81 protein-coding genes, 1 tRNA gene and 1 pseudogene (1 of these 83 running past the window's edge) are annotated in these 115,343 nt (G+C 56.9%); 52 read left to right on the top strand and 31 right to left on the bottom strand.

Annotation, left to right across the window (positions count from 1 at the left end; all coding sequences use genetic code 11):
- Positions 1-363 precede the first annotated feature (363 nt).
- Together HS103_19095 and HS103_19100 are read left to right on the top strand one after the other, a co-directional pair.
- Positions 364-1,143 carry a M50 family metallopeptidase gene (locus HS103_19095; GenBank protein ID MBE7514900.1) on the top strand — a complete coding sequence of 260 codons (780 nt, stop codon included), beginning with the start codon at positions 364-366 and terminating at the stop codon, positions 1,141-1,143.
- A gap of 104 nt (positions 1,144-1,247) precedes the next feature.
- Entirely contained in the window at positions 1,248-3,230 is a 1,983-nt protein-coding gene (locus tag HS103_19100) for a response regulator (GenBank protein ID MBE7514901.1), read from the top strand.
- A gap of 37 nt (positions 3,231-3,267) precedes the next feature.
- On the opposite strand, the gene HS103_19105 is transcribed toward HS103_19100, so the two are convergent.
- Complete coding sequence (locus HS103_19105) at positions 3,268-3,624, bottom strand: nitroreductase family deazaflavin-dependent oxidoreductase (GenBank protein MBE7514902.1); 357 nt, start codon at positions 3,622-3,624, stop codon at positions 3,268-3,270.
- Between the two features lie 202 nt (positions 3,625-3,826).
- Positions 3,827-4,780, bottom strand: a complete 954-nt coding sequence (locus HS103_19110; protein ID MBE7514903.1) for a J domain-containing protein — start codon at positions 4,778-4,780, stop codon at positions 3,827-3,829.
- Positions 4,781-4,957: 177 nt separating this feature from the next.
- Between HS103_19110 and HS103_19115 the strand changes: the two genes are divergently transcribed.
- Genes HS103_19115 through HS103_19130 form a run of 4 tightly spaced genes read left to right on the top strand, consistent with a single transcriptional unit; the run spans position 4,958 to position 9,737 of the window.
- Complete coding sequence (locus HS103_19115) at positions 4,958-6,226, top strand: MFS transporter (GenBank protein MBE7514904.1); 1,269 nt, start codon at positions 4,958-4,960, stop codon at positions 6,224-6,226.
- Positions 6,227-6,283: 57 nt separating this feature from the next.
- Positions 6,284-7,228, top strand: coding sequence for an ATP-binding cassette domain-containing protein (locus HS103_19120; GenBank protein ID MBE7514905.1), 945 nt, complete (start codon positions 6,284-6,286; stop codon positions 7,226-7,228).
- Positions 7,225-8,487, top strand: coding sequence for an ABC transporter permease (locus HS103_19125; GenBank protein MBE7514906.1), 1,263 nt, complete (start codon positions 7,225-7,227; stop codon positions 8,485-8,487). Before HS103_19120 ends, HS103_19125 begins: the two co-directional genes overlap by 4 nt.
- Positions 8,484-9,737 (top strand): ABC transporter permease, encoded by a 1,254-nt coding sequence (locus tag HS103_19130; protein MBE7514907.1) that lies wholly within the window; start codon positions 8,484-8,486, stop codon positions 9,735-9,737. The genes HS103_19125 and HS103_19130 overlap by 4 nt, the downstream gene beginning before the upstream one ends.
- Positions 9,738-9,764: 27 nt before the next feature.
- Here HS103_19130 and HS103_19135 read toward each other — a convergent pair whose 3' ends face one another.
- Positions 9,765-10,133: a hypothetical protein gene (locus HS103_19135; GenBank protein ID MBE7514908.1), complete on the bottom strand. Its 369-nt coding sequence runs from the start codon at positions 10,131-10,133 to the stop codon at positions 9,765-9,767.
- 4 nt (positions 10,134-10,137) lie between these two features.
- Between HS103_19135 and HS103_19140 the strand changes: the two genes are divergently transcribed.
- From HS103_19140 to HS103_19185, 10 genes and pseudogenes are all read left to right on the top strand, one after another.
- A complete protein-coding gene (locus HS103_19140) occupies positions 10,138-11,442 on the top strand; it encodes a hypothetical protein (protein MBE7514909.1) in 1,305 nt (434 codons plus the stop codon).
- Positions 11,443-11,824: 382 nt separating this feature from the next.
- Positions 11,825-11,911: pseudogene (locus HS103_19145) on the top strand (peptidoglycan-binding protein).
- Positions 11,912-12,054: 143 nt separating this feature from the next.
- Positions 12,055-13,905 carry a M23 family metallopeptidase gene (locus HS103_19150; GenBank protein MBE7514910.1) on the top strand — a complete coding sequence of 617 codons (1,851 nt, stop codon included), beginning with the start codon at positions 12,055-12,057 and terminating at the stop codon, positions 13,903-13,905.
- Between the two features lie 14 nt (positions 13,906-13,919).
- A complete protein-coding gene (locus HS103_19155; protein MBE7514911.1) occupies positions 13,920-15,143 on the top strand; it encodes a PD40 domain-containing protein in 1,224 nt (407 codons plus the stop codon).
- 27 nt (positions 15,144-15,170) lie between these two features.
- Positions 15,171-16,631 carry a hypothetical protein gene (locus tag HS103_19160; GenBank protein MBE7514912.1) on the top strand — a complete coding sequence of 487 codons (1,461 nt, stop codon included), beginning with the start codon at positions 15,171-15,173 and terminating at the stop codon, positions 16,629-16,631.
- Between the two features lie 24 nt (positions 16,632-16,655).
- A complete protein-coding gene (locus HS103_19165) occupies positions 16,656-17,201 on the top strand; it encodes a hypothetical protein (protein MBE7514913.1) in 546 nt (181 codons plus the stop codon).
- 99 nt (positions 17,202-17,300) lie between these two features.
- A complete protein-coding gene (locus tag HS103_19170) occupies positions 17,301-21,320 on the top strand; it encodes a PD40 domain-containing protein (GenBank protein ID MBE7514914.1) in 4,020 nt (1,339 codons plus the stop codon).
- Between the two features lie 13 nt (positions 21,321-21,333).
- Positions 21,334-22,395 (top strand): hypothetical protein, encoded by a 1,062-nt coding sequence (locus HS103_19175; GenBank protein MBE7514915.1) that lies wholly within the window; start codon positions 21,334-21,336, stop codon positions 22,393-22,395.
- Positions 22,396-22,494: 99 nt separating this feature from the next.
- The gene (locus HS103_19180; GenBank protein ID MBE7514916.1) at positions 22,495-22,902 is read left to right on the top strand and encodes a hypothetical protein; all 408 of its coding nucleotides are present in this window, start codon (positions 22,495-22,497) and stop codon (positions 22,900-22,902) included.
- Positions 22,883-23,053: a hypothetical protein gene (locus HS103_19185; protein MBE7514917.1), complete on the top strand. Its 171-nt coding sequence runs from the start codon at positions 22,883-22,885 to the stop codon at positions 23,051-23,053. Before HS103_19180 ends, HS103_19185 begins: the two co-directional genes overlap by 20 nt.
- Before the next feature lie 714 nt (positions 23,054-23,767).
- On the opposite strand, the gene HS103_19190 is transcribed toward HS103_19185, so the two are convergent.
- Positions 23,768-24,085: a hypothetical protein gene (locus tag HS103_19190; protein MBE7514918.1), complete on the bottom strand. Its 318-nt coding sequence runs from the start codon at positions 24,083-24,085 to the stop codon at positions 23,768-23,770.
- A 58-nt stretch (positions 24,086-24,143) separates the two neighbouring features.
- Here HS103_19190 and HS103_19195 point away from each other — a divergent pair, with 58 nt between their 5' ends.
- From HS103_19195 to HS103_19210, 4 genes are all read left to right on the top strand, one after another.
- Positions 24,144-26,342, top strand: coding sequence for an NYN domain-containing protein (locus HS103_19195; protein ID MBE7514919.1), 2,199 nt, complete (start codon positions 24,144-24,146; stop codon positions 26,340-26,342).
- A gap of 32 nt (positions 26,343-26,374) precedes the next feature.
- Positions 26,375-27,106: an acylneuraminate cytidylyltransferase family protein gene (locus HS103_19200; GenBank protein MBE7514920.1), complete on the top strand. Its 732-nt coding sequence runs from the start codon at positions 26,375-26,377 to the stop codon at positions 27,104-27,106.
- Between the two features lie 4 nt (positions 27,107-27,110).
- Positions 27,111-28,985 carry an asparagine synthase (glutamine-hydrolyzing) gene (gene asnB / locus HS103_19205; GenBank protein MBE7514921.1) on the top strand — a complete coding sequence of 625 codons (1,875 nt, stop codon included), beginning with the start codon at positions 27,111-27,113 and terminating at the stop codon, positions 28,983-28,985.
- 118 nt (positions 28,986-29,103) lie between these two features.
- Positions 29,104-30,192, top strand: a complete 1,089-nt coding sequence (locus HS103_19210) for a hypothetical protein (GenBank protein MBE7514922.1) — start codon at positions 29,104-29,106, stop codon at positions 30,190-30,192.
- 130 nt (positions 30,193-30,322) lie between these two features.
- On the opposite strand, the gene HS103_19215 is transcribed toward HS103_19210, so the two are convergent.
- The gene (locus tag HS103_19215; protein MBE7514923.1) at positions 30,323-31,687 is read right to left on the bottom strand and encodes a hypothetical protein; all 1,365 of its coding nucleotides are present in this window, start codon (positions 31,685-31,687) and stop codon (positions 30,323-30,325) included.
- 198 nt (positions 31,688-31,885) lie between these two features.
- Here HS103_19215 and HS103_19220 point away from each other — a divergent pair, with 198 nt between their 5' ends.
- The gene (locus tag HS103_19220; protein ID MBE7514924.1) at positions 31,886-33,205 is read left to right on the top strand and encodes an FAD-binding oxidoreductase; all 1,320 of its coding nucleotides are present in this window, start codon (positions 31,886-31,888) and stop codon (positions 33,203-33,205) included.
- Between the two features lie 113 nt (positions 33,206-33,318).
- On the opposite strand, the gene HS103_19225 is transcribed toward HS103_19220, so the two are convergent.
- From HS103_19225 to priA, 3 genes are all read right to left on the bottom strand, one after another.
- Positions 33,319-33,945 (bottom strand): hypothetical protein, encoded by a 627-nt coding sequence (locus HS103_19225; protein MBE7514925.1) that lies wholly within the window; start codon positions 33,943-33,945, stop codon positions 33,319-33,321.
- A gap of 218 nt (positions 33,946-34,163) precedes the next feature.
- A complete protein-coding gene (locus HS103_19230) occupies positions 34,164-35,123 on the bottom strand; it encodes a calcium/sodium antiporter (GenBank protein MBE7514926.1) in 960 nt (319 codons plus the stop codon).
- 423 nt (positions 35,124-35,546) lie between these two features.
- A complete protein-coding gene (gene priA / locus HS103_19235) occupies positions 35,547-37,982 on the bottom strand; it encodes a primosomal protein N' (protein MBE7514927.1) in 2,436 nt (811 codons plus the stop codon).
- 132 nt (positions 37,983-38,114) lie between these two features.
- On the opposite strand from priA, the gene HS103_19240 reads away from it, so the two are divergent.
- From HS103_19240 to HS103_19255, 4 genes are all read left to right on the top strand, one after another.
- Entirely contained in the window at positions 38,115-38,375 is a 261-nt protein-coding gene (locus tag HS103_19240) for a hypothetical protein (protein ID MBE7514928.1), read from the top strand.
- A gap of 50 nt (positions 38,376-38,425) precedes the next feature.
- The gene (gene trxB, locus HS103_19245; protein MBE7514929.1) at positions 38,426-39,358 is read left to right on the top strand and encodes a thioredoxin-disulfide reductase; all 933 of its coding nucleotides are present in this window, start codon (positions 38,426-38,428) and stop codon (positions 39,356-39,358) included.
- Between the two features lie 304 nt (positions 39,359-39,662).
- The gene (locus HS103_19250; protein ID MBE7514930.1) at positions 39,663-40,265 is read left to right on the top strand and encodes a hypothetical protein; all 603 of its coding nucleotides are present in this window, start codon (positions 39,663-39,665) and stop codon (positions 40,263-40,265) included.
- A gap of 112 nt (positions 40,266-40,377) precedes the next feature.
- Complete coding sequence (locus HS103_19255; protein MBE7514931.1) at positions 40,378-40,941, top strand: pyridoxamine 5'-phosphate oxidase family protein; 564 nt, start codon at positions 40,378-40,380, stop codon at positions 40,939-40,941.
- 149 nt (positions 40,942-41,090) lie between these two features.
- Here HS103_19255 and HS103_19260 read toward each other — a convergent pair whose 3' ends face one another.
- Positions 41,091-41,267, bottom strand: coding sequence for a hypothetical protein (locus HS103_19260; GenBank protein MBE7514932.1), 177 nt, complete (start codon positions 41,265-41,267; stop codon positions 41,091-41,093).
- Positions 41,268-41,670: 403 nt separating this feature from the next.
- On the opposite strand from HS103_19260, the gene rplU reads away from it, so the two are divergent.
- The 4 genes from rplU (at position 41,671) to HS103_19280 (ending at position 43,618) form a co-directional block, all read left to right on the top strand.
- A complete protein-coding gene (rplU, locus tag HS103_19265; protein ID MBE7514933.1) occupies positions 41,671-41,988 on the top strand; it encodes a 50S ribosomal protein L21 in 318 nt (105 codons plus the stop codon).
- Between the two features lie 47 nt (positions 41,989-42,035).
- The gene (gene rpmA, locus HS103_19270) at positions 42,036-42,317 is read left to right on the top strand and encodes a 50S ribosomal protein L27 (GenBank protein MBE7514934.1); all 282 of its coding nucleotides are present in this window, start codon (positions 42,036-42,038) and stop codon (positions 42,315-42,317) included.
- Between the two features lie 124 nt (positions 42,318-42,441).
- Complete coding sequence (rpmE, locus tag HS103_19275; GenBank protein ID MBE7514935.1) at positions 42,442-42,900, top strand: 50S ribosomal protein L31; 459 nt, start codon at positions 42,442-42,444, stop codon at positions 42,898-42,900.
- Positions 42,901-43,027: 127 nt separating this feature from the next.
- Complete coding sequence (locus HS103_19280; protein MBE7514936.1) at positions 43,028-43,618, top strand: thymidine kinase; 591 nt, start codon at positions 43,028-43,030, stop codon at positions 43,616-43,618.
- Positions 43,619-43,642: 24 nt separating this feature from the next.
- Here the strand turns inward: HS103_19280 and tilS are convergent, their stop codons facing one another.
- Positions 43,643-45,136, bottom strand: coding sequence for a tRNA lysidine(34) synthetase TilS (gene tilS, locus HS103_19285; GenBank protein ID MBE7514937.1), 1,494 nt, complete (start codon positions 45,134-45,136; stop codon positions 43,643-43,645).
- A gap of 281 nt (positions 45,137-45,417) precedes the next feature.
- Positions 45,418-47,397, bottom strand: a complete 1,980-nt coding sequence (locus tag HS103_19290; GenBank protein ID MBE7514938.1) for an alpha/beta fold hydrolase — start codon at positions 47,395-47,397, stop codon at positions 45,418-45,420.
- Positions 47,398-47,571: 174 nt separating this feature from the next.
- On the opposite strand from HS103_19290, the gene HS103_19295 reads away from it, so the two are divergent.
- The 8 genes from HS103_19295 (at position 47,572) to HS103_19330 (ending at position 58,255) form a co-directional block, all read left to right on the top strand.
- On the top strand, positions 47,572-48,984 hold the full coding sequence (locus tag HS103_19295) for an iron-sulfur cluster-binding protein (GenBank protein MBE7514939.1): 1,413 nt from the start codon (positions 47,572-47,574) through the stop codon (positions 48,982-48,984).
- A gap of 3 nt (positions 48,985-48,987) precedes the next feature.
- A complete protein-coding gene (locus HS103_19300; protein ID MBE7514940.1) occupies positions 48,988-49,653 on the top strand; it encodes an LUD domain-containing protein in 666 nt (221 codons plus the stop codon).
- A 211-nt stretch (positions 49,654-49,864) separates the two neighbouring features.
- Entirely contained in the window at positions 49,865-50,329 is a 465-nt protein-coding gene (locus HS103_19305; GenBank protein MBE7514941.1) for a hypothetical protein, read from the top strand.
- 3 nt (positions 50,330-50,332) lie between these two features.
- Positions 50,333-51,460: a hypothetical protein gene (locus tag HS103_19310; protein ID MBE7514942.1), complete on the top strand. Its 1,128-nt coding sequence runs from the start codon at positions 50,333-50,335 to the stop codon at positions 51,458-51,460.
- A 26-nt stretch (positions 51,461-51,486) separates the two neighbouring features.
- Positions 51,487-54,519, top strand: coding sequence for a transglycosylase domain-containing protein (locus HS103_19315; GenBank protein ID MBE7514943.1), 3,033 nt, complete (start codon positions 51,487-51,489; stop codon positions 54,517-54,519).
- 81 nt (positions 54,520-54,600) lie between these two features.
- The gene (locus HS103_19320; protein MBE7514944.1) at positions 54,601-56,112 is read left to right on the top strand and encodes a hypothetical protein; all 1,512 of its coding nucleotides are present in this window, start codon (positions 54,601-54,603) and stop codon (positions 56,110-56,112) included.
- Positions 56,109-57,452, top strand: a complete 1,344-nt coding sequence (locus tag HS103_19325) for a hypothetical protein (GenBank protein ID MBE7514945.1) — start codon at positions 56,109-56,111, stop codon at positions 57,450-57,452. The genes HS103_19320 and HS103_19325 overlap by 4 nt, the downstream gene beginning before the upstream one ends.
- A complete protein-coding gene (locus HS103_19330) occupies positions 57,449-58,255 on the top strand; it encodes a hypothetical protein (protein ID MBE7514946.1) in 807 nt (268 codons plus the stop codon). The genes HS103_19325 and HS103_19330 overlap by 4 nt, the downstream gene beginning before the upstream one ends.
- Positions 58,256-58,260: 5 nt before the next feature.
- Here the strand turns inward: HS103_19330 and HS103_19335 are convergent, their stop codons facing one another.
- Positions 58,261-58,998, bottom strand: coding sequence for a ubiquinone/menaquinone biosynthesis methyltransferase (locus HS103_19335; GenBank protein MBE7514947.1), 738 nt, complete (start codon positions 58,996-58,998; stop codon positions 58,261-58,263).
- Between the two features lie 108 nt (positions 58,999-59,106).
- Here HS103_19335 and HS103_19340 point away from each other — a divergent pair, with 108 nt between their 5' ends.
- Positions 59,107-61,131 (top strand): substrate-binding domain-containing protein, encoded by a 2,025-nt coding sequence (locus HS103_19340; GenBank protein ID MBE7514948.1) that lies wholly within the window; start codon positions 59,107-59,109, stop codon positions 61,129-61,131.
- A gap of 58 nt (positions 61,132-61,189) precedes the next feature.
- Here the strand turns inward: HS103_19340 and HS103_19345 are convergent, their stop codons facing one another.
- Entirely contained in the window at positions 61,190-61,663 is a 474-nt protein-coding gene (locus HS103_19345) for a TipAS antibiotic-recognition domain-containing protein (protein ID MBE7514949.1), read from the bottom strand.
- Positions 61,664-61,830: 167 nt separating this feature from the next.
- On the opposite strand from HS103_19345, the gene HS103_19350 reads away from it, so the two are divergent.
- The 6 genes from HS103_19350 to HS103_19375 all read left to right on the top strand — a co-directional run bounded on the left by HS103_19350 (position 61,831) and on the right by HS103_19375 (position 69,079).
- On the top strand, positions 61,831-63,009 hold the full coding sequence (locus HS103_19350; protein MBE7514950.1) for a glycosyltransferase family 4 protein: 1,179 nt from the start codon (positions 61,831-61,833) through the stop codon (positions 63,007-63,009).
- Positions 62,994-64,070 (top strand): glycosyltransferase family 4 protein, encoded by a 1,077-nt coding sequence (locus HS103_19355; protein MBE7514951.1) that lies wholly within the window; start codon positions 62,994-62,996, stop codon positions 64,068-64,070. The genes HS103_19350 and HS103_19355 overlap by 16 nt, the downstream gene beginning before the upstream one ends.
- Positions 64,067-65,248: a glycosyltransferase family 4 protein gene (locus tag HS103_19360; GenBank protein ID MBE7514952.1), complete on the top strand. Its 1,182-nt coding sequence runs from the start codon at positions 64,067-64,069 to the stop codon at positions 65,246-65,248. The genes HS103_19355 and HS103_19360 overlap by 4 nt, the downstream gene beginning before the upstream one ends.
- Positions 65,249-65,362: 114 nt before the next feature.
- Positions 65,363-67,549: a glycosyltransferase family 39 protein gene (locus HS103_19365; GenBank protein ID MBE7514953.1), complete on the top strand. Its 2,187-nt coding sequence runs from the start codon at positions 65,363-65,365 to the stop codon at positions 67,547-67,549.
- Between the two features lie 61 nt (positions 67,550-67,610).
- A complete protein-coding gene (locus HS103_19370) occupies positions 67,611-68,255 on the top strand; it encodes a DNA-3-methyladenine glycosylase (GenBank protein MBE7514954.1) in 645 nt (214 codons plus the stop codon).
- Positions 68,252-69,079 (top strand): enoyl-ACP reductase, encoded by an 828-nt coding sequence (locus tag HS103_19375; GenBank protein MBE7514955.1) that lies wholly within the window; start codon positions 68,252-68,254, stop codon positions 69,077-69,079. Before HS103_19370 ends, HS103_19375 begins: the two co-directional genes overlap by 4 nt.
- A 36-nt stretch (positions 69,080-69,115) precedes the next feature.
- On the opposite strand, the gene HS103_19380 is transcribed toward HS103_19375, so the two are convergent.
- The 4 genes from HS103_19380 to HS103_19395 all read right to left on the bottom strand — a co-directional run bounded on the left by HS103_19380 (position 69,116) and on the right by HS103_19395 (position 74,911).
- The gene (locus HS103_19380; GenBank protein MBE7514956.1) at positions 69,116-69,610 is read right to left on the bottom strand and encodes a hypothetical protein; all 495 of its coding nucleotides are present in this window, start codon (positions 69,608-69,610) and stop codon (positions 69,116-69,118) included.
- Positions 69,611-70,049: 439 nt separating this feature from the next.
- Positions 70,050-72,341: a DUF2142 domain-containing protein gene (locus tag HS103_19385; GenBank protein ID MBE7514957.1), complete on the bottom strand. Its 2,292-nt coding sequence runs from the start codon at positions 72,339-72,341 to the stop codon at positions 70,050-70,052.
- Positions 72,342-72,349: 8 nt separating this feature from the next.
- Positions 72,350-73,909 (bottom strand): carbohydrate kinase, encoded by a 1,560-nt coding sequence (locus tag HS103_19390; GenBank protein MBE7514958.1) that lies wholly within the window; start codon positions 73,907-73,909, stop codon positions 72,350-72,352.
- Between the two features lie 132 nt (positions 73,910-74,041).
- Entirely contained in the window at positions 74,042-74,911 is an 870-nt protein-coding gene (locus tag HS103_19395; GenBank protein ID MBE7514959.1) for a GNAT family N-acetyltransferase, read from the bottom strand.
- Positions 74,912-74,967: 56 nt separating this feature from the next.
- On the opposite strand from HS103_19395, the gene HS103_19400 reads away from it, so the two are divergent.
- Complete coding sequence (locus HS103_19400; GenBank protein ID MBE7514960.1) at positions 74,968-76,209, top strand: exonuclease SbcCD subunit D; 1,242 nt, start codon at positions 74,968-74,970, stop codon at positions 76,207-76,209.
- A gap of 10 nt (positions 76,210-76,219) precedes the next feature.
- Here HS103_19400 and HS103_19405 read toward each other — a convergent pair whose 3' ends face one another.
- The 3 genes from HS103_19405 to hemW form a co-directional block, all read right to left on the bottom strand.
- The gene (locus HS103_19405) at positions 76,220-77,752 is read right to left on the bottom strand and encodes a hypothetical protein (GenBank protein MBE7514961.1); all 1,533 of its coding nucleotides are present in this window, start codon (positions 77,750-77,752) and stop codon (positions 76,220-76,222) included.
- Between the two features lie 32 nt (positions 77,753-77,784).
- Complete coding sequence (locus tag HS103_19410) at positions 77,785-79,254, bottom strand: HAMP domain-containing protein (protein ID MBE7514962.1); 1,470 nt, start codon at positions 79,252-79,254, stop codon at positions 77,785-77,787.
- 90 nt (positions 79,255-79,344) lie between these two features.
- Entirely contained in the window at positions 79,345-80,505 is a 1,161-nt protein-coding gene (hemW, locus tag HS103_19415; GenBank protein MBE7514963.1) for a radical SAM family heme chaperone HemW, read from the bottom strand.
- 144 nt (positions 80,506-80,649) lie between these two features.
- On the opposite strand from hemW, the gene HS103_19420 reads away from it, so the two are divergent.
- Positions 80,650-84,579: a TIR domain-containing protein gene (locus tag HS103_19420; GenBank protein ID MBE7514964.1), complete on the top strand. Its 3,930-nt coding sequence runs from the start codon at positions 80,650-80,652 to the stop codon at positions 84,577-84,579.
- A 163-nt stretch (positions 84,580-84,742) separates the two neighbouring features.
- Positions 84,743-85,702: a CHAT domain-containing protein gene (locus HS103_19425; GenBank protein ID MBE7514965.1), complete on the top strand. Its 960-nt coding sequence runs from the start codon at positions 84,743-84,745 to the stop codon at positions 85,700-85,702.
- A 10-nt stretch (positions 85,703-85,712) separates the two neighbouring features.
- On the opposite strand, the gene HS103_19430 is transcribed toward HS103_19425, so the two are convergent.
- The 3 genes from HS103_19430 to HS103_19440 form a co-directional block, all read right to left on the bottom strand.
- A complete protein-coding gene (locus HS103_19430; GenBank protein ID MBE7514966.1) occupies positions 85,713-86,816 on the bottom strand; it encodes a polyprenyl synthetase family protein in 1,104 nt (367 codons plus the stop codon).
- 58 nt (positions 86,817-86,874) lie between these two features.
- Positions 86,875-88,047, bottom strand: a complete 1,173-nt coding sequence (locus HS103_19435) for an esterase-like activity of phytase family protein (GenBank protein MBE7514967.1) — start codon at positions 88,045-88,047, stop codon at positions 86,875-86,877.
- Positions 88,048-88,202: 155 nt separating this feature from the next.
- Positions 88,203-88,274, bottom strand: a tRNA-Gly gene (locus tag HS103_19440).
- A gap of 165 nt (positions 88,275-88,439) precedes the next feature.
- Between HS103_19440 and HS103_19445 the strand changes: the two genes are divergently transcribed.
- The 5 genes from HS103_19445 to HS103_19465 all read left to right on the top strand — a co-directional run bounded on the left by HS103_19445 (position 88,440) and on the right by HS103_19465 (position 97,405).
- The gene (locus tag HS103_19445) at positions 88,440-90,281 is read left to right on the top strand and encodes an ABC transporter ATP-binding protein (GenBank protein MBE7514968.1); all 1,842 of its coding nucleotides are present in this window, start codon (positions 88,440-88,442) and stop codon (positions 90,279-90,281) included.
- Between the two features lie 819 nt (positions 90,282-91,100).
- The gene (locus tag HS103_19450; protein ID MBE7514969.1) at positions 91,101-92,210 is read left to right on the top strand and encodes an ABC transporter ATP-binding protein; all 1,110 of its coding nucleotides are present in this window, start codon (positions 91,101-91,103) and stop codon (positions 92,208-92,210) included.
- 258 nt (positions 92,211-92,468) lie between these two features.
- Positions 92,469-93,392 carry an SDR family NAD(P)-dependent oxidoreductase gene (locus HS103_19455; GenBank protein MBE7514970.1) on the top strand — a complete coding sequence of 308 codons (924 nt, stop codon included), beginning with the start codon at positions 92,469-92,471 and terminating at the stop codon, positions 93,390-93,392.
- Between the two features lie 325 nt (positions 93,393-93,717).
- Positions 93,718-94,038: a hypothetical protein gene (locus HS103_19460; protein ID MBE7514971.1), complete on the top strand. Its 321-nt coding sequence runs from the start codon at positions 93,718-93,720 to the stop codon at positions 94,036-94,038.
- Between the two features lie 451 nt (positions 94,039-94,489).
- Positions 94,490-97,405, top strand: coding sequence for an insulinase family protein (locus tag HS103_19465; protein MBE7514972.1), 2,916 nt, complete (start codon positions 94,490-94,492; stop codon positions 97,403-97,405).
- A gap of 79 nt (positions 97,406-97,484) precedes the next feature.
- Here the strand turns inward: HS103_19465 and HS103_19470 are convergent, their stop codons facing one another.
- The 8 genes from HS103_19470 to HS103_19505 all read right to left on the bottom strand — a co-directional run.
- On the bottom strand, positions 97,485-98,249 hold the full coding sequence (locus tag HS103_19470; GenBank protein ID MBE7514973.1) for a hypothetical protein: 765 nt from the start codon (positions 98,247-98,249) through the stop codon (positions 97,485-97,487).
- Complete coding sequence (gene polX, locus HS103_19475; protein MBE7514974.1) at positions 98,246-99,967, bottom strand: DNA polymerase/3'-5' exonuclease PolX; 1,722 nt, start codon at positions 99,965-99,967, stop codon at positions 98,246-98,248. Before polX ends, HS103_19470 begins: the two co-directional genes overlap by 4 nt.
- A 30-nt stretch (positions 99,968-99,997) precedes the next feature.
- A complete protein-coding gene (locus HS103_19480) occupies positions 99,998-107,662 on the bottom strand; it encodes a hypothetical protein (GenBank protein MBE7514975.1) in 7,665 nt (2,554 codons plus the stop codon).
- A gap of 182 nt (positions 107,663-107,844) precedes the next feature.
- Complete coding sequence (locus tag HS103_19485; protein ID MBE7514976.1) at positions 107,845-108,483, bottom strand: response regulator transcription factor; 639 nt, start codon at positions 108,481-108,483, stop codon at positions 107,845-107,847.
- Between the two features lie 228 nt (positions 108,484-108,711).
- Positions 108,712-110,214: a stage II sporulation protein M gene (locus HS103_19490; GenBank protein MBE7514977.1), complete on the bottom strand. Its 1,503-nt coding sequence runs from the start codon at positions 110,212-110,214 to the stop codon at positions 108,712-108,714.
- Between the two features lie 2 nt (positions 110,215-110,216).
- Positions 110,217-111,158 carry an ABC transporter ATP-binding protein gene (locus HS103_19495; GenBank protein ID MBE7514978.1) on the bottom strand — a complete coding sequence of 314 codons (942 nt, stop codon included), beginning with the start codon at positions 111,156-111,158 and terminating at the stop codon, positions 110,217-110,219.
- 327 nt (positions 111,159-111,485) lie between these two features.
- Positions 111,486-113,753, bottom strand: coding sequence for a YfhO family protein (locus HS103_19500; GenBank protein MBE7514979.1), 2,268 nt, complete (start codon positions 113,751-113,753; stop codon positions 111,486-111,488).
- Between the two features lie 171 nt (positions 113,754-113,924).
- Positions 113,925-115,343 carry the 3' portion of a copper resistance protein CopC gene (locus HS103_19505; protein ID MBE7514980.1) on the bottom strand. The gene runs 438 nt beyond the window's last position, so only the last 1,419 of its 1,857 coding nucleotides appear in the window; its start codon lies beyond the right edge, outside the window; it ends in the stop codon at positions 113,925-113,927.

Here is a 115,343-nt window from a genome sequence, read left to right on the forward strand (position 1 = left end):
CTAGGGGGTGAGGGTCTGTGCCTAAGGTGAGTTATTAATAAGATGTTGCGTGCCATTGTTCTCATCCCTCTCATCCTGCCCCTTTGCAACCACAGGGTAAACGAAACCACGTGCGTAAGTCTTATTTAGAACTTACGCAGTTGAACGTGTTTCCCCCGTATTCATCGAAAGGGGATGTTTGAGGACGAAGCCCACTCAAACAATGGATTCCCCCTTCTCCCAGTGGGAGAGCAGGTACATACCGAAGGCGGGTCGCAGGGGGATGAGGGCAACTGCGCAACGTCTATTATTGTACTCGACTGGTCGGAAAGACCAGAATAGATCGCACCGCCTTGCTATACACTTACCAGATAGGGGATCACCATGACCACTGAACGAGATCGCTATGCCGAACGGATGATGAATCCACCAGCCCCACTGGATCGGAAACGTGTCCTCACCATCGCCTTTATCGCCTTTGTCGTCGTCTTTTTTCTGTGGCAGACGCGAAGTATTATCCTCTACCCGTTTTACCTGCTTGTCACCTACGTTCACGAGATGGGGCATGGCTTGGCGGCAGTTTTTACGGGGGGGCGCTTCGTCAGTTTTCATGTCTACCCCAATGGGGCGGGGGTTGCTTATACGGACGGCGGCAACCAACACCTGATCTTGGTGGCGGGGTATGTGGGAACGGCGCTTTTTGGGGCGATGCTGCTCTACCTCGCCAACCGTGTCCGACGTGTGACGTTGGTGTCCTATGGAATGGCGGCTTTTTTCATCCTCTCTGCGCTCTTTTTTGGCGGTTCGGGCGGCTGGAATATGATCACCGCAATCACCGCCTTTTTTGCCATTATGATCGGTGTGACGGCAGGGGTAGGGTTCATTGCCCTTGCCCGCTATGGCAACCGCACGGCGAATGTCTTGATTTTGAACACCTTCGCCTTCATCATCGGCTTTAATGTCATCAATGACTTCCTCTACCTGTTTAACAACCAAACCATTGGGATTGACGATATTCCGAATGATGCCGCAGCCATGGCAAAACTGACCAGTACTCCTACGGCGTCGTGGATCATTCTTTGGCTGATGATCTCTATTTTGATGATGGGCATCGCCGCGATTTACGCTTTTGTAGACCAAAAACAGGCGAGAGTAACTGGTTGAGGGGATTTCTCATGGCGTCTTTGTCCTGAGGACAAACCATTTTCCAACCCACTGCCGATCATTTTCGCGCTACAATGCAAGGTAGCAAGGTATGAGCGCGTGCGATGACCGTCAAAATTCTGATTGTAGACCCCGATATTTCCTTCAGCGTGCCGATCAAGCGGGCGCTAGAGCAGCGCGGTGATTATCGCGTTCATACCTTTGCCAGTGGGCAGCCCGCACTGGAAATGCTTCAACGCGATGCCCACGATGTGGTGATCCTTGACGCGGATATTGCCGACATTGCCCTTCCCGCCCTGATCCATGCCATGCGGCGCGTCCAACCCTGGCTGTATGTCATGATCAGCACGACGCCAGATCGAGATAAGCCCGCCGTCCGTCCCCTCAATGTGCAAGGGATGATTGCTAAGCCCTACCTTGCCCGCAATCTGATTCATGCCCTAAGTGCGGCGGTGCGCTGGATCGAAGTGCGCCGCACGGCGACGGGCGGACGCGGGGCAGCCGAGCAACCCCCTAGCGAGCCGCTTCGCACGCTTGCTACCCTAACTATTCCCGACGCGCCGCCCTCTCTAGAGGATACGCCGAATCTAGGGAGGAAGCTAACTAGTGGGGCAATCAGCGAGCCGCCCATTCCCGACGACGCCACTGCCCGCGATGTGTTCCGGCGCACCAGCAAGCCGCTGCCTCCCGAACCGCCCCTTCCCGAAGAGGCGACAACGCCCACCGTGAACGTGGCGGGTCGCACCAGTGATTCCGCCCCGCCCCCACCAGACAGCCTCCCTGAAATGCCGCCGGAGGAAGCCCAAACGCTGGTGGAGGCGTCCCTTGCAGCGCTGGCATTAGAGATCACCGATGACGCCACAATCCCGTTGGAACGTCTGCCAGAGGCATTCGAGAGCAGTTCGGAACACCTTCCGCCGGATGCCCGTCCCACCTTCAACCCCCTAGCGCTTTGGCAGCACGCCGATGATTTGAATGAGCCAACCCTTGTGGAGGCGCCGCCAACCCTCCCCGCATCCCTTCAGGGTGAGCCTTCCGACGTGCTTGAAGATGACATGGCGCGAACCTTCCGCACCCTGATTGGGGAGGAGACTTCCCCCCTACAACCCGTGAGCGATGCCCTGCCCCCAGAGGCTGACATAGCTCATCCGCCGCCACCCCCGGCTGATGCGGCAGACGCGCCTGAACCGGTCACTATGTTGGCACGGATGGCGCTTTACCTCACACAGATCACCACCGGCTCAGCAGCGCGGGCAGCGCTCTTAATTCAGGATGGCAGCCTGATTGCCCAATCGGGCGGGATTTCGGAACGGGACATACGCGGCTGTGTGGCGGATGTTGCAAAGGCGTGGTCAAAAGGGGCGGCGGGACCATCCCCTGAATCAACTCCGGCAAAACTGAGTTATGTGGAACTGCCAAGCGGTAGCGATTACCTGATGTATTCGGTGCAGACGGTGGAAGGGATGATCCTTGTCATGCTGTTCCCCGGTGATGTGCCGTTGGGAACGATCCGCAAACAGGCAAGTTCCCTGCGCGGGGCGTTGATCAGCGTCCCTGATAGCGCCGAGGCAGTCGAATCTGAGGCAGTCACTGCTGACTCTGAGGCGGCGACGACACTTCCCTCCCGCCCCACAGATATGATTCCGCCCGAAGGGCTGCGCGAGGCGCTGACCATTGCCTCCCCTCTCGCCAGCACGCCGGAGTCGCCCGCTCTCGCTGCGCCGTCCAGCCCAGAACGCCCCACTGTCCCTTACGCCGCGTTCACCTTTGTTTGGCTCCCACGCAGCGGCACGCTGAGCGATTATCAGGTGGCAATGCTCCCTACCTGGTTAGAACGGGCGGCGCTGCCGAGGTTTTGGGATATTGAGAGTGTGCAAGGGCAGCCAACGCACGCGGTGATCCACCTGCGCTTGCCGGAAGGGACATCGCCCTACGAGGCGCGAACGACCCTTCAGCAAGAAACCGCGCTGAGCGCCGGAGCTGATGATTTTTGGGCAGAGGTCTATTATCTTGTGACGGGGGGGCGGGAGGTGACCCCCCAAGAGGTGGCAAATTTATTGGAATTCCACCGCGAGGCGGCGGGGTAACTGTGTTTTAGGGGATTCCGAACCACCTTCTGATCCCTCATACCCCCTCATGGGGGATAAGCTCCACCGTGAGTCCGCTACCCCAACCGTATTTGGCATCCATAAGCGCGGCTATGGCGGAGATCAACGCCGGATCGTCTTCCGGGGGGAGGATGCGCCCCCCCGCCCGTGTAGGGGGACGATGGGCGGCGTTATCTTCCCGCGTGCCGATGCTGAAGGTGACCAGTGGGTTTGCCATAATATTGCGCACCCAATGCGCTTTATCGCCCGACTCGGCAACCATGTAATAACACCCCTCATGTTCGACAAACCAAATTTCGATCTGGCGCGGTTCGCCAGAGGTGCGCCCTGTCGTTGTTAGGTAGAGAAAAACAGAATTAGCATCGCTTGTCATGGATCAGCCCTCATCCTATCCGTTTGCCAAACTGTGGCGTATTTAGGGTGTGTTGAATCTGTAATCAGAAAATGCGCCCATGCCCCATGCCGTGAGTCCCGTGCTAAAGCACGAGGCTGAAAGCAGGGGAAGAGAAATCCATACCCTACCGTAGGGACTCCCTCTAGGGCGTCCGCTTTACCCTGTGTGGTTGACCATTCGGTCACAGTTTGCGCACGATGGTCACTTCGCAAGGGGGGAGCGTTTCCCCGCCCTCTAGGGTGACCGTCAAACGTAAGAGATAGCGCCCTTCAAACAAATTGCTGATCGTTGCTCCCTTTGCCAAAACGCCCTCTGTAATGGGCTTGCGGATGGGCGTTTGCAGCACCCACCGCGGACGTGTGATGGAGGCACTATCAAGGTATTCCACCTCGAGAAGATAGCTAAAAAAGTTCTCTGGATCGGCGCTCCCTCGAATATCAAAAGCGTCAAAATTGAGCGCTGCCCCTTCAACAGGGAAAGTGATTGTTGCGTGAGGGTTGGTACACGTTGGTTTGGGGGCGTTCGCTTCTACGGTTGCCACGCGATAGACAAAGGCGGCGGTAATGATGGCGGGCGGAACATTGGTGGGGGAGGATGTGGGGATGCGGGCTTGCGCCTCTTGAATACGGGTTATCCCCACAAGCCCAATAAACACAAAATTGACGATCAACACAAGGGCAAGAAGATAGACCACATAGCGGTATGGACTGGTCATGATGTTACGGAATGCCGTCCGGTAGACCGCCCCCGTACTGGTTGTGGTGCGGTTATGCTGACGCCACGATTCAAAAGCAGCCTCGGCGTCAAAGGTGGGGGGTGGGGTTTCGCCGCCCGTTGGGGCATGAGAGCGTGTCCAATAATCATCGCCCTGATAAGGTTCGTTGGGATACACCCGCCGCCGCTGACGGTCATAGGCGGCACGTTGGAGCGGATCGGTCAGGACATCATAGGCGTCATTCAGAAGGCGGAACTGCTCAGTTGCCCACACTTCCCGTCCTGGGTTTAGGTCGGGGTGGACGGCTTTTGCCTGCTGCCGATAGGCGCGATGGATCATCTCAATGGGCGCATCGGTGGGGATATTCAGCCGAGCGTAGAAATCGTTATAGAGGTCGTAGCGTATGATTTTCCGTGCCATAGGGGAGAGTCTGACACAGATTATCCCAAGAGGCAATTAAAAAGGAGCGCAAACAGTCCTCATAACAGGCGTATTCTCCCCTACAAGGAGGGGTGTTGTTGGAGAAAATCCGGCGGGAATAGGGTTGTACGATAAAATCCCCTTATTCCAGTATTGGCTATCCCATCAAGGCGCACCATGAACCTTCAACCACGCACGTCTTCTCGTCTCTGGATACGTCTGCTCTTTCTTGCTCTCGGTTACATTGCTTTCATCTTGCTTGGCTCGCCAGAGGGCTTGCGCGGTGTGGCATGGACGCCCATTCAAGCAGAGTTCAAAGTAACCCCCGACTTTTTGGGGGTTTTGCTGTTTCCGCCAACGGTTGGGTACTTGCTCTCCAGTTTTTTCAGCGGGCGGGTGACTGGGCTGTTGGGGACGGGGCGGGCGTTGGCATGTGCCGCCGCGCTGATGGGCATGGGGCTGGTTGGCTACGGCGTAGCCCCAACATGGCTTGCTATCGTCAGCATCGGCTTTGCCATCGGGTTTGGGGGGGGGATCATCGATGCCGGACTGAACACCTTTCTTGCCGCCCACTATCACCCTAGCCTGCTCTATTTGCTCCATGCCTTTTTTGGCGTGGGGACGACGCTCAGCCCGCTGTTCATCACCGATATTCTACGGCGGGGGGAATCCTGGCGGCTGGCGTATCAACTTGTCGGTGGGGCAGCATTTGTGCTGGCGGTTATTTTTCTGCTCACCAGCCCCTTGTGGAATCGCTTTGAGCGACAACCAGCAAAAACGAAGGCGGATGCTTCTGCCGTCCCCGTCGCACGTACCGCGCTTTTCGCAACGCTCCGCCTCCCCATGACGTGGTTGGGGATCGTCCTTTTTTTCATCTATGCCGGTGTGGAAGGGACGGTGGGGGCATGGGCATTTTCGGTGTTTACCGCACAAGGGGTGAGTGAGGTGAACGCTGGCGCTTGGCTAAGTACCTATTGGGGGACGTTCACACTGGGGCGCGTTTTGTCCATTGGGGTGGCGCAGGTTCTCTCTACCACAACACTTTTGCGCGGGGCGATGATCAGCGTCATTGGCGGGGCGCTGCTGTTTGTGTGGAGTCCTTCGCCAGAGGTGGGCTTGGCGGGCGTCGTCCTCATTGGGTTGTTCACCGCCCCCGTCTTTCCGGCACTCATCGCCAACACTGGAGATCGCGTGGGGAACAGCCATGCTCCTAACGCGATTGGTTTTCAGGTGGCAGCAGCGGGCTTAGGGTTGGCAGTTATGCCCGGCTTGGCGGGCTGGCTGGCAGTCAACACGCCGGGAAAGTTCACCTCAATTTCCCTCTCCGTATTGGTTGTTGCTCTCTTGATTTATGCCCTTTACGAATGGACACTCCTTTTGGCGCGGCGAAAAGGAAACGCAGGGGAAGGCGTTGAGGATGCAACCTCAACCAGCCGGAGTACGTAGATGAGACAGGGAACAAGAAGCAGCTCAGATAAACAATTACAGGGAGGAATGCGCAGCATGAGCGCAGAAAACGCGATTGATGTGCGGGGCGTCACGAAACGCTATGGGACGTTCACCGCTGTGGATGGCATTAGCTTTGAAGTGCGGCGGGGCGAGATTTTCTCCATGTTGGGTCCGAACGGGGCGGGGAAAACAACAACACTGCGCATGATGTTAGATATCATCAAACCCGACAGCGGGACGATTGCCCTTTTGGGGTCGCCCTTTCATGAATCGATGAAGGCGCGGATAGGGTATCTTCCCGAAGAACGCGGGCTATACAAAAATGTGCGCGTCCTTGAACTGCTTGGCTACCTTGGATCGTTGAAAGGGATGAAACCCGCCGAGGCGATCCGCAAGGCAGATAAGCTGCTCGATGAGGTGGGTTTGGGGGAGAACAAAAAAAGCAAGATCAGCGAGCTAAGCCGGGGGATGTCCCAAAAGGTGCAGTTCATTGCCACCATCCTCCACGACCCTGACCTGTTGATCATTGACGAACCGTTTTCCGGTTTAGACCCAGTGAACACGGATATGGTCAAGGGGATGATCTACCGGATGCGCGATGAAGGGCGCACCGTGATCATGAGCATCCACGAAATGCATCAAGTGGAGGAAATGGCAGACCGCTTGATCATGATCAACAAAGGGAAGCGCGTTCTCTATGGGAGCGTTGACGAGGTGCGCGGGCAGTACGCCGAAAACGCGGTGATCATCTCTGGAAAAGGCGATTGGGGAGCGATCCCAGGCGTGGTCAGCATCCATTCCAATGATGGCGGGCGGGCGGTGACGCTCAAACTGGATGCCGGAGTCACCCCCGATCAGGTCATGCGTTATGTTGCCGACCAGCCCAATTATTCGGTTACGAGCTTTGCCCGTGCCGTCCCACGCCTAAATGATATTTTCATCCGTGTGGCGGGGGGTGTTCCGGCGACGAACGGCGCAGTGCGGGGGGCGGTGCAATGAATCTGATCAAACTCATCCGCATCGCCCGCCGCGAATATCTCACCAATTTTCGGCGGCGGTCATTTCTCTTTACGATGTTTGGCTTGCCGATCTTCCTCGTCGCTATTTTTCTGATCATCGGGGTGGTGACTACCAGCGCGATTGATAGCATTGACGGGTTTAAACGGATTGGCGTTGTTGACCAAGCCGGCGTATTCCCCGGAAGGGAAATCCCCGCCCCCTTTGCGCTCTACGAATCCCTTTCGGCAGCCGACGCCGCCCAAAAAAGCGGGGAAGCAGACGCCTATTACGTGATTCCGGCGGATTACCTGAAAACGGGCATGGTTGAAGCCTATTACAGCCAAGCGAAGGCGCTCAACGATGGGGCGCGGGATGCCCTTTTCAAAGCGATCAAGGGCGCACTTGCCACCCGTTTTAACAATCCCGACATTGCCGCCCGTCTGGAAAATCCCGTCGAAAACCTGACCTATTTCCGGCGGGGGGTGAACGATGCCGTCCCCGAAGCGGCGCTGACGGCGATCTTCCTTGTGCCGTCTATCGTTGGGACGCTCATTTTCATGCTGACGATGACCAGTTCACAGTTCCTCATGTCGGGGTTGGTGGAAGAAAAAGAAAACCGCATGATGGAAGTGTTCATGACCAGCGCCCGCCCCATCGAGATGATGAGCGGCAAGCTGCTAGGGATGGGCTTGTTGGGGCTGACTCAGCTTGGTGTGTGGGGACTTTTCGGGCTGGCATACTTGCTCGTGAGCGGTCAGCTTGGGGATATTGGGAAAATTCTCGCTGCACTGCAACTGACCCCGATCTTCATTTTCGTCACCTTGATCATGACGCTCTTGGGGTATCTGTTCTACGGCTCAATCTTGGCGGGGATTGGGGCAACCGTCAACGCCGAAAAAGAAGCGCAGCAGTATGCCACCCTGATCGTCCTCGGTGGGGTTGCACCGTTGGCGCTGGTGATCGTCTTTCTGCTTGACCCCAACGGCGGGGCGGCGCAACTGATGAGCGTGATCCCCCTAACCGCGCCCATTGCCCTGATCATTCGGCTTTCCTTGGCAACTGTCCCCACCGCTCACATCCTCTTCAGCATGGGGGTGATGGTTGTCTCGGTGATCGTTGCTATCTATTTTTCGGCGCGGGTGTTCCGCATGGGGATGTTGAATTACGGCAAGGGCGGCGTTTTTCGTATCCTGCGGCAGGCGGTCTTTGGTGCTCGCACGCCGCGTCTGGTGGAAACCCCTTCGGAGGTGCGTTCATGACGGGCAAATGGTTCGCTGTGTTCCGCTACGAATTTTTGCGGACGTTCAAACGGCGTAGTTTTCAGTTCCTTGCCTTCGCTGTTCCGCTGCTGCTGATCGTAGGATTCTTCACTATCCGAGGGATTCAAGAAGCACGGGCGGCACGGGGAGAAGATGCCCCTAGCGCCCCCGCGGAGGACAGTCCCCTTCAGCGGGCGTTCCTCCCCCTTGGTTTGGTCGATCTCGCCCATTTGCTCGGCGGGAAAACACCCGCTGGCATGATCGCTTATCCCTCGGAGGAAATAGCCACCAGCGCCTTAGAACAGGGAACGATCAGCGGCTATTACGTGATCCACGCCGACTACCTGAAAACAGGGCAGCTTGACCTGTTTTTCGACCAATTCAACCTGAATACCCTGAGTGCAACGGGACTGCGGACAGCGTTAGCAGAGGCGCTGGTGGCAAAGACGGGACAGAATGTTGATCCGCAGGTGATCACCCGCTTGGGGGAGCGCCGTCCCGCCGTTACCAATAACATCCTCCGCGATTCGGGGGACACCCAAAATCAACATGAAGGTGCGGCGCTGATCCTCGTCTATGTCTTTGTCTTGTTCCTCATGTTCAGCACCTTTGGGACAAGCGCCTACTTGATGCAGAGCGTCGTTGAGGAAAAAGAAAACCGCATGGTGGAAATATTGCTTTCCTCGCTGCGCCCGCGTGAGCTTTTGGCGGGGAAGTTCATCGCGCTCAGCCTGTTGGGGCTAGTTCAGACCGTCGCTTGGGGCGCAGCCATCCTGATCATCCTCACCCAATTGGGGACGGTCATCCCCGGTGTGACGATTACGATCTCCACCAACCAGTTAATCGTCCTCGGCATCTTCTTCATCCTCGGCTACCTGCTTTTTTCCTCTGCCTATGCCGCAGTGGGGGCGCTGGTGACGAACATGCGGGAGGGTCCGCAGCTTGCCGTCGTGGTGACGCTGCCAGCCAGTTTCCCCTTGTACTTCATTCCCATTTTTGTCGCTGCGCCGGGGGGGCCGCTCGCCATTGGCTTAAGCCTCTTTCCGCTGACCGCGCCGGTGACGATGGTTGCCCGCGCCGCGTTGGGGGAAGTGCCAACCGAACAAGTCATCGTCAGCGCTGTGATCCTCACGCTGACAGTGGCGGGCTTTGTCCTCTTGGCGGCACGGTTGTTCCGCGTGAACAGCCTCCTTTCGGGGCAAATGCCTAAACTGCGGGATATTCTGAAATTGGTGCGAGAGAGTGCCTAGATCAAGGTCTGTTGAGGGTGGTGTAGACTACACAAGGGCAACATGAGGGAGTTTCTCCCTTGCAGCTTGAATTCTAGGGTGTGTTGACATTGTAACCCCAGTGCGCCCGCCGCTAAAGCAGCGGGCTAGGAGTAACCACTTACCTACCACCACACCCACCCCGACGATGACTCCCGTCACCGCTCCTCCCGGTGGTGGCGGCGAGTGGATGTGGGTCGATGGCGAGTTGATCTTCGTCTGCGGGGTGATTTGGGAGTAGGGCGGACGGTGGCGGAGCGTCCGCACGGTGATTATCGTCCGTGCCGATGGGTCGGGGCGCGATGCCCATCCGGGGATGGCGTTCCTCGGTGTCCCCCCGACGTGGTACGTGCCGGCGCAGGCGCAAGCAACGCCCACGCCTGTGCCGACACTAACACCCCAAGCCCAAAACCTAAATATCCTTGCTCTCTTTTGTCGCTATAAAGATGATCCTATTTCTCCCCTACCGACGCCAAGATCTCCTTATGAAAACCCTAATTTTATTAGCTCACAACTCCAAAGGGTGGATTTTCCAAGTCTTTCCCACTTTTGGTCTGCTCAGTCAGGCGGGCAAGTAAATATTGCCTATGTTTATGCCTACCCGGACTGGGTAGAACTTCAGGGGACATATGAGTATCTAAAGAACTTGAGCATGTTAAATTTAGTTTTTGAGTGCGCTCAAGCTGCCTTTTCAAAGGGTGTCACTTTTTCGGGGTTTGAGCGACAAAATAATGGTGTCGTTCTTATGTATTTCAACTATTTTTTAATGGGTCAAAATGAAGGTCCTTCTGGCGTGTTTCAACCGAATATACCACCACTTATCATAGGGAACACCACCTACATCATTGATCCTGTACTCATTGCCAATATTCAATCGAGGTATGTTCCTCCGCCTATTTTATCCATCACAGCGCATGAAGTCGGGCATGTGTTAGGACTCGATCATTCTTATAGCCCTTATTGGCGAGGGGAACCGCAGCCTTATGGATCGTCATGGGACGTGATGAGCGATGCACTGGGCAATTATTCTATTTACCCAACGTTATCAGCCACAACTACAGGTACCCCATCGCCTGTCCAAAAAACATGCGGGCAATGGGATACTACTGGTGAGTTGTTCTGTATACCGAATAATGCGATAGCTTTTCATCGGTACAGATCAGGTTGGTTTCAACCGACACACGTTGAGGAAGTTGGCAGTCCATCGGCACGCATTATCAAGCTTAAGGTGCTAGATAGCGCTCCTATTAATCAGAGTGCGAACGAAAAATATATGATACGAATTGATATACCCCCACGTTTCGAGCATGATAACCGATCGTTTTATACGATAGAGGCGAGAAAACTGGGGAATCTTTATGATAAAGGACTGCCCATACTGATCGATAGACCCGTGATTTTGATACACCGCATTGAGGATGCAAGTGGAGTTGCAGTTGTCGTTGATATTGATAAACGGCGTGCAATGGCAGGTTATGAAGTGAGGTATGTCTGCAATTTAGGAAAGGATCAACGGAAAAACCCAAACGATTTAGGAGCAATTTGGCTTACAAATCAGATGTTTATTGATGAGAAGACAGATATTCAGGTGAAAGTAATTGGATATGACCCAATAACGGAAACGTTCACCATTGATATCCAGGTGGGACAAAATGCGCCGCCACCACTACCAGACGAATGTCAATGACAAATAGGGAAAATCTCCAAGTATCATGAAATCAAAATTTGCGACAACCTTCTGGTTTGCTGTGGTTCTTTTGGTTTGCTTAGGAATATTAATCAGCAATATGGGCATTCCCAAATTGCCTCTGAGAGCGTTTGGTGCGCCAGCGCAAGCTTCTATTGATCTTGATGCTACACATTCCCTAATATTACTCACCGTGACGGTTTATTATGCAACGATGGGTACCCCACCTCCCCCTGCACCTCCAACAGAAACCTTCAGTTTAGGGGATCACCTAACCGCTGATCATTTCCAGAAAACTCGTTATTGGTCTGTTCATCATTCATGGCTCACTAATGACGCTAGGGAAACACAAATTTATTTTGAGACAATGACTGCCCTCGCGCCCACAGCCACACCGACGGCAAGCCCATCGAAAACAGCAACGGCCACCCCCACACGGACTCCCACCCCGACGGCGACGCCCTTCCCCGCAATTATCCCCTACCCTACTGGCTTTCCTCCCGTCTGCCCCGGTGGTGGCGGCGAGTGGATGTGGGTCGATGGGGAGTTGGTCTTTGTTTGCGGGGTCAGTTGGGAGTAGTCCATCCATAGACGACGAACGACGCCCGCACGGTGATCCTCATCCGCGCTGATGGGTCGGGGCGCGATGTCCATCCGGGGATGGCGTTCCTCGGTGTCCCCCCGACGTGGTACGTGCCGGCGCAGGCGCAAGCAACGCCGACACCCACACTATCGAACACTCTCATCACCGTGTACACGAACTGCCGCGAGGTCAATTTCAGGGCTGCGCCAAGTACCAGCGCCACCCTTCTAGGGACAATCCAACCCGGCACGCCCATCCGCCTTGACCCAACCTCGAAAACACCCTCGGCAGATGGTTATATCTGGTATCGTGCCGAAGTGATGTTAGCTGGCACGCTCCATGATGGGTGGATCGTCGCTCAACGCTACAGTGATTACTTTGTCTTCGATTTTGACCGTTCACCGAACTGCACACCTGCCCCTACAGCGACTTTGCCCCCTTCACCTACGTCCGCAAGTACCTGTCAGTTAATCCTTCCTAATAGTGCCACTCGTCAAGAGATTCACCTGTTCCGGGCGCCGATACGCGGTAATCCGGCAGAACAGAAAATCACTGTGGCAAATTCAGTTATTATTGACGCCTATGCCATCGATCCCCTCAATCATCGCTTGTGGTTTCGTAGAACAGAAGGCATTGCCAACGTGCCTGCGGGTGCGGTGCTGCGCTGGATTCAGGTTATCACACCTCCTGCGGGGTTCATTCTGCAATCGCAAGGGATCATTGTCCCCGGAAAAGATTTTGATGGGGTAAAATCAGCCAGTCTAGAGCGCGATCAAATCGAAGCCTGCCTCTCCAACCTGTCAAAGGCGAATCTCAGCGGTCATTATGCGCTCCCTCCGCTAGACCAAGTGCCGTGGGAGATGACATCCCCCCTCACCTTTACCCATTACCCTGTGAGCATGTACCAGACCTGTGTCGCATTCACCGCAGAGCATCGACATATCCACATGATCTCTGGCTTTGCCGATGCAAAGGGTGGCTATTGGGATCCTGGGTATCATTTTGGGGTGGATTTCTTCGCTCCACCTGATAGTGTGGTCTATGCCAGTGGGGATCGAGGGCTTGTAGTCGCCTTGCTGCATACAGATGAGACGACAGGCGCGGCTTGGGGAGATTACAAAGTGAAGGAAATCACTTCTATGTTAACCCCCTTTGCAGTGGTTATCCGTTATGGGCATCTTTTTGTTATCTATGGGCATTTGCAAACAATTGATCCCAATATTTGGGTGGGAAAACGTGTTGATGCTGGTACGAGGCTGGGTACCATTGGAATATACAAGACCAGTAATCCACATCTGCATATGAGTGTCATGGGTTTTGGACGTGAGACACCCAATGCCTATGTAACATGGGCGCAGGAAATCGATCCTCAAAACCCCCAAGCACCAAAGCCTAATCAATGGGGAATTCCCGATTTCCAACGGACAGCACTACGATCAGAGGAATTTGGTTACCCCAAGCGTGCTTATGATTTCACCCAATTTTTTGAACCTGATCCTATTCTGGCAGCTACAACAGTTGCCACAGGGGCGCCCAACACGCTGGAGCAACCTATCCTTAGGGGCTCGATCTGGGCTGAAGACACGAACGGTCTATGGACACTGCTTGTCGTAAACGGGTTGGGAGGAAAGCATCGGACGATGATTCGCTTGGGCTTTCCCTGTGAAATTCCCTACTCCCAACGATTCCCAGAACCAACTGGTTGGCGCTATGTAGATCCCATTATCACGCCCACCATCCTGCCCCGCCATCGCAGTTTCATCTACTATCCAGGCGAGAAAAACAACTGGACACCTGCACCCGCCGATGATCCCCGCCTTGCCATGCCCGCACCTCATTTGCAACCAATACCGACTCTAACGCCTACGACAATCCCTTGATGAGAATACGCTAGATGGTTGAAACACAAAAGGCTGATACGATGCTCCGATCTTATAGATATAACTGCGTGGCGCGGCTTGGGATCGCTTTATGCATTTTATTCTCTTGTGTCGTGGGAAGGGAGCTTCCAATCCAAGGGCAGTCCAACCGCTTGAGAAAAATATCACCCTTCTCTCAAGCAAACTACATCGAATGGGCGCGAGATAGTCGCTCGTTTGTGACCTCATCGAGTCAACCTGTTGTGTCTGACAATTGGATTTATTATGCTATGGATAGTGATACTTTTACAGACAGTTCGATCTACCCTTTTTTGCCCCAACTCACAACGGAAGAAAACGCTTTATTTATCCGCCATCCAGATGCCTTTTCCTACCTCTCGCCTGATGGTCGCTATTTGATCTACGCGGGGGATACCTTTGTTTCAGAGGGGTATCCTTGGATGATTGGCGACAGGCAAACCCAAACAACCCGCATGATGGAGCCGCCTCTTCTTGAGCCTTTCAGTAAGAAAGATGGTTTCGATGTCACATGGGATCACGGCAGCAAGTCATTGATTATGACGGTCTGTGCAAATCCATTTTTCTGCTCACGTGCTAATGCCTATGTGTATGTTCGTGGCTTTGAAAATGGGCTTTCTAGCATCGTTTTTGACTATGAAGACCTGACCTTCCCCGTCCTTGCTGGGGTCGAGTATCGCACGCTGGAATTGCTTGATTTTTCAGGCAATGGGAGGTGGGCGCTCCTATGGGCGGGGATTCTTGAAGATGTACGCAAGATGGACGGATCAGTTCATGACCACCTGATAATGTACAATGTAATGAATCCCCAGAGCAGTTTCTTGATCACCGATTCCCTCGGGATAGTGCCTCGGTCATTTCGCTTTGCAACGCCAGATGGCTCCCAGATTCTCTACATTGATAATGTGGGCATCTATCGCTACGACTGGGCGAATCACACCAGCACGCTGCTGACCACCGAGGTAAACAACACCAAAGTAGACTTGGGAGCATTCTCCCCTGATGGACGCTGGCTTGTTTTTCAGTGGAACTATGAATTGTATTTATACGACTTACAAGGTCTCCCTGAAACCCCTCCCTCCCCCACGCCCCCTTTCCCTACCGCCTACCCTCATCCCACTGGCATTCCCGGCGGACAGCCAGCCTGCCCCGGCGGTGGCGGCGAGTGGATGTGGGTCGATGGGGAGTTGGTCTTCGTCTGCGGGGTGATTTGGGAGTAGGGCGGACGGTGGCGGAGCATCCGCACGGTGATCCTCGTCCGTGCTAATGGGTCGGGGTGCGATGCCCATCCGGGGATGGCGTTCCTCGGCGTCCCCCCGACGTGGTACGTGCCGGCGCAGGGGCAGTCCACGCCGACGCCCGTGCCGACGATAACACCTACTTGGCTACCTACCAAAATAGCGACAGCGAAAACGCTGAACATCCTCACCGTATTTTGCCAATACACACCGGACCCTGTCAACCCACTGCCAACGCCGCCCGTTCCTTACAGCGTCCCCTACCTTGTCAGCCTTGAACTCGCCAAGACGGTGTTTCCTAGTGTTGTCGATTTCTGGTCGGCGCAATCTCAAGGGAAAATAACGCTCAACATGGCAACGTTTCATTCCAGTTGGCTGACGATGGACTATACCAGCTATGAAGATTCCTTAGAGTACCCTTTAGTCGCTACAGACTGTCTGACTCAGGCTATACAAGATGGGGTCGATCTAAATCCATTTGTGCGATCTAACAACGGCATTGTGATCCTCTTTTTTGACTACTTCTTATGGAATAGGGCAGCCGCGTTTACGCCGCTTTCAGGAGGGATGCCCACAATCTATATCAATGGCTCGTTTTACACGATAGACCCTATCTTTGTGGGGAATGTTCAGTCAGTGATAAATATCCCCTCCCTCCAAGCGACAATTGCCCATGAGATAGGACATATTCTTGGGTTACTTCACTCGTATTCGCCCTACTATCTTCCAGGGGATGTGTATGGATCGGCATGGGATGTGATGAGCAACGCAGCCGGGACGCATCTTATCTATCCCACGCTGAATCCTGTTCCCCCCTTGGCGACACCAACTGCCGCCTTCCTTGTCTCCTGTGGGCAGTGGCAGACGGTTGACCAAGTATGTATTCCCATCAATGCCATTCCTATTCATCGCTATTATGCAGGGTGGGTTCAGCCCGCAGAGGTGGAAACGATTAGCGCACCCACGGCCAAAACGATTCGCCTGAAGGTTCTGGATAGTTCTCCGCTTACCACCAACCAGAACGAACGGTATATGATTCGCATCGACCTCCCGACGCGAACGGAGGATGCTGACTTTTATACGGTAGAGGCGCGGATGAATCGTCCCGACCAAGCCAGTTACGACAATGGTCTTCCGATAGATCGTCCGGTGGTACTTATTCATCGTGTTAAAGAGCCAGATTACGAGAGTCCCATTGCCCAAGTTGGACGCCCTGTCATCCTTGACATTGATAAACGAACGGATGGAGCGAATAGTTTTTTCACCCGCTATGCCTGTAACGACAGACAAGATAAGAATCGAAACGCTAATGATTTCGGCTCAGCTTTCTTTACTGGAGAGGAATTTATTGATGAAAAACAAGCCATTCAAATCACATTAAGAAGTTTTGATCCCTTCACCGACACATTTGATATTGATATCTCCGTCGGGCAACCCGTGCCGCCGCCCCCGCCGGGCGTATGCCCATAACCAGCGAAGCGAAAGGCGATTCTGATGAAACAACGCTTTGGGACAGCCTTTTGGCTGACCATGATTCTCCTCACCGTGGCTGGTATAGTCGTCATCTATCTTAATGGACAACGCCTCACTCCTCCGAACTATCTTGCCCCTGCACAACAAGCCACCGATCTATGGGTGGCTACGTTACGTGCTAATTCACGGCTGACGATGACCATAATTTACGCTACTGTAGGGACGCCCATGCCCACAGCCCGTCCCTCAAACACGTTTTCAGTAGCAGATAATTTAACGGCGGATCATTTCCGAAAAACGGGTGAATGGGCTTATCGTCGAGCTTGGCTCACAAATGATGCTTGGGCGACACACCTTTCCAGGCAAACCCTCACCGCCCTCGCCCCCACAGCAACCCCAACGCCAAGCCCATCGAAAACCCCAACGGCAACTCCCACCTCAACCCCTACACGGACTCCCACGCCACCCTTCGGCGGTGGTGGTGATCCCCTTTGCCCCGGCGGTGGCGGCGAGTGGATGTGGGTCGATGGCGAGTTGATCTTCGTCTGCGGGGTGAGTTGGGAGTAGGGCGGACGGTGGCAACTCGTACACCGCGCCCCTTGACACTGTACGGGGGGGGGTAATATTAGCGGCGGTCTAGGATTACACCCGTGAGATTGCCTTCTTATGCGCCGTCGGCTGAGTCTGGTTGTTGTGCTGCTGAGCGGATTCGCCTTGCTCTGTGCGGGCGCCGCGCTGGTGCATCCGGTGAGGTCGCAGCCTTCCGGTGAGGCGGGGGCAGTCGTCATTCCGGCGGGGGATTCGATGGCGTTGGCGCTGGCGATCCTGAGGGCAAACGAGGCGGCGGCGCTAGATCGCACGGCATCGACAACAATCTACCTCAGCGGCGGGGTGTATTCCTTTAGCTATCCGGGCAGCCCATCGGCACCGCAGTTCCCCCCCATCACAGGGACGCTTGTCCTTCAGGGCGGGGACGCCGTGCTGGATTTCTCTGGAGCAGCGGGGATGAGCCTGCCGATAGTCGTCCTTCCCGAAGCGACGGTGACCATTCAGCACACGACCCTTCGCCTGACTCAAGGCTATGGGCGGACGATCCTCAATCAGGGACACCTCAGCCTCATCGACAGCACACTGGTGAACACCTCTGCGACGACAACAGGAGAGGGGGGCGGCATTGACAACCGAGGGGCGTTGACCCTGACTCGTGTCCAGATGCGCGATCATGTCTCCCATAGTGCGGCGGCGCCGGGTGGGGCAATCCTGAACAGCGGCGTGCTTACCGCCGCCTGCACGCTGTTCAGCGGAAATCACGCCTCGCAAGGGGGAGCGCTGTACAATGCCGAGGGCGGCGAGGCGACGATTACAGGGGCGACCTTTTCCGGCAACACCGCGAACGGCGGCGGGGCTATGTTTAATGCCGACTCGCGCCCCATCATGGCGACAGAAAGCTATTGGGGTGGTCAGTCGCCGGTGATCAACGACCTCTATTTCGGGACGGACACCATCAGCCAGCGCGTTGAGGTATTTCCCCTTGCCGAAGGCGATCCCCTGTCCAATGCCGCTTGTGTGACATCACCCCCTTCACCGCCGCCCATCCCCACCACCCCCGCTGCCAGCGGACAGGCGGTGGTTGTGCCACCGCTGAACTTCAGCCCCTTTCCGCTTGCCTACCAACCCGGCGGGCAGTCCTTCACTATCTTAAAACCCAACACCACGACGGAAATGCTCGACTTGCCTGCCCCCCTTGGCGCTCCGGTGTGGTCGCCCGATGGGCGCTTCATCGCCTTCGCCAGCTACGCCAGTGGGAATGCCGATATCTGGGTGCGTGATACACTCACCGGCATGGATACCAACCTGACAACCAGCCCGACGCTTGGCGAGGGAAGTCCGCAGTGGTCGCCCGATGGGACGCGCTTGGTGGTGGTGCAAACCATCCTGACCCCACCAACCGTCAGCCATAGGCTCGGTATCCTCGCCGCTGCTGACGGGCAGGTAACAACGCTCAATGTTCCTGTCGGGGTGGAAGTTCGTTCGCCGTCATGGTCGGCGGATGGGACGGAGATTTTCTATCGCGCTGCCGAGGTTTGGAACGACTTCACCATTGGATCGATTGTTGCTGTGCCTATTTCTGGCACAGGGGCAGAGCGCGTCGTCATTCCGGCGGGCAACATCCCCGTTGAAGGCGGCTACCTCACCGCCCCGATCTTTGTCTATGCCTCGCCCACACGTCCCGAAATCGTGTTCAGCGCACGGTATTGGTATACGCACCCTATCTATGGGTTACGGCAAAACACCCGCCTGTTTGTGGCGAACAACGACGGCTCAACGATTCGCCTTCTCCTCACTGGCACAGCGACGAAAATCGCCTTCAGTGGGGTCTGGTCACCCGACGGCAATCAGGTCGCCTTCAGCGATTACTTTGCCTCAACGATGCAGGTCATCCGCCGCGACGGGACGGGGGAAATCCTTCTGGCGGGGGTCTATGTCAGTAATCTGGGGTGGGTCACGCTGTTCGCGCAGCAGGCGACGCCGACACCGACACTCGTCGCACCCCCGCAAGACAGAACCGATTGGGTGGTTTATGCCTCTTTTGACAATGACAATAATTACGAACTCTACATGCTGAATGCCCGCACCACCGCAAGCCCCATACGCTTGACCTATCATGCTGCCGATGACTATCAACCGTCGTGGTCACCCGATAAGCGCTATATCGCTTTTATCTCGACACGCGATAATTCAGAGGGGGATTTGTACATTTTGGATGTCGTCGATCCAAATCATCCTGTTTATCGCCTTACTACCCCGACACAACCAACAGGGGCGGCAACAGCCAAAGCCGAACCTGTTTGGTCGCCCGATGGTTTGTCAATCGCTTTTCGAGTGTCTACCGCTGAGGTAGACTCTGCCGATCTCTGGCTATATACACAAGTTGCTGGAGAAGCCCATTATCACCCTTTGGTGACCACCCCCGGCAATGACTATGCACCAACTTGGTCAGCCTTGAATCAAATTGCCTTTGTCTCTAATCAAGACGAGCGTCCAGCGATATGGGTCATAGATATATCTGGCATTGTGCCTCAAAATCGTCGTGTGCTGGTCAACGCACAGCAACCGATTATTGATCCGGCTTGGTCACCAGATGGGACAAAAATCGGTTTTACAGCCCAACTTCCCAATGATCAGTATCAGATTTTTGTCTACGCGGTGGGGCAAGGCACATCTATCCCTGTAACAAGCACGAATTACAAAGCGGCGAAACCCACATGGTCGCCGGATGGCGTCTCTCTTGTCTTTATGGTCGATAATGGGCAAGTCAAGGATTTATACCTTGCCAAAGTTGATGGCAGTGAAGCAACTAGCCCCACCCGGCTGACGAATGGGACGCGCAATATACACCCATTCTGGTCATCAGCACAGCGAATTGAGCTTCCCCCAACACCCTCATCCACCCCCCATCCACCTTTAAGTTGTCAGATTACCCTCATCAACAAACGTTATGGTTTTGATCAATGGTTTGATGCCGATACACATGGGGCATCTGCCCAAAAACCTACACAGACCAGCCAATGGGTAGAAATTTCGCCTGCTCTAGGCAATGCAGGACCCTACCTCGTCCTTCAAAAATATGTCACGTCGAATCTTGTCCAAATTGACTATCCTAGTCGCCCTTTATGGATTGATTCCTCGGAAGTAAGTCCGGTAGGTGATTGTGCAACAGGGTACCCGACAGCTATTCCCACACTCACACCCATTCCGAGTGGGGACATCCCGTTGGGTGTTGCCGCCTGTGAGGGTGTTTTAGGTGGCATTCGTCTTACCAGTGGGCGGATTATGGATTATGCCGATTGTCGAGCAATTAATCCGACATTGGCAGACATTCCCCTTTATGATGAGCGTCGTGAATTAGGGCGTTTACTCTGGCTGTTGGAATATGGGCGATCCGCCGGCAATAGCGTTGAATTTGGGATACGTATAGAAGCCTTCTTCTGTGTGGAACTCATCGAGTCCTCTCTTCTTGACTATCAACACCTAAATGACATTTTCCTTGCGCTCTTGCAAACAAACTATGCTTTTCTAAAAGCCGAGCCAACGCTTGGGGGGGTACACCAAACATCCTGTGCCATTTTCGGGCAACCGGGCAATGCTCTACGCTTTGAACGTGTGGACGCATTGGGTGCGTCGGGTGAAGCAGCAAAGGCTGAGGGAAACACAATCTTTCTCTACAATACAGCCAAAAATAGAAATCGCCATACAGCCGCGAATATGATCCACGAAATCGGTCACTACATTAACGCCAAACTCGGTGGGGCAATCCTTGATGGAATTCCCAATCTAAATTCGCCCCTTGGACAGTTGCGAGATGGCAAATTGAAATTGGCAAATGGCACTGACTTTTCGGGTCAAATTGTTGCTCTGGATAAAGCACGAGATGGTATGCAACCTGACCCATATACGCAAAACGGAGGTGGCACATGTGGGGGTGACATAAGCTGTGCACGAAATGAGGAGTTCGCTGACATGTTCTTGCATTGGGTGTATGAAAAAGCAACAGGTGGCATTTTCCTCAATGATAAAGAGGATAAAGGGAATTTACGGCGGCAGTTCATGGATACGAATATGTCACCCGGACGTCCCAAGTGGGTTTGTCAACTTGCTAATTATGCTGCCAGTGCTTGTCAGTGAAAGGTTAGAACCAATGAAATATCCAATTATCATCCAACGCGTTCTTACCTGTAGCGCCGTGTTCATCTTGTTAGGGACCATGACCGTTCTTGCCCAACCTATAAAAGACACCCAGATCTGGCCAGTACATATCCAAGTTACCCTCACACCCGCTGGACAAATCGATTTGCTTGAGTTTTTGGCAAGCATTGTGCCGGGAACAACTCGTTGGTCGGATATTTACCCGACGATTATCAGTTATGGGCTGCTGCCTTATCCCTCCTTTGGGCAAGATGGCTCTCAAATTGGCTATGGGATACCTATCAACCGAGACCCCAATACAAACACACCACCTTATACACAGAGAATATCAGCAGGTATTGGCGTCCAAAATGATATTATCAATGCTGTAGAGATCGGATTCCATTTTAATAACAACCCAATACTTGCCATGCCCGAAGTTCAATTTGCCAATATTAAATCCGTCTTTCAACGCTTTGGTGTACCAAGCCATATGCGAATCAGTGTAAGAATTACTGGTACGGGACACACGGTGTCCATGATGGAAACCTATTGGCAAGATTCAGGATGGTTCGCCACCTACGGGGTTGTCCTTGCCGAGAGAGACCAAAACGGTGGCACATTATCGCTATGTTTTACCGCCGATCAGTTATCTGCTCCTGACCTTGCTCGCTTTGCACCCGGTACAAGCCTAGATGTCGCAGATGAGGCGTTGCTTAATCTTGTTGGATTGCGAACACCCCTTGAGCAGAATATGCTGCTCAATGCGCCAGACGCGGCAGCCGTTCGCCAGCGGATTCTCAATGATGAATGCCTCAAAACGCGGGAAGATTATTGGTTTTTTCCTCTAGAAGGCTACGTTTCACCGACGCCTTGGGCAACGGAAACGCCCACTCCCACGATGACACCAACTGCGCTGCATACCGCAACAAATACCCCAACCGCCACTCCCACCCGGACTCCCACGCCACCCTTCGGCGGCGGCGGCGATCCCGCCTGCCCCGATGGGACGGGCGGCGAATGGATGTGGGTCGATGGCGAGTTGGTCTTCGTCTGCGGCGTCACGTGGGAGTAGCCCATCCGTAGGGGACTCGTACCCCCCATCCCTTGATACTGTACAGGGGGGGGTAATATTAGTGGCGGCCTAGGATTACACCCGTGAGATCGCCTTCTTATGCGCCGTCGGCTGAGTTTGGTTGTTGTGCTGCTGAGTGGATTCGCCTTGCTGTGTGCGGGCGCCGCGCTGGTGCATCCGGTGAGGTCGCAGGATGCGCCGACACTCACCCCCGCCGCGCCAATGGAAATCCACCTCCGCGTCCCCGCCGACGATGCGATGAGTTTGGCGCTGGCGATTCACTACGCAAACAGCGCCGCGCCGCGCCCCGATGCGCTCCCTGTTCATATTTACCTCGATGGCGGGACATACGCCTTCGCCGCTGTCGGTACAGCGCAGACGCCGCAGTTTCCCTTGCTCAGCGGGCATGTTATCCTTCATGGGGGGGGCGGCGACGCTGGCAGTGGAGGGAACGCCGATCCGCCTCAGTCCGACGGCAAAGGTGACCATGCGCCATGTCCGTATTGAGGGGCGCGGGGAGGCGGGACGCAGCCTGCTGAACGAGGGAGCATTACAGGATGTAGTTGAAAACCTTGTACAGCGAGATGCTGTATTCGTAGCCTCGTTTGGCAACGCTCAAACATGGTCGGATGTGCTGCTCGAACTGTTCTTGCGTTAAACTTACCGGGATAGTGCTCATGGTGGATGACCTTTGGTCGGTTTTTTTTCTTCCATGATGCACTATCACTGTCGCTTTTCAAAAGTTTTAACCAGTTCATTGTCTGACTGCTTGTCAAGATTTATACGTTCAGACATTACATTCTCCGACGAACCGGGTATTAAAAAATCAAGCCATATGTCTTATATCGTGTTGCGATATAAATCAATGTGTGATTGAATGTATTTTCGGGCGCATTTAGCATAAAATGCGGACATCATGTACAGGAAGGCTAAAGACTATACCCGTGAAAAAGAGCATCATACGTCTGATGTGGAATGAAGTTGACGAAAAGGGGAATGGGTCGCAAGATTGAAGGTACGCCTACAGTCAATCGGATCCATTCCCATGACAAGGATAGACTTGGAAAGGCTTTTTACTACGATTTATGTGCTGGTGAACGATTGGTATCAACGGGAAGGACGGGTGTTGTTGAAGGGCAAACCAAGCCCACCAAAATCATCCCCTGCTGGATGCGCTCCTCGCTAGCGCACGCGAGCGTATCGAAGGTGCCTTTCACCAACTCCAGAACACCGGACGCAACCTTGAGCGCTTACTTGCCAATACTGTGCGTAGCTTGACCGCCCGCCTTACCCTCAAAGTCACTCATTTAGTTCTCAAGCATCTGCTCGCCCGTCACTTTGGTTTTGATCTACAAGCCTTTTCCCTTTCACATTAGACGTCACGTATAATTCGGTAAAGAAAGTATCCACATCTATTGTTCAATTCTTTTGGTGTTGTCTTGGATTGTACATTGGTGATACCTTCTTTTCCTTCCCGGACAAACCTTTTAGCGTTGGGCGTGATGTCGGTCTGTAACCCCTTAGCCGTTGGGTCGCTCCCGGTTGCGTAATCAGCCGTGTAGGACATGAGAGCATTGGAAGGGGTGATTGTTCCAACTGGCGCAATCAATCTCTTTATGCTAAACTCATGGTTTGCTACGTTGTTCTTGCGCTCACTTAGCGAACCATGAAGATTGAAGTTTTTCTTCATCTTAAAATAATACATCTTTTATGGTTCGGTGCAAGAATTTTTATCGGAGAGCTTTTGAATGTCTGCTTACCTTATTGTCGATGTCGATGATTTGCTGACGCGCCTCCAGCAGCGTGCATTCTCCATAGACCTCCACGAGCTTGCCACTCGTCTGCGCAGTTCGGCGGCATTGGCGGCGGGGTTGCCCAACCCCGATGCTCTGCGTGCCATTGCCGTTGCCAATTGGTCGTCCGATGCCAATCTTGCCGCCGAGCAAATTTTCTATGCGGTGGGTTTTGAAATCTTCGATGTCAGCGAGTCAACACTGATCGCTGATAACCTGATCCTCCAATACTTCAAACTTGACCCTAAAGCCGTTGATGAGTTGATCATTGTCGGCACACACCCCACCTTGCTCAGCCTTCACGAGCGGGTGAAGATGAGCCGTCACGCCCGTGTGCGGGTCTGGGCAGATTCCGTCCCAGAGAGCGACGATTACATCTTCCAGCCTCTTGAATCCGTTTTAGGGATCAGTTCCAAGACGGTGGCGCTCTACATCGACTTCGAGAACATCAGCATCAGCCTGCACGAGCAAGGCTATGTGGTCAATCTAGATAAGGTGATCGAGGGCTTTAGTCAACATGCCCAAGCGCACGGGCAGATCGTCCGCATGGCAGCCTTTGCCCCCTGGGGACAGCGTGGCAGTTTACCGCCGCTCATGGACAACACAATGCGCGAGATCACTGATGAAGCCCCAAGTCGTTTGGCGATGGCAAACATTGATCCGGTGTTCAACCTCCCCGGCAAAAACAGCGCTGATATGCGCATTGCCAAAGATGTGTTGGCGTTTGGCGCACAGGCAGATTCGGCAGATGTGTTCATCATTGCCAGTGGGGATCGGGATTTCAACGAGGTCTTTAGCGCCCTGCGCGGGCGGAACAAACAGGTTATTGTCTGGGGTGTGCGCGGCAGCACCAGCCGCCAGTTGGAGAACAACCCCGCCCTTCAGATGGAATTTTTGGACGATTTTCTCGGTTTGCAGCGCTACCCACAAGTGGGGCAGCAGATGATTGCGGCGGCGGCGGGGACAACAACAACGGTGACGCCCTTCACGCCCTCGCAATGGTCAACCCTAATCCTCCAATATGACCGCCTTGCTGTGCAAAACAGCACCCCCGATGGTGTGCCACTGACACTGATGCAAGAACACCTCCGCAACGTGAGCGCCGTTGTCAATGTTCAGCGTGGGATAGATTTGATCACCCAAGCGGTGGCAATGGGCATTTTCCGCTTGGTTCGGCAGGGCGGTGTGGACTATGTGAAACCGCTTGACGAACACACCATTGTGGATCGCACACGCCTGATTCGAGATCGCGTCATGTTGCGCGTGGCAAACACGCTGGACGTGCGCGGGTGGGAGTATGTCAACTACGGCTTCCTGCTCAAAGGCTTGGCGATGGATCGAGATATTGAAAAGCCCGGCTTAAATACGGATGATGCATGGCGTTCGGAATGGGTCGATTTTCTGGTTCGGGAGGGGCTGCTTGCTCGCGAACTTGTCCCCCACCGCCACAACCCCGATGATCTTGTCCCTGTTATCCGGCTGACGGATGAAATTCCCGTCCTCACCGATAGCCTCAAAATGAACAGTGCGGCATTACCGGTCAGCTATGACGACCTTGACGCCGGCACTAGCCTCCATGTGATGCGCGACGCGGAGACGAACGCCATGATGAAGCGCGTTGTGATCAGCGTCGATCAGTTCACCAGCTACCGCAATTTTTCATGGTGTCCATTGGGCAGCCTTCACCGTCGGCTGCGTCCCTATGACTCAGGGATCACCTTCCAACGGGCGGTGGAGTGGCTGTTGGAGCTTGGCGCGGTGAAGGTCGATGAATATGACAACCCACAAAGTTCTTACCGGACGAAGGGGATTTCGCTCAACTACAAATCGCCTATCGTCATAGATGCCCTGCGCGAGCGCGATAACTTCATTCGCACGCTCTTGAAACTCTACGAGATGCGCCAGCCGATCAGCATTGCCGTTGTCAGCAGCCATGTCACCTTCCCCGACAACGGTTTGGGCTTGTGGATGTCGATCATGGAAGGGGAAAACGTCCTGAACCCTGTGCCGGGCAAACCGGGCGTGTTCAGTTTGTTCCGCACCCACCACACGGTGAATCTGGTGGCGGAAAATCGCACCCATGAGGGCGGACACACCTTCGCCCCCTTTGAGTTTGACCCTACCCAAGATAGCCTTGAAGACCTTGAGGAATAGCCGGACTCGGTGATGACACACCCTCCCGCGCTATGACACCTTTAAACATCCTCGGTCTGATCACGGCACGGGGGGGATCGAAAGGGATTCCCCGCAAGAACATCACCCCCCTCGGCGGACGCCCGCTGATCGCCTACACCTGTGAGGCGGCACAGGGCAGCCGGCATGTTTCCCGTCTGGTGATCTCAACGGACGATGCCGAGATTGCGGCGGTGGCGGCGCAGTGGGGTGCGGAAGCCCCCTTTTTGCGTCCGGCAGAACTTTCCCGCGACGAAACCCCCAGTTTGCCCGTCGCCCAACACGCCGTGACCTGGCTACAAGAACAACAAGGCTGGCAGACCGATATTCTGCTTTTGCTGCAACCCACCTCTCCCCTCCGGCGGGCGCAGCACATTGATGAGGGGCTGGATCACCTGCTGGAGTCCGGCGCTGATACCGTCGTCAGCGTGATTCCCGTCCCGCACCGCTTTCATCCCTACAATGTCATGACGAATGAGGCGGATCGGTTGCAGAATTTCTGGACAGCCCCGCTGCCCTTTGACCCCTTCCGGCGTCAAAACTTGCCCACGCTCTACGCCCGCAATGGACCTGCCATCCTTGCCTGTCACAGTCGGGTGTTGTTTGACCAGCAGAGTTTTTATGGGGATACAATCACCCCCTATATGATGAACGAGCAGGATTCCATCGACATCGACACGCCCTTCGATCTAGCGCTTGCCGAGTGGCTTTTAGGGCGTGCTAATACGACAGCGGGAGAGGGGTAAAACCATGTGCGGGATTGGCGGGATAGTTGGTGAGGGGGCAAACGAACGAACGGTACGCCAGATGATGGACGCGCAGCGCCACCGTGGACCGGACGGCGAAGGGTTTTGGTCGGCGGCGGGCGTCAGCCTTGGTCACCGCCGCCTGCGCATCATCGACCTCAGCGAGGCGGGGCGGCAGCCCATGCAAACCCCCGACGGGCGCTATACGATGATCTTCAACGGGGAAGTGTTCAACTACATCGAGCTTCGCGCCGAACTGCCCAATGTGGCATGGCGCTCCAGCAGCGATAGCGAGGTGATCCTCCACGCTTACGCCCGTTGGGGGGTGGACGCCCTGAAGAAGTTCATCGGGATGTATGCCCTTGCTATTTGGGATCACGAACGGAAAGAACTGTTTTGCGCCCGTGATCGGCTGGGGATCAAGCCCTTTTATTACGCGACAGTGGGCGATTCCTTTGCCTTTGCCTCCGAACTGCGCGGACTTTTTGCAGCGGGTGTAGAGCGCCAGCTAAACCCCCCCGTGCTGTACGACTTCCTCGCCCGTGATTTCTATGAACACACCGAGGAAACCTTTTTCAGCGGGATTCACAAACTGCCCCCAGCGGGCTACCTGATCGTCCGCGAGGGGCGCATTGCCCGCGAGGGACTTTATTGGGATTTCCCCGCCGAGGTTGCCGCCCAAGAGGAACTTACCCGCCGCCAGCGCCGCGAGGAACGCGAGGAACACCTTCTGTCCCTCTGCCGCGATGCCGTTGATCTCCACCTACGCAGCGATGTGCCAGTGGGAATCACGCTGAGCGGCGGACTCGATTCGGCAACTCTGCTGACGCTGCTCGATCAGGTGCATCCCGATCCCACAAAAGTGGAGGGGTTTTCCTTCACCTTTGACAACCCCACCTATAGCGAACGCCCCTTTGTGGAGATCATGGCGGCGCAAACCGGACGCCGCGCCCATTTTGCCGAGGTGACGCCCACCGCCTTTACCGAGAGCATCGAACGTTTCACCGCCAGCCAAGAAGAACCCTTTGCCGGAGCGCCCATCTCTGCTTACGCACTTTGTTTTGAGCTGGCGCAGGCGCATGATTTCATCGTCATGATGGATGGCAGCGGCTTGGATGAATGCCTTGCCGGATATGGGCGCTTCCGTCCCGCACGGTGGGCAGATTTATTCACGGCAGGCGATTATATCGGCTTGGAACGGGAGTTAAGCGCCGCCGGAGTGAACACGAACACCAGCGCCGGACGCGCCCTCGCCCTTGCCCAGATGGGCGCCGCTGCCAGCCCGACGGCGGATGTCGGGCGGGGGCAAGACCTCACCAGCAGCGTCCGCCCGGAGTGCCTCTCGCCAGACTTTGTGGCGTCAGCACGGCGAGAAATCCCTCATTTTGACCGCCCCTTTCCCGATGCGCTGCGCAACCTGATGTACCGTGAACTGCGCTATACGAAGCTCTCGCGGGCGCTCCGCTTTCGGGATCGCTTGAGCATGGCGGTAGGGACGGAACTGCGTCCGCCCTTTTTGGATCATCGCCTGTTGGCATATGCCTTTGCGCTCCCGCCGGAAGATCACATTGAAGGGGGCGTTTCAAAGGCAATATTGCGACGAGCGGCGGGGCGCTTGCTCCCCGATGTCGTCCGCTTGGCGTCGAAGCGTTCCGTGCAAACGCCGCAGCGGGAATGGTTTCGCGGGGTGTTGAAATCATGGGTGCGCCAGCACATTGATACGCCGTCCTTTTGGGCGCGGGGGTGGGTTGATCCGGTCAAGGGGCGGGCGGCAATGGAAGGGTTTTTCAATGGGAAGGGCGATAATTCGTTCTTCCTCTGGCAGTGGATCAATCTAGAGGTGTGGGCGAGCCAATCCATAGATACAGTCATGGTCTAAGTCTAAGTTACAGCGCCGGACGCCCCAGGAGGCGTCCCTACGGGGGTGCGCCTTTCCCTCTATCGGTCTATTGATATTCACGTTTCTTGGCGACGAACTCAAAGGATGTACGAAACGAATGCGCGTTGTCTACCCCTATGTGACGAACGAGGGGTTTGGGAATAATGTCGTCACGTTGGCAAAAGCGTGGCTGATTAGCCAATCGTGCGGGATGCGCTATCAGCGCCCTGCTTGGCAGTTTTCCCACCACGTCCAGCCGCCAACCCCCAACGGCTATGGCTACTATTTCCCTACCACACGGGGCGATGCGCTCCGCCTAAAAACCTATGATCTTCTCTTTCGGGCGCAAGCAAAGCTCAAGCGGCAGGTGATCCCGACGATCTTCTTTGACTACGCCCACTATGCCGAAACAGGGATCATTGATGTAGGCGAGGCGTGTCGGGTTATGCTCCAACAACAGGGCTTGGACTCTCCGCGCCAATCGGTCGTCCTCTACACGGCGGGGAATTGGGGGCAATATGATGGGATTGTGCGGGCGCGGGGATGGGTGCGCGAACTGCTGTTGAGCCATGCCGATACGCGCCGCCGCTTTGAGGCGTTCGAGACAGCCACCGCCGGACGCCTGCGGGTGGGCGTTCATATCCGCTGTGGGGATTTTGCCCCCCGCACCACAACCGTCGCAATCCCCGCTGGTGAGCGGAATGTTCGCCTTCCCCTGTCGTGGTACATCACACTCTGTCGGGAGATTCGCGCCGTCGCCGATGTTCAGTTTGTCTTGCAATCGGACGGGACGCCGGACGAACTGCGCGACTTCTTAGACGAATTTCAGCCGCATCACACGCTTGGCGAACCCTATCAAGACATGCTCGGCGCGTTGATCCTCTCCGCTTGCGATCTCGCGCTCTGCTCGAATTCAACCTATGCACGGCTGGCAATGTATATGAACGACAAACCTTACATCTGGTCGGCAGAGACGCTTTACCCTGATCAAAGCGGGCGATTCGGCTACCTGTGGCGGGAGAAAGACCGCCCCCTGCCCACAGCAGATCGCAGCGATCCGCACGCCACGCGCCGCTGTTACGCAGTGAGCATCGAACGCCCTCGTTTGCCGGAAGGCGCTCGCCGTTACCTGCACGCGGGGGCGGCGCTCCCCACCGAGATTGCCGATGATTTGCTTCTGCGGCAGCCCGTCCATCTCTTTGTCTGAAGGTGAGAGTTAAACCAGAATACACGATGCGGCAGGTGATCTTCAAGCCCCGTAGGGGTGGTTACTCTCAGCCCGACGCTTTAACGTCGGGCGCATCGCCATTGCCGGGTGTTCCTACGGGGAGGTGATCCTAGTTGCCAATCAGCTTGAAGGGCGGGGCAATCGGCTTGCCGTCCGCACCTAGCACTGGCACGTCAGCGCCGGGGAATTCATAGACGCCCGCAGTACCCACATCAATGTGCAGCATCGCCAGCATCTCTGGGGTGATCCGTGCCGGATCGACCTTCACCCACACACGGGGGTTGTAGCCCTTCTGAACAAACTGCGCACCAATGGCGGGGAAGCCCTCGCTGGTGGCATGAATGACCATAAAGCCATTTTGGGCAGCAACCACGCCGCGCACCTCAACCATGCCCGACGCCGTAACACGGTCAGCGGGGGCATCCTCGACAACGACACCCGCACCGACCAGCATGGGCGGGGCAATTGGGTTGCCATCCGCACCGTTCACCGGGACATCGGGACCGGGGAATTCATATTTCCCCTTCTCGCCCGCATCGGTGTGGAGCATCGCCAAGACCGTTGGCGTCAAGCCCGCTGTCTCGACGGTGACTTCCACATTCCGGTTTAGCCCCGCCTTCAGCGGCGCAATACCAATCACCGGAAAGCCTTCGCTGGTCGCATGGATCGCCATCCAGCCATCTTCTTTGATCAGCGCCGAAGCTACCCACAGTTTACTATCGCTGCCAGCAAGCTGCCCCATGGTGCGGACATGTTCCGTCGTCCAGAATGGCTCGTTGACAATTGCCCCGCCAGCGGCAAAGCGGCTCGGACCATCAGCGCCGGGGAATTCATACGTTCCCACCACACCGAGATCGTCGTGAATCATCGCCGTGACGCGCTCTGTCATGATCGCCGGATCAACGGTGACGACGACATCCTTGTTCACGCCGGCTTTGATCGCCGCCTGCCCCGCAACGGGGAAGCCGTCACTGGACGCATGGATCACGATCCAACCATCGTTCTGGGCAATGACGGTGTTCACCGTGACTGTGTTCTCGGCGCTAACGAACTGATCGGCAGCCCACGCCCCAAGAATCTTAAAGGGGGGGGCGATCACTTTGTCATATGAATCTTTCACGGGGACATCAGGACCGGGGAATTCGTAAACGCCCGCTTCGCCCGCGTCAATATGGAGCATGGCAAGATTTTCGGCGGTTGCCGCGTTCACATCAATGATGACCATTACGTTTGATGTTGTGCCAGCGGGAACATAAGTTTTGCCAATCACGGGAAAGCCTTCGCTGGTGGCATGAATAACCATCCAACCGGGGGCATCAGCAGTCACTTCAGGGACGTTGACTACCGCCCCGCTAAGCGCTTGATCAACGGCGACCACCGCTGCTGCCGCCTTTGCGGGGGTGGCGGGTGCAGCCATGACAGCCATAAAGACAAGGGCAAGGATCAGCGAGGAAATAAGGGTTTTCTTGACCATTCGTAGACACTCCTCAACAACGTATAGACCCATTTCATTATACGAGATTTTCAACCCCGCCGGATTTATCGGGATGATCAGAATGATTCATTCATCTTCTCTTGCGGAAATTGCAAAAGGGTGTTGGAATCACGCCGGAATGGGGAGGACGGGGTTTCTCCTTATTGGGTTTAGATTCAACAGTTTCTAGGATGGCTAATGACACAAAAATTTCTTTACACCCCTACGGTACATGATCTTCCTAAAACAGCCGATGTGATCGTCATTGGTGGCGGACCCGCTGGTGCTGGCGTGGTGTGGGCATTGGAACGCCTTGTGCCGGGGATTCATACCGTGCTGATCGAGACGAAAGATCAATTGGCGTCGGGGAGTTCCCTTGCTTCGTTAGAGAATTTTCGCACCTGCTGGAATGCGCCGTGCCTTGCCACCCAAATGCGCCGCAGTGTCGATATTTTCTTAAATGCTGATGAGTATTTAGGCGAGGGTTCGCAGGAGGCACTCTCCGTGCGGCAGCGGGGCTACCTTTTTTGCGCCCTCGACGAGAAACAGGCGGATTTCTACCGCCACGAAGTGGCGCACCTTCACAGCATCGGGCTAACCCATATCGAATACCTTGAGACGGACGCGGTTCAACAGCGCTTTAAGTGGTTGGGCAAGGCGCTCATCGGAGCTAAGTTTGACCCTCTGGCAGGCTGGCTCGATTCCAACGCGCTTGTCTACCGTCTAGTGAAGGGTGCGCCGTCCTCAACCGTCTTGTTGGGGATGAAGGACGTGGCACTCCGTGTGGAGGGGGGCAAGGTACGGGGAGTTCGCACGGCAATCGGCAGCATTGATGCGCCAAAGGTCGTTGTGACGGGCGGGGCAAACGCTTACCTAATCGGGCAAACCGCTGGCATAAACCTTCCTGTTGTCGTCCGCCCGCGCCAATCGTTCACCTCATCGTTCCGCCATGAGGCATACCCCGAAGATGGTCCGATGGTCATCGCTGGCGCACCCTACCCGCACATTCGCCCAGAGGCACAGAAGGGGGCAATCTTGGGGTGGGAATATCATTGGAATACGAAGTATGCCCACCCGGGCGAACCGGCCCGCGATCACCTCCGTGAGCCGATCTACCCCCCCGAACCGCTCAAAGACCCTCGTTTTCCGTCGCTTGTCTTGATGCTTTTTGCCCGCCAATTTCAACATGCAAACGAGACTGGCTTTGCCGATTCACGCTACCTTCGGGGGCGGCACAACATCGGCTACTACGTCTACCGTGACGAAACCGCTGCCTACCGCCTCGATGCCGATGGAACGCGCCATCCCTATGAGAGCGAACGTGCCATCCTTGACGCCTATCCGGGGGTGGAGGGCTTATTTTTGAGCATCGCCCATTCGGGGCATGGGATTATGGGCGCACCGTCGTCGGGGGAGATCGTCGCCGCAAAGGTGATGGGGCAGCCACTCCCTCACCCGCTTTTTGCCGAGTTTGGGATTGATGTCCCCTGGGTGGCACATGATGAGAATGCGCTGTAGGTGGGGGCAACCACACGGAGTACGGTGCGGATAGGGCATTGATTCGCCTTCTCCCACAAGGGGAAGGGCGTTAGGGGGTGAGGGCGCATCCAGCGGGCGCATATGATGCACTCCTACTCATTGCGCCGCCGTGTCTCGCGGTACGGCATATCCTCATCGATACCGATCAACTCGCCGTCCGGTCCCAAGCGCATCACCCCGCGCTTGGGCTTTGAGGCGTAATCGTCATTGTCCTCATCAACATCCGCATCGGAGGAATTGTTTGCTAAGCGCCACTCGTTTTTCTGTTTTTCCGATTCAGCAGCGGCTGCACCTTTGTCTGACGAGCCTTTGCCCGATTTGAACAGCGTCCCAAAGATCATACTGCCGCCGATCAATAGCAGCCAAAACTGCCATTGAAAGCCAATGGTGAACATCGCACCAATGCCGCCCAACCAAATCGCCGCCTGAATACCCTCACGCGGCTTCTCTTTGATTGCCGCATCGACAAGCGCCACTGCCGCAAAGACGAACAAAATACCGGGGAAAAAGCTGAATTTCGTCAGGAACAACATTGCCAGCCCAATGAAAAAGACGCCCGCCGAAAGATTGCCATATTCTTCCTCGCGGAGTTTTTCCCATTGTTTTTGAATCTCTTTGGGAGAACGATCCAGCCGGTCAGCAATCTCTGCTACTGGCAAGTGTTCGCGCTTATAACGTCGCAAACGTTCTTTGTCCTCGTCCCGCCACCGTTTTCCCATGATCCTTGTCCCGTCCTTTTTGTTCCCTCGTGCGCGATAATTCCTAGAGTATAGTACGCGAAAGGGAGCAGGGTGTTTCACCCGCCCCCCAAATACGCCGAGATTACGAAAAACCCCCCTCATTTCTAGGGGAATTTCGGTACACCTTTTTGGAGGGGCGACCCCATGGGGTCGCCCCTCCCTTCCCCCGCATCCCTGTAGGGCGTCCGCTCCGCGCCTTATTTCAAGAACGACCACGCGATAAAGACGATATACACACCGATGAGGAGCAGCGCCTCCCGCCGCAAAATGACCCGATTCAGCGCCACGAGGAGTACCGTTGCTGAAAAGATCAATAAAAAGGGAAGGTCAAACTGCAACAACGCCGGCGAGACGGTCATCGGCTGAATTATCGCTGTCACGCCGAGGATTGCCAGAATGTTCATGATGTTTGAACCAATCACATTCCCAACGGCAATGTCCGTCTCGCCGCGCCGCGCTGCTACCAGAGAGGCGGCAATTTCCGGTAGCGATGTGCCAATGGCAACCACCGACAAGCCGATGATAAACTCGCTAATACCCACTTCGCGGGCGATCAGCGAGGCGTTATCAACGGTCAGATTGGCGGCGATGACGAGGAGCGTAACGCCAAAAACGACTCGTCTCGCCTCCATCAAGCGGTTGATTTGCGCTGGCGGGGGGGCTTCCTCACGGGCGATATTTTCGATGCTGGAGATAATCTTTCGGCGTTCTTGCTGCGCATTGACATATACAAACGCTATATAGAAAATGAATCCTCCAAACAAAATCATCCCATCCATGCGCGATAAGCTGCCATCAAGCGAAAGCAGGAAAAACAAGGCGGTGGCGGCGATCATAAACGGAATCTCGCGCCGGACAAGCTCCCAACTAAGCCGCACGCGGGTGAGCAGCGCCATAACCCCTAGCACCAAGCCAATGTTAACGACGTTTGAGCCAATGATATTGCCCAAGGCGATCACATTGACCCCCTGTACCGCCGCGCTTAGATTCACGACCAATTCGGGGGCAGAGGTTGCCCACGCCACCACCGTCAAGCCAATAATTAAGGAAGGAATCCCAAAGGAGAGCGCCAACCGTGACGCGCCGCGTACCAATGCCACGCTCCCCACATACAGACCAGCCAACCCCGCCACCAAGAGTACCAGTGCGCCTAGCATGATGTTAACCTCCAGTGTGGTGCTGCGCTGCCAAAGGCACAGCCGAAAAGCATTGTAGCAAAAGTGGGGGAAAAAACGGGTTACCCCCCTCATAGTTGGGTGGTGGAATTGGGTGGGAAGTAGATATACCCCCAAAAAGAGGAGGTAAACAGGGTGTCAAGGGGTGTCGCCCGCCGCTTTAAGGCGTGTCGGGAAATAGAAAAGGAACATCTGCCAAGAAGGGGTAGACTCAAAAGTGACCAAACTAGGCTGTGGTGACGTTTTTGGTTCAGAACCCCTATCCCCCCTGCCCCTTTCCCGTAGACAGGGAAAGGGGGAGAGATGCTCTCTGTCTGTTATGGGGAGCGGGTACACGCCGAAGGCGGGTCGCAGGGGGTGGGGTTGTTGGGTCAGTCTATCTCTCCTTAGTTGTGTAGTCGGGTGCTAGAGCATATCAACGGGATCAATATCGATCAGCCAGCCGGATCGGGCGGTAAACCCATCGAGGAGCCGCGCCGGATCGGTGGTGCGGGCGATGATGTGCCACTGGTAGACGCCATCTATCTTGCCGAAAAAGGCGGGGGTGGGTCCGATCAAGGTGGTTGCCGTGAGGTTGGCACGGGCGATCTGCTCCTGGAGCAATTTCGCCGCAAGGTCTGCCTCACGGGGGGCAACACCCGCCTGCGCTGATTTAAAGAGGAAGCGTACCAGCCGTTTGTAGGGGGGGTAAATGAGCGCCCCGCGATAGGCAATCTCTTGATCATAGAACATGCTGTAATCATGCCCCGCCGCTGCACGAATGGCGTAATGATCGGGCTGATAGGTTTGGAAGATGACCCGCCCGCCCGCCGCCCCACGCCCCGCCCGCCCTGCCGCTTGGGTGAGCAATTGAAAGGCACGTTCGCCGGCACGGTAATCGGGCAAGCCCAACGAAGTATCCGCCAACATCGCCCCAACCAGCGTCACGCGGGGGAGATCAAGCCCCTTGACGATCATTTGCGTCCCCACCAAAACGTTCCCTTCCCCAGAGGCGAAGCGCTCAAAAATAGATTCGTGATCGGCGCGGTTGGCGGCGGTATCCCGATCCCAACGAATGACACGGGCGGCGGGAAATTCCTCACCCACCGTCTGGGCGACGTTTGCCGTCCCCGCTCCTAGATAGCGGATGCGCTCACTGCGACACTGCGGGCATGTCTGCGGCGGGGCGCTGGTGTGTCCACAGTAATGGCAGACAAGGCGATCTTCCCCGCTTTTGTGAGCGGTGTGGTAGGTCAATGGGATGTCGCACTCTGGGCAACGGGCGACATATCCGCAATCGCGGCACATAATGAAGGTTGCCTGTCCGCGACGGTTGAGGAATAAAATCGCCTGTTCATCGCGCTCTAGGACGGTGAGTAGCGCCGCCCGCAGATCGCGGCTGAACATCCCCCGATTGCCCTCGCGCAGTTCGCGGCGCATATCAACGACCTGCACAGCGGGCAAGGGCGCATCCGCCACCGTGACTCCCCCCTGAACGACAACGCGCTGCGGAAGGGTGAGATAGGTCATATCCCCCCGACGGGCGCGGAAGGTCGTTGTAATATCGGGGGTGGCGCTCCCCAAAATGAGTACGCCGCCCGTCTCGCGCACAAGCGCCGCCGCCACCTCGCGAGCGTGGTAGTAGGGGGGCGGAAGCGGGGGCGATTGCTTGTAACTATCGTCGTGTTCCTCGTCCACAATGACGACGCCCACATCGGGCAGCGGCGTAAAGAGCGCCGAACGCGCCCCGATGATGATGCGCACTTCGCCCGCCCGCGCCCGCCGCCATGTGTCGTACTGCTCGCCTTCGGTCAGGCTGCTATGGACAATGGCAGTCTGCCCCGGAAACCGTCCAGCAAAGCGCCCTACTGTTGGGGCAACAAGGGCAATTTCGGGGACGAGGACAATCGCCCCACGCCCTTGTTCCAACGCCCGTTCAATCGCCCGTAGGTAGATTTCTGTCTTGCCCGATCCAGTCACCCCATGCAAGAGGAACGTCTGCCCGCTGCGGGCGTCCATCGCCGCCCGAATGACCTCCCAACAAGCGGCTTGTGTCGGTGTGAGGGGGGGATGTACCGTTTCGGCATAGAATCTGCCCGCTAAGGGGTCGCGCAGGTGTTCTTCCTCACGGATGGTGATCCACCCCTTTGCTGCCAAGCGCCGGATCGAGTCGTAACTCGCCCCCGTGTGTTCCGCCAGATCGCTTAACCAGAGGGATTCCCCCCGTTCCAGCAGGGCGTTCAAGACAGCGGCTTGCTTGGGGTGTTTTAACAAGCGCCCCATGATCTCAGCGGCATCCTCGGCGCTCAGGTTTAGGCTGACGGTTTTCACCTTCTGCGCTTTGGCATCGGGCGTGGGGGAGATCGGCACAGCGGTGATCTGTCCCCTCGCCAAAAGGGGGCGAAGGGCATCACGCCAATTGACACCCGGCAGCGCCTTATCCAACTGTGCCGCCCGTAGTGCGCCGCGTTCCTTCAACAGCGCCACCACCGCCGCCGCCCCTGCATTAAGCGCTTCGGAGACGCCCACCAGCGTGTAGAGCGTTCCGCCGCGCCGCGCCACCCCCGGCGGGAGCATCAACCACAGGCACGCCCCTAAGGGGGCATGGTAATAGTCCGCCATCCAGCGCCCTAGTGCGATCTGCGCCGGAGTCAGCACAGGATCAGAGAGCAGCATCGTGAGGATCGGTTTTGTGTGTGCAACAGGGCTTTCGCTGCCCGTTGTCAGAACAATTCCTTGCGATAACCCCGTCCGAAAATGAACTTCAACCAAATGTCCCGGCTGCACAGAGAGTTCATCGGGAATCGCGTAATGAAAGGTCGTCCGCACGGGGGCTTGGTATATGGCGAGTTCAGCGTACATCACTATAGCCTCAATCCACCGTGATAGCGCTCTTTGTTCGTCAGTGTAGTAGAATTTACAAAATCGGCAACCGTAAGAAGGATTGTCGTTCATGCATCTAGAGAGATGACGCTAAAGGGATATGTGTGGGCTATGGGTAGCACAACGCCAGATGAACGCGCACTGAGTTTACTAAAAAAGATGCTCACCGCGCACGATACGGATATTGAGTGTTCGGACTGTGCCGAGAGTATGGACTGTCTGGCGGAACTGCTCATGAATGGTGGGAAGCCAGACGGGGCATTAGAGGTAGCCGAACACCATATCCAATGTTGCGGCTGCTGTCGTGCCGAATTTAACGCCTTGCTCGCCATTTTACGGATGGAACAAAACCCAGAGACGACAGAATCCTAACGACACAACTATTATCACAAGAGCGGTCACGGAAGGTAAACAGAAGCATCATGGAGCGGCAAAAAGTCCTCATCATTGGGTCGGGTCCGGCGGGGTTGACGGCGGCGCTCTATACGGCGCGGGCAAACCTTAGCCCGGTGGTCATTGCTGGACCCCAAATTGGGGGGCAGGTGGCGCTCACCCATGAAATTGAGAATTATCCGGGCTTTCCCGGCGGTAGCGGCACAGAACTGATTGAACTGATGCAGAAGCAAGCCGAAAGTTTTGGGGCGCGGGTGGAGGTTGATGTTGTTTTAGAGGTTGATCTCTCGAAGGGGTCGCCTTTTTACGTTCGCACAGGAAACAAGGAATACCTTGTCGATGCGCTGATCGCCACCTCTGGCGCATCGCCGCGCCTTTTAGAAGTCCCGGGCGAGCGTGAACTGACCGGACGGGGTGTTTCCTACTGCGGCACATGCGATGGGTTTTTCTTCCGCGGGAAGAAGATCGTCGTCATTGGCGGCGGCGATTCCGCAATCAAAGAGGCGCTCTTTCTGACGCGCTTTGCCACCCATATTGACGTAATTCACCGCCGCGATTCGCTCCGCGCCGAGGCAGCTCTTCAACAGCGGGCGTTCGAGAATCCCAAAATCAACTTTATTTGGGATACCGTCGTTGAAGAAGTCGTTGGTGAGGACAAGGTGCAGGCGGTGAAACTGCGCAACCTGAAAACAGGGGAATCCACCGAACATCCCACCGAAGGGGCGTTCATCTTCATTGGGCATGAGCCAAACAACAGCCTCTACCTCGGCGCGTTGGCAATGGATGAGGGCGGCTACCTGATCACCGATAAGCGCATGGCAACCAGCATTGAGGGCGTCTTTGCCGCTGGCGAAATTCAAGACCCGGTGTGGAAGCAAGTTGCCACTTCTGTTGGGCAGGGCTGCGCGGCGGCGATTGCCGCTGAGGAATGGCTTGCCGAACGCGAGCATGTTGAGGCGTAAGGGAAACTTCCTTCAGCACCCGTCACAACCTATCGCCCCCCGCGAAAAGGCTTGTCCGGGAACTAGGTTGTGTTGACAGTGTAACCCCAGTGATTCCCCCGCTTTAGCGGCGGGCTGAAAGCAGCCACCTCTTTGGGACTTGAAAGGCATGTAGTGATTTCGTCCCACTTCCTCGCCGCAAACGGAGAGGGGGAATAAAATTGCCCTCATTTCCCCGTGTATGGGGAGTATAGGGAAGGGGGCGGGGAGATAAGGGTTCTGAACCAAAAATGTCAACACACCCTAGCAAGGAAGGATAACCAGTATGGCAATTCAATTTCCGCTGAACATTCGCTTCAAACTGATGGCGTTTGCGCCGCGTATGTTTGTGACCGATGTCAACGGAGACGATGTGTGCTATGTCTCCCAAAAGGTGATGCGCCTGAAGGAAGACATTCAGGTCTTTACCGATGATACACGCAGCAAAGAGATTTACCGCATCAAGGCGGATCGGATCATGGATTTTTCGGCAACCTATCACTTCAGCGAATCGGAGAGCAGGCGGACGTTTGGGGCGGTGAAATCGAAGGGCTGGCGTTCGATCTGGCGGGCAACCTATGAGGTGCTGGATGCCAACGAGAACGAGACCCACCGGATTCAGGAAGTGAACCCCTGGGTGAAGGTGGGCGATGCGTTGGTCAGCCAGATTCCGTTTGTGAATATGTTCACCGGATATTTCCTTCATCCGAAGTATGCCGCCTACAATAGCAAAACGGAACAACCGGTGATGCAGTTGAACAAGGAAGCCGGTTTTTTCGAGGGGCGCTACAGCGTGGAAAAGCTGGATGCAAACCTAACGACGGACGAAGAACGCCGTATTCTGCTCAGCTTTATGCTGATGGTGCAGTTCATGCGGCGGCGGGGGTAGCCATTAGCGGTGGGGGCAGCCGCAAGGGGTTGCCCCGACAATTCGACCTGAACGCCGATTCATTTATATAATCGCGGGTTAAGCGGCATTTTATAAAGGAACTCACGAGCATATGGGGAAATTCTACGAGAGCATCAGCGAGACGTTGCAGGAATTCATTGAGGCGCAGCACATGTTTTTTGTCGCCAGCGCACCGCTGAGTCCCGATGGGCATGTAAATCTCTCCCCAAAAGGGATGGTCAGCTTGCGCGTGCTTTCCCCAAACCGTGTTGCCTATATCGACCTGATTGGGAGCGGGAATGAGACTTCCGCCCATGTGAGCGAGAATGGACGAATTACCTTCATGTGGTGCGCCTTTAACGGCAAACCAGACATTGTGCGGTTATATGGGAAAGGGCGTGCCATCCTACCCAGTGATCCTGAATGGGCGGAATTTCGTCCGTTGTTCCCACCGTACATCAACGCCCGTCAGATTATCACGGCGGATATTCACAAGGTACAAACATCCTGTGGCTATGGAGTCCCCCTGATGGACTTTGTAGCGGATCGCGATACCATGACACGGTGGGCAGAGGCAAAGGGCGAGGATGGTTTAGCCGAGTACATCTGCGCGAAAAACGTGAAAAGCATCGATGGGCTGCCCACGCCCATTGGGGTGCGGGGGACGGTCAGGTAGGGGCGATTAGAGAGGATACCCGTCTAGCACGCTCAACCACGACTCTCGGAATGCTTCTACCACCTGTTGCAAGGCGCGTCCCCGTCGGTTGTACTAGCTTTGGTCTACCATGTTTGGAAACAGGTTCAGATGATTGGCACGCCTATACGCTACATACTGCGTTTCGCCCGGATAGGGTGTATAAAGTCGTGTGCCAGCAGCACTGTCAATAGCTCGCTATCCCTGAACCGTGCTTTTGCGCCTGGTTTGCCCTCCAACAACACCCGTCCTTCCCGTTGATACCAATCGTCCACCAGCACATAAATCGTAGTAAAAAGTCTTTCCATGTCTATCCTTGTCATGGGAATAGATCCGATTGACTGTAGGAGTACCTTCAATCTTGCGACCCATTTCCCTTTTCGTCAACTTCATTCCACATCAGACGTACGTGATAATAGACGACAGGCACACAGGGGAATGGGAAGCAAAACTGTCGCCAAAGGCAAGGGATACGCGACTCGGTAGAATTTTCAGAGATAATCCCACATTGACTTACCCCGCATTGACTTACCCCACGATCATCCTTTATAATGCCCCCTCACGCCTGTACAATCGGGCTACCTTGCGGGTAACTTCCGCACGGTTCTATACAAATACGCCAATGTTCCCCGCTGTCGTGCCTGTTGGCATAACTCGCCCATAGGAGTGGCGTACAGCGGCGACAAGCGAAGATTGGAGAGCAATACCTTTATGTATGCAATCGTCAAAATCGGCGGCGGTAAGCAGTACCGCGTTGAGCCGGGCAAAACCATTGATGTTGAAAAACTCCCCCACGAGGCGGGGACAGCGCTTGATCTAGGCGAAGTCCTTTTGGTGGTTACTGATGGGGGCGAAGTACGCATCGGACAGCCAACAGTTTCCGGGGCGGTGGTCAAGGCAACTGTTGTCGAAGACTATCGCGGCGATAAAGTTCTAATCTGGAAATATCGCCCAGGGTTGCGTTACCGCCGTCGGCGCGGACACCGCCAAACCTATACCCGCCTCCGTATTGAGAGCGTCACCGTATAATTTTCCCATGAAGACATGTCTAGAAGATAGCAGCGAGGGTTTTCATCATGGCGCATAAGAAGGGCGGCGGTTCAAGCCGCAATGGGCGGGACTCGAACTCACAACGCCTCGGCGTGAAGAAGTTCGGCGGCGAATTGGTCATCTCCGGCAATATTCTTGTCCGGCAGCGGGGCAACCGCTTTTACCCCGGTGTGGGGACGGCGCAAGGTAAGGATTTCACCATCTTCGCTGTCACCGAGGGCTATGTTGGGTTTGAATGGGTACGCGGCGGCAAGCGGGTAATCACCGTGCGCCCAGAGCGTGTCACCCCCAAGACAACAGAGGCGTAATCATCTCTCCCCGCACCCTAAGGCGCGGGGTCATTCACCATTGAGAGCCGCAGCGCCACAGCGCCCATCCCGTGAACGGCGGGCAAAGGTCGCCGCCGCTGCGCGAAAAACAAGGACGAACAACATGCGTGAAAATATTCACCCCAAATGGTTCCCCGAAGCGAAGATGGTCTGTGCCGCTTGTGGGACAACATGGACAGTCGGTTCTACCCGTCAATCCCTCAGCGTGGATGTTTGCTCGAACTGTCACCCCTTTTATACTGGCGAACAGCGCATTGTGGACACCGAAGGGCGCGTGGATCGCTTCTACAAGCGCTTGGAAGTGCGGACGAATATTGCCGCTGAGACCGAGGCAAAGCATAATCCGGCAAATCTCCTCCTCAGCGAATTGGGCGTGGGGATGCAATATACCGATGTGCTGGTGAAAAATGGTATCACCAACGCCGAGGATTTCATCAAGCGCCTTGCCGAAGGCGGCGATGAAAGTATCTTGGAGATTCGCGGGGTGGGGCGTCGTGTTCTAACCGATATTAAGAAGAAGCTCCGCGCACGGGGGCTTGAACTGCCCAAATCACAAGAATAGATCACCTCTGCCGTAAGGGGATGGGCGTGCCTGTTCGTGTTTTCCTACACCATGGTGGGTGACACGACCCTGTACGCCCATTTTTTATCCTTAAATTCACATTATCAAGCTAATACCAACTAATCCTATGAAACATCATTCTGGACGGATTGAAGTCGTCTGTGGGAGTATGTTCAGCGGCAAGACAGAAGAACTTCTTCGCCGCGTGCGCCGCGCCCAGATCGCCCAACAACGGGTGCAAGTGTTCAAACCCGCCCTTGATACCCGCTATGGGGAGATGCGCATTACCTCCCACGATGGGAAAGGCTTCGAGGCATACCCCTGCGAAAGCATCGCGGAGATGGCGGCGAGACTTGATACAACAGCGACGGTGATAGCTATTGACGAGGTGCAGTTCTTCGAGGCGGGCATTGTTCCTTTTGTGGAAGACCTTGCCCGACGCGGGCGGCGGGTGATCGTCGCCGGATTGGATACCGATTTTCGCGGTGAACCGTTCGGGCAGATGCCCACCCTTATGGCGGTTGCCGAGGAGGTTACGAAACTCCATGCCATATGCGTAGTCTGTGGGGAGCCTGCCTGCCGAACGCAGCGCCTCTTGAATGGCAAACCCGCCCACTACGACGATCCGATCATCCTCATTGGCGCACAAGATAGCTATGAGGCACGCTGCCGCGAGCATCACGTTGTCGTCAGGGAATCCTCACGGGTGACAGGGTAAGGGCGCATCGTGTGCGCCCGCACTTTAATCCCCCTCTGGCAGGACGAACCGCACCACCCACCACAGGGTTCCCATCTCGCTCTCGGCATCAGCGGCGTAACGCCCCTTTACCCCCGGTGGGACAAACCATAAAATACGATCATCCACGCTGAGGACGGGAATGCGATCCCGATAGGCGCGGCGAACTTTCAAGTTCGTCAGGGCATCACCCACTTTTTGCGTTCCGCTCATCCCTTTGGGGGTGTAGCTGTCGCCGGGGCGGGGTGTCCGCAAGATCGCCTGAGCATCGCGCCGCATGGGGAATATCCCCACCAGCGGATCGTCTGTTGGTGGGGGCGGTGTTTCGCTGAGATGGACATGCACTGTCCACCCCTTTTCTGCGTCGGGGGCGAGCTTATACCGTCCTTTAGAGGGGATTACGATGTGAGTCCCGCTAGGCAGCCAGGGCGAATCAGGCGGATAGATCGTCGGGTCATAGAGGCTGACAAGGCTTTCCTCGCGTTCGATGGTCACTCCCCCACCCAGATAGCCGATTTCCAAGCGCCCGCGCCCCAATTGATCGGCAACACCGATCAAGCGCGAAAAGGTCAAATCGATCTCTGGATTCACCAACCGCGCCGCTTCCCGAATCGTGATGCGGCGCAGCGCTGAGGGGAGCGTCCGAAAGGCATCCCAAGAAAAAGTTGCTTCGCCTGTTCGCTGGCTGATCGGCGGTAATAACGAGCGGATCGCCTCCTCATCATCACGGGCGAGGATCGCCAAGCGCCCCAACGCCGCGCTCACCTCTGGGTTGATCGTCTCCAATAGGGGGATTACCTCGTGGCGAATCCGGTTGCGGGTGAAGGTCAGATCATCGTTGGAGGCATCATGGCGCGGGATGATCCCCTCGGCAGCAGCATAGGCTTCAATCTCCGCCCGTGTGATCTCCAAAAGCGGGCGGACAACGTGGATCGGCTCTAAATCAAGGGCGGGCGAGATAAGATCAGCATCATTCCCTGTGCCAATCATCGTCCGAATGGGCGTCCGGGGGAGCATCCCGCGCAGCCCCGAAAGCCCCGCCCCGCGTATGACATGGAGCAGCACTGTCTCTGCCTGATCGTCCCGATGGTGGGCGACGGCGACTTCGGTCACACCCATTTGCGCGGCGACGTTGGCAAGGAAGGCATACCGCGCCCGCCGTCCGGCGGTTTCCGTCCCCACCCGCCAGCGCGTTGCCATCTCTACCACGTCCCCCGCGCCGCTGACGACAAGGACGCCCCACGCTGCACCAATTTGCTGCACATAGGCGACATCCTCAGCGCCGACTGTCCCGCGCAGTTGGTGATCAAAGGTGGCAGCGGTGACATTTACAAACTGCTTTAGGATGTGGAGCAAAACAAGGGAGTCCACCCCGCCGGAGACGGCAACCAATGCTCGCTCATTGGGGAACAATTTGTGATCGCGGCAGTAGGTGCGCACCTTTTCGATGAGATCATTGGGGGTGAAGGGCGTGTTTTGATCTGCTGTATGTGTCGTCATAATGGCTGCTTTCGTCCTTCAACGAGGAATTCGTAGAGTTTTTTTGGAGTTTCGCTTGCAGAAAAGATTTCATTGTTGTTGCGCTGTCGTTAGCGGGTTTAATTGTCATCAATCAAATCAATAGCAAATTAATATCTGATGTTACACTATTGTCCTTACCCCTCTTGCCGGAGAGGGGAATCGTTTTTGTAAGGGGAATCCTCCCCTCCCACTGCCCCTTTCGATAAATCCAGGGTAAACAAACCCACATGGGTAAGATGAGTTACTATTCACTACAAGACTCATAGCGGCACTAACCCCCATCCTGCCAACCACAGAATCAACCCAAAGCTCGCCAGGGCGATCAGCCCGTAGTATAGCCGCGTTCCCGCCGACCACACCCGTCCCCGTCTGGCAAACATAATCAGCGCCAACAACCCCACCGCGAGAATTGCCACGACAATAGGTATCAGGAAAATGATCGATGCCCACAGCGGAACGCCCGCATAGAGCATTCCATAGTGACCTGTCGCGGTGGTTGTCAAGACGCGGTAAACGCTGATCACTGCCAGCACATCTAAAATCAGCATCCCGCCCGCCAGCACATGCCCAATTTGTAAGGAACGGGCGGCGGCGCTTACCCTCTGCTGCGGGCGAATCACGCTAATCGCCACAAAGAGAGGCGATACCAAAGCGAGGATGCCCACGAAGATCGGCACACTAAAGTTTTTTAGCGTGATGCCCTGTTCTGTCATCACAGCCATGAATTCCGCTGCCCCAGAGAGCCTGACCACCTGCGGCGGTGTGATGAATGGGATGGGCGGCATTGTTGTCAGGCACTCGGTTGAGGGTGCTTGTGTGGGGGCTGCCAGAAACGCAGTGGCAATCCCCTTTGGACACGCCCCTCCCCTATCCCAGACGAAATGTGCCTGTGTAGGGAAGGTGATCAGGTGGGCATTGGTCAGGTGTTTTGCCACGAATTCAGCATGGACGGGTGGCGCGGCGGGATCAAGCGCACCAGAAAGAATCAGTGTCGGAATATCGGAGACTACCGGGCGGTTGTCCTCCGGGTTGGGAATCATCCCAAAGGCGGGGCAGAGCCGTTTGAATGCCTCTGGATTCACGTCCCAATGGTAGAAACCGGCAAAGGGATCGCCCTCTTTAGGCGGCGCATAGGCTGTATAAGGGACAATCTCCCCACAATGAAGTGCCTGATTTAAGCCCATGCTGTAGTATTTCGGTTCGTGGAGCGGCGCTTTCAGTAGTGCGGGCAGCATTGTCTCGTCACCTCGACTGACCGTCTCAATCAGGCGGGGAAGGATGCCTATCGTCGCTGGATCATAGAGCAGGCGGTAAATCAGCCCCACAAATGCCTCACGAGTCATGGTTGCTGTGTAGCTATCATCTTGATCCGGTTCAATCATCATGAAAGTAGCGGGCTGTTCCGCCAAACGTTGGATTGCCCGCTGAAAGGTTGCCTTTAGGTCAGGATATGCGCTATGACAAGCGGCATCGGCGGCACAGTAGGCAAAAAGAGTCTCAAAAGTGGCGGCGGCATTTGTGGTTAGTTCGCTGTAGTAGTCCACCCCCGGCGGGGCATAGATAGAATCGAGGATCACAGCCCGAATCGTCGCTGGGTAATCGCGCATGAGTGTTAAGGCGAGGCGCGTTCCGGCGGAATAAGCAAATAGATTCACCTGCGAGTAGCCCAACAACCGACGCAGATCGTCTAGATCAGCGGCAACCGTTCGGTTGGTGTAGGCATGGAGGGCGATCCCCTCTGCGTTTAGGCGAACAGCACACGCTTCAGCCGTCTGCGCATGGATCGCCGCCGCCGCTGCCGGAGTGATTGGTTCCGTCAGAGTCAGAAGGGGGAGATCGTCCATTTCTGGGCAAGCCAACGACGGCGACGATTTCCCCGCACCACGTTGATCGACGATGATCACATCGCGCTCAGAGCGAAAGGAAGAGTTCCCCCACCATGACGCATAAGACAAAATGCCCTGCCCCGGTCCACCGTGTAGGTAGAAAACCGGATCAGCGCTCGGCGAATCGCTGGTTGCCTTTGCCACCACAAACGCCACACGAATCAAGCGACTAGAGGGATTGGCGCGGTCTTCATGAACGATCAAATAGCCGCAGGTAATCCCTTTGGGATCGGGGATTGCCACCGGACAGGGGGCAGCTTCCAAACGGGGGATGACACCCCCCTCGGCTGGTTTGGGGGTGATCGCCATAAAACCCATGATCAGGATCAATACAACCGGTAGTTTTCTGAACATGGGTATCCTAATCTCCATTCAGAGCCATAAACCCTAGCAAATTCATACGCAGCGAACCCGCTAATGTCTCTCTGCCCCAATTGTAGTACCTCTTTGCCGAAAATGATTGCCCCACCCCAACGAAGGGGTAGAATCATCCTACTGCCGAGTGAGGATTTTGGAGGCACACGGACGATGAAGCGCCACCCAAACGATTTTCCGCACGCTGCCCTTGCCGCACTAGAAGATAGCCAATTGCAAACAGCGCTGACTCGCGCCACTACTAATGGAATCGGCGGACGGCTGCGGGCGATGGGCGAACTGCCCCATGCCGATGCGCTGCGGGCGCAGGGGCGTGCCGCCAAACAGCGGGCGATGAATGCCCTCCCTGAGCTTCTCGAACAGTTTGAGCAGGCGATCACGGCACGAGGGGCGATGGTTCTTTGGGCGATGGATGCGGCGGAGGCAAACCAGCATGTTCTAAGCATTGCCCAACAACACGCTGTGAAAAAGATTGTGAAAGGGAAAAGTATGATCTCCGAGGAGATCGGGCTAAACCCTGTCCTCGAAAACGCGGGCTTGCAGGTAGTGGAAACCGATCTCGGTGAATTTATCGTTCAGTTGGATGACGACGCACCCAGTCATATCGTCATGCCGATCATCCACAAAACCCGCGAGCAAGTCCGCGATTTGTTCGTTGAACGCCTTGCTATGCCGCCCTCGGACGATCCGGCGGTGATGACCGCCCATGCCCACGATCATCTTCGTCGTGAATTCCTCAGCGCCGATATGGGCATTAACGGGGCAAATTTCATCATTGCCGAAACGGGAACGTTGGTCATCGTCACCAACGAGGGCAACGGGCGGATGTGTAGTTCGCTCCCCCGGGTCCATGTGTTTCTTGTAGGGATTGAAAAGGTCGTCCCCACCTTAGAGGACTTCGCCACCCTGTTGCAGCTTTTGACCCGCAGTGCAACGGGGCAAAAGCTGAGCGTCTACACGCATCTTGTGGGTGGAGGAGCAAAAGAGGATGATCCCGATGGCCCCGATCACCTCTATGTGATCCTCATCGATAATGGGCGCAGTCAGATGCACGACACAGAGTATGCCGATGCCCTCTTATGCTTGCGCTGCGGAGCGTGTCAGCATATTTGTCCGGTCTACCAAAATGTAGGCGGTCATGCCTATGGATCGGTCTATGGCGGACCCATCGGGGCGGTGATCACGCCGCTCTTACAGGGCTTGGCGAACGCGGTGACTCTGCCCTATGCCAGCAGCCTATGCGGGGCGTGCAAAGCTGCCTGTCCGGTAGACATCGACCTTCCCGATATGCTCTTGCGCTTGCGGGGCGATCTTGTCAGCGAACACCACAGTGAGCCACTTATGACCTTAGGAATCAAAGCATGGGCGCGAGCGATGACCTCTCCCCGCCTTTATGGGCTAGGGGGCATGGCGGCGCGGGCGGGGACACGCGCCTTAGCGCGCGAAACAGGCGTGGTTCAGACGCTCCCCGGTATATTGGGGAACTGGACACAGTACCGCGATTTTCCGCCCTTTGCCCCCAAATCCTTTCATCAGCTATGGCGCGAACGTGAGAAAGGAAGTTAACCCATGACCGACAGCCGTACTCAGATTCTTGCCCGTTTGCGTCAACATCGAACGCCCTTTCCCGATGCGCCCCCGCCGCCAGAGCGGTATCTGCCCGTCTCCGTGATCGATGTCACCAATGAAGAAGCCCTCATTGCCCGCTTCACTACCGAGGTGGATGCGCTTAAAGGGACGGTGACTCTCTGCGCCGATGTGAAAGCGGCACGCAAGGCGATGCTGACGCATATCGGCACGGCAGAGCGCGTCATGGCATGGGGCGAGATTCCCCTCACTGGGTGGCGGCAGGCGCTGTCAGCAAAAGGGATCAGCGTCGTGATCCCCGATGTGCGCGGGGAAGATCGCGTCCCACGCTATGCCGATTTGGAGAGTATTGCGGTGGGCATCACTGGGGCAGCGGCTGCCTTTGCCACAACGGGGACGATTGTCTTGCCAACAGACGCCGGACAAGGGCGAATTCCCTCCCTTGTCCCGCCCACCCATATCGCCCTACTCCCTCGCGAGCGGCTTTTCCCGCGTCTGGAAGAATGGCTTACCGCCGAGGGGCGAGAGACGCTTCAGCGTTCGCGGAGCGTTGCTTTCATCTCCGGCGCGAGCAAGACGGGTGATATTGAAATGGAAATTATCTATGGCGTCCATGGACCAAAACACGTTCATATCGTGCTATATTGATGTATCCTAGGGCTTACGCAGTTGAACGTGTTTACCCTGTATTCATCGAAAGGGAAAGTTTGCAGGGGCTTCCGCCTCAAACAATGGATTCCCCCTTCTCCCAGTGGGAGAAACGGGTATACGCTGAAGGCGGGTTGCAGGGGGATGAGGGCAACTGCCTAACGTCTATATTCAATTCATGTGTCTGTCCTGATCTGTTCGAGGAAATGCTATGTCGAACCGTCAAATGCCACCACGTCGTGTCAGCTATTTTGGGGTTGCCGATTTCACCCAAGTCCTTTGTGCGGCTGTCCTTTTAATTGCCTTTTTCGTCATGCCATGGCTGGTTAGCGCCACTGGGTTGCGCGTTATGCAGGGGACAGAAGATATTCCCACTGTGGCAGTGGGAAGTCGTGATCTGCTCTTTCTCATTCCCATTGTCGGTGTGCTATCGCTTGGTCTGACGATGATCGGCGTCGTCACCCCACGTTTTAAACGCCTTGCCGCCTTTTTGGTGGTTTTGTGTGCGGTTGCTGGCATGGTCTATTATGTGAATTTCCTGATCACCGATACCTCAACGGGGAGAGGGGCGTTGAATTTCATGGCGGGAGGCTTCTGGATCACCTTCATCTGCTTGATTGGCTTGATCAGCCAGGTGATCCTTCCCCGTCCGCGCTTTCCCCGCCGCGAGAAATAAGGGATGAGCGATCACGAAAAGCCCAAGCGCGGGCGCTATGCGGCGCTGACTCCGGCAGATGTCTGGACGCTCATCTGTAGTGCGATGATGATCCTCGCCTTTTTGCTGTTGATCTGGATCGGCGCTGCCTCCGGCGGGGCAATCCTGAGCGGGGCGGCGCTCCCTGAAGGGGTGAGCAGTCCGGGGGCGCTGATCGCCCTGATTCCGTTGGCGGGAGGCGTCGGGCTGATTCTGACCCTTTTGGGGATTGTCCATCCTGAGCGGAAATCGGTATTTTCTGCCCTGACGGTGATCATGGGCGTGCTTGGGATCGCCTATTACCTCGCCTTCATGACGGCAAATGGGGCATATCTGATCGGCTCCATTCGCTTCACCGGTGCGGGCTTTTGGATCGCCCTGATTAGTTCGCTCGGTTTGATTGGGCAGATGTTCGCCCCGCGTGGACGCAAAGCGGCAGCCGAAGACGGGGCGAAAACCGCCCTCGGCAGCGCCGCAAATGCCGTTGGCACGGCGGGAAAGGTGATCACCGCGCCGGTTCGGGCAGCACTACGCCCCTTTGCCATGGGCTGCATGGCGCTGGCGATTGGCTTTGGGGCGTGCGCGGCGTGCGCGATGTTTCTTCCCTCATCGTTTCAGGCAATCCTCGATATTGTGCGCAGCGCCGCCGTGCGTAGTTATGTGTTCGTCACCGAGGTGAGCGGACGCCCCGTTTTGAAGGTCGTCGTCTACGAGGCGGATGTGAGCGCCATTGCCATTGTCCAGCGCGATATGGGGGCGCTCAGTGTGCTGTGGGGCGAGGGGGCGGAAATTCGGGGGACGATGCGCGTTTCGATTGGGGCAGACATCGTGACCAAAGAGTTTGGTATCCTCAACTGCGCGGTCCAAACGGAGACGATCCAAGAATACATCGGGCGGGCGCCGCTGGCGGGGACAGCCTTTGACGCCAGCGCCATTCGCCAAGAGGCTTACAAAGCCTTCAATGACGAGGCAACGAAGATCGCCCTTGAGCAGTTCTGGGCAAAGGCGCGGGAGGATATGAAAAATCGCTTTGAACTTTGGGCGGTGGGCTTGGAAGTCCCCGACGAGCCAACCCTGACTCGCTGCCCAACGACAGAAGAATCGCCCAAGTAGAGCAGGATAAATAGGATCACAGCCTCTTGACGACCACCAACCCCCGTACCACCGCCACGACGATTCGCCGTCGCCGCCAACATCGCCGCGAAAAACGCCAGACCCGCCAAAAGGGGCTGCTGAGCGTTCTTGCTTTTGGGACGCTGGCAGCACTGGTGGTGACTCTTGTTTTGATCGTCGGCGGGGTGGGGGCGTTTGTCGCGCTCTATGTGTCCTATGCCCGCGATCTCCCCCCGCCAGAGGCAATCACTCGTGTGCGGGAGGAATTCGAGACGACGCTGCTCTATGATCGCAGTGGGCAAACCGTCCTTTACCAAATTGTCGATCCGGCGGGGGATCGGCAATCGGTTGCGCTTCCCGACATCCCCGCTGATCTCGTCAACGCGACGATTGCCATTGAGGATAAAAGTTTCTACACGAATCCTGGGTTTGATATTCGGGGGATGCTCAGGGCGCTTTTCATCGCCTTGCAAGAAGGGGCGGTGCAAGGGGCGAGTACGATCACGCAGCAGCTTGTGAAGAACACGCTGATTGCCCCCGAAGAACGCACCGCCCTCAGCCAAGATCGGAAGATCAAAGAGATCATCCTTGCCACCGAAATTTCCCGCCTCTACAGCAAGAATCAAATCCTTGAGTGGTATTTGAACACGAATTTCTATGGCAATCTCGCCTATGGGGTGGGGACGGCGGCACAGGTCTACTTTGGCAAGCGCGTTCAAGACCTCACCCTGGGCGAAGCGGCAATGCTGGCGGCAATTCCGCAAAACCCGCAGTTGAACCCAATTGATGATTGGATCGCCGCCCGCCAACGGCAGGCGGTTGTCCTTGATAGCATGGTTGCTCAGGGCTATATCACCGAGGCGACGGCAACAGCGGCGAAGTCAGAGATAATCATCTTACGCCCTACAACGGAACGCTATGGAATCATCGCCCCCCATTTCTCCCTGTATGCCCGCGAGCAGGCGATCACCATCCTAAATAAGTTAGGGATGGACGGCGCACGGTTAGTTTCTGGCAAGGGCTTGAAAATCTATACGACCCTTGATGTGGATTTGAACTATCAAGTTGAGTGCGTCCTGCGCGGTCATGTGGAACGGCTTGCCGGCGGAAACCCCGCCGCCGCCCCGAACACAGCCGAAGGCAAGCCCTGCGCCGCCGCCCAATACCTCACCATACCGCCCAAATTGATGCTAAACACCCGCCGCAATGTGACGAACGCGGCGGCGGTGGTCATCGAGCCGCGCACCGCCGAGATCAAGGCGATGGTCGGCAGCATCGATTATTACAACACGGGCATGGAAGGAAATTTCAATGCGGCGCTTGGGCTGCGCCAGCCGGGGTCAGCGTTTAAACCGTTTGTCTACGTCACGGCGTTTGCCTCCCCCGCCCATACCTACACCCCGGCGACGATGCTTCTGGACATACCAACGACCTTCAATCAGGACGGCGTGAGCTACGCCCCGCGCAACGAAGATGGGCAGTTTCACGGCGTCCTCAGCCTGCGCGATGCGCTGGCGAATTCCTACAACATCCCCACCGTCAGCGTCCTGCGCGATGTGACCGTTGGGGCAGTCTTGCGCAGCGCACGGCGTTTGGGCTTGAATACCCTGACTCAGCCGTTGGATCGCTATGGTTTGGCGCTGGCGTTGGGCAGTGGGGAAGTCACCCTGCTTGATCTGACCTATGCCTATACCACCTTTGCCACACTTGGGGTGATGGGCGGGACGCCCGCCGCCAACCCACGCCCTGGATTCCGCACCCTTGATCCAGTCACCATCTTGCGCATCGAAGACCGTGACGGCAAGATTCTCTGGCAATATGGGCAGCCAGAGGGGACATTTGTCCGCCAAAATCTGCTCTCCGATTCGCTGGCATACCTGATCACCGATATTTTGGCGGATAACAATGCCCGCTTGCCTGCTTTTGGGCGGGGGAACGCCCTCGAAATTTCCCGTCCAGCGGCGGTTAAGACAGGAACCACAAATGATGTGCGCGATGCGTGGACGGTGGGCTATACCCCGTACCTTGTCACCGGCGTGTGGGTGGGGAATAACAACAACACCCCGCTTGGGGATGATTTGAGCGGCTCAACGGCTGCCGCGCCGATATGGGGGGCAATCATGGAGTACCTCAGCGCCCGCGACAACCTTCCCGCCGAAGGCTGGACACGCCCCAACAGTCTGATCGAAGCAACGGTTTGCCTTGATACAGGGCTGCTTCCCACGCCGGATTGTCCACGCACAAAAGAACTTTTCTATGTTGACCCCGTAACAGGAAGCAGCACCCTTCCTACCCAACGCGATATTTACTGGAAGCGCTATAGCATCAACAGCCGGAATGGACTCCTGGCGACGGCGTTGACCCCGCCCGAACTCGTTACGGAACGCATTTTCTTTGATTACCCCCCCGAAGCGCTGGCATGGGCGCAGTCAAAGGGAATGCCCCTCCCCCCAAAAGAATATGATTCCGGTGGGACGCGGGTGGAGACGGGCGCTGGCGAGATTCGCCAACCGGCGGGCTTGGCGCGGGTGCGCGGGGCGGTGGAGGTACGCGGCTCAGTGGCGGGCGAGGTGACGTCCTACCTGTTGGAATATGGCGAGGGCATCAACCCCAACCGCTGGATTCCCATCCCCGGTGGGGAACTCAGCGGGCGCGGCGACGATCTGCGCTTGGGACTGTGGGATACACGCGGGCTGAGCGGCTTGTACACACTCCGGCTTGGGTTAACCCTTGCCGATCAGCGCTTTTTGCCGCGTACCGTCCAAGTGACCGTCGATAACCAACCACCCACCCTAAAGGTGATCACACCGCGAGATAAAGAGGACATTAATCCGGTGGATGGCGTCATTGCCATCACCGCGGAGGTGACGGACGATATTGAGTTGGAACGTGTGGAGTTCTATTGGAATGGACAAATTTTGGCGACTCTTGCCGAAGCACCCTTCCGCACCGAATGGCGCATTGTGAAATTGGGCGCCCAACAGTTTCAGGTCATCGCCTATGACACAGCGGGCAATGTCACAAAAAGCGATGTGTTTACGGTGACAATCCTGAATTGATCCCCACCGAGGATCATCCTCATGGGGCTGTGCTACAATCGGATTTCTTCAAAACAAGCAAATGAGGGTTAGAGATTTTTCATGCCGCGTGTTCGATGGTGGGTTGGTTGTGCCGTAATTCTTTCGCTTTTCGTTGGGTTCTTTCCAGCAGCGGCACAAACACCTGCTGCTCCTATTGTCATCGGCGTCCTTGATTCCTTTACCAATTTAGACCCCGCCGATAGTGGTGATTTTCCCACATGGGAACTGCTCTCCCACCTCCATACCGGACTCAGCCGCTACAATCCGTTAACGGCGAGTTACGATCTTGCCCTCGCCGCGTCGCACAGCGCTAGCACCGACGGGCTGACCCACACTTTCACCATCCGCCCCGAAGCCGCCTTCAACGACGGCACGCCGATCACCGCCCAGACCTTTGTTGATTCGATCACTCGTGTTTTGACGCTGCGCGGGCGAGGGGCGGCGATCATTCGCCCCTATGTGAAGGCTGTCGCCGTCACCGAGGCGGGGGCGCTTGTGTTCACCCTCAGCGCCCCTTGCCCTTATTTTCTAGGGTTGGTTGCCCTGCCGCCCTATGCGCCACTGCATCCGGCAAGCTATGCTCCGCAGCGCCTGACCCCCACCCCCGACACAGCGACGCTGATCACAAATGGGCTGTACCGCCTTGTGAAGCGCACTGCCACCGAGCTCACGCTTGTCCCCGATCCGGCATGGCGCGGCGACTTAGCCGCACGGCTGCCGGTCACCCTTCGCTATTACGCCCTCCCTGCCGACCTACGCGAGGCGCTGTTAGCGGGCGAGATTGACCTTGCCCGCCGCGATGTCCCGGGCGGTGCTGATGCGCTAAACTACACGGCTGTCACGGAAGCCGATCCCCTAGCGCGGGTGTACCTGATCTTCAGCCTGAAAGAAGAACCCTATAACGATCCCGCCGCCCGCACGGGGGTGATGCACCTGATCAAACGGGAGGCACTCACCGAAGGGGTTATCTCAACGACAACCCTCCTCCCCATACAGATCAGTGCCGGCTTAGAGATGCCCACCTTCCCCCCCTATGATCTGAAAGCGGCTGAGGATGTGCTGAAGGCGGCGAATTACTCCCGCTATCGGCAGGTGTCGACAGAACTGCAAACCGCGTCACGCTTGTATGGCGAACTCTATCGGCGCAACAGCGATATTCTGAGTAGCGCCTTGAACGGCGGGCAAATCGTCCGTTTGGGACGTTTTGAGACCGAACCCGCCGTGTTCCTCGATCAGTTGCAGAGGGGGGCGTTCCGCCTGATGCTGATTACGTGGCGTCCTCTTGTAGCGCACCCCGATGCCTATCTTCGTCCGCTCTTTGCCGGAGATGTTGCGGTGGCGATGGGTTACACGAACCCCGCCCTACAAGCGGCATTGAATACCGCCGCACTCAGCACTGAGCCGGATGTAGTAAAGGCAGCCTATGAGGATGTGCTGCGCTTGGCGTTGGCAGATGCCGTTGTGATTCCTCTCTGGGGGCAGCCAGAGACCGCCCGCCTCCATACGGGGATCACCGTTGAGGGGGCGGCGCTCTTTCCGATGCTTCATTACGAGATGATCCGCCGTCCATGACCGCCGCACTCCCGACAAATCCCGCTCACCAGCGCCCACCCTATAGCGGGGCAGTGATGGTGATGATCGTTGGTGTGGTGATCTACCTCGGCGTGGCAATCTTCATGGCGCTGCCCATGAGCGCCCTCTATCGGGATGATCCGAACGTCCTCTATGCGCCAAGCCACTTCAACGACGCTCGCCAGTACGCCTACATCTGTACCTATGGCTACAACGTCCCCTTTGGCTTAAACCCTGCCCTCGAAGTCAGCCGCATGAATTGGATGCCCGTTTACGCCGCCCTTCAATGTGCCTTGAATCGGGTGTTTGGCGTCTCGTTGATCTACGCGGGAAGCATGATCTCCGTCGGGGCAATCGCCTTGTCCCTGTTTTTGGGAACACTCGTCTTGTTTCGCTTGGGGGTGCAGTCGCCCTCCCTCCATGCCGGAGCGCTGCTCATCCCCCCCATTGGCGCAGCGTGGCTTTACCTCCCCGGTGCAGAGGCGATCTATCTGGCGGTGGGGATGGTCGTCATGTGGCTGATCACCCTCCCCGACCCGCCCGATACCCCGCGTGGACGCATCGTTGAACTTGCCTCTTGTATAGGGGGACTTTGTGTCGGGGTGATCTTGATTCTGACAAAACCGAATGGGCTGGCAATGATCGCCCCGCTTGTTTTTGCCTTCGTCTACCTCAGTTGGCGGCGTTCCCAACGAGGGGGCTATCTGGGCAGCTTCGGCGCATTCGCCGCCGATGTGGTCATTGAGCATCTCCTGTTCCTCCCGGGTTTCCGCCGCCTTGCCCGCCGCCCAATCGCTTATCACTGGACGCCGCTCGCCATTGCCGTTGGGATTCTTCTGGGATTTGCCCATTGGCTTGCCTTCAGCAGCGTCAAAAGCGGGATTCCGAATTACTTTATGCAGCAGCAGTTAAACGTGTGGGGGCGGGTGTGGTATCCGGGCAATGTTGGCGACATGATCCGGTACTTTGGGCAAGGCTTTCGCGGCGATCTCTCAAAGGCATGGCGCTACAACGCACTCTGGAATTTGGCGGCAAACCTCAGCACCCTGATTCCCGCCGCCTCGCCCCGCGTCCCGCCGCTGATCCGAGGAATGTTGCCGCTAATGATGCTCTTGCTCGTCTATTCGGGGGCGGTGCATGGCAGCGAACGGTATATTTTGTCCTCGGCGCTCGCCGCCATAGGGTGGGGGTGCTGGCTTGCCCCTACCGGCAAAGAGGAGCGTTGGTCGGCGCTGCGCTGGACGCTGTGGATTGTCCTTGCTGCACTCAGTTCATGGCTGCTCGTCGGCCTTATGATGCCTATTGGTGAGCCGCGCAGTTGGGGGATTATAGATCGATGAGTCGTGAGCGCCTGAATTGGATCATTCGTGGGGTGTTAGTGGTGGGGCTTGGCGGGGCGTTTGCCCTCTCAATCATTGCCGCCCGCCCGGGCTATCGTTTCTTTGGGAATTACCCCGCCGCGCTTGGCACACCACAGCCCATCAAGGGCGAGTGGAACATCCCCGCCGCCTACGCCACACTTGATCATGTTTCCGTCGTCAGTTTTCCGCAGGGGTGGGCGCTGCCCGATCAAATTTGCGCCACGTTGCGCCTTGAGCGCGGCGAAGCGCCGACAGCCCTCCCCTTTCCCTTCCGCCCGAATCAACTTCAGTGGGATGATCGCCCTGCCGAGGCGGTCATGTTTGCGCAAGATGACCTGATTGGACACGATTACGACGGGCAGGGGATATTCTACCTAAGCAACGGGAAAGTCGCGCCCTTTGTGACGACGCGCACACCCTATCGCGTCAGTTGGTTTGGGACGGAGATCACGACGATCACGCCAGAACGGGGGGCGGGTGGGTTATTCTGTTTTCATTTCGCCATCACCGATCCTGATCGGATTTTTGTCTCACAGATCATTCCCTTTTCGTTTCACCTCATCGTGCGGGTAAAAAACATTGGGATCACCGAACAGCCCATTTATTACTTTGCCTACAATGTCGCCACGACACCCCCCACCGGCGGGTCAATCCTTTTTCGGGAAGATATTGAGTCCTATTTGGCGCGAGTAGCAGAAGAAGCGCCCTTTGCCGTCCAACGCATGACTGCCGAACAGCAAAATCAGAGGGCGCAGGAAGCTACCCATGCGGCACCGCCCTAATACCACTACCCTTTCGTTCCCCAGTGGACGGCGATTGTGTTCATCATGAACTGCTTGTAGCCGACATCGATAAATCCACTCTCACGCATGAGTCCCGCCAATTCGTCGGGCGTTTTGAAGCCTAGCGTCGAATTTGGTAGGTAGGTATAGGCGTCACGGTGTCCGGTGATCACCATTCCCACAAGGGGGACGATGCGCGTGAGGTAAAAGGTTAGGAAAGGACGTAAGGCATTGCGTGGCGGGGGGGTTGTATCAAGGCAGACCATCCGTCCACCGGAGCGCAAAACGCGATACTGCTCGGCAAAGGCACGCGGAATATCGATCACATTGCGGACGAGAAAGCCGTGCGTCACGGCGTCGAAATAGGCGTCGGGGAAGGGTAAATTCAAGGCGTCTGCCGTTAACCAGCAAACCTGTCCCCCTTGCGGGCGACGTTTCCCCACCGCCATAATCTCTGGGACAAAATCTGCCCCCACAACGAAGGCATCCGGCGTTTGGGCAAGCGCTTCAAAGGCGATGTCGCCTGTGCCAGTCGCAATATCCAGCAAGCGCCCGCCAGCGGGGAGTGCTGCCATGCGCACGACAAAGCGCCGCCAGGCGCGATCCATCCCCAACGTCATGACGCGATTCATAAGATCATAGCGCGGCGCGATGCGCGTGAAAATATCTTGAACGGCGCGGGAACGCGCCTCCCCGCTGAGCAAGGCTGTCTCGGTTTTTTGTGCTGGTGGTATGTTGGTCATGAGAAAAACTATAGCATGGCTGTATGAAAATAACCCTCGTTGGTGTAGAATGGCAAGGCTTTAACCCAATCTAAACGTCAACCTTTGCTTAAGGAGATAGGCTAACCTATGAGTTCTCTACGGCGCATCGTCGCGCTGGCGCTGGTGTTTACGGTGGTCGCTACGACGGCGCCCGTTTACGCCCAACCGACTCCCCCCACCCCAGTGACCTTAGACGGATCGGCGCTCGTCGCAAAAGCACTGGAATCGATCAAGACTGCCTACCTAACCACCACCCCCGACGCGCAAATTGAGATCGGCGTGTCCGGTACGGCGGGCGGCTTCGAGAAATTTTGCGCCGGTGAACTCGATATTGCCATGGCATATGGGGCGATCACCGATGCCCAAGCCGCTATCTGCCAAACAAAAGGTGTTGCCTTCACCGAAGTGCTGCTTGGGTACGATGCCGCCGTCGTTGTGGTCAATACGACCTCTCCGGCAACCTGCCTCAGCCTAGAGCAGTTGAACGCATTGCTCAGCCCTAGCGCGGCAAATGGGGCAAATTGGAATGTCATTGATCCGGCACTTGGCGATGTGGCGATTAGCGCCGTCTACGCCCCGCCCACCGATGCCCAATCCCGTTTCTTGTTTGATCGTCTGATCACAGGCGAAGGGCTGCGCAGCGATCTGACTATTGCCGATACTGCGGCTGCTATGATCGAGAAGATCGGCGCTGAGCCGAACGCCGTTGGGATCATGACCCTTGCCGATTTTGCGAAGGGATCATCGGGTAAGAATGTTCGTCCCCTTCAGGTGCGGGTGGGGACAACCTGCCTTGAACCGACGGCGATCAATCTTGATGAGGCACGCTATCCAGCGCTAGAGGCGCTCTACCTTTACGTCAATGTGGCACGTTTGGAACGTCCAGAAGTCAGCCAGTTCGCCCTCTATGCCCTCAGCGCCAGTGGGCAAACGAAAATCCAAGATGCCACCTATACAACGGCTGGATCGCTCCTTTATGAACGCGGGCGGAAAAACCTAGAAACTAAAACCGCTGGACGCACCTACAGCCGTATCCAACGCTTGAACATTGCGGCGGATACGGTGGGGACAGTGAATATTGGCGGCTCTGCGGCGATCTTCACCCTGATGAAAACAGTGAACAACACTTTCACCCCGCGTTTTACGGGAGTTGTCCTAAATTACAAGACGCTTGGCAATGATCGCGCCTATAGCGATCTGTGCGCCAGCGCCGTTGATGTTGCGGCGGTGACGCGCACTCCGGGCGAAACAGAAACAAATGCCTGCCAAACGGCTGGTGTTCAAACGCTCCAGTTGAAGGTTGGCTATGAGGGGATTGTCGTCCTCGTCAACGGCGAGAACACCTTTGCGACGTGCCTCACCCTAGAGGAAGTGGGCAAGCTGTTTGGGGCAAAGACCGCCCCCAAGCAGTGGTCAGAGGTGCGAGCGGCGTTCCCCACCAGCACAATCCTCCCCATCCTCCCCAAACTAGACGCCCCAGAGGGCGACTTGCTGATGACCCGTGCGGTGAAGGATCAGGTTGCCCCCGCCATTCGTCAGGATGGCGTGACGAACGCGGATCCGCTCTACCGTGCCACCGGCACACAAAATGCCGAAGGCGGTGTCACCTTTATGCGCTACAGCGACTATACAAAAACGGCGAACAAGGTCAACCTTGTTCAGATTGACGGGGGGAACGGCTGTGTCACGCCGGAGGTGGCAACGCTTGGTGATGGCAGCTACCCGCTCACCTTCACCTATTACCTCGCCGTGAATACGAAGGCATTCAGCCGCCCCGAAGTCCGCGCCTTCACGTGGTATCTACTCAGCGACGATGCCCTTACGGTGATTGGCAACAGCGGCGTGTTGGGGACGGATACAGCCGCATTTGCTGGCTCGCGGGAGAGCGTCCTCGCCCTCTTTGAGGCGGCGGAGAAAGCGGCGATTCCCCCGGCGCCAACGGCAGAGGCAACCGCTGCGGCAACGGTAGAGGTGGTCGCTCCACCGACGCCTGAACCCACCGCTGAAGCCACTGCTGAACCGACAACAGAGGCAGTCACCCCAACGGCTGCGGCAACCACCGAACCAACCCCAGAGCCAACCGCCGCACCAACAGCGACGCCGGGGCAGTAACCTGTTCTTTCGAGGGGGCGCACATGCTGCGCCCCTTCGCCTTTACCTCACCAACCACTTATTTGTTGCTGGCGGCGTCCGCCTCGTCGTCCTCAGAGAGCAAGCGAATGATCGCGGCGTGTTCCAATGCATCGACGTAATGGGTAATCCCCTCACCGAGATAGGCGGGTAGTTCTGCATGGAGCTTTTGGAAATTGGCAATGAAGTCCGGCTCTGTCTGGTAAAGCTCCCCTAACCCGCGCAAAATCTCCAATGTTGGTTCATAGAAGTGAGTCAAGTGCTTGTGCCAGCGCTCAAAAATCGCCTGTACTTCGGCGCTCTGGACGGATGTCCCCGCTTCAAGGGCGTCCACCAGATCGCTGTAGACAGCGCTGCCCTCTGCACCAATTGCTTGCTTCTGCGCCTCGCTGTAGCTTTTCCAGCGTTTCGTTGATTCCCTGACCACCTCTGGATCATATTGCAACCGCGCCATGCGCTCATAGTGCTGCTGCTTTTCCTCGCTGATCGGCGGGAAGGATCGTTTTTTGCTCATGGGCGGGTAAGCCTCCGAGGGTAAGAATTTTCCTAAACCCTATTATAAGCCCTCTTATAAGCCCTGAAACAAGGGGCAATTTCGGTTATCAGGAGACAAAGCCGAAACGAACAAAAAGGATAGAGTACAATCACCCCTATGAACGCATTCAGTGGAGTCCGCACACTGTGACGAACACCCTCATGATCAGCCTTGATACAACAATTTTCACGGGGAAGATTGGGAACACCCGCGCCCGACATGAGGGCTACGCACAGTTGGCAAACGGTCACCTTTCGATGGTTGTCCTCAATCGGGCGGCAGGCTACACCCCTCTCGAAACGCCGCGCCTTTCCGTCCACCCCACCGAATCACGCGGGCTGCCGCTCCTGCGTTATTGGCGTGACGGCGTGCGGACGGGCTTGGTGCTCCAAGCGGCGCATCCGGCGGCGGTGATCAGCAGCCAAGATCCCTTTCTAAGCGCTCTGATCGCCCTGCGGCTGAAACACCGCACGGGGAAACCTCTCATCATCCAAGATCATTCCGCTATCTTCAGCAGCCCCTATTTTGTCCGCGAACACCCCCGCAACTATCTTGCCCGCACACTGGGCGTCCTGATGATCCGCCAAGCGGACGCCGTGCGCGTCGTCAGCCGCCGCGAACGCCTCGCCTGCATCCGCTACGGGATTCGCCCTAGCGCTATTTGTGTCATCCCCGTAGCGACAGAAACCGCCGCCTTTGCCGCCGATCCCGATCCCGATGCAGTGGCGGCATGGCGGGTACGGTTAGGCATCACGGAGAAGAATCCAACTATCCTCTGGGTAGGGCGTCCCGTCGCCTTCAAAAATCTCAGTCTTCTTCTCACCGCCTTTCAGCGGATTGTGACTGAACTTCCTGAAGCACGCCTCATCCTTGCTGGCGATATGAACGGGACGAATTACATCGGGCAGGCGGCGGCACGCGGGTTGGGCGATGCGGTGAAATTCCCCGGCACTGTTCCCTATGGCGACCTTCCCGCCCTCTTTCACGCGGCGGATGTCTATGCCCTCTCCAGCAACTACGAAGGCTTCGGGCGTGTTTTGGTGGAAGCAGGTGCGGCGGGGCTACCCGTCGTAGCGACGGACACAGCGGGCGCAGCAGATGTAGTTGCCGATGGGCTGACGGGTGCTATTGTCCCTATTGGCAACGCTGAAAAACTTGCCGAGGCGCTACTCTTGCTGCTGCGTCACCCCGTCCGCCGCAAGCAGTTTGCCACCCGCGCCCGTCAGCATGTGCAGGCAAATTTTGAGGAGGGAACGCTCACCCGGAAATGGGTGGAGATGTGGCATCGTCTTAGTCGGGGGCTGCCGCCATGCGCACTCTCTTAATCACCCAAACGCTTGACCCCGCCGATCCCCTTTTGGGGTTTACGGTGGGATGGGTGCGGGCGTTGGCGGCGCGGGTGGATCGCTTGGATGTGCTGACCCTTGCCGCCCCGCCCTCGGGACTCTTGCTCCCCCCCAATGTTCGATCCTTTTCGATGGGGAAAGAAAGCGGCAAGGGGCGGCTGGCAATGCTGCGCGAATTCGTCGCAGTGGTGCGCCGTCTTGCCCCACACACAGACGTGATCTTTAGCCACATGGTGCCGCGCTACGCCTGGTTAGCGGCGCTTATTGCCCCCCAAACGCCCGGCATCTTGTGGTATACCCACGAAAAACAGACAGTGGAACTGCGCCTTGCCCTGCGGCTTGTCCATCAGGTAGTGACCGCCGTCCCCGAAAGTTTCCCGCTGCGTGGGCGAAAGGTCAGGGCGATAGGGCATGGCATTGATCCGACCTTTTTTACGCCCACCGCTCAGCCACCGCAAACTGATCTACCGCTGATTCTTCAGGTGGGACGGCTCTCCCCGATCAAGGGTCAGCACACGGTGATTAAGGCGCTGCAACAGCCTATATTGGAAGGGCTGGCGTGGCAGATGGTGTTCATTGGCGGGACGCCGAATGCCGACAGCCAGGCTTATGCAGCGGCGCTGAAGGATCGGGCAGCGCAAGCGGGGCTTTCCGAGCGAATTACCTTTACCGGAGCGCTCCCGCCAGAAGCCGTGCGCGATTACTATCAACGGGCATGGGTTGCCCTGAACGTCAGCCCACCGGGACTGTTTGATAAAGCCGCGCTGGAAGGGCTGCTCATGGGTGTTCCAACGCTTGTGACGAATCCTGCCTTTGCCACCCTTTATGGCGATGATGAGACTGCCAAAGGGTGGATTCTGCCTGAGAAAGCAGCCGATCAGAGCGCCGCTTTTGCCTTGCGGTTGCGGGACGCCTTGCGGCTGCCTCTTGAACAGCGCCACCCAATTAGTGAGAGGATTCGCGCCAATACCTTAGAACAGCACAGCCTCCCCCGCCTGATGGATCGGCTGATCGGCGTTTTTCAAGAGGTTGTTCGATGAAGATTTTCTATCTTGCCAACATACGCCTTCCCACCGAAAAGGCGCACGGCTTACAGATTATGCAAAACTGCGAGGCGTTTCAGGAGGTCGGCGCGGGGGTAACGCTCTACGTGGCGTGGCGGGTGAACACCCCCGAACTCGCCGCAGTGAGAGATGTCTACGCCCATTATGGTGTGCGCCCATCCTTCGGCGTGCGGCGTATCGCCAGCCTTGACCTCTTTCCCTTCTTAGAACGGCTCTCGCCGCGTTTGGCGGGGGTGGCGTTCGGGATTCAGGTCGTTACCTATACGATTGCCCTCTTTCTGACGATGCTTTTCCGCCGCGCAGAGGTCTACTACAGTCGGGATATGCTTACCTTGCTCAGTCTCAGCCTGATCAAGCCCCGCGCCCGCCTCGTCTATGAGGCACACCAGCGCAGCAAAGGACGAATCGGACGGCGCATTCAAGGTTGGTGCGTGCGCCGTGTGGGGTTGACGGCGGCAGTCACCGGACGCCTTGCCAATGATCTGCGAGCGATGGGGGCAAAGAAGGTTATCACTGCCCCCGATGGTTACCGGATGGAGCGTTTTGCCGATCTTCCGGCGCAGCCGGCAGCACGGGCGCAGTTGGGAATAGCCCGCGATCTGTTTCTGGTGGGCTATGTGGGGCGGCTGCATACGATGCACATGGGCAAAGGAGTGGACGATCTGATTGATGCCGCCGCTGCCTGTGAGCGTCCCATCGGGCTATGTCTTGTCGGCGGACCAGACGATATGGCAGCCGCGCTTCAAAGGCGGTGGGTGGCGGCGGGACTGCCCCCAGAGCGCTTCCTTGCCGCTGGTCACGTCGCAGCCGAGCGTGTTCCGCTTTACATCGCGGCTTTCGATGCCTGTGCCATGCCCTTTCCGTTTACCGAACATTTTGCCTATTACGCCTCCCCCCTGAAGCTCTTTGAGTATATGGCGGCGGGCAAACCGATTGTTGCTAGCGATCTCCCCTCAACGGGGGAGATTGTCCGCCATGATGAAGGGGCGCTGCTCTATCCACCGGCAGACGTAACGGCATTGGCGGCTGCTCTACGCCGCCTTCATGATGATCCAGTTCTGCGGACGCGCCTCGGCAAAAAGGTGGGCGTGGATGCCGCACAGTACACATGGGCGGCGCGGGCGCGGATGATCTTGGCGGCAATCACAGGGTGATTCGGTGGGGCATAGCGGTCTGTGTCAGACTATTGTCCAGAACTATTGTCCCTTCCCGTGTTTCGCTGTATCCTTGTTGCCTGAATAATCCTCTGACTAAGTAAGGCATTTCCTGTGCAAAACCGTTGGCTTGCCTTTGCCGCGATCCTTTTCGGGTGTGTGCTGGTGCTGCTGACCCAACCCCCCCAGACAGCATTTCTCTTTATGGCGGGGATTGTCCTCGTCTCGCTTGCCCTTTCTGTCGCGCTCAGTGTCTCTGAGGGACGAAGTGGATCAGCCGTCCGCGCTCAGGGGGAATCCCTTTCTTTAGGGACGCAGATCAGCACCTTTTTTGAACGGATGAATCGTCTGATTACCCAAGTGCATTGGCAGCAAGGGATTGCCCTCGTAGCCAGCCTTGCCCTCATGTATATCGGGCAGTTTCAGATTTACCAAGACCCCAACGATAGACCGATTAGCGGGGGGTGGGCGTTCATCCTCGTTGGCTTGGCGATGTTTTATGCCACCTTGAAACGCCAGTACCCTCCTATTGACGGGGCAGTGACCGTCCAGCCCGCCGCCGATGATGCCCACCGTCTGAAAATTCGGTGGGTATGGCTGGTGATCGCTTTCGGGCTGCTGGCATGGGTGTCCTACCGATCCATCCTAAAACCCCAAGAGGCATACCTGTGGGAACATCTTATTTTGTGGATTTTGGCAATGGTGGCACTGGTCATGGCGTTTGCCCCGGCAGAGGGCGAAGCACGCCGTCCCAACACCCATCCGATGCGTTGGTATGAATATGGCATTGTGATCGCCTTGTTCGTCGCTGGCATGGTGATTCGGGGGACAAACCTCGGCGGTAACCCAGATGTCCTTGATCAGGACGAGGCGATTTTTGCCCGTGAGGGGGCGTCCTTTGTCCTCGAAAAATTTCTGATCACGCCCTTTGAACCCGGCTTTCACAGCCACCCCCGTATGTATCAGGCGATGATTGGCGTTTCTAATGCCCTTTTGGGCTTTACCCTTGAAGCGGCGCGGATGCCCTCTGCCATTATGGGGGCGTTAGGGGTGGCTGCCCTCTTTTTGTTGGGTCGGGAACTCTTTGGCTGGCGGATTTCCCTCGCCGCGACGTTGTTCATGCTGCCCTGGTTTTTCCATGTTCAGTTGGCACGGCTCTCGATGAACCAGCCGGGCGATCCGCTCTTTGCCACGCTTTCCTTTTACTTTTTGCTACGGGGGCTGCGCCGTGCCGCGCCTACCGATTATGTCCTGTCTGGGTGTATGCTTGCCTGTGCGCAGTTGTTTTACCTCGGTGGGCGGTTGGTGATTCCGGTGATGATCGCTTACCTCATCTTCCTCTATATTGCTGAACGCCCCTTAATCCGGCGGCAGTGGCGTTATCTGATGATTATCCCTATCAGCGCCTTTTTGATCGCCCTTCCGCAAAACCATTACCTGTTTTACTTCCATGAACCGATCAGCACCCGCGCCGAACCGAACATCTTGCTTGGCGGGCAGTTGCAGCGCATTGCCGATAATGGCGAAAGTGTTACCGATTACCTTGTCACTCAGTTTCGCCATTCGTTCTTAGCGCTTTTTCAAATCCCCGACCAAAGCGGCTGGATTGGGCGTGGCTCAAACATGCTCGGTGTGTGGGGCGCCCCGCTGCTGTTGATCGGCGTGCTGCTCTCGCTGATTGTCATTTGGCGGCGCCCGCGTTGGTCGCTCCCTTTAGGATGGACATTCTCGGTGATCTTGGTCGGCTCTACGCTCTCTATCAGCCCGCCGCAATACCAACGCTATTATCCAGCAGTTTCGGCAATGTCCCTACTGGTGATTATGGGTGCGATGGCGGCTGCCTATGGTTTGGCGAAGATTGTGGGTCGTCCGGGCGCGTACAAAAACATCGTCTTGGGCATTGGTGTCCTGCTCTTTTTGGGCAATGCATGGTTCTACTACGGTGTCTATATCCCCGAATCCCCCTTTTTGCGCAACCGACCCAATTGGGCAACGAACGCCACCGCCCGCGAGATGGTTGCCGCCGCCACCTCCGGGCGACAGATTATCTTGATCAACCAGTTTGCAACGGGTGTTGAAAGCACTCTTGTTGTCCAGTATTTCATGATGGGGCGTTCGTACAACATCCTTGACGATGGCTTGTTCAACTTCAACGCCGCACAGCCCTTCACCGTCATTGCCGCCCCCGAACGCAAGGAAGACCTTGATAAATTCGTGGAGCGTTATCCGGGCGGGCGCGTTCGGCAGGTCTATCTTGGGCAAGATGGCTCGCTTGGCTTGTATGTCTATGAGCGCGGCTAAGGCTAGGCTGTGTTGACGTTTTTGGTTCTTTTAGAAATTTTCTTGACGAACTACGAGGTCTATGACCATGAAACCCCAACCCCTCCCCCCTGAAACCTACCTGCCGCACGCGGTGGAGGTTGCCCGCGCCCTGTTGGGGCAGGTTCTCGTCCGCCAACTGCCTGATGGCACACGCCTTGCCGGGCGAATTGTTGAGACAGAGGCATACACCGGACACGATGATCTCGCCTCGCACGGACGGGTCAAGAAAACACCGCGCAACCTCCCTATGTGGGAAGCGCCGGGACGGGCATATGTTTACCTGTGCCGAGGGACGATGTGGCTGATCAATATCGTGGTTGAACCTGCCGAACAGCCCGCCGCTGTTTTGATCCGCGCCCTTGAGCCAACCGAGGGGTTAGATCAGATTGCAGAGCGACGCACCGGACGCACTGCAAAGGAATGGACAAGCGGACCCGCCCGCCTGACCCAAGCCCTCGCCATTACTGATGCGCACAACCGCGCCGATGTAACGACTACCGAGGCGGGTTTATGGCTGGAGGCAGGGACGCCCATCCCCAATGCAGAGGTTGTTACTGGCGCACGGATCGGGCTTGGTAAGCGCGTCAGCGAACCCTGGTTTTCGATTCCTTGGCGCTTCTGCGTGAAGGGAAACCCGTATGTCTCAAAACCCTTGCCACCATCGGAGAGGAAAACAAAACCATGAGTCATCTTTCTGGAAAAAACGCCCTTGTCTTTGGCGTAGCGAATAAAAATTCGATTGCCTGGGGAATCACCCAAGCCCTTCACGAAGCAGGGGCAAATCTCGGCTTAAGCTACGCCGGCGAAGTTTTGAAAAAGCGCGTGGCGCCTCTTGCCGAAAGCCTTGCCATTCCCTTTGTGGAAGAATGTAACGTCCTTGACGATGCCGCCCTTGACGCTGTGTTTACCAAAGCTGCTGATCATTTCGGTGGGCGGATCGATATTCTTGTTCACGCTGTCGCCTTTGCCGAACGGCAAGACCTTGAGGGGCAGTTTATGCAGACCAGCCGCACCGGATTCAACACAGCGATGAGCGTCAGCGTCTACAGCCTTGTCGCTTTAGCGCAGCGCGTGCGTGCGCTCATGCCTGATGGGGGGACGATCCTAACGCTCAGCTATTATGGGTCGGAAAAGGTCATGCCCCATTACAACGTGATGGGCGTGGCAAAAGCGGCGCTAGAAGCAAGCGTGCGCTACCTTGCCTATGAGCTTGGTGAGCAGCACATCCGCGTGAATGCGATCTCGCCCGGACCGATCAAAACACTCTCGGCAGCGGGTATTCCCGGTTTCCGCGATATGCTCCGCTTCAGCGAGATGGCGTCTCCCTTGCGGGGATCAGCGACGATTGAAGATGTCGGGGCAATGGCATCGTGGCTGTGTTCCGATGCGGGGAAAATGATCACCGGACAAACCCTCTACATCGACGGCGGTTACAGCATTATGGGAATCCCGCTAGGGGCGTTGGCGCAAATTGAAGGGGAGAACAAGGGCGACTCAACAAACGAGTAGGGCGCGGTGGAAAGGTGGGCGCCCCTCGCCTTGTCCCTACATACCCTCTACATAGCGCCCAATCAACTCTGGGAGCGTTTCCCCCGCACCATTGACGATCCCAACAATCTCCGTCAGGGGGACCGCCGCTTCTGGGGAATCATAGGCAAAGGTACGCACGGGCGCACCAAAATCAAGCGCCCGTAGAAACGTTTGCCCGCCTGCACCAGTGACATCAATGCCAATTAGATCGGCGCGGGGGTAAAGCTGGAAATTTTGAAAGAGGAAGTCCCACGCCTCTCGTCCCGTTAGCCCCACGCCCCGCTCACTGACGAACAACCCGGGCACAAGGGGCGGCAAGGCAGGGGAATTATAGGTGAGGGCAAACCGCACGGTGATCACCCCCTCAAAGAGAACGGCATGATCGGCATAGTCGGGCGGAATCTCACCCAAGACGACGATCCCTTTCCCGTCGCCATGGGGCAGGGCAAGGACGCACCCCAGAAGTACCTCGCTGATGTAGGTGGGTTCGGGGAGGGGACGACGCGGCATCTCGTTAACTACTCCTTTGGGGAATTAGGCGTTCCAATTGAGTTCTCATGATGCAGTACAAGCAAACCGCTTCTTCAGCCTGCGAAAGAGACGGCTTGCATCCTCTTTTCAACGTGTTCGTTCCAGTAGTCCGTCAGGAAGGTATCCATAGAAAGAGATAGCCCTCATCTCCCTAACCCCCTTCTCCCTCTGGGAGAAGGGGGAATCACGTCTTTGAGGGGGCTTCTCCCTCACCCCCTCGCCCACAAAACTTCTCCCCTTTTTCCGCGTGCGGGGAAAGGGGGAGCGATTACCTCTCTCTGTTTACGGGGTGGAGGTTAGGGTTTCCAAGCCCCGAAGGGGTGGCTACTCCTAGCCCGCTGCTTTAGCGGCGGGCGCTCACGGGCGGCGATGGGTGCAAGGCATTGCGCCCCTACGGGAATTACACTGTCAACAGTACTTAGCGTATCTGCACCGTATCCTTCAAGGTCACTGTGTCCCCGCCACCCTCCACCGGAAGCCGCGTAAAATCTCCCAATCGATAGACCCCAATCACAATTTGGTATGATCCCGACGGCACGCCCGCCAGATCAAGCACGGCGCGATCTGCAAACGGCACACCCACCGCCCATGCTGAGGTAGGGTACAGCCCCCCACGCGGCGCATGATCCGCCTGCCGAATGGGAATCATTGTACCTGATTCACCCTCCATCGGGAGCAGATGAACAAGGATGTTGAAATCCTCGTCCATGGCTGCCAGCCCTTCCCAAACAAAATCGAGGGTTGCCATAGTCCCTTCATTCCCTTCGCGGCTCAGGGTGTAGCCGTGCCAAGCGATCACCCCCCCAAAAATCGCCCTTTGGGCAATGGCGGGCGAGGGCGGCGGCGTAGCGTTGACCAGCGTCCCCCCCCGTAGAATCAACGAGGCAAGCGCTGTGCCAGAGTCATCATAGAGCGGAAGTCGGCTTGCCACACCTTCACTGAGCGCACTCCATGTCACCTCAAAGGCAAACTGCGCGGGCGCATCCGCCAACGGATCAACGGCGACACCATAGGTATCCTTATAAATCACGCCGGGCTGAAAGGCAGAGGTCGGCAGATTTCCGCCGCCCGGATGGGCGTTGATCTTGTCATAAGGGTTGCCCAGATCATCGCGCCAACCAAGCCGCGTTAGCGAGAGCCGCAGGTTGCGCGGGTCGGGAGCGCCGCGATAGTAAAGTGTCACAATGGCGGACTCCCCCGGAAGGACGGGGGCAGCGTCGATGTGAAAGCCAAGCAACCTGATTCCTTCAACGCGCACCTTTAGGGGAACAGCCTCGGCGGGGAGTGCCTCAACGGTGAGCGGGGGAGCATAGGCGGAACGGATCGCCGTGAAGGGGCTGATCACCGCAGCGGTAATCAAGGGTAAGATGCCTATACTCATCAGCGCCGAAGAAAGCCACCCTTTCCCCATGATGCGCAGCCGCAGCAGGCTGACCCAGCCAAAAATCATCAGGGCGGCAAAGCCCCCCAACGCCGGAAATAACAGCCGTCCCTGTGTGCCGGGGGTTTGGCGCGTCCATTGGATCAGGGCAGCGAAGATGATCAGGCTATGGAGCGCCAGCACCCCAAAAGGCAGCAGGCGATCCCACTCCCGCACCTTCCACAAACGGGCAATCCCTATGATCCCACCAATCACGGCGAGGGCGGTCAGCCCATCCATCAGCGGGTAGAGCCACCCCGCTCCGATCACATTGAACCAGCCAAAGAGCGCCCAAAAGCTGATCCGCAAGCCTTCCATCTCGCGCAGGAAGGTCTCCAGCGTGTAGGGCGTCTCCCGCGCCCCAATGATCTGAATCATCCTACTCGTTCCGGTGGGGTCGCCGTAGAGCGTCAGATTGCGGATATACCACCAGCCAGCGATCAGGGCAAAGGCGGCAAGCCACAGCGTCCCACTGAACAGGGCGCGGCGAAGGCTGATCTGCCGCTTCCAAACGGCGATGCCGAGGGCGGCAAAGGCGGTGGGGTAAAGCAGCAGACCGCTCAACTTTGCCAACGCCGCCATCCCCATGAGAATTCCCAACAGGATCACCAAGCGACGCTCTAGAGAGGCATCCTTGTGGGCGTTCCCACTGTTCTTGAGGAATGCCAAAATGCCCCACAGCCCCAATGCCGAGAACGCCGCCACAAGATTATCGTTGTTCACACTGGCGGTCATAAACAGAAATTGGGGGTTGAAGGCGACGAAAGCGACAGTAACCAGTGGGGCAATTCCCGCTGGAAGGGTGCGGCGGGCAATGCCCCACACGCCGATCAACGTCACCATGCCGAGGATGAGGCTGAACCACCGCACAAGGTAGAAGGCGGTGCTGACAGCCGCCGGAATGTCCGTTCCCGCCCCGTGATGGAGATAGACATTGTTGTTCTGGCGCGCCAAACCGATCCCAATAGCAGCGTGGTCGTTCACAGGGAGGCGCAGCGGCGGCTGATGCCCTTCGGCAAGGCGGACGATCCCCGCGCTAATCAGGTAATAAAGCGGCGGTTGGCTGCCCTCCTGAAACCACAGTGGATCATCCGGCGAATCTTCGGGGCGTTTCTGGTCAGCCCGCTGAACGGGGAGCGTGAAATCGTTGGCGATGCGCTGAATTAGGGCAAAATGATAGCTTTCGTCCGGCGCTTCATAGATGGGAATCGTGATCGCATAGACCGCCCCCAAAAGCAGATAGCCAAGCAGAATCAGGCGAAAGGCATGGCGATGAGCTTGAACAAACATTGGTGCTGTCAATCTAGCATCGGTGGATAATTCGTGATCGCCCGAATCGCCTGATAGAGCGGTTTCAAGCGCCCATACATGGGCAGGTACACCCGCTGATAGAGGGCATCATAGGTTTCCGCCCGCGCTGCGTCCGGTTCGAAAACGCGGCTGATGCGCGTCATCTCCTCAACGGCAGTGGGAAAGTCACGGTGCAGTCCCAATCCAACAGCGGCATCCATCGCCGCGCCCAACCCCGACGCCTCAAAAGTATGGGGGCGTTCGGCGGGCAGCCCAAAAACATCGGCGGTGATCTGCATCACCGCATCGCTCTGCGAGCCGCCCCCGCAGACGCGCAGTCCCTTGACGGCAACCTTGCCGCGTGCCTCGGCGCGGTCTTTCCCCTCGCGCAGAGCATAGGCAACCCCTTCTACAATGGCGCGGTACACATGGGCGCGGGTGTGCATCTCGCCAAAGCCGATCACCGCCCCTTTTGCCTCCCGTCCGGGGCGTTTGATTCCGGGCGTCCAATACGGCTGTAACATCAAGCCCATTGCCCCCGCTGGCGACTCCCCCAAAAGGGCATCGAAAAGTTCCTCAGCAGCAATCTGTTTTTCCGCGGCAATCTGTTCCTCGCGGTGTCCGAACTGCTGTTTGAACCAACTCACCATCCAATAGCCGCGAAAAACCTGTGTCTCAAGGTTGAACGCGCCGGGGACGGCAGCGGGATAGGGTGGGATGAAGGGCGTCACCTCTACATACTTTTCCGAGTGCATGACGATGGTCGCTGTTGTCCCATAGCCCAGACAGGCAATTTCCGGCGTTAGGCAGCCCGACCCTAATACCTCGCAGGCTTTGTCTGATCCAGCGGCGATCACCGGCGTGCCGGGGCGCAACCCTGTTTGGGCGGCAGCCTCCGCCGTCACCCGACCAAGTTCCGCACCCGGGGGCAGCACCTCTGGAAGTTGGGCGGCGTCGATGGGCATTGCCGTCCACTTCCAATCATTGGGGGCGCACCAGCCATGCTTTTTGAAATCAAAGGGGAGGTAGCCAACCATGCAGCCAATGGAATCGGCATAGCGTCCGGTCAGCTTGTATGTGTGGTAGCCAGAGAGCAAAAGGTATTTGTGCGTTTTATCAACAATGTCCGGCTGATTCCGATACAACCAGTTGAATTCTGCCTCAGCTTGAATGTAAGCAATGGTCTCCCGCATACGGATTAGGCGGAAGATCAGCCCCCACAGTCCACCCACCGGCGGGAGATTCGGCGTCGTTCGTTGATCTAACCAGACAATTGCCGGACGGAGTGGCATCCCTGTTTTGTCGAGGTTGATCACCGTCCCCCGCTGGCTGGTGATGCTCACTCCAGCAATCCGTGCCGGATCAATCCCACTTGCCCACAAGCCCTGGCACGCCTGACAAAGCGACTCCCAAAAATAGTCGGCGCTCTGCTCCGCCCACCCGGGTTGAGGAGAGGTATAGGGCGTGATCTTGACTTGGGAGCGCCCGACGAGGTTTCCGCGCAGGTCAAAGGCGAGGGCGCGGACGCTTTGTGTGCCGTTATCGAGGGCGAGAAGTAAATCGGTCATAACGTAGATTCTCCGGCGTGAACCCAACTACCAAGTTGCCGCAAGTCCTTTTAGGGTGAGACGCAAGCGCCATAACCTCACGAGTGTACAGCGGAAATGGTTGCCTTGTGCGAAAAAACATACAACCTGTCCCTACAGCCGCATGAACCAAAAGGGCGTATCCACACCGGCGTGTTGAAAGCCATAGCGCTCATAAACACGCCGCGATGCTAGGTTGCTGGCTTGTGTGTTCACAGTGAAATTGAGAACACCTCGCCCCATGAAGTGATCGAGCATCTCCCCCACCAGGGCTCCGCCAATCCCTTGCCCTTGTGTTTCGGGCAAGACACCAAGCCGCGAAAGGTGGGCAACATGCCCAAGAAGGGTTGAAAACTGATACCCCACGATGCGCCCTTCACGCTCAGCAAGGGTGAATAACGCCGCCTCACGAATGGCATGACGCATTCCGCTGGGTGTCATTTGCCACAGCGGAAGAAAGGCTGCCTGATCCACCGCTAATGCCTGGTCAGCCTGACGAAAATCGCCGTGACGAATGTGGATCGCCTCGTTCACAGCAGGGCGAGGAGAGGGGAGGGGAATCACGCCCCGCCGTTCTAGGTTTACAATCGATTCGCTGTAGCTAAAGCCGAGATCGGCAAGGTAACCCTCCAGCCAGGGGTAAAGCGATAGAATACCCATCGTCGTAACGCCCACATCGCCCAATACCTCCCGTAGCTGCTGCCATAAGGCGAGCAAAATCGCGTGGGTGTCCACCGTCTTCTCAATGGCGATCAGGCGCAGCCAGCTTGTCCCCTCAATCGGCGTCGCCGCGGCAATCACCCCAATCAGGCGGCGGTTTTGCCAGGCAAGAACTATCGGCGCATCGGGGTGGCGTAGCCAATCCTCTATGTTGTCCCAATCAAGATGCAGATGAACGTAACATCTCCCATGGCTGATCATATGAAGGACAGCATGGCGGTTTAAGCGCATATAGGCAGTCAGTTTCAGCGATGGGGCAGCCATGTCTATCTCGCGTTAAAATCAACTCTATTCAGACATTCTAGAGAAGCTTACCCCTAATGGTCAAACTCCTCCATTTTGCAGATTTCCATCTTGGCGTTGAACTTTATGGGAAAACGAACGCCCAAGATGGGATTAACAGTCGGATTCACGACTTTTGCGCCCGTTTGGATGAACTGGTCGCCTATGCCACCCGCGAACAAGCCGATTTAGTGATCTTCGCCGGAGATGCCTTTAAAAACCGCCAACCAAACCCCACTATCCAGCGCGAGTTTGCCCACCGTGTCAGTGACCTTGCCGCCCGCTGTCCCGTTGTCTTGCTCATTGGCAATCACGACATGGCGCAGAGCGAACACCGCGCTTCCAGCATCGATATTTACGATACACTAAACGTCCCCGGTGTTTTGGTCGGCAGCCAGTATGATCTCTATGATGTCGAGACGCCCAGTGGGAAAGTCTTTGTTGGCACAGCGCCCTACCCCATCCGCCAGACGCTGCTCAAAGACAGCCGCGCACAGGGGAAATCGATCTCCGAATTGGATGCGCTCTTGCTAGAGGCTCTGATTGGCGAATTGGATATTCTAGGCAAACGTGCCGAAAACGCGCAGCCTGCTGACGCCCCACGTGTCCTTGTTGGGCATTTCAGCGTCAGCGGGGCAGAACTGGGCAGTGAGCAGGGGATCATGATTGGGCGCGATACGATTGTCCCCATCAGCGCCCTGGATACCCCCGCGTGGGATTATGTCGCCTTGGGGCATATCCACAAGCATCAAAACCTCACCGGCGGACGGCAAGGCGCGACGCCCGTTGTCTACGCGGGCAGCATGGAACGGATTGACTTCGGTGAGGAACGCCAGCCCAAAGGGTTTTGTTGGGTTGATCTTGAGCGGGGCAAAACGCGATGGAAATTTGTCCCCGTCCGCAGCCGTCCATTTGTCACGCTGCGCATTGATGTGCGCGGTGAGATCGACCCCATGCCGAACATCTTGGCGGCAATCCACGAGGCAGAGTTGGCAGAGGCGGTGGTGCGCGTGATTCTCCGTGCCGATGTGGAGTCCGAAAAACTGATCCGCGATGCACCCATCTACGCCGCTCTGAAGGACAGCAAAGCGAGTGTCTACACCCTGAGCAAAGAGGTGGAACGCAGCGCTCGTTCGCGCTTGGGGGATGTTCCAGAGGGGTTGACTCCTCATGAACTGCTCGAACGCTATTTTGTCTCTCTGAATTATTCGCCAGAATATGTTGAAGACTTGCTCACCTACGCCGCGCCTTTCTTACAGGGCGATGCCGAAGGTGGCTAAGGCGTGGTGGTTAAGGCTGGTGGGAGCGTGGGTCGCAACTTGTCCACCCCCAAAATGGGGAATAAAAATCATGATCGATCTGCCCCCGGAAAACGCCATCCCCGCTGAAAAAGCGTAGTTGATAGGTTTCTTCCACGACGTGAAAGAAACGATCCAACACGGCAAACCAATTACCTTCCCGCGACCATGCAAAATCAGCCACTAGCCTGTTTTCATCAAGGGAAATCCCCTTGCTTTCGGGGGCGTCGAAATACCACAGTTCAGGTAAAAAAAGATGCCCATTCGCTCCCGGTACGTAATACCACAGCGCCCGCTGACTATCCCCTGCTTGTCGAATCATCACCGACACTTTATTGAGGTAGCTACCATTATTAGGGGGCATTGTGTATTGGTAGGTAGCCCCACCGTTCGGCTCATAAATATGAATGTGATAGTAGCCCGCGCTGTCCTCATAGGCAACGGTGAAGGGGTAGGCGCTTGAGCGCACGATCATCGGCAGGCTAAACCCCTCGGCAAGCAGCGCTTTTACCGCCTTCACAAAAGCCTCTTTTAGCCACACCAATGAAAGGCGCGGCAATCGCATGGCATCTATCGGTGTTGCCCCTTTCAGCACGCCCTCAGCAAGCGGGTTTAAGCGGCTGCCCTTTATGGCATAGATGACCCAAGCCGCATCCTTTGTTAGGTTGTTGTAGGTATACCCAAGCGTCTCCCCCTCGGTAGAGAGCAGCGCTTCACGCGGCTGAAAAAAGCGTTCCTTTGGGGGAACAACGGCAATGCCCGCCGCCCCAATGACAAAGACCTCAGCGCGGCGCGTTCGGTAGGTGTAGGTGACGGCGAAGGTATCCCCTGTGATGGCACTCTGAATCGCCTGAATATCGCCTTCCCCATAACTCGGAATCCCGACGAATTGCGCCATTTTGAGCGGGGCTATTGACCATAAAACGACCCACCGTCGCCCGGGTGAGGATGCCCGCTCTATCGTGGAGAGGATGTAATCGCCGCTGCCCGACCACCCAACGAGGGTGTTTCCAATCTCCGAATACGCCCCGATCTCATAGGTTGCCCATGAGCCATCGGTGACGTTCACCACCCCTAAACTGATACGGCTTGTACGGGGCGTGACATACTGAACGAGGAAATAGCGTCCGTTGGGAGACCATTGCTGATACTGGGGAATCATATTTTCTGGAAAGGCGACAACCGTTTCCCATCTCTGTGCCGGTGTTCCGCCTATGGCGGCAAGGCTGATCCCACGCAAACGGTTCGTCTGACCTTCCCAAAGGCGGATCACATGCGTTGAATAGGGGTTGGGAAGGTATGTATCAAGATAGTGCCGGATGGGTTCGGGGCGGTGAGTGACAATCCCACGTCCGCTGGCAACGTCGATCAGCAGTGGCGGCATCTCCCGCCGTCCAATGCCCTGCTCCACCACATACAAGCAGCGTTCGCCGTCGTCCCCGCGCAAGCCCAGTCCCCGCGCTCCGGCAACACCCAGAAGGCAGAGAAGCACTAATCCGCTGACGATCCCAACCACACGTCCCATCGCCTAGCTCGTTGACTTTCTGTGTGTCCAGCTTAGCCTGGTTTAATCGTCGCTCCACGACGTAAAATGGGCAGCCGTCGCTGCGTCTCCCGCGTTGATTCCGGCTGCACATCGCCCAAGGCGGGAAGCTGAACAGTGAAGGTCGATCCCTGTTCGGGGACGCTCTCTACGAAGATCCGTCCGCCGTGTGCCTCAGCGATCCACAACGAAATAGAGAGTCCCAAGCCCGCCCCGCCCATGTCGCGGGCGCGTGCCTTGTCTACACGATAAAAACGCTCAAAGATGTGGGGAAGATCTTTTTCGGGAATCCCAATCCCCGTATCGCGGACGCTGAATTTGGCAAACCCCTCATCATAGCGAAGTTGCAAGGTCACCCGTCCCCCTTCAGGGGTGTATTTAATGGCATTCGTGATCAGGTTGAGCATAAGCTGCTTGAGGCGATCCGTATCCCCCTTGATGCGCACTGCTTCAATCCCTGCCGAAACAACCTCTACCTTTTTCCCCGCCAAAACTTTCGCTTGGCGGTAAAGCTCAAGGGCAAGGGTGTCCATATCGATAATCCGCATATCAAGTGGTAGCCGTCCGGCGTCTGCCTGTGCCAACAGCAGCAGATCGCCCACCAAACGCACCATCCGCTTGTTCTCGCTCTCAATCGCCTCTACTTCAAGGGAATCCATCTGCGGATAAAAGCGGCGGATGAGATCAACATTCCCTTGAATCGTGGTCAGCGGCGTCCGCAGTTCATGGGAAATATCGGCAACAAAGCGCCGCTGCGCCTTAAAAAGCCGTTCAAGACGGGCTAAGGTTGTGTTGAAGGTTGCCGCCAGTTGACCCAATTCGTCGTTCGCCCCCTCATAGGGAATGCGCTTGCTCAGGTCATCGGCGGCGGTGATTTGCGTGGCAATCTGGCTGATTGTCTCAATTGGCTGAAGCGCCTGCCCCGCAATGATCAACCCGATGAGGAAGGACACCACCAGCGCCACCCCCCCCGCTCCCACCATGACCCACACCAAGCGGCTCATTGCCGCTTTTAAGAGTGTCAACGGCGACATAATTTGGATAGCGCCAATGTGTCCCCCATCAGGGCGCACAAGGGGAAAGGTGGAGACTATCGCTGGCGTTCCGTCGTCTAGAATCACGTCAATCGTCGTCAACTGAACGTTCATCAAGCCTTGACGATCAAAGGGATAAATGAAGGTGGTGTTTGCCGTTTGCTCAATCATCCCTCCATCCCGTCCCCAGATTTGGACATACATCCCCGGTGCGGTGTAAATCATCTGCGAAAGTCGCCGTTGCAGCGGAGGGCGATTGATCTCGCCGGTGATCGTATCGAACGAGGAGGAGATCGTCTCCACAATGCCCTCGGCGGCAAGGCGCATGTTGTCTTGAATTTGCGTCCGCCACGCCCAGTTCAAAAGGGTGAAGGACGAAATCCCAAAAACGACGATCACCGTTCCTAAAAGGAGGGAGTACCACAACGTGAGGCGTGTACGGATTGACATACAAAACAGTCCCAACCATTCCCAATGGCGGCTAGTGTACATGATTCCCATAAGAGTGGGGTGAGCCACCAGCCTGATTCACACCCCCAGCTAAGGCATAAAGGCGGCGGACACACGGTTGCTGATGAAATAGGCATCAGGCGTCAGTCGCAGCCGCTGCCCATCGAATTCAATCAACCCCTGATCGCTCAACCGCCGCAGCACCTCACCGTAGATCGATTCAAGGGGAACGCCAAACCGCGCCCGAAAACCAGCCCGATCCACCCCCTCCTGAATCAAACGTAAGCCCGTGAATAGGTATTCCACCATCGCCTCGGCATAAGGAATCGGCGTTGAGGACGCTACCGCCGCCGAAAGCGGGAAGCGTGAGGGCGCGTTTGCCTCCATGCGGGCGAGATACAGTTGTAGATTGCCCATAACCTCATAACGTATGCCGTTCACAAAGCCATGCGCCCCCATGCCCACCCCTATGTAATCGCCATATGTCCAATACTGGCGATTGTGGCGCGATTCATATCCCGCCCGCGCCCAATTGCTGATCTCGTAATGGATGAATCCTGCTTCTCTCGTCCGCGCTTGTGCCATTTCATACATGGCTGCCGCTAAATCGTCGTCCGGGGTGGGGAGCGATCCCTTGTTCACCCGTCGGGTGAGTGCCGTACCGTCCTCCAACTCAAGGGCATACAGGGCGAGATGATCGGGGGCAAGGGCGAGGGCTGCCGTTAGGGTCTGCGCCCAGTTCTCTAACGTTTGGCGAGGGAGGGCGAAGATGAGATCAAGATTTACATTCGTGAAGCCTGCCCGTCGGGCGGCATCGACAGCGCGGGCGGTTGTCTCTGCCTTGTGATCGCGTGCCATCAGGCGGAGTTCATCGGGCTGCGCCGATTGCATCCCGATACTCAGGCGGTTCACACCGTGTTCACGGCAGGCGGCAAGGTATGCCTCGCTCACATCGCTCGGATTCGCCTCCATCGTGATCTCGGCGTCCGCTGTCACCGCAAAGGACTCCCGCACCGCGTGAAGGATCATCCCGATCTGGTCGGGTGTCAGGCGGGTGGGTGTCCCCCCTCCGAAATAGATGCTGTGCAAGGGGCGCTCGTGTTGGGCAAGGGAGGTCACCTCCCGACACAAAGCGCTGACATAGGCGGGGATCAGCGCTTCGGCACGGGTGACAATGGTGAAAGCACAGTAGGTGCAGCGCACCGCACAAAAAGGAATATGAAGGTAAAGCGAAAGCGGCGCTGTGGACATTAGGAGAGGCTTCACTCCTCTGCCTCTTTTTTCATTATCGCACAAGACAGCCCAAGTGGTTGCCCATCGGCGTGTTTCCTCGTAAGATCACCGCGTTGATACGATACCCACCCAGTTTATGAGCTTATGAGGGGCAGCCCGTCCATGACGACGCTTGACCAAAAAATGATTCAAGACCTGATCAACCTTCTTTCCCCGCTCGTCCTTGACCCCGACGAACGCCCTGCCGTTCTCAGCCAAGCGCTCGGTGCGGATCACCCCCTTATGGTGCAGCTTGATTTCAGCGGCGCGGCATCAACTTTCGTCGCCAATGCTGCCCCTTTGCTCAACACCTACGGCGAGGCAGACGGGCGCACCGCCCTTGACCGCCTGCGCACCTTTGCTGCCGCCCGCCGAGGGATAAACGCCCCGCCCCCGCCGCGTGTTTTCATCAGCTATGCCCGCAAAGATGGCGAGGCGTTCGCCGCCGGAATGCGCGAGGCGCTCTTGGCGGCGGGCATTCCACTCTGGCAAGACCGCGTTGGAATGGAAGGTGGGCGCGATTGGTGGGGACAGATCACCGACGCGATTGATCAAGTCCAATTCATGATCCTCATCATGACCCCCGCCGCTATGGAATCGGAGATCGTCCGCAAGGAATGGCGCTACGCCCGCGCTCAGGGCGTCTGTGTTTACCCCGTAAAAGGGGCGATGGGGCTGGATTTTGCCTCCCTCCCTCGCTGGATGCGCGACGCCCATTTTTACGATCTCGGCGTTGACCCCGCCACCCTGATAGCCGGCGCGGAGTGGGCGAAATTTACCCGCGATCTTGCCGCCCCTTGCGAGACTCCCCGTGTTCCCTTTCCCTATGACAAGGAAAAATACAGTGGGTTTGTCCCGCGCCCAACTGAATTTGAGGCATTGATTACGCTACTTTTGGATGAATCGCGGGAGTCCCCAAAGGCGATCACGGCGGCGCTGCGTGGGGCGGGCGGCTATGGCAAAACCACCCTCGCCCGCGCCCTGATTCACGATGAACGCATCCAAATTGCCTATGACGACGGGATTCTTTGGGTGGAACTTGGTGAGGCGGTGGACGACGCCCGACTCCTTGCCAAGATGAACGATGTGATCGAAGCGCTCAGCGGAAAACGCAACGAAGCAGCCACGCTAGAGCGCGGCAAAGAACGGTTTGCCGAACTCTTGGCAGATCGGGACATTCTGATCGTCATTGATGATGCGTGGCGAAAAAAAGATGTAGACCCCTTCCTTGTGGGCGGCGGACGCTGCACACGGCTGATCACCACCCGCAACAGCGACACCCTCCCACGAGGGGCGCAGCATCTCCCCGTAGACGCCATGAAACCCAATGAAGCGGTGGTGCTCCTTGCCGCTGGTCTGCCTGACGGGGAAGAAGGGGCGCTGGCAAACTTGGCGCGGCGCTTGGGGGAGTGGGCGCTTCTCCTAGCGCTGGCAAATGGTGTTTTGCACGAGCGCATCGGGCGCGGCGAAACGCTGGCAGAGGCGCTTGATTACGCCGATAAAGCGCTCACCAAGCGCGGTCTTGCCGCCTTTGATGCCCGCGATGCCGGATCGCGCAATGACGCCGTGAAGGTGACGCTAGGCGTCAGTTTATCCCTTCTGAAAGCAGCCGAGACTGGGCGATTCTCCGAATTGGCGATCTTCCCCGAAGATACAGACATCCCCTTGGAAACCGTCGGGCGCTTGTGGGCGGCGACGGGCAACCTTGATGAATTTGACACCGAGGAACTCTGTGGGCTGCTCTATTCCCGTTCGCTCTTACAGAGTTTAGATTTAGGGCGGCGGGTGATTCGCCTTCACGATGTCGTGCGCACTTATCTAAGCGATGAGCATACCAACGCCCTCAAAGGCTGGCATAATCAGTTCTTGGGCGCGTATAAACTTTCCGAGTGGTGGCAGCTTTCGCACAGCGAACCTTACCTGTGGGAAACCCTCGCTTACCATTTGCTGGAGGCGGGACGCCGGGAGGACTTTTTCCGCACCGCCGCCGATTTACGCTACATTGCCATAAAAACCTTGCTACAAGGGACACTGAAAACAGAAGGGCTGCTCCTCAGCGCTATTCAGCAGGGGGAGTCCGATCCGGCTCACAAACTGCCCCCTATCCTCAGGACTCTCACGAATCGCTATCAGACCTCCGCCCATATGCTGGAGCGCTGTTCCACCCTGAATGAGGTGGGGGCGACCCTCCTCGTGCGCATTTTGGGTGGAGATGGTCAGGCGGCGCTGGAATCATTTATTCCCACACCCTACATCACCGCCATTGAATCCCTTCCCGACCTGCCCCACCCCTCCCTCATCCGCACACTGACGGGGCATGGCTCTGGCGTCACGGGCTGTCTTTTCACCCCCGATGGCAACGAAATTGTCTCCAGTTCGTATGATGGGACGCTCAAAATTTGGCATATTGAAAGCGGCGCGGTGCGCCTCACCTTGCGCGGGCATAGCGATTCCGTTCGGGCGTGCGCCATCAGCGCCAATGGCACGCTGATCCTCTCCGCTTCCAACGATGGGACGCTCAAACTCTGGGATCGGCACACGGGCGAAGAACGCCAAACGCTCAGCGGGCATGACAGCCGCGTGACCTGCTGCTCCCTCAGCGCTGACGGCAAAACTGCCCTCTCTGGCTCTGAAGATAAAACTCTAAAAATCTGGGATGTGGCAAGCGGGCGCGTCCGCTTCACCTTAGAGGGACACACCGAGAACATCTGGGGCTGTGCGCTCACCGCTGATGGCAAACGGGCGGCGTCTGCCTCCGCCGATGGGCGGCTCATTGTGTGGGATGCCCTGAGTGGGCAGCCCCTTCAAACGATTATAGCGAACGAGGTCGGCGTGACTGGCTGTGCATGGGGACACAACGATCAGGCGCTTCTCGCCGCACTTGTCGATAAAACGGTGGGCGTTTGGGACGCCCTCAGCGGTGAGTCGGAAATGACGTACATAGGGCATGAAGGATGGGTGAACGCCTGCGCGTGGATGGGTCCATACCCAATCAGTGCTTCGGCGGATAAACATGTTGTTGTCTGGGACATCAATTCACGACGGCAGTTGGAAATCCTCAGTGGTCATACGGGCGGCGTCAACGCCTGTGCCGCCTACGAGAACTACATTGTTTCCGCCTCGGTAGACCGCACGCTCAAACTATGGGAAATTCCCGTTTCGGTCTTCACCACCCACCCCGATAGCCACGCCGAAGCGCTGTACGAAGAAAAACCTATCCGCAGCCTTGCGGTAAACCTCTCGCCTACGGCAAAAACCCTTGTCGTCACCTCTCAAGGCGATCTGCTCAATCGTTATGAATCCTCTTCCACCGCCGCCGAGATTTTAGAAGACAGGGGGCAGGTGGATCGTCTCATCTTCAGCCCTGATGGGCAGCACCTTCTTGGTCTGAACGAATTAGGGCGCACCCTGACGATTTGGGAGACGAACACGTGGCAACCGATCAAAACGATTGGTAGTTTTGGCGCCTCGCTCTACGATGCGGCGATCAGCCGCGACGGAACGCTGATCGCCACCGCCTCTAGCTCTGCCCGTATTTACCGCTTTGGGCAGAACGTGCCGCTGATCAAGTTCCGCGAGACGGGACACATCATGCGCAGTGTCGCCTTCAGCCCCGATGGGCAGCAGCTTATCAGCGGGGCGGCAGATGCCAGCCTCACCATTTGGGAGGTGGCAACCGGCAATGCCCTGCACACCATACGCCGACATGCAAAGGTCGTTCGATGCCTCACCTACAGCCCCGATGGACGGTTCATCCTCAGCGGCGACGTGATCGGCACAATCTACCGTTGGGATGCCCGCTCCGGCAACGCTTACGGCGGGGTGAGCGCTCACGACGGCGTGATCAACCGTATTGTCTTTTCCCCCGATGGGCGGCACATTCTGACCTGTGCCATTGACGGCGTGCTGAAGGTATGGGACGCCACCCTCACAACACTGATTGCCGCTTTTTATGCCGATGGGGCGATTTACGATGCCGCTTGGCTGCCCGATGGGGAACGGATCGTCGCCGGGGGAGAGCGCGGACTCTATTGGTTGAAGGTCGTCTGGTGATGGTACACTTCAGTACAAGTCATTTCAAAACCCCACCTTTTGCCCCCCGTAAACGGGGAGGGGATGTTCATCCTCTGTCCCTACAAGCGGGAAAAGGGGGTAGGGGGATAGGGGTTTTTGAAAGACGCTCTAGCGTCCTACCCTACCCCGCACGGAGTCTGCAATGAACCTGACGCTTGAAGACATGCGCCGATTGGTACAGATTTTGAGCAGCCTTACCGATTTAGCCAACGATGTGGGGCGGGGCAATGTCCTTCGCTTGGCGGGCTTAGAGCGCTTTATTGCAACGATGGCGCCGGGGCTGAACGTTCAAAACTATGTCGTCCTGCTGCTTTCCGAATTGCAAACGTTCGGGATCGATCCGGCGGCACACCGCCACGTCTTAGCGATGTACCTGGACTATATTCAGGAAACCTACCTTGTGGGTCGCTCTGATGATCGGAATTTTGTTCGGGCATTGATCGGTTTGCCGCCTATAGAACTGACTGCCCCTGTGCCGCCCATTCCCACCGCGCCCGTCGCGCCCAATCGGATCACCATCCTGTTCCTTGCTGCCAACCCCACAGCGACAACCCGCCTTCGCTTGGACGCCGAATACCGCCAGATTGATCAGCGCCTTCTTGCCGCCCGCTTTCGGGATCGCTTCATGCTTGAACTATCGCCCGCCACCCGCCGAGGGGATTTGCAACAAGCGTTTTTGCGGTTTACCCCGAACATCGTCCATTTTTCCGGGCATGGTAGCGAACGCAGCGAGATTATCCTTGAGGATGCCAATGGGGGAGCGGCTGCCATTCCCCGTGAGGCGCTCAGCAGCCTGTTCAATATCCTAAATCAGGATGGACAGATACGCTGTGTGGTCTTAAATGCCTGTTACAGCCAAGCCCAAGCGGAAGGCATTGCCGAGTCGGTGGATTGTGTGGTGGGCATGGCAGATGCGATTGGCGATAACGATGCCATTGCTTTTGCCGAAGCGTTCTATCAAGCGCTTGCCTATGGGCGCAGCGTGAAACAAGCTTTTGAACTGGGCAAAAACGCCATTGATCTCCAACGCTTGCCCGATGCGTTCGTCCCCCAATTGATCACGCGGGCGGGGGTTGATCCCGCCGCGATCACCTTTGCCTGAGCAAGACGCCTCACCACCGCCGTTCGATCATGTACTGCCCCCACGTGATCAACAAATCGCGGTAAGGCGTGGGGGCAAGTATCTCAATTTCTGTCAGCGCCCCTTCCACCATCCGCTGCGCGACAGACTGTGTGTACTGGATCGCCTCCACATCGCGCAGGACGGCTGTCGCGGCGAGGATCGCTTCCTCACTGGCGTCAGAGCGCCCAAAGGCATGAAGAAACGTCTCCCTTTTTTTGCCAACCGCTTCGCGCAGCGTATGCAGGGCAAGGAGGGTCATTTTCCCCTCGCGCAGATCAGCGCCGACAGGTTTTCCGGTGATCGCCGTCTCCCCAACGACTCCTAGAATATCATCCTGAAGTTGGAACGCCGTCCCGCACGTCCCGCAAAAACGGGCGATCTGGGCGACTTCTGGGGTGTTTCCGCTGGCATCCCCTAACCCGATCATCGCTCCCGCACGCCCCGCAAATTCATAGAGGACGCCAGTTTTTTTGCGAAGCATGGCAAGGATTTGGTCTTCCGTTGGGTTAAACGCATCGCGGCTGGTGAACTGCACATCGAGTGTTTCACCCTCCAACAGCAAAAGCTGAACGTCCGTCGCCAACTCCCCCACAAGGCGTAGTACCAGCCGAGGATCAACCCCAAATTGGGTGTGCAGATCGTGGAACAGCATGTAAGACCACGATTGCTGAGCATCTCCGGCAAGAATGGCAATCACCCGCCCGTAATGCTCAGCGGCGTCCCCCGTCAGACCGAATTCTTGCGCCCCGCGTTGGGCAAATTCCACATGGACAGTGGGCTTGCCCCGCCGCAGCGGGTCTTTATCGATCACATCGTCATGGACGAGAGTCCACGTGTGGTACACCTCAATGCCCGCCGCCGCCGGAATCGCCACCTGTTCATCGCCGCCCACCGCCCCACAACTTAGCAGCATCACCGCCGGGCGAAGGGATTTCCCTCCCAGTTTGAGGTAGCTCAACGCTGCCTGATGGATATGTGGCGGCGAAAGGCGGGCGGCATATGGATGATTAAAAATATAGTCATAAACGCGCCCACGCCGTTCAGCAAGTTCTTTCAGAAGCGCATCAAAACGCTGATCTATCTTTATAGCCATTCCTAAGTGCGTCACCCTACCTTTTGTGAGCCATATAGACTATTCCTCAGCGCAGATTCTAGCGAAGCGGGCGCAAAAATGCCGGATCAACGCTGATCGGTTGGGTAAGCTGCACCTGAATGTACTCCGTCCCATCAGCGGTACTGGCGCTTCGCCCCAACCCATAGGGGACGAGGTTGTTATTGGCAATCACAATAGACTGTTCGGCGGAAGGGTAAATAGCGGCGATAGAACGGTAGGGGTATTTGAAGGGATTGCTCAGCCCAAAGGCATCACGCGCATTGTTGAAAATAGGGTCTACAGCGATTCCATTCGGATCCTCCACATTCAAGAGATCGGCAAGGGGGGTCTTGGCGCTCGACCCATTGCGTAGGTTGATTAGGAACACCTTTTTGAAGGCGGCACGGCGGTTTTCGCCACTATCGAGTTCGATTATCATCGCTTCATCATTGTTGATCATCGTCATCCCGCCAACCTGATCGGCATCCCGATCCAGATTATAGGTAGTTGCTAGTGCCTCGAAGGAACGGGTCGTCAGGTTGAACGCCCGAAAGGTGATTCCCCGTCCGCCGTTGTGTTGGGCAATGATCAACGCCGACTCATTAGGCGTCACCCCCATCCCTTGTAAACGTCCACCATCAAGGGCAATCGGCGGCTCTAGCAGTTTTCCGTAAGCGTCAAAGCGCAGCAACGCGGGAGTCATTTCTTCCGCAACCCAATACGAATTTCCTACGCGGCTCATGGCGCGAGGGCTAAAATCTGCGCCCGTCAGATAGCGCGTTTTGCTATCGCCATTCACCAATGGCTTGCTCACATAGCCGTTGGGGTCAGCAAGGATTTGCCGATCCAACTGGACGACTTCTCCAGTTCCACTCCCCACCCGCCGGAAACTCAGTTCAAACACATAGATGCGCAGTTGGAAATCGGCGCTGCTTTGCCCGCCAAACTGTCCACTGGTCAGTGCTACCCATGTCCCTGGATAGGCGCCGGGAAGGATCGCTGTGATTGAGCCGACAGGCTGGCTGTCAAAGGGGATCTTCACGCCGTTGATCAACGCGCCTTTCCCCAGCGCCACCCCCGCTGGCGGTCCATCATTCAGGTAATTGGAGGGCAATATGGCACGTCCGGTCAGTTGGGCGCGGGTCTGGGCAGAGACCACGCCGGGCAAACTAACAAGAAGGGCGGTCACCAAAACCCCCAAAACAAAGGCGGCGCGGCGTGTGTTCATCATCTAATTCCCCATTAGGCAGCAGCTTCATATAGAATCTATAGAAGCTATTGTACCCCTGACCGCCCTCTGTGTCTTTGCTTCCCTCCAAAAGCCCCCAAAAGGTGGGGTTATGAAGGGGAATCAAAAAACCCCACTCTTTACTGGGGTTTCTTTTGAGCGGGCGATGGGACTCGAACCCATGACCTTCTCCTTGGCAAGGAGACGTTCTACCACTGAACCACGCCCGCATGATAGAAGAAAGTATAGATCACTTTGCCAAACTTGGCAAGAGCAATTTTGGCGCCGCGTTTTGCCGCGTATTCTCCCTTTTCAGCCAGACCTTCCCTTCAGAGTCAGGCTTGCCGGATTATGCGTTTTAAGCGATACTTTGAATTCGGAGGTGCTACCGTATTATGCAGCCAACACGGGCTATTACCAAGCGAATCCTCCCCGGTTCGCTCACGGGCATCCAAACTTGGGTGCGTCTCATGGGCTATCTGCGCCCCTATCGCCGTTGGGTTGTCGTCACCGCCATCGCGCTCACCGCATCTACCATCCTTGCTATTCTCATCCCGCGTCTGCTCCGCGACGTGATCGATATTGGCGTGACGCAAGGCGAATCATCGTTTATGGTTGCGGCGGGTGCGCTCGTCATTGGCTTGGGCATTTTTCGTGGAGTCTCGGGCTTCCTCTTTCGCTTTTTTGGCGAGCGCCTTTCCCACTACATTGCCTATGACATTCGCAACGAAGTCTACGACAAGGTACAGCGCCTGCCCTTTGCCTACCACGACAGTGCCCAAACGGGGACACTGATCACCGTTGCCATCAGCGATGTGGACGAGGTGCAGCGGTATTTTGGCTTCGGCTTGATCGACGGTATCAACACGCTCTTATTGTTTGCGGGCGTCACCGTCATGATGCTGACGACCAACCTCTGGCTCACCCTAATTGCCCTCACACCCCTCATTCCTCTGGCGATCCTCTCTGTACGCTTTGCCCGACAGGTTGATCCGCGTTGGCGCGGCATCATGGAGCGCGTCCAAAAGTTGGGCAATCACCTTCAGGAAAGCGTCATCGGGGCGCAGGTCGTTCGTGCCTTTGCCCGTGAGGATTACGAGATCGGCAAATTTGCCTACCAAAACGTTGAATTATTCAACCAGCAGCTTGGGCTAACCCGTACATGGGCATACTTCTTGCCCCTCAGCGCGTTCATCGTCACCTGTTCGGTGGCAGCGGTGCTGTTTGTGGGGGCGCTTTTAGAGCGGGCAGGCATGGCGGGCGTCACCGTGGGGACAGTGGTCGCTTTCAACGCCTATGTGCTGCTCTTAGGGCAGCCTCTCCGCTTTTTCGGTTTTGTGATCATCCTTACGACGCAGGGCGTCACCAGCAGCCGCCGCATCTTCGATATTTTAGACGCCGCCGAAGACATCAAAGATGTTCCCAACGCCGTGCCGCTCCCCCCCATTAAAGGGCATGTCCGGTTCGAAAACCTCAGCTTTCGTTACCCCGATGCGCCTGATTACACCCTACGAGGGATCACCATCGAAGCGCAGCCGGGACAGGTGATCGCCCTTTTGGGCAAAACCGGATCGGGCAAAAGCAGCCTGATCAACCTGATCTCTCGCTTTTACGAGGCAACACAAGGGCGCGTCCTAATTGATGGGAGAGATGTGAAAACGGTCACGCTGGAGAGTCTGCGGCGGCAAATTGGCGTTGTCTTACAGGAATCCCTTTTGTTTTCGGCGTCCATCCGCGAAAATATCGCCTATGGTCGCCCCGATGTTTCCGAGGAGGCGATCATCGCCGCAGCAGAGGCGGCAAACGCACACGGCTTCATCACCGAATTTCCCGATGGCTACGACACGCTCATCGGTGAGCGCGGTGTGACACTTTCCGGCGGGCAGCGCCAGCGGATCGCCATTGCGCGGGCGCTGCTCATCGATCCGCGCATCCTCATCCTTGACGATTCGATGAGCAGTGTCGATACGAAAACAGAATTCCTCATCCAAGAGGCGCTTGAACGGCTGATGAAAGGGCGGACGACCTTCGTCATTGCCCAACGCCTCACCACCGTCCAAAACGCCGATACCATCCTCGTCTTAGATCACGGCGAGATTGCCGAACGCGGCACGCACGCTGACCTTTTGGCACGTGATGGGCTTTACGCTGATATTTACCGTTTGCAACTCGAAGATCAAGAACGCCTGCGCCGTGAACTCATGGTGACGGGCGGTTTGTTGGAGGCGAAACCGTAACCCCCTATGGGAATGATGCTCTCAGCAACAGCCGAACATACGAAAAAGGTCTTCGATTGGGCGGTGACGAAACGCCTTTTCACCTACCTTCGCCCTTTCCGCAAGCAGCTTATCCGTGCCTTTGCAGCGGCGGTTCTCACCGTCGTTGCCGCTGTTGTTGGCTCGCCCCTGATCGGCTTCATTGTCGAACGGGGCGTTCAAAACCGCGATCTGATGGCGGTGGCTGTGGGTGTTTTGGTTTACCTTGCCGCCGATGGCTTTGGCACGCTTGGCTTTCACCTTCAAGTGCGGAATATGTCCTACGCCGGGCAGCATGTGATCCAAAAACTACGCGATGAAATGTTCGCCCACATTCAGCACCTCTCGCTCTCATTCTTCAGCACCTACGAAACAGGGCGGCTGATCGCCCGCGTCGTGGGCGATGTCAACGTCCTGCGCGAGGCGCTCACCTTTGCCATTGTTGGCACGTTCCGCGATCTGATGATCCTGATCGGTATTCTGATCGCCATGACGCTGATCAACCTCCCCCTAACGTTGGTGGCGTTGGCTGCTTGCGCCGCCTTGATCATTGTCGCCAATGTCTGGCGTATTTATGCACGCAAGGCATACAGCGCCGTCCGCGAGACGAACGCCGTTGTCAACGCCGAACTCAGCGAAGCCTTCAACGCCGTCCGTGTGACCCAGGCGTTCGCCCGTGAGGGGTTTAACTACCGCCGCTTTGCGGAGGAGAAGAATCTTGCCCACCGCAAGACGAACACCCGCGCCGCGCTGATTAGCGCCGGATTTTTCCCGACGATTGAACTCGTTGCCGGCGTGACGATGGGCTTTTTGATCATCGTTGGTGGGTCGCTGGTTTTGAATCAGCAGCTTTCCGTAGCGACCTTAATCACCTTTGTCCTGTACATCGAGCAGTTGTTCTTTCCCATTCGGATGTTGGCGCAGCGTTACAACATCTTCCAATCGGTCATGGCCGCTGGCGATAAAATCTTCACCTTACTCGATACCCCTATCGAGGTGGATGACGCGCCCGATGCAGTGGACGCGCCGCCCCTCAAAGGGCATGTCCGCTTTGAAGAGGTCGCCTTCACCTACACCGACCCACTCACAGCGAAGGCGGAAACTTCTGGCGATTTGAAGGTGGCAGAGCGTAGTAAGAAAAATGGGACAAATGGCGCAAATGGGCATCATCCTGAGAATGGGCATGAATATGAGTCGCCACTCCCGGGCGGCGAAAACGTTTTGAAAAACGTCACGTTGGATGTTCCCGCTGGCTCTACGGTAGCGCTGGTGGGGCATACCGGAGCGGGAAAAACAAGCATCGTCAAGCTGATCATGCGCTTCTATGACATCAAAGAGGGGCGCTTGACGATTGACGGTATGGATATTCGCCGCTTAAAACAGAAAAGTCTTCGCGCCCAAATGGGTGTCGTCACCCAAGAGACGCACCTGTTTAGCGGCACAGTTTTGGAAAACATCCGTTACGGGCGCTTGACCGCAACCGACGAGGAGGTGAAGGCTTCGGCGCGTGCTGTTGGCGCAGAGCCGTTCATCCTCCGCCTAGAAAACGGCTACGATACAGAGGTGCATGAAGGCGGTGCGCTTCTCTCATCGGGACAAAAACAACTTCTTGCCTTCGCCCGTGCGCTGCTGGCAGACCCGCGCATCTTGATCCTTGACGAGGCGACCAGCAGCATCGACACCCAGACCGAAAAGGTGATTCAAACGGCGCTGACAACGCTGCTCAAAGGGCGTACCAGTTTTGTCATTGCCCACCGTCTCAGCACAATCACGGCGGCGGATGTGATCGTCGTCATGGATCACGGTCAGATTATTGAAAAGGGGTCACACAGCGACCTTTTGGCATTGGGCGGCATGTACCGCGATCTCTATACAATGGCGTATGCCAAGCCGATCCAATCGGTGAACTAAGAACCTACCCGTAAATTCGGGTTTGGCGTATAAGCGAGGCGTCTCTGGCAACCACACCTGGCTTGCCAATGGTGCGTTTCCCTAAACGTTGCCAACAAAGGAGGGTGAGGGCTTGTGCCTACCATTCACATGGTTAATTTACGGATAGATACTAAGCATGCCTCAAGGGATGCTCCACAAAGTGGTGGGGAAAGGCGGCAAAACACGTTACCCTTTTCTGTTTAGGACTGTGTGGGACATGATGAAAAGGTGTAGCCTGTGAATCTCATGCGGTGGGTAAAAATGGGCATTCTCGGCGGTGGAGTAGGGGCGGCGGGGGCGTGGCTGTGGCGCTACCTTCAACCCGAACATTCGCCGCTGGTACTAGAACATGCCGTCGTTGTGATCACTGGGGCATCGGGGGGCATTGGGCGTGCCTATGCCCATACCTTTGCCAAACAAGGCTGTCGGATTGTCCTTGCCGCCCGCCGTGCCGATGCGTTGGAGGAAGTCCGCACGGAGATCGCCCCCTATGCCGCAGATGTTTTGGTTGTCCCGACGGATGTCCGTGATGATGACGCTCTTGGCAGGCTTGTCCAGACCACGCTGGATGCCTTTGGGCAGATTGATATCCTGATCAACAATGCCGGCGTGACACAGCACGGAATGCTGCACCGCGAATCACCTCAAGATATTCGCGCCCTTGTCGATACAAACCTTGCCTCGGCAATGGCGCTCACCGCGCTTGCCCTCCCCTCCATGTTGGCGCGGGGATCGGGCTGGATTGTCAATCTCGCCTCGGTTGCCGGGCATACCGATTTTCCCTTTTACATCGTCTATGCCCCCGTCAAACGCGGCTTGATCAGTTTTGGCGATACGCTTCGCCGCCAATTGGATGGGACAGGCGTCCACGTCCTCAATGTCATGCCCAGCTACACCACAACGGCGATGGTCACTCCTTCTGTCATGGCGTGGGTGAAAAGCATGGACATGGCGGTTGATACCCCTGAGACCATCGCTGAAAAGACACTTGATGCGCTGTTGAAAAACCGCAAGGAACTCCTCTTTGGGGGGCTGCTTCTGCGAGGAGGCTTGTTCCTTCAACGGCATTTCCCGCGTTTGGCAGATATTCTGGGGCGGACGATGATTGATGTCACCACCTACGAAATGACGGATTCAAAAAGCCCCCTGCGTGAAAACTGAACTGGGTGGTTATCAAGCCTCCCGTTCCTGAAAACCATCCTCGGCGGCGGCTTGAGCAGCAAAGCCAGCCAGCCGTCTCAATGCCCGCTGCGCGATGAGTGCCACCCCTGATCGGGATAAAAGATTGCGGGGAGTCCGCCACACTGGGGGAAGTCCACCCTTGACTCTATGCTGCGCCTCAGATTAAGTCCGGACTACTGCGGAATTGGGCAGTTTACTAAACAGTACAAAGTACCTATTTCAGGAACCTAAACGGTGGAGTACCCTCCTTGATGTTAGTAAGTAACCTTTACTAACTATCTCAATCAAAGAAGGAAGAAGACCGATGTTAGCAATTGTTCGTCCACTGCGTTTGGCCATCCGCATGTTTGCGCTGGCTGTTTTAATCGGGCTGCTCGCGTTTGCCTCAACCCCCGGCATCTCAAAAGCTGCCAGCCCACACTTCGCGAACTTTTATCCGTATTGTCCAGGGGTAACCAAATCCGGCGATATTATCTACAATGGCAACGCTTATAATCCGCAATGCGTCCACCGCATCGGCGGCTGGTATATTTTCTCCATTGATGTTCCATCTGCCTGCAAATGGACGTATGGTCAATCATCTCAAGCAGTCTGGACTTCGCAAGGTTGGCAGTGCACCTATTAAGCCTTAAGCGGCTGTCTTTGGGTGGCACGGCTTAACCGCTGCTGTTTTTGTAACCGCTCAAAATCGCCTTTTACATTCAAGCCGAGTCGTTACTTGACACACTAGAATCTGCGCCGTTGGCAAAATAAGCTAAAATTCATCAATGAACAACGCCAACGGCGCAGCCAAAGAGCAGTTTCTGGTTCCTCAAGTCCCCTCCCCTTTTTTTGCAAACCATTCTCGGCGGCAGCTTGAGCAGCAAAGCCGGCCAGCCGTCTCAATGCCCTTAAGCACCCCTCACCTTTGCCTGAAACGACCTTTGGGAAGATCGTTTGACCCCATTTTTCCATTCATTTTCACAGTCTGTTCGCTTATTTTACGGGCTGCCGATCCGTGAATTCCAAATTAAAAATGTTATAATCCACCCTAGCGCATAAACTACATAAAAATTCTGAAAGGGAAATACTTGGCTATGGACGTTACAAACACTGCCTTTGAATTCCTTCGGGAGCAGGTGATCCCTGAACTGAACACAACTGCCAAACTGTACCGCCACCGCAAGACCGGGGCGCAGGTGCTTTCGATGGAAAAAGACGACGAGAACAAAGTCTTTGGTGTCGCCTTTTACACACCCGTCGAAGATTCCACCGGAATCACCCATATCATCGAACATTCCGTCTTGTGCGGGTCGCGCAAGTACCCCCTTAAAGAGCCATTTATCGAACTGAACAAGGGATCGCTGGCGACCTTCCTCAATGCTTTCACCTACCCGGATCGCACCGTTTACCCGCTGGCAAGCCAAAACGTTCAAGACTTCTATAATCTAATCGATGTTTATCTTGACGCAGTGTTCTACCCGCGCATCAGCCCGGAAACGCTGGCTCAAGAAGGCTGGCATTACGATCTCGATGATCCCAATGCGGAGATGATCTACAAGGGTATTGTCTTTAACGAGATGAAAGGGAATTATTCCGACCCCGACAGTCTTGTCCAGCAATATTCGCTGAATGCCCTATTCAGCGACACCCGCCATTACAGCGTCGATTCCGGCGGCGACCCCCGTGCTATTCCCGATCTCACCTATGCTGCCTTCAAACGCTACCACGAAATCTACTATCACCCCTCCAACGCCATGTTTTACTTCTATGGCGATGATGATCCGGCAAAGCGTTTTGAACTGCTCGAGGGCTATCTGAAAGACTTTGAGGCGATTTCAATTGAGAAAAAGCCCGATGTACAACCCCGCTGGAACGCTCCCCGCCGCCAAACCTTCACCTATGAAGGCGGTGAGGATGCCAAAGCCTATGTCACCCTCAATTGGCTGCTCACCGATGGCGAAAATGCCGAAGAATCGCTGGCATTGGGGATTTTAAATCACATCCTGAATGGGACGCCCGCCTCCCCGCTGCAAAAGGCGTTGATTGAATCCGGCTTGGGCGAGGGGCTGTCAGGCGGCGGCTTAGATCGGGATGTCTACCAATACTACTACTCACTGGGCTTGAAAAACACTGCCACCGACGCTGCCGCGTCCGTTGAAACCCTCATGCTGAATACCCTCCGCGATCTGGTCGATAACGGCATTGATCCAGAGATGATCGAAGCCTCTATGAACACGGTGGAGTTCTCCCTACGGGAACTGAACACGGGCGGCTTTCCGCGTGGGTTAGCGCTTTTCGTGGCAACCCTCCGCACCTGGACGTATGGCGGCGATCCGCTCGCTCCCATCTCCTTTGAAGCGCCGCTGAATGCCATCAAAGCGCGGATTGCTCGCGGCGAAGCGTATTTTGAGTCCTTGATTCGGCGCTACTTTGTGGATAACCCGCACCGTCTGACGATGAGCCTGATCCCAGAGGGCGGCTATCAGATGAACTTAGAGGCGGCGGAACGCGCCCGCTTGGATGCCATTCGTGCGGCGATGAGCGGAGCGCAGATCGAGGAGGTGATCGCTGAGACGCACGCTCTGCGCGAGGCGCAAGAAACGCCTGATGCACCGGAATCATTGGCGCTGTTGCCCACTGTCCAACTCAGCGATATAGACAAGCAAAACAAAGCGATCCCGATCACGGTTGGATCGGCGGGTGGCGTTCCCGTCGTCTACCACGACATTTTCACGAACGGCATTGCCTACATTGATGTCGGCTTCAGCCTCTTTGCCCTTCCCATGAACTATCTGCCTTTGCTCAACCTCTTTAGCACGGCACTTCTGGAAATGGGGACGCAACGCGAAGATTACGTGAAGTTTACACAGCGCATCGGGCGCAAAACGGGCGGCATTGATGTAAGCACCCTTCTTTCCCCCATGCGCACAAACCGCAACGAGAGCGTTGCCTACCTGATGGTACGTGGCAAGGGAACAACAGGGCAGATCGCCGATCTCTTGGCGCTCTATGAAGACCTCTTGCTCAATGTGAAGTTTGACCAACAAGAACGCTTCAAACAGATCACCCTAGAGGCAAAATCTGGTTTGGAGAGTTTCCTCCTCCCCGGCGGGGCGCGGGTGATCAATGACCGAATGCGGGCGGGCTTCAACACGATTGATTGGGCGGAAGACGAAATGGGCGGCGTTGGGCAGCTTTTCTACCTGCGCGATCTGATCGCTCAGATTGAGACGGATTGGGCATCTGTCCTCGCCAAACTGGAGGATATGCGTCGTCTACTGATCAACCGCACCACGATGATTATCAATGTGACTCTCGATTCAGGGAACTATGCCAAGACATTCCCACAGATCGAGGCATTCGCTGCCAAACTCCCCAGTGCTGCGCCGCGCCTTGCCCCTTGGACACCAACACTCCAACCGCGAAGTGAGGGGTTAAGCCTTCCCGCCCAAGTGAATTATGTTGGGTGGGCGGGCGATCTGTTCAGCGAGAGCTACGGCGTGCATGGCTCGTACATTGCCGCCAATAACTTCCTGAACAGCGGCTACCTGTGGGAGCGGATTCGGATGCAGGGTGGTGCGTATGGTGGGTTCTGCGCCTTTGATCGCTTCACTGGCGTCTGGACATTCATGAGCTACCGCGATCCGAACACCGTGAATTCGCTCAAAGCCTATCAGGGGACGGGGGCATACCTCAAAGCACTCGATCTGCCAGAGCGCGAACTCCAGCGGATCATCATCGGCGGGGTAAGCCTCATGGATGCCCACTTGCTGCCTGATGCAAAGGGTTACACATCCTTCACCCGCTACCTTGTGGGCGAAACCGACGCCATGCGCCAGACCATGCGTGAGCAGCTTTTAGGGACAACCCTGAAGGACTTCCAACGTCTGGGCGAGGTGCTGGATGCCGCCTACCCGAAGGGAATCACAGCGATCTTGGGGTCGGCAAGCGCCGTTGACACTGTGAATGATTACATCGGCGGCGGTTTGGCAGTGACGAAAATCGGCTGAGACACACCTCGACGTAGAGGGGGCATGTCCCCCTCTCGCCCAACGATGGGGGCGGCGTTCAGCCGTGCTGCCTCCCCCCCTACTCCACGACCTTCAAATAGGGACGGGCGCCCCACCCGCCGCGTTCACTGTTCGTCGGGTCTTGCAATTCCCACCACTCCGACCCACTGGCGTTCGAGGGTCCGCTTTTGATGATCCAGCGCGACCCCTCCGGCGCTTGAAAGCGGATCACCGATTCCGTGCCGGGTCCAGAGCGAATATTCAACCCGGCAATGCCCACCCCTACAACCTCCACCGTCGTCCCAATGGTGAAGTTCCCTGGCGGTAGTGTCGCTGTGGGGATAACCGTTGGCAAAATAGGCGGCGGCAGTTCCGTCGCGGGCAGAGGAATTGGCGAGGGTGTGGGCGGCGGACCCACTGTGAAGGTGGCGGTGACGATGACGACGACGGGCTGTTTCCCCCCGGGCGGGGCATTCCCGCCGATTCCATCAACAACGATCCATGCCCCCACCGCCGCCGCCCCAACGAAGATCAGCATCACGACTAGCGACCACCAGGGTAGATAAAAGCCGCTCTCGCGCTTGCTCACCCGTCGGGGTGGGGCGGGCGGGCGACGGCGCGGGGGGGCATTCGTGTAATCGGCTGGCGCAGCGCGGCGTTGGGGCGGAATCTCCGCTGGCGGCGGCAGGGGGCGGGCTTGGCGGGCAGCCCGATCCCCTTCCCTTCCCGTTGGCGGGATGCGGGTGGGCGGCGGAGTCTGGGCGGGGTTTGGACGACGCGGCGCGGGAAGCATGTCCTCCCCATCGTCGTCATAATCGCTCATATCGTCGCGGTAGTTGCTCATCCGTTCAACCACTCCAAAAAGGTATTTACTGACCAGGTGTTGATCACATCTGCCGCCCGCAGCCGCGCCCGTCGTGCCGTGATCACGCCGTAGCGGAGCGCCTCAAACCCATCGCCGCTGTGCGAATCGGTGTCAATGGCGATCTTGATGCCCATCTCGGCAGCAAGGCGGGCGTGGGTGTCGTCAAGGTCAAGGCGATATGGGCTGGCATTGATCTCTAGGGCGGTGTCTGTCTCCAACGCCGCCCGAAACACGGCGTCCATATCCAGATCGGCGGGTTCGCGTTCGGGGATCATCTGCCCGCGTGGGTGTCCGATCAGGTCAACATGTGGGTTGCGAATGGCGTTCAGCAGCCGCGCCGTGATCTGCTCTCGCGGCTGGCGCAGACCGGTATGGAGCGAGGCGATCACAAAATCGAGTTTCGCCAAGACTTCATCAGGATAATCCAGCGATCCATCAGCGCGGATTTCCATCTCCACCCCCTGAAAGACGCGCAGCGTTGGGGCGAACTCGGCATCAACGGCGTGGATTTCCTCCCGTTGGGCGCGAAGGCGTTCGGGCGTCAAGCCGTTCGCTACACCAAGACTCTGCGAGTGATCGGTGATCACGATGTACTGCAAGCCACGCTCACGGGCAATCCACGCCATATCGCGGATGCTCAGTTTGCCATCGCTCCATGTTGTGTGCATGTGCAGATCGGCACGAATATCGGCAATGGTGATCAACGTTGGGAGCGCCCCCCGCGCCGCAAGGTCAATCTCGCCGCGATCTTCGCGCAGTTCCGGCGGGATGAAGGGTAGCCCAAACTGAGCGTAGACCTCTGATTCTTCGGCACAGAGCGTCTCCGCGCCGCCCTCCAACGCCGCAAACGCCCACTCGTTCAGCGTTAGCCCGCGATCCCGCGCCATTTCGCGCAGACGGGTGTTGTGTTCCTTGCTGCCCGTGAAGTAACTGAGCGCAGTCCCATACCGTTCGGGCGGCACAATCCTCAGATCGCATTGCAACCCAGAGGCGAGTTCGACGCTGCTTTTCGTTGAACCATGCCCCAACACACGCACCACATCGGGATGATGGACGAAATGTTCCATGATCGGATCGGGATCGTAAGAGGCGATCAACAGATCGAGGTCGCCAATGGTTGGCTTCCCGCGCCGGACGCTCCCCGCTACATCGCCGCGCAGCGCACCGGGAAGGGCAAGTAGCGTCCGTAGCAGGCGGTCTGCGCTCACCCACGCCACATCAAGGCGGGCGCGGGTCGTCCGGCGGGCAAGGGCGGCGATTCTCTCTAGGATTTTCGCCTCGCTCTTTTCGCCCATGCCGGCAAGGGTGCGCAATTTCCCCTCTTTGGCGGCGGCTTCAAGGGCGGCGATGGAGGCGACGCCGACCTCTTTGTAAAAGAGCATTGCCTTTTTCGGACCGACACCGTTCACCCGCAGAACATCAACCAAGCCGGGGGGAATTTCCTCGGCAAGTTCCTTGTAAAACTGAAGTTCGCCCGTCGTCAGTACTTCGTTGATCTTTTCGGCAATAATCTTGCCGATGCCGTCGATCTCGGTGAGTTTCCGCTCGGCGGCAATCGCGCTGAGATCACGCGGAAGTTCGCGGATCGATTCGGCGGCGCGGCGGTAGGCAAGGACGCGATGAATAATCTCGCCCTTCAGTTGGAGCATATCGGCAATCGTTTCAAACAGGTCGGCAATCTGGCGGTTGGTCATCATGGGGGCAAGTATAACGCGGAGGATTGCCCCTTAGCGAACGAACGCCTCTATGGAGTACCCCCCTACTGTATCCCCATTTGCCCCCCCCGCCCGCGAGACAACAATGGCAACCACCCCCCCCTTTATCGGCAGGGGGGGGATGATTAACGGTTGATCGAGTGTTTCTGGGGAGAGCGCTTCCTTTGCCAAAAGCGTGCCATCAGCGGCAAAAACGGCGATCTCTAAGACCAATGTCCCCGACGAACGCGCTGCACTAATGACAAGTTCCCTGTCCTCATTGGGAATGGTCACTCGCCATGTGTCGCTGTAATCGGCGTCACTAATTGTCCCAAAACCGCGCCCATCCCCACGCAGAATCCCGCCCCCGCTTGGGGCGATGGCGCTGCTGACGACCAGCCGATAATTCCCACTGGAGCCGCTTGCCCCAATCAGGATGATGCCCACCCGTCCATCGGGGGGAGTTGCCGCCTCTAGGGTGATTGTCCCCTGCTCATCAGGGGCGGCACGGGCAAGGATCGCGCCCGGAAGCGCCCCTCCCTTTGCCACAAGGTAGGCTTGGGCGGTGAAGGTTGGCGCATTCGTGGTGATTGAAACCCCTACCGAAGGAGCGCTGGCAAGATCATCCAACAGCCATTCTTGCACGGGGTAATCGTCACTGAGGATGCCCGTCACGGCGCTGCCAAAGGGGGCAAAGCCCTGAAACGCCGCCCCTGCATACCCCCGCTCTAAGCTGAGATCAAACGCCCCATTCGCCCCAAATGCCCCATCGCCAGGAGGAATCAACGGTGATGCACTAACGACCAGTGCAAAAAAACCATCACGGGGGAGGACGTAGCCCGTGATCCGTCCAGCGAGGTTTCCGCCGCTGTTGTCATCCGCATAGAGGATCGTCCCGTCAGGTGCAATCAGCGTGAGGAAGGGGTCCAGCGAACTTTCGAGCGTTGGGCGTGCCTCTGCAATGATCCGATCTCCCGCCCGCCCGTAAAATAGCCACGCTTGGGCAGGCGTTTGCGGCGCGACGGTGCTGCTTTTGCGCTCTCCATAGCGGATGCCCTGTGCCATTTCAACCCCCCCACTGGTCGGAGTCAAAAGGCGCTTCACTATCAGACGTACTGGGCTGCGTTCTGTATCATTCGTCGGGGTAATGAGGATTGTGTAGCGCCCTGTGGTTGGCAAAACAACCCGTGCTGCGTAGCCATCTGCGCTTTCGGTTGCCTCAATCACGGCGAAAGGGCTGCTCTCTCCGGGCAAGCTCATCGTAACCAGAGGACGGAAGGCTTTCCCCTCCCCAAGTGGGCGGATGTGCGCCTCAATGACTGTCCCCGCTGCGCCATCAAAGGTGAAGTGATCCCCGCTGAGTCCTGCCTTTGGCACGCCATAGGTGGGCAGATGAATCTCAGCCTCCACCACATCGTTCAGCATGGCTGCCGTCAGACGATAAACCCCCTGTGTTGTCCCCCCCGCCCCTAACCAACGGGAGATAACAACAACATACGTCCCGGTTTCGGGCAAACGCACCGGTAGCGTCTGTATGGCTGTGGCGTCCGCCGCCCCCGTGATAGTCGTCAACGCCCTCCCATTCAGGAAAAGGGCGATATCCAAACGCAGATCGCTGCTCACACGCTCTGCGCTCAATTGGATGACCGATCCCCCTACGCCTGTGAACGTCCACAGATCAGACGCATTCCGGTTGCTGATCGAATCTTGCTGCGGGGTATCCAAGGGGAGGTTGCGTGCCGCCGCCGTTGCTAAATCGGCAGGAAGATAGCTTGCCCGACGCTGGAGGGTGAGTGTGTAACTGCCTGTCAGGGGGGCGCTCAGAGCGACGATATAGCGCCCAGTGGTGGGAATAACCACCCCCGACAGGATTGTATCTCGGACTCCTGCAGTTGGTTCGGCGCGGGCGAGGATCATGCCGGTGCTGTCTTGTACCTCAAGGTGCGGCGCCCCATCAGCTTGAGCGCCCGCCGCCGCCAGAAGAATCGTCTCCCCTTCGGCGCTGTCAAAGGCAAAATAGGTGGCGGTGTCTTGCTGAAGGTTGACCCGCGTTGTGCCGCCAAAGGTAATGGGTAAGGCGATGGTCGCCGCCGCGCTGAGCATCCCCCCGCTGGAGTCCAAGCTGAGCAAGAGGCGAAATGTCCCAGTCAGGGTAGGATCATTATCGCGGGCGCGAAGAGTCAGCGTGTATGTGCCATTGGCAGGCAGCGGCAGGCGCGTGATCGCACTGCTTACCCCTTCCAAAGAGCCTTCGGCAAGGGCAAGCCCATCAGACCCGCTCAGGATGAGCGCCGGAATCAACGATCCAGCCGTCGTCACCGCACGGATAGTGACGAACTGCCCCGCCCGCCCCTCAAACGTCCAGGTCATCGCCCGCGTCAGCGTGTCGATGATCCCTGTAGTGGGAACACCCGGCGTGATTGAGGGTGGTTCGGCAGGAAGTGTCCCATCGGCAAGGGTCAGGCGATATTGACCGGCATCCCCTGCCCCGCCCGGCACAATGAGAATCGTGTACAGCCCATCGGTGGGGAGTGTGAAGGGGGCAATCTGGAACGCCCCCTCACGTGGTTCGGCAATGCGAATAGCATTCCCCGCCGGACTGAGCAAGATTGCCGCCGGACGGAGATCGCTGCTCAGGCTGAGCAGGTGAACGGCAATGCGTTCTCCGGCTGCCCCCCGGAAAAGCCAATAGTGGGCGCTCTCTGCCGGGCTAAAAATGCCAACAGCGGGCTTGTTGCGGGTAAGGATACCGCCCGTTGCCGCCGGATCGCCCGCCGCCGAGGAAAGATTCAAGGTCATCGCATAGGGGCTGAAGGCTGCCGCCGCATTCGCCGGACGGCGGATGGTGATCACATAGCGCCCCGTCGCCGCCAACTGAAAGTCACGGATGGTCGTCCGTCCAATCTCCAAACTCCCAACTTGAAGGGTCGTTCCGGCGGGGTCACGAAGGACAAGCTCTGGCGGGGCATCGTCCGTTTGATGGAGCAAGGTCATCGTGACCACATCGCCCGCCGCGCCGTTGAAGGTATAGCGGGCGCTGTCTGAGGCGCGATCCAGCGTCCCCACTGCCCGCCTGCCGTAACTTAACCCTTCGGCGGCGCTAATTTCCCCGCTGTCGCGGTATAAACTTTGAAGGGCGACTTCGTAATTTCCGGCGCTGCGCCCTGTCCGCGTAAGGATAATCGTATAATCGCCCGTATTAGGCAGTAAGACGCCATTGATACGGGCGTTCAGCCCTTCTGAATCATCGGCTTGGGCAAGGATATTCCCGCCGCCATCCTCAACGCGCATGACAATATCCAGATCGCCGCTGGTGGCACGGGCGTTCAGTGCTACCACCTCGCCCGCCACCCCGCTAAAGCGAAGACGATCCGAGGGGGCGGCATCGTCCAAGCGCCCAATCCCCCGTGAGCCCGGGCGCACCGTCCCGCGCACGGTACCGGGGTTAGGTGTCCCCTCTAGGTGTATTGTATAACGTCCAAAGGTTGCCCCGCTTATGCCCAGATAGCGCGTTGCCACCAAGCGGTATGTTCCCGCACGGGGAAGGCGGTAATCGGTCAGAGTGGCACGATCTGTACCAAGCGAGTCGGCGGTGGCGAGGATCGCCCCTGTCTCCGTTTCTAAGCGGATCACGCCTGATAGCGAAGCTCCCGGCTCACGGTTGAGGGTAACCGTGATCCGATCCCCATCCCCCCCGCTGAAGGTATAAAATTCTTCGGGGCGGTCATCAGCAATCAAGCCCGGACGAGACGCCCCATAGGTCAGCGTATCAATCTCGGCAATGGGCGGCGGGGTGTAATCAAGCCTCACTTTGTACGAGCCGCTGCTGCCGCCTGCTGCCCCAATGGTCATTACATAGACCCCATCTGCCGGAATCGCCAAGATTGTCTCTGGTGTGAACCCGATCCGTGCCACATCGCCATCCGGTTCAACACTCATCAGCGTGTCGCCGCCGGGGGTGCGCACGGCGAGGGTCGGCTTCAGGAAGGAATCGCCCGCTCGCACCTCCACCCGCACGCGATCCCCCGCACGGGCATTGAATAACCATGTGTCTTCGGCGTCGTCCGGGTAAAGATCGCCCGCCGCCGTTTCCCCATAGCGGACAATTGCCCCCATAGACCGCGCTCGGCTCTCTTGAAGATTGATGCTCAGCGCGTAAACCCCCGCCCCAACAAAGGCGGGATCGGGGTTGCCAACAATGATCGTGTAGCTGCCGCTAAAGGGGAGTTGAATATCGGCTCGTGCGCCGCGTCCATCGCCCAGATCACCGACGGTTGCCAGCGCCAGACCGTTTTCGGCGCGGACTTGGAAACTGCCTAAGAAGGGTGTCCCACGTGCATAGCGCAAGGCAATAGAGAGAACATCGCCCACCGTTCCGGCAAATGTCCATGACTCAAAGGGATGCCCTGCCGTGAAAATGCCGGTGACCGTCTCTCCATAACGAAGCGCCCCACTCGTGCGCTCCCCTGATTCCGGTTGTTGGGCTAAGGTGTAAACGCCAGCGCCCGTTACCCCCCCTGTCACCTGGACGCGATACACGCCGTCCGAAGGCAGAGTCAGGTTTTGCAGCCGCACCACCGACCCAGCCAGAGCGCTCTCTTGGATGGAAAAAGTTTCCCCATTCGTATCCAACAGGCGAACAGTCAGCGGGGCAAGCGCCCCACTTGCCGCCGCCACAAAGGTGACACGCTCCCCCCGATATCCGCGAAACAGCCAGGTATCCTCGCCATCTTCGCGGTTAAGCAGCCCAGAGACGGTTGTCCCCGCCGTAATCAACCCACCACCTCTCGCCCGCAGCCGAGGGGCGTTCACCAAACCAAGCGTCAGCGTATACCGTCCGCTCCCTTCCTCCTCTGGGGCGTTCACCCGCAGCGTATATATCCCATTCGCCGGCAGGGATGCACTGCCCAAAGCACTCCCACTGGCAAGGATCGCCCCATCGGGAGCAGCCAACACCGCACGGGGGGCAGGTGTTTGGGGGTCGCTGCTAAGGGCAAAGGTGATCAGGTCGTCGCGCGTACCGAGGAAATAGTAGGCATCCGCTTCCCCCCCGCTGACCAATTCGCCATGAACAGACTGTCCATAGAGCAAGGGACGCCCATCGGCAATACTCAGGTCACTGATCGTCACATTGACCACCGACAGCGTCAGCAAATAGCGCCCGCCGCCGACCCCCATGCCGACGACTGCTGTGAATGTTCCTCCGGCGATCACGCGATAAGTGAGCGTTGCCGTGTTGTCATCGACGCGAAACTGCTCACCAATGATCGCGTTGGTGCGATCCCAGAGGGTTATAGTTGGCGCAGCGTCCCGGCTGAGTGCCATCGCCCGCAGTTGAATCACCGTTCCAGTGATCACACTAAACTGCCACGCTTGCCCCAACGTCCCCACCGGAATTTCACCCCGTGCCGAGGTATCCAGCCCTAACACGCCCGCGTTGGGGAGCGCCGCCGGACTCACCAGCGGGTTGATCAGATCGGCAATATTGACGCGCACCGGCGCCGCAGTTGCCGACTCACTAAGGGCATAGCGCCCGATAATTGGCTGAACAACGCCGATACGAATGGTTTCGGCGTCCTCTTGGGTGAAGGGAATCAGGACATCACTGATCAGGCGGTACGAGGCATACGAACGCCCCACTACCCCCGCCACAAGGACGCGATACTGCCCGGCAACAGCGGCACGCACGCCCAACCGTTCAATGACGGATTCGCCCGCTGCGCCTGTCACCTCGGCAATGATGCGCCCGGCGGGGTCGGCAATATACAGGTGCGGCGTCCATGCCAGCGGGGTCAGGTTCGTCAGCCGCGTGTTGATCAGCCCACCGGCAGGAACATCCAACGTCCAGACTGCCAAGCCATTGGCACGGGTGGCAACCCCTTTCACGGTCTTGCCCGCCTCCAATGCGCCGCCGTTGGCATCTTCCACCCGTAGGCGATAGCCCACCGAGGCGGGCGTTGGACGATCCCTCCCGCTGAGCGTCCCCCGCACATCAAAGACGATGATCCGGTGGCGTCCTGTTTCTGCCAGTGTCAAGCGTTCGATCACGGCAGGGAGGTCGCCTCGGTTGAAGGCGGTGGCGAGGATCGTCCCATCAGGACGCGCCACTGCAATGCCAATGCCGTCCGTCGAGGCAAGCGGACTCGCCCGCAGGGTCAGCAGGCGCGGCGCGTCAAGGTCTAGCCAATAAGCGACGCTCCCTGCCGGAAAGAGCTTTCCCTCAATGGGCTGATCCACCGCAGGCAGCGGGCTAAGGTCAGGCTGTTGGGTGAACTGCCCAAAGGCGACCCCTTCCATCCCGATTTGTTCAGCGCTAATCGTGTAGGGAAGGCTCTCCCCAACGGCAGGGCGCACCTCAATCTCATAGAGTCCATCGGCGGGAATGGCGAGGGGTTGGCGCAGCCCCGCCCCCAAATTGCCCTGAAATAAGCTGTTTCCGGCGCGATCCGCAATGCGCACTTGCGCCGTTGTCGAGGGGGCATCGGGAATCACCCGAAAGATAATCAAGTCGTCGGGGCGTCCCGAAACAAACCAATAATCTGAGCTTGTCGCCGTTGCCCGACGGGGCGTATCCAAACGCAGCGGACGTGCTGTGCCAGCGCTGATGCTCAGGCGGGAGACGGTGAGGGTATATTCCGCTGTTGGCGATTCCTCAAAGGTGAGCGTCCCCACTTCAACAACATACGGACCGTTCCCCGGCAGAACGGCGGGCAGCGCCAGTGGGCTAAGACCTGTCGTTTCAGCAATGACTGCCCCCAGCGGGGTGAGAAGACGGATACGGGCGAGACGGTTTGCCCCGTGTAGGTCTAGGGTGAACCCTAAATTGCCGCCGAAATCAAGGCGATAGGCGCTGACGGGGTAATCAACCGTGAAGCGCCCCCGCAGCGGGGTGTTGAGTAAAAGGGTACTTCCACGTGAATCACCAGTCTCGCGGGATGTGAGCGTTAGGCTATAGCGCCCGCTGGTAATGGCTGTTGTGGGGCGGCGGGCAATGACGACATATTCACCGCTGATTGGCAAACGATAGCCAACAATCGCCGCGTTCGTCCCCTCTCCAGTTGAATCGTTGTTTGCCACATTCTCGCCAAGCGGCGAGAGTATCTGCAAAAAGGGGTCGAGATCGCCGCTCTCGGCGGTCATCCGAATATCGACTACAAACCCCGCTGTGCCATTGAAGCGCCATAGCTGGCGGGCGACCTCCGCAGTGAGTTCACCTTGTGCGGGAACGCCATAGCTAAGCCGTCCGGCATCGGTTGTGGTGGGGAGTGTTGGTTCGGGGGTTGGTGTCTGCGAATCGCGGCTGACAAGTTCAGCGTGGAGGGTATACCCCCCGCTGGTCTGCTCTAACCCCTTCAATTCGACGCGATATGCCCCGCCAAAAGGAATCCGAAAGGTGATCAGCGCCTCGGATGCCCCTTCAGGTGATTCCGCCCCGACCAAGAAATGATCGCCTGTGTCATAGACGCGCAGGGCCGGACGCAGATCACCGCCCGTTCGGGTGGCTCGCAGGGTAATCACATCATTGGCAAGGGCAATCAGGCTAAAGGTTGCCCGTTCGCCCTTCCCGATTTCTCCGCTGGTGGGCTGCCCTAGCGTTAGGTCGCCCCCCTGAGCGCGAGTCAGCCGCCACATAAGAGCTGTCCCCATGCTAAGAGCAACCATCACCAACGCGATCCAAACCTTACTGCGCTGCCTCATGAAATCATCCCTTTTGTCGGGTGTACCGAGGCGTATCATAACATGATTTAGACAGGTGAAAGGATTTTTCTGAAATGGTAGGGAGCGTTAGCCATAGGTGTTGGGTCAACATCTCTAGGGGGAAAGGGGGACGCGGACGCGCTGTAGCACGTCCCTACAAGGGTGCGGTGGGGGATGGAATCCTAGACGAGGTTGTGTTTGGCAGCGAGGACAATTGCCTCGGCGCGGGTCTGGACGCCCATCTTGCCGAGGATATTTGTCAGGTGAAATTTTACCGTTGAGGGGCTGATCACTAGCCGATCTGCAATTTCCTTCAGGCTAAACCCCGCTGACATATCGCGCAGCACTTCCCGTTCGCGTTCCGTCAAGCCGAAATCGTCGCCGCGTTCGCCATCGGTGTTGAAAAGCAGCCGATCCGCAATGGACTTTGAGAAAATGATGCTCCCATTGTGTGCGGCGCGGATCGTCGCCGCCAGATCGCTGTGGAGCGCCCCTTTCAAGATGTAGCCCACTGCCCCATGTTGCAGCATCCCGTGAACGCTTTCGTCGTCCTGAAAGCTGGAGAGAACGAGGATTTTTACGGTGGGAAAGCGTGCCATAATCGTCTGGGTTGCTTCCACACCGTTCATGATCGGCATCATGACATCCATCAAAACGATGTCGGGCATATACTGCTCACAGAGCATGATCGCTTCTTCGCCGTTTGCTCCATGCCCAATAAGGTGGATGTCAGACGCGCCATGCAGTGCCAATGTGACGAGTTCATGTGTGGTGAGGTGATCATCAACCAAGACCACTCGGATTGGGTGGGAGGTGTCCATATGATGTTGAACCCTTCAACCTTGTGAGCGATCTCTATTATATACGTAACGCACCTTACGCACAGACCCTCATCCCCTAGCCCCCTCAGCCCGCTACATGGGAGAGGGGGATTCTCTTGGGCAGGGGCGCTGCCCGTTCCCACCCTTTTATGCGGCTAATCTCAGGGAGAATCACACGGCCTGCCTTCGGTGAGTACTTAAGCTGCTCTCTCATATTGGGAAATTGCCCTACCCGCTCAACAGAGTCAAAACAAAACGCGGGGTCAGATAAATTTCCACCAGTGCTGCCACAAAAAGAAGGGGCAGCACCAACCCAACGAACAGTTTAACCCAATCCGCCAGTGCCTCTAGCCACGCCTCCCAAACTCCTTTCCCTTGTGGGGGACGGGTTACCACCGCGCCCAACCGAACAGCCGCTGCCGAGGCGATTAGGATTGCTGGAATTTCAAACAGACTGTGCGGGATGAGCGCCACAAGGAACGTCCCCGCTCCAAGCATTGCCAAAATGGGCTGCCCAAAGATGTACCCAAGCAGCCCAAAGGGCAAGGCGGCGAAAAAGATGCTCATCACCCCGAAACTAAACACACCGAGGATGAGCGAGACGAGCAGCACACGAAGATTCTGCCCGACAATAAAGCTGAGGCTTAGGGTGGTGTTCCCATAATCAAAGACCCCACGTAGGTTGGTTAGCATGTCGTCTTTGCTGGTAAACAACTCCGCCGGAAGGTTCAAGTCGGGGCGGACTGTGGTGATCACAAAGCCCGTCATGAATGCACCCACAATGGCGATTCCCACAATCAGCGCTGCGCCCCGTAACAAGCGTAGGGTGGGGAAGATGCTGTAACGATACCACGACAGAAGCCCCTTCACCTCCTGTCCATCGCGCAAGCGGCGGGTAAATATCCGCCATGCCCAACGGAGGTTGATCTGGTCAATTGCCCGTCCAAGCAAATCCTCGCGGTTGAAGATGCGTGCGCCCATGCTAAAAAGCAGCACATCCGCCACCACCAATGCCCCCAACATGTACCACAAAATATGCCGCTGGTTCGTGATCATGATGAAACTTTCCAGAAGCACCAGCAATGAGGTCGGAATGATGATGAAACTTGCCAACAGGTTGGAGGCGCGAGTACTCGTCGTTTGGCTGCTGACAACCACCGCCCCGGTGACCATCACCAGCGCTTGCGCCGTTGTCAGAAGCAAAATCTGGATCACAAGGATCAGTTCGGGTCGCCACTGTTGTTCGCCGGCGATCAGGGAGATCATGTAGATGCCCATCCCTACATAGCTGGCAGCAAGGGGTGGAATCATCGCCGCGAAGGTCTTTCCCAAATAAAGTTCAAGGTTCGTCAGCGGTGTGCTGAGCAGCGGCTCAAGGCTGCGGCGCTCTTTTTCGCCCACAAACGTTTCCAGCGCAATAACCAGCGAGATCGAAACGGGAAAAAATCCGACGATCATCGGCAGCAGGGGGAGGAAATTATCGATCAGCGGCGTTGCCCCATATTGGACAAAGAAATTTGTGAAGATGCGCGTCATCCCTTGCGCAAGGCTCGGAAAGACAAGCGTCAGGACAAAGATGGGGAACATGATTCGCCAATCACGCAGGCTGTCGCGCATTTCGCGGCGGGTGACGATTAGAGCATTGTGGAGCGTCTCCCGCCATGGGTGGCTTTCGCCCATCAGGGTAGCTGCGTTGGGGGTTATTGGGGGCGTCAAGGGTTGTGTGGTCATGGTTAGGACTGCGCTTTCTCGGTGATTCCTTCGTCCTCGGCAACAATTTGCAAATAGACCATTTCCAAACTATGTGGCACTTCGCTCAGCGTCACCACAGCATTCCCCTCGGTGACAAGCCGCTTCAAGATTGCTGGATTGGTTGTTTCTGGCGTCGTCGTTCGGTAGCGCAGCCAATCCTCGCCCGTCTCGGTGATCTCTGCTAATGTGCCGATGCTTTCCGTTGCCCCGTTCACCGCCGCCGAAAAACGCACCTCCATGATCGGGTCGCCCACAAACCGACGGGAAAGATCAGCAAACGACCCATTGGCAATCAGCCGCCCGTGACGGATGACCCCAACGCGATCTGCCAAAAGCTGCGCCTCTGCCAGATTATGGGTGGTCAGGATGATCGTTCTCTTGTCGCTTTTCAGTTCTGCTATTGCGTCGCGGACGAGTTTCGCACTTTGCGGATCCATTGCTGAGGTCGGTTCGTCAAAAAGCAAGATAGGCGGGTTGTGGAGCAGCGCCCGCACAAGGGCAAGTTTTTGCTTCATCCCTTTAGAATATTCGCCAATGCGCTTGCCTAGCGCATCGGTCAAGCCGAAACGCTCCATCAGGTTCAAGGATCGGCGGCGGCGTTCCTCTGCTGAGAGGCGGTAGATTTTCCCGAAGAAATCGAGGTATTCCAGCGCCCGCATCCGCTCATACAAGCCATGTTGTTCGGTCAACACGCCCACATTAGCGCGGACATAAGGGGCTTGGCTTACGACATCATAGCCCGCTACCTTTGCCCACCCGCTGGTTGGCTTCAGGATAGAGGTCAACATGCGGATCGTCGTTGTTTTTCCCGCCCCGTTTGGACCCAAAAACGCGAACAATTGCCCCTCGGCAATCGTAAAATCAATGCTGTCCACCGCCCGAAAGTCATCAAAGTCTTTCGTCAGACGCTGCGCTTCGATCATGGTATGTGCCTTGTGTTATGCCGTTGCTTTTAGGGGTTTCCTCAAAATCTATTTTAGTGGAGTTTCCGGCAAAGTGATCTCACCAGAGGCAAAATGTGGACTTTTGTCATGCTTTGGGGGCGTGATCTCGCCGCTAAAACGCCGCGCTGAAAGCAGCTACCCCTTCGGGGCTTGCCCCCACCCCACAACAGAGACAGGGACTCTCTCCCCCTTTCCCCGCTTGCAGGGAAAGGGGGCGGGGGATTGGGGTTCTTTTAGAAATCACTCTGGTGAGGTACTTAGCATAGAAGGGCGCATCCTATGCGCCGTCTGTTCCTAGCCAGCCTATCAACCCTGTGCGCCTCGTTTCCGCCGCCGCGCTTGAATGGTCACGCCCGCCAAAAATGCCCCCGTGCCGAGGAGTCCGGCAAGGCTCGCCACCATCCCTAAATGGTAGCTCTGCGGGCTGTAGCGAAGGGTCACCGTATGCTCGCCAGCAGGCATTGCCAGCGCCGTCATCGCCGTGTCCGCTTTGAGCAATGGCGCAGGCTGCCCGTCAATCTCCGCTGTCCATCCGGGATAGTAGACAAGGGCAACGTCAAGCACAGTGGGCGAATCCGCCTCTGTGGTTACAACGATCCATTCCGGTTCAAGCCTCAGCAGGGTCGCCTTGCCGATAAAATCAGGGTTGAGCGCAACCCCCGCCTCACGCTCTAGGATCACCGTAGTCAGGGAATCGAACGCCGGCTCATTCAGGATACCTCGTGCCGCATCGTCGTTCGGCTCAACCCATACCGTCCCCACAAGGCGGGCAAAGGGACGCGGTGTTCTCAGCGCGTGAAGGTTTGTCCCCCCCGCCGCATCGCTGTAGACAATGCTTGCGGGGGCGGAAAGTTCCTGATTCGGCGTCAGCACCCAACGGACGGCGAAAACTTCCCACAGCCGCGCTTGGTTAGACACATTCAACAGCTTATCCACCGTCGCCAAGCGCAGCGGACTCGTCCCGCGAATGTCGGGAAGGGCATACGCCGTCCCATAATTTTCAGGAATCGTGTCAATACGGCTGCTCAAATCATTTTGTTCCCCTCGAACACCGATCAGAGCGTCGATGGCGGGGGCGGGGGCAAGCCGTTCAAGGGCGGGGCGGTTTTCAAGGTTAGGGCTGATTAACCGTCCAAAAGTGAACAACTCAATACCGATCAGAGCGACAATGATCACCCCGCGCATGTAGAGCCGCTGCAAATAGTCAATACCGAGGATGGTCACGGCGGCGATGACGGCAATGAACACACTGAAAGTCACCATTCGCAGTCGCTCAATGGGAACGCCGTCGGGGGCTTTCACCCATTCGGAAAAAACGGCGAAGCCCACCCCCAACGACGGGGTAATGATGCTGCTGATGGCAACTTGATAGCCACGTTTGAGGTCTTCATGGAGCGTATCTTGCAGCAGTTGGGATGCCCCTAACCCCGCCAAGATTGCCCCGCACACGGTGACGAGGTAGGCAGCCCGTTCTTGCCCACGAAAGAGGCTAAAGCCGGGCAAGAAATTATAGGCAAGGTCATAAAGAATCGTCTGCGCCCCAAAACTGAGGGTCACCGTGACAAGGGCGGCAATGCCCCAAAACCCAGCTACCTTAGGATAGCGCCAGGCGAGGTAGCCGATGAAGATCACCCCTGCAACGCTGACATAAAGGGGCGACCATTGGCTAAACAAACCGGGAAGGATCATCTGAAAGAGATCATAGAAAGGAAAGCCATTTCCTTTAGCAAGGAAACTCAACCCATCGCGGGTGGTGCGCCCCAGATACTCCCATGCGGGCAAAAGCTGCACAGCAGCAATTCCCCCTCCAATCCCAAGCACGAGTGCCGCCCCACCAAGAAACACCCATCCGTTTTTCTTACCCGTGTAGATCTGCCAAGCAAGGTAAGCAAGGGCAAAATAGGCGGTGAATAAGGCGGTTTGCGGATGCCCTGCCAAAAGCGCCAACGCCAGACCACCCCCAGAGAGGGCAAACCACCCATAGCGCGTGACCTCATGGCGCGTTCCCTCAAGAATCCCAAGCAAAATAAGGGGTAGCCATACACTCGCTTCCATCAGGGCGAGTTGGAGCGGCGGATAGCCCGTCATGTAACCGCCATAGGCAAAGATGATTCCGCTGACGAGTCCCCCTGCTGGCGAATAGGGCTGCCCTATCGTCAGGCGGCGGACGAACGTATACATCAACAACGAGGCGATCAGGCTGTGGGCGATCATCTCCCGTTGGAGCGCGTCGTAAACGATATTGGGTGGTGGGTCGCCCTCGTTTGTCAGGTTTAGCAGGGCAACCGTGATTAGGCGTGGCGGATAAAAGACGGCGGCTTGGGTATCGGCAAGGAAGGGATGCCCACCAAGATTATAGGGATTCCAGAGCGGAATCTCGCCCGCGCCCATCCGCGCTGTTTGGTAGGTAGCAAAGCTGACAAACTGCCCGCTGAAATCCCCTTCGATGAGGGATTGCTGGTTGATCCGTTCGGGGGTGATCACCCGCCACCAATACACATAGCAGAGCAAAATCAAGGTGAGGACAGCGAAAACATCCAATATGGCGCGTCGGGCAACTAAAGAACGTTTCATAAGAGGTCGGTGATCCTCACTCCATAGGGTTGAAAGAGGAATAGATTCCCTCTCTCAAGGGAGAGGGGTAGGGGTGGGATTATGGGTGTGCCTCTATCCCATCGTTTCAGTGAGCTTCTATGAATGTGAGAGTCTAATCGGGTAGGGGGAAAATCGCAATGAGACGCCCACTTAAAGGGCGATCCCGATCAACATAGCCCCGCCGAGCGTGATCAAAATTACTGCGAAAACAAGCCCGCTCAGGTTACCTCGCCCGCCTGCTATTGCCATTCCCCCCAAGATGAGCGCGGCGATTCCCACCAACCAGCGAAGGATCATCCCCCCAGCAAGGGGGGCTGCCGGATCAAACGGCGGCGGTTGTACACGTGGTGTCGGGGTAAAGTCCCAAAGAAGATCAAATTTTTCTGCTTGTTTCACCGTCACGCGCACATGCCATGTCCCCGGTAAACTCATATTCCCACCCACCGCGCCGTACCAGCCATTGCCCTCGTTGGCAAGCTCTAACTCCGTCCGTTGAAGGTCTTTTGTGCTGTGTCGAAAGCGGAGGAACACCCGCGCCGCGTTGGGGATGTTTTCTAGGGTAACCATAGACCATAAGGAGACGCGGAAGGTGTTCAGCCCTACGCGGTTGGGGGTAATCTCTAGACGGATGTGCGTCCCATCCTCAACCATTGTTTCTTCGCGGAAAACCGTCGTTTCCGTCAGCGCCGTCCGCCGAATCGACTCCGCATAGGCGGCGCGGGCAGGTTGGAGGGCGGTCATCACGCCTACCGCCACAAGAACGCCCGCTGTTAGGGCAACCTCTGCTCCCACAAGCATCCGCAGCCGTCCCGCCCAAAGGACGCTTCCCCCCCGTAGCGCACGCCCCGTCAGAATGAGATTAACCCCCGCGACAAGAAAGGCTGGCAGCAGCAAAAGGGATTTGATCAGAAGCGCCCGCCCATACTCAGTTCCCAAAAGGGCATCGCCTGTCCCCACATGAAGCCACCCTGCATAAAGCCCACTGAGCGCCACCCCTCCAACGGCGATCCGCGCATAATTCGAGAAACGCCCAGTGATTGTGGCTAAGGTGAAGACTCCATAGTTTTCCCGTCGCCGCAATCCCCCTATCGTTAGGAGAAATGCCCCCAAGCCGCCCACCCAAAGCGCAGCGCACAGCCCATGCACAAGCGTATTTATGACGGCGGGAAAGGCATCATGCATGGCGGTGCTGTGGCTGTATAAGCCACTGGCGAGGATAATCCCCCCGCCGCCCACTGCCCCCGCCAGCGGAATCGCCCCTCGTCGCCAGAGGATCACCCCCGCCGCTGCCCATGCCAGACCGCGCACCCACCAAAGCGCCCCAAAGCGGGTGTTTAAAAGAACTATCCCCAATTCCGGCGTGCGAACGGCGCTGATTAAGGGGACGCCCGCAACCTGTGCTGTGTGGTGGACAAGCATCAGGATAGCGCTCACCCCGCCCACCCACCATCCAGCAACAAGGTAGCGCCGGACAATGGGGAAATCGCGCCCGATCCAGGCTAAAAACCCCGCCCCACCGAGGAGCATCGCCGCACCAAGGAGGTTCAGCGCCCGAATCACCCCACCTTC

The organism is Anaerolineales bacterium, assembly GCA_015075625.1.
Classification (GTDB): Bacteria; Chloroflexota; Anaerolineae; order Aggregatilineales; family UBA2796; genus UBA2796.

What these genes read in the sequence shown, in the direction of transcription:
- HS103_19165 (MBE7514913.1), top strand. Translation starts at nt 16,656, where the DNA reads ATGAAACAACGCTTTGGGACAGCCTTTTGGCTGACCATGATTCTCCTC.
- priA (MBE7514927.1), bottom strand. Translation starts at nt 37,982, where the DNA reads ATGTACGCTGAACTCGCCATATACCAAGCCCCCGTGCGGACGACCTTT.
- HS103_19210 (MBE7514922.1), top strand. Translation starts at nt 29,104, where the DNA reads ATGCGCGTTGTCTACCCCTATGTGACGAACGAGGGGTTTGGGAATAAT.
- HS103_19120 (MBE7514905.1), top strand. Translation starts at nt 6,284, where the DNA reads ATGAGCGCAGAAAACGCGATTGATGTGCGGGGCGTCACGAAACGCTAT.
- HS103_19355 (MBE7514951.1), top strand. Translation starts at nt 62,994, where the DNA reads ATGCGCACTCTCTTAATCACCCAAACGCTTGACCCCGCCGATCCCCTT.
- HS103_19105 (MBE7514902.1), bottom strand. Translation starts at nt 3,624, where the DNA reads ATGACAAGCGATGCTAATTCTGTTTTTCTCTACCTAACAACGACAGGG.
- HS103_19290 (MBE7514938.1), bottom strand. Translation starts at nt 47,397, where the DNA reads ATGTTCAGAAAACTACCGGTTGTATTGATCCTGATCATGGGTTTTATG.
- hemW (MBE7514963.1), bottom strand. Translation starts at nt 80,505, where the DNA reads ATGTCCACAGCGCCGCTTTCGCTTTACCTTCATATTCCTTTTTGTGCG.
- HS103_19320 (MBE7514944.1), top strand. Translation starts at nt 54,601, where the DNA reads ATGCCGCGTGTTCGATGGTGGGTTGGTTGTGCCGTAATTCTTTCGCTT.
- HS103_19490 (MBE7514977.1), bottom strand. Translation starts at nt 110,214, where the DNA reads ATGACCACACAACCCTTGACGCCCCCAATAACCCCCAACGCAGCTACC.
- HS103_19280 (MBE7514936.1), top strand. Translation starts at nt 43,028, where the DNA reads ATGAAACATCATTCTGGACGGATTGAAGTCGTCTGTGGGAGTATGTTC.
- HS103_19345 (MBE7514949.1), bottom strand. Translation starts at nt 61,663, where the DNA reads ATGAGCAAAAAACGATCCTTCCCGCCGATCAGCGAGGAAAAGCAGCAG.
- HS103_19325 (MBE7514945.1), top strand. Translation starts at nt 56,109, where the DNA reads ATGACCGCCGCACTCCCGACAAATCCCGCTCACCAGCGCCCACCCTAT.
- HS103_19260 (MBE7514932.1), bottom strand. Translation starts at nt 41,267, where the DNA reads ATGGAAAGACTTTTTACTACGATTTATGTGCTGGTGGACGATTGGTAT.
- HS103_19190 (MBE7514918.1), bottom strand. Translation starts at nt 24,085, where the DNA reads ATGAAGAAAAACTTCAATCTTCATGGTTCGCTAAGTGAGCGCAAGAAC.
- polX (MBE7514974.1), bottom strand. Translation starts at nt 99,967, where the DNA reads ATGATGACCAACCGCCAGATTGCCGACCTGTTTGAAACGATTGCCGAT.
- HS103_19425 (MBE7514965.1), top strand. Translation starts at nt 84,743, where the DNA reads ATGAACCTGACGCTTGAAGACATGCGCCGATTGGTACAGATTTTGAGC.
- HS103_19460 (MBE7514971.1), top strand. Translation starts at nt 93,718, where the DNA reads ATGTTAGCAATTGTTCGTCCACTGCGTTTGGCCATCCGCATGTTTGCG.
- HS103_19295 (MBE7514939.1), top strand. Translation starts at nt 47,572, where the DNA reads ATGAAGCGCCACCCAAACGATTTTCCGCACGCTGCCCTTGCCGCACTA.
- HS103_19410 (MBE7514962.1), bottom strand. Translation starts at nt 79,254, where the DNA reads ATGTCAATCCGTACACGCCTCACGTTGTGGTACTCCCTCCTTTTAGGA.
- HS103_19330 (MBE7514946.1), top strand. Translation starts at nt 57,449, where the DNA reads ATGAGTCGTGAGCGCCTGAATTGGATCATTCGTGGGGTGTTAGTGGTG.
- HS103_19240 (MBE7514928.1), top strand. Translation starts at nt 38,115, where the DNA reads ATGGGTAGCACAACGCCAGATGAACGCGCACTGAGTTTACTAAAAAAG.
- HS103_19445 (MBE7514968.1), top strand. Translation starts at nt 88,440, where the DNA reads ATGCAGCCAACACGGGCTATTACCAAGCGAATCCTCCCCGGTTCGCTC.
- HS103_19405 (MBE7514961.1), bottom strand. Translation starts at nt 77,752, where the DNA reads ATGGGACGTGTGGTTGGGATCGTCAGCGGATTAGTGCTTCTCTGCCTT.
- HS103_19430 (MBE7514966.1), bottom strand. Translation starts at nt 86,816, where the DNA reads ATGGCTATAAAGATAGATCAGCGTTTTGATGCGCTTCTGAAAGAACTT.
- HS103_19220 (MBE7514924.1), top strand. Translation starts at nt 31,886, where the DNA reads ATGACACAAAAATTTCTTTACACCCCTACGGTACATGATCTTCCTAAA.
- trxB (MBE7514929.1), top strand. Translation starts at nt 38,426, where the DNA reads ATGGAGCGGCAAAAAGTCCTCATCATTGGGTCGGGTCCGGCGGGGTTG.
- HS103_19225 (MBE7514925.1), bottom strand. Translation starts at nt 33,945, where the DNA reads ATGGGAAAACGGTGGCGGGACGAGGACAAAGAACGTTTGCGACGTTAT.
- HS103_19500 (MBE7514979.1), bottom strand. Translation starts at nt 113,753, where the DNA reads ATGAAACGTTCTTTAGTTGCCCGACGCGCCATATTGGATGTTTTCGCT.
- HS103_19310 (MBE7514942.1), top strand. Translation starts at nt 50,333, where the DNA reads ATGAGCGATCACGAAAAGCCCAAGCGCGGGCGCTATGCGGCGCTGACT.
- HS103_19450 (MBE7514969.1), top strand. Translation starts at nt 91,101, where the DNA reads ATGGGCTTTTTGATCATCGTTGGTGGGTCGCTGGTTTTGAATCAGCAG.
- HS103_19230 (MBE7514926.1), bottom strand. Translation starts at nt 35,123, where the DNA reads ATGCTAGGCGCACTGGTACTCTTGGTGGCGGGGTTGGCTGGTCTGTAT.
- HS103_19385 (MBE7514957.1), bottom strand. Translation starts at nt 72,341, where the DNA reads ATGTTTGTTCAAGCTCATCGCCATGCCTTTCGCCTGATTCTGCTTGGC.
- HS103_19375 (MBE7514955.1), top strand. Translation starts at nt 68,252, where the DNA reads ATGAGTCATCTTTCTGGAAAAAACGCCCTTGTCTTTGGCGTAGCGAAT.
- rplU (MBE7514933.1), top strand. Translation starts at nt 41,671, where the DNA reads ATGTATGCAATCGTCAAAATCGGCGGCGGTAAGCAGTACCGCGTTGAG.
- HS103_19435 (MBE7514967.1), bottom strand. Translation starts at nt 88,047, where the DNA reads ATGATGAACACACGCCGCGCCGCCTTTGTTTTGGGGGTTTTGGTGACC.
- HS103_19335 (MBE7514947.1), bottom strand. Translation starts at nt 58,998, where the DNA reads ATGACCAACATACCACCAGCACAAAAAACCGAGACAGCCTTGCTCAGC.
- HS103_19125 (MBE7514906.1), top strand. Translation starts at nt 7,225, where the DNA reads ATGAATCTGATCAAACTCATCCGCATCGCCCGCCGCGAATATCTCACC.
- HS103_19130 (MBE7514907.1), top strand. Translation starts at nt 8,484, where the DNA reads ATGACGGGCAAATGGTTCGCTGTGTTCCGCTACGAATTTTTGCGGACG.
- HS103_19200 (MBE7514920.1), top strand. Translation starts at nt 26,375, where the DNA reads ATGACACCTTTAAACATCCTCGGTCTGATCACGGCACGGGGGGGATCG.
- HS103_19390 (MBE7514958.1), bottom strand. Translation starts at nt 73,909, where the DNA reads ATGACCGATTTACTTCTCGCCCTCGATAACGGCACACAAAGCGTCCGC.
- HS103_19110 (MBE7514903.1), bottom strand. Translation starts at nt 4,780, where the DNA reads ATGGCACGGAAAATCATACGCTACGACCTCTATAACGATTTCTACGCT.
- tilS (MBE7514937.1), bottom strand. Translation starts at nt 45,136, where the DNA reads ATGACGACACATACAGCAGATCAAAACACGCCCTTCACCCCCAATGAT.
- rpmE (MBE7514935.1), top strand. Translation starts at nt 42,442, where the DNA reads ATGCGTGAAAATATTCACCCCAAATGGTTCCCCGAAGCGAAGATGGTC.
- HS103_19115 (MBE7514904.1), top strand. Translation starts at nt 4,958, where the DNA reads ATGAACCTTCAACCACGCACGTCTTCTCGTCTCTGGATACGTCTGCTC.
- HS103_19095 (MBE7514900.1), top strand. Translation starts at nt 364, where the DNA reads ATGACCACTGAACGAGATCGCTATGCCGAACGGATGATGAATCCACCA.
- HS103_19465 (MBE7514972.1), top strand. Translation starts at nt 94,490, where the DNA reads ATGGACGTTACAAACACTGCCTTTGAATTCCTTCGGGAGCAGGTGATC.
- HS103_19360 (MBE7514952.1), top strand. Translation starts at nt 64,067, where the DNA reads ATGAAGATTTTCTATCTTGCCAACATACGCCTTCCCACCGAAAAGGCG.
- asnB (MBE7514921.1), top strand. Translation starts at nt 27,111, where the DNA reads ATGTGCGGGATTGGCGGGATAGTTGGTGAGGGGGCAAACGAACGAACG.
- HS103_19175 (MBE7514915.1), top strand. Translation starts at nt 21,334, where the DNA reads ATGAAATATCCAATTATCATCCAACGCGTTCTTACCTGTAGCGCCGTG.
- HS103_19155 (MBE7514911.1), top strand. Translation starts at nt 13,920, where the DNA reads ATGGTTGAAACACAAAAGGCTGATACGATGCTCCGATCTTATAGATAT.
- HS103_19380 (MBE7514956.1), bottom strand. Translation starts at nt 69,610, where the DNA reads ATGCCGCGTCGTCCCCTCCCCGAACCCACCTACATCAGCGAGGTACTT.
- HS103_19340 (MBE7514948.1), top strand. Translation starts at nt 59,107, where the DNA reads ATGAGTTCTCTACGGCGCATCGTCGCGCTGGCGCTGGTGTTTACGGTG.
- HS103_19495 (MBE7514978.1), bottom strand. Translation starts at nt 111,158, where the DNA reads ATGATCGAAGCGCAGCGTCTGACGAAAGACTTTGATGACTTTCGGGCG.
- HS103_19400 (MBE7514960.1), top strand. Translation starts at nt 74,968, where the DNA reads ATGGTCAAACTCCTCCATTTTGCAGATTTCCATCTTGGCGTTGAACTT.
- HS103_19255 (MBE7514931.1), top strand. Translation starts at nt 40,378, where the DNA reads ATGGGGAAATTCTACGAGAGCATCAGCGAGACGTTGCAGGAATTCATT.
- HS103_19100 (MBE7514901.1), top strand. Translation starts at nt 1,248, where the DNA reads ATGACCGTCAAAATTCTGATTGTAGACCCCGATATTTCCTTCAGCGTG.
- HS103_19185 (MBE7514917.1), top strand. Translation starts at nt 22,883, where the DNA reads ATGCGCCATGTCCGTATTGAGGGGCGCGGGGAGGCGGGACGCAGCCTG.
- HS103_19370 (MBE7514954.1), top strand. Translation starts at nt 67,611, where the DNA reads ATGACCATGAAACCCCAACCCCTCCCCCCTGAAACCTACCTGCCGCAC.
- HS103_19305 (MBE7514941.1), top strand. Translation starts at nt 49,865, where the DNA reads ATGTCGAACCGTCAAATGCCACCACGTCGTGTCAGCTATTTTGGGGTT.
- HS103_19470 (MBE7514973.1), bottom strand. Translation starts at nt 98,249, where the DNA reads ATGAGCAACTACCGCGACGATATGAGCGATTATGACGACGATGGGGAG.
- HS103_19170 (MBE7514914.1), top strand. Translation starts at nt 17,301, where the DNA reads ATGCGCCGTCGGCTGAGTCTGGTTGTTGTGCTGCTGAGCGGATTCGCC.
- HS103_19485 (MBE7514976.1), bottom strand. Translation starts at nt 108,483, where the DNA reads ATGGACACCTCCCACCCAATCCGAGTGGTCTTGGTTGATGATCACCTC.
- HS103_19300 (MBE7514940.1), top strand. Translation starts at nt 48,988, where the DNA reads ATGACCGACAGCCGTACTCAGATTCTTGCCCGTTTGCGTCAACATCGA.
- HS103_19215 (MBE7514923.1), bottom strand. Translation starts at nt 31,687, where the DNA reads ATGGTCAAGAAAACCCTTATTTCCTCGCTGATCCTTGCCCTTGTCTTT.
- HS103_19195 (MBE7514919.1), top strand. Translation starts at nt 24,144, where the DNA reads ATGTCTGCTTACCTTATTGTCGATGTCGATGATTTGCTGACGCGCCTC.
- HS103_19250 (MBE7514930.1), top strand. Translation starts at nt 39,663, where the DNA reads ATGGCAATTCAATTTCCGCTGAACATTCGCTTCAAACTGATGGCGTTT.
- HS103_19480 (MBE7514975.1), bottom strand. Translation starts at nt 107,662, where the DNA reads ATGAGGCAGCGCAGTAAGGTTTGGATCGCGTTGGTGATGGTTGCTCTT.
- HS103_19180 (MBE7514916.1), top strand. Translation starts at nt 22,495, where the DNA reads ATGCGCCGTCGGCTGAGTTTGGTTGTTGTGCTGCTGAGTGGATTCGCC.
- HS103_19420 (MBE7514964.1), top strand. Translation starts at nt 80,650, where the DNA reads ATGACGACGCTTGACCAAAAAATGATTCAAGACCTGATCAACCTTCTT.
- rpmA (MBE7514934.1), top strand. Translation starts at nt 42,036, where the DNA reads ATGGCGCATAAGAAGGGCGGCGGTTCAAGCCGCAATGGGCGGGACTCG.
- HS103_19395 (MBE7514959.1), bottom strand. Translation starts at nt 74,911, where the DNA reads ATGGCTGCCCCATCGCTGAAACTGACTGCCTATATGCGCTTAAACCGC.